Annotated in this window: 99 protein-coding genes and 1 tRNA gene (1 of these 100 cut by a window edge); 54 read left to right on the top strand and 46 right to left on the bottom strand. The window is 59.7% G+C overall.

Annotated elements, in window-relative coordinates:
• On the bottom strand, positions 1 to 1,142 hold the 5' portion of the coding sequence (gene tyrS, locus BLU63_RS13655) for a tyrosine--tRNA ligase (protein WP_010467228.1). 58 nt of this gene lie to the left of the window's left edge; 1,142 of the gene's 1,200 nt are visible here — the first part of the coding sequence; the start codon lies at positions 1,140 to 1,142; its stop codon lies beyond the left edge, outside the window.
• A 212-nt stretch (positions 1,143 to 1,354) separates the two neighbouring features.
• Between tyrS and BLU63_RS13650 the strand changes: the two genes are divergently transcribed.
• Positions 1,355 to 2,776: a peptidoglycan DD-metalloendopeptidase family protein gene (locus BLU63_RS13650; RefSeq protein WP_010467226.1), complete on the top strand. Its 1,422-nt coding sequence runs from the start codon at positions 1,355 to 1,357 to the stop codon at positions 2,774 to 2,776.
• A 3-nt stretch (positions 2,777 to 2,779) separates the two neighbouring features.
• The gene (locus BLU63_RS13645) at positions 2,780 to 3,871 is read left to right on the top strand and encodes an anhydro-N-acetylmuramic acid kinase (protein WP_083375646.1); all 1,092 of its coding nucleotides are present in this window, start codon (positions 2,780 to 2,782) and stop codon (positions 3,869 to 3,871) included.
• A gap of 67 nt (positions 3,872 to 3,938) precedes the next feature.
• Here BLU63_RS13645 and erpA read toward each other — a convergent pair whose 3' ends face one another.
• Both erpA and argC read right to left on the bottom strand, forming a co-directional pair.
• Positions 3,939 to 4,289 carry an iron-sulfur cluster insertion protein ErpA gene (gene erpA / locus BLU63_RS13640; protein WP_007947969.1) on the bottom strand — a complete coding sequence of 117 codons (351 nt, stop codon included), beginning with the start codon at positions 4,287 to 4,289 and terminating at the stop codon, positions 3,939 to 3,941.
• Between the two features lie 168 nt (positions 4,290 to 4,457).
• Positions 4,458 to 5,492: an N-acetyl-gamma-glutamyl-phosphate reductase gene (argC, locus tag BLU63_RS13635; RefSeq protein WP_010467224.1), complete on the bottom strand. Its 1,035-nt coding sequence runs from the start codon at positions 5,490 to 5,492 to the stop codon at positions 4,458 to 4,460.
• 296 nt (positions 5,493 to 5,788) lie between these two features.
• Here argC and hemJ point away from each other — a divergent pair, with 296 nt between their 5' ends.
• The 6 genes from hemJ to coq7 all read left to right on the top strand — a co-directional run bounded on the left by hemJ (position 5,789) and on the right by coq7 (position 10,310).
• The gene (hemJ, locus tag BLU63_RS13630; RefSeq protein ID WP_010467221.1) at positions 5,789 to 6,217 is read left to right on the top strand and encodes a protoporphyrinogen oxidase HemJ; all 429 of its coding nucleotides are present in this window, start codon (positions 5,789 to 5,791) and stop codon (positions 6,215 to 6,217) included.
• 27 nt (positions 6,218 to 6,244) lie between these two features.
• The gene (locus BLU63_RS13625) at positions 6,245 to 7,213 is read left to right on the top strand and encodes an NAD(P)H-dependent flavin oxidoreductase (protein ID WP_010467219.1); all 969 of its coding nucleotides are present in this window, start codon (positions 6,245 to 6,247) and stop codon (positions 7,211 to 7,213) included.
• Between the two features lie 92 nt (positions 7,214 to 7,305).
• Positions 7,306 to 8,250, top strand: a complete 945-nt coding sequence (locus tag BLU63_RS13620; protein ID WP_077747324.1) for a DUF805 domain-containing protein — start codon at positions 7,306 to 7,308, stop codon at positions 8,248 to 8,250.
• A 95-nt stretch (positions 8,251 to 8,345) separates the two neighbouring features.
• Complete coding sequence (locus BLU63_RS13615) at positions 8,346 to 9,134, top strand: SDR family NAD(P)-dependent oxidoreductase (RefSeq protein ID WP_010467216.1); 789 nt, start codon at positions 8,346 to 8,348, stop codon at positions 9,132 to 9,134.
• 81 nt (positions 9,135 to 9,215) lie between these two features.
• Positions 9,216 to 9,554 (top strand): histidine triad nucleotide-binding protein, encoded by a 339-nt coding sequence (locus tag BLU63_RS13610; protein ID WP_010467214.1) that lies wholly within the window; start codon positions 9,216 to 9,218, stop codon positions 9,552 to 9,554.
• A gap of 108 nt (positions 9,555 to 9,662) precedes the next feature.
• On the top strand, positions 9,663 to 10,310 hold the full coding sequence (gene coq7 / locus BLU63_RS13605; protein ID WP_010467212.1) for a 2-polyprenyl-3-methyl-6-methoxy-1,4-benzoquinone monooxygenase: 648 nt from the start codon (positions 9,663 to 9,665) through the stop codon (positions 10,308 to 10,310).
• A 117-nt stretch (positions 10,311 to 10,427) separates the two neighbouring features.
• Here the strand turns inward: coq7 and speD are convergent, their stop codons facing one another.
• Both speD and BLU63_RS13595 read right to left on the bottom strand, forming a co-directional pair.
• Positions 10,428 to 11,222, bottom strand: coding sequence for an adenosylmethionine decarboxylase (gene speD / locus BLU63_RS13600; RefSeq protein ID WP_010467209.1), 795 nt, complete (start codon positions 11,220 to 11,222; stop codon positions 10,428 to 10,430).
• A gap of 239 nt (positions 11,223 to 11,461) precedes the next feature.
• Positions 11,462 to 11,884: an OsmC family protein gene (locus tag BLU63_RS13595; protein ID WP_007941657.1), complete on the bottom strand. Its 423-nt coding sequence runs from the start codon at positions 11,882 to 11,884 to the stop codon at positions 11,462 to 11,464.
• A gap of 234 nt (positions 11,885 to 12,118) precedes the next feature.
• Between BLU63_RS13595 and crp the strand changes: the two genes are divergently transcribed.
• Positions 12,119 to 12,763 (top strand): cAMP-activated global transcriptional regulator CRP, encoded by a 645-nt coding sequence (gene crp, locus BLU63_RS13590; protein WP_008027103.1) that lies wholly within the window; start codon positions 12,119 to 12,121, stop codon positions 12,761 to 12,763.
• Here crp and BLU63_RS13585 read toward each other — a convergent pair.
• From BLU63_RS13585 to BLU63_RS13570, 4 genes are all read right to left on the bottom strand, one after another.
• Positions 12,760 to 13,461, bottom strand: a complete 702-nt coding sequence (locus BLU63_RS13585; RefSeq protein WP_083375645.1) for a lipoate--protein ligase family protein — start codon at positions 13,459 to 13,461, stop codon at positions 12,760 to 12,762. The genes crp and BLU63_RS13585 overlap by 4 nt on opposite strands.
• Positions 13,462 to 13,606: 145 nt before the next feature.
• A complete protein-coding gene (gene trpC / locus BLU63_RS13580) occupies positions 13,607 to 14,443 on the bottom strand; it encodes an indole-3-glycerol phosphate synthase TrpC (RefSeq protein ID WP_010467200.1) in 837 nt (278 codons plus the stop codon).
• On the bottom strand, positions 14,440 to 15,489 hold the full coding sequence (trpD, locus tag BLU63_RS13575; RefSeq protein ID WP_010467198.1) for an anthranilate phosphoribosyltransferase: 1,050 nt from the start codon (positions 15,487 to 15,489) through the stop codon (positions 14,440 to 14,442). Before trpD ends, trpC begins: the two co-directional genes overlap by 4 nt.
• Before the next feature lie 9 nt (positions 15,490 to 15,498).
• The gene (locus BLU63_RS13570; protein ID WP_010467196.1) at positions 15,499 to 16,092 is read right to left on the bottom strand and encodes an aminodeoxychorismate/anthranilate synthase component II; all 594 of its coding nucleotides are present in this window, start codon (positions 16,090 to 16,092) and stop codon (positions 15,499 to 15,501) included.
• Between the two features lie 405 nt (positions 16,093 to 16,497).
• Here BLU63_RS13570 and estP point away from each other — a divergent pair, with 405 nt between their 5' ends.
• Positions 16,498 to 18,408, top strand: coding sequence for an esterase EstP (estP, locus tag BLU63_RS13565; RefSeq protein WP_077747321.1), 1,911 nt, complete (start codon positions 16,498 to 16,500; stop codon positions 18,406 to 18,408).
• A gap of 184 nt (positions 18,409 to 18,592) precedes the next feature.
• On the opposite strand, the gene trpE is transcribed toward estP, so the two are convergent.
• The 10 genes from trpE to BLU63_RS13515 all read right to left on the bottom strand — a co-directional run bounded on the left by trpE (position 18,593) and on the right by BLU63_RS13515 (position 31,196).
• A complete protein-coding gene (trpE, locus tag BLU63_RS13560; protein ID WP_010467190.1) occupies positions 18,593 to 20,074 on the bottom strand; it encodes an anthranilate synthase component I in 1,482 nt (493 codons plus the stop codon).
• Between the two features lie 71 nt (positions 20,075 to 20,145).
• On the bottom strand, positions 20,146 to 20,964 hold the full coding sequence (locus BLU63_RS13555) for a phosphoglycolate phosphatase (protein WP_077747320.1): 819 nt from the start codon (positions 20,962 to 20,964) through the stop codon (positions 20,146 to 20,148).
• Positions 20,961 to 21,635 (bottom strand): ribulose-phosphate 3-epimerase, encoded by a 675-nt coding sequence (rpe, locus tag BLU63_RS13550; protein ID WP_008035979.1) that lies wholly within the window; start codon positions 21,633 to 21,635, stop codon positions 20,961 to 20,963. The genes BLU63_RS13555 and rpe overlap by 4 nt, the downstream gene beginning before the upstream one ends.
• Positions 21,636 to 21,715: 80 nt before the next feature.
• Positions 21,716 to 22,864: an iron-containing alcohol dehydrogenase gene (locus tag BLU63_RS13545; protein ID WP_083375644.1), complete on the bottom strand. Its 1,149-nt coding sequence runs from the start codon at positions 22,862 to 22,864 to the stop codon at positions 21,716 to 21,718.
• A gap of 219 nt (positions 22,865 to 23,083) precedes the next feature.
• Complete coding sequence (locus BLU63_RS13540) at positions 23,084 to 23,908, bottom strand: ABC transporter permease (RefSeq protein ID WP_010467184.1); 825 nt, start codon at positions 23,906 to 23,908, stop codon at positions 23,084 to 23,086.
• 12 nt (positions 23,909 to 23,920) lie between these two features.
• On the bottom strand, positions 23,921 to 25,168 hold the full coding sequence (locus tag BLU63_RS13535; RefSeq protein WP_083375643.1) for an ABC transporter permease: 1,248 nt from the start codon (positions 25,166 to 25,168) through the stop codon (positions 23,921 to 23,923).
• A gap of 281 nt (positions 25,169 to 25,449) precedes the next feature.
• Positions 25,450 to 26,493 carry an ABC transporter substrate-binding protein gene (locus BLU63_RS13530; protein WP_010467181.1) on the bottom strand — a complete coding sequence of 348 codons (1,044 nt, stop codon included), beginning with the start codon at positions 26,491 to 26,493 and terminating at the stop codon, positions 25,450 to 25,452.
• Between the two features lie 48 nt (positions 26,494 to 26,541).
• Entirely contained in the window at positions 26,542 to 27,666 is a 1,125-nt protein-coding gene (locus BLU63_RS13525) for an ABC transporter ATP-binding protein (RefSeq protein WP_010467179.1), read from the bottom strand.
• Between the two features lie 345 nt (positions 27,667 to 28,011).
• A complete protein-coding gene (locus BLU63_RS13520; RefSeq protein WP_154501908.1) occupies positions 28,012 to 28,653 on the bottom strand; it encodes a response regulator in 642 nt (213 codons plus the stop codon).
• A gap of 146 nt (positions 28,654 to 28,799) precedes the next feature.
• Positions 28,800 to 31,196, bottom strand: a complete 2,397-nt coding sequence (locus tag BLU63_RS13515) for a PAS domain-containing sensor histidine kinase (RefSeq protein ID WP_077747318.1) — start codon at positions 31,194 to 31,196, stop codon at positions 28,800 to 28,802.
• Between the two features lie 73 nt (positions 31,197 to 31,269).
• Here BLU63_RS13515 and BLU63_RS13510 point away from each other — a divergent pair, with 73 nt between their 5' ends.
• Positions 31,270 to 32,262: an alpha/beta hydrolase family protein gene (locus BLU63_RS13510; protein WP_010467174.1), complete on the top strand. Its 993-nt coding sequence runs from the start codon at positions 31,270 to 31,272 to the stop codon at positions 32,260 to 32,262.
• A gap of 125 nt (positions 32,263 to 32,387) precedes the next feature.
• Here the strand turns inward: BLU63_RS13510 and BLU63_RS13505 are convergent, their stop codons facing one another.
• Genes BLU63_RS13505 through BLU63_RS13495 form a run of 3 tightly spaced genes read right to left on the bottom strand, consistent with a single transcriptional unit; the run spans position 32,388 to position 34,844 of the window.
• Entirely contained in the window at positions 32,388 to 33,155 is a 768-nt protein-coding gene (locus BLU63_RS13505) for a TerB family tellurite resistance protein (protein ID WP_083375642.1), read from the bottom strand.
• A gap of 1 nt (position 33,156) precedes the next feature.
• A complete protein-coding gene (gene murU, locus BLU63_RS13500; protein ID WP_083375641.1) occupies positions 33,157 to 33,828 on the bottom strand; it encodes an N-acetylmuramate alpha-1-phosphate uridylyltransferase MurU in 672 nt (223 codons plus the stop codon).
• Complete coding sequence (locus BLU63_RS13495; protein ID WP_077747314.1) at positions 33,825 to 34,844, bottom strand: aminoglycoside phosphotransferase family protein; 1,020 nt, start codon at positions 34,842 to 34,844, stop codon at positions 33,825 to 33,827. Before BLU63_RS13495 ends, murU begins: the two co-directional genes overlap by 4 nt.
• A 130-nt stretch (positions 34,845 to 34,974) precedes the next feature.
• On the opposite strand from BLU63_RS13495, the gene BLU63_RS13490 reads away from it, so the two are divergent.
• The 11 genes from BLU63_RS13490 (at position 34,975) to BLU63_RS13440 (ending at position 49,079) form a co-directional block, all read left to right on the top strand.
• Positions 34,975 to 37,773, top strand: a complete 2,799-nt coding sequence (locus tag BLU63_RS13490; RefSeq protein WP_083375640.1) for an LPS-assembly protein LptD — start codon at positions 34,975 to 34,977, stop codon at positions 37,771 to 37,773.
• Positions 37,754 to 39,070, top strand: a complete 1,317-nt coding sequence (surA, locus tag BLU63_RS13485) for a peptidylprolyl isomerase SurA (RefSeq protein ID WP_010467166.1) — start codon at positions 37,754 to 37,756, stop codon at positions 39,068 to 39,070. Before BLU63_RS13490 ends, surA begins: the two co-directional genes overlap by 20 nt.
• Positions 39,067 to 40,056 (top strand): 4-hydroxythreonine-4-phosphate dehydrogenase PdxA, encoded by a 990-nt coding sequence (pdxA, locus tag BLU63_RS13480; RefSeq protein ID WP_083375639.1) that lies wholly within the window; start codon positions 39,067 to 39,069, stop codon positions 40,054 to 40,056. Before surA ends, pdxA begins: the two co-directional genes overlap by 4 nt.
• Positions 40,053 to 40,871, top strand: a complete 819-nt coding sequence (gene rsmA / locus BLU63_RS13475) for a 16S rRNA (adenine(1518)-N(6)/adenine(1519)-N(6))-dimethyltransferase RsmA (RefSeq protein WP_010467164.1) — start codon at positions 40,053 to 40,055, stop codon at positions 40,869 to 40,871. Before pdxA ends, rsmA begins: the two co-directional genes overlap by 4 nt.
• Positions 40,872 to 40,994: 123 nt before the next feature.
• A complete protein-coding gene (gene apaG, locus BLU63_RS13470; protein ID WP_010467163.1) occupies positions 40,995 to 41,375 on the top strand; it encodes a Co2+/Mg2+ efflux protein ApaG in 381 nt (126 codons plus the stop codon).
• Positions 41,375 to 42,259, top strand: a complete 885-nt coding sequence (locus BLU63_RS13465) for a symmetrical bis(5'-nucleosyl)-tetraphosphatase (protein ID WP_077747311.1) — start codon at positions 41,375 to 41,377, stop codon at positions 42,257 to 42,259. The genes apaG and BLU63_RS13465 overlap by 1 nt, the downstream gene beginning before the upstream one ends.
• Positions 42,260 to 42,292: 33 nt before the next feature.
• Positions 42,293 to 42,622: a thiosulfate sulfurtransferase GlpE gene (gene glpE / locus BLU63_RS13460; RefSeq protein ID WP_077747310.1), complete on the top strand. Its 330-nt coding sequence runs from the start codon at positions 42,293 to 42,295 to the stop codon at positions 42,620 to 42,622.
• 296 nt (positions 42,623 to 42,918) lie between these two features.
• Entirely contained in the window at positions 42,919 to 44,841 is a 1,923-nt protein-coding gene (locus BLU63_RS13455; RefSeq protein WP_010467160.1) for a PrkA family serine protein kinase, read from the top strand.
• Between the two features lie 114 nt (positions 44,842 to 44,955).
• The gene (locus tag BLU63_RS13450; RefSeq protein ID WP_010467159.1) at positions 44,956 to 46,227 is read left to right on the top strand and encodes a YeaH/YhbH family protein; all 1,272 of its coding nucleotides are present in this window, start codon (positions 44,956 to 44,958) and stop codon (positions 46,225 to 46,227) included.
• Positions 46,224 to 47,786 (top strand): SpoVR family protein, encoded by a 1,563-nt coding sequence (locus BLU63_RS13445; RefSeq protein WP_077747309.1) that lies wholly within the window; start codon positions 46,224 to 46,226, stop codon positions 47,784 to 47,786. Before BLU63_RS13450 ends, BLU63_RS13445 begins: the two co-directional genes overlap by 4 nt.
• A 63-nt stretch (positions 47,787 to 47,849) precedes the next feature.
• Positions 47,850 to 49,079 carry a multifunctional CCA addition/repair protein gene (locus BLU63_RS13440; RefSeq protein ID WP_083375638.1) on the top strand — a complete coding sequence of 410 codons (1,230 nt, stop codon included), beginning with the start codon at positions 47,850 to 47,852 and terminating at the stop codon, positions 49,077 to 49,079.
• Positions 49,080 to 49,187: 108 nt separating this feature from the next.
• Here the strand turns inward: BLU63_RS13440 and folK are convergent, their stop codons facing one another.
• Both folK and folB read right to left on the bottom strand, forming a co-directional pair.
• Positions 49,188 to 49,706 carry a 2-amino-4-hydroxy-6-hydroxymethyldihydropteridine diphosphokinase gene (gene folK / locus BLU63_RS13435; RefSeq protein WP_083375637.1) on the bottom strand — a complete coding sequence of 173 codons (519 nt, stop codon included), beginning with the start codon at positions 49,704 to 49,706 and terminating at the stop codon, positions 49,188 to 49,190.
• Positions 49,697 to 50,053, bottom strand: a complete 357-nt coding sequence (gene folB / locus BLU63_RS13430) for a dihydroneopterin aldolase (RefSeq protein WP_008051601.1) — start codon at positions 50,051 to 50,053, stop codon at positions 49,697 to 49,699. The genes folK and folB overlap by 10 nt, the downstream gene beginning before the upstream one ends.
• A 74-nt stretch (positions 50,054 to 50,127) precedes the next feature.
• Between folB and plsY the strand changes: the two genes are divergently transcribed.
• Positions 50,128 to 50,697, top strand: coding sequence for a glycerol-3-phosphate 1-O-acyltransferase PlsY (plsY, locus tag BLU63_RS13425; protein WP_077747307.1), 570 nt, complete (start codon positions 50,128 to 50,130; stop codon positions 50,695 to 50,697).
• 23 nt (positions 50,698 to 50,720) lie between these two features.
• Here the strand turns inward: plsY and tsaD are convergent, their stop codons facing one another.
• Positions 50,721 to 51,746 carry a tRNA (adenosine(37)-N6)-threonylcarbamoyltransferase complex transferase subunit TsaD gene (gene tsaD, locus BLU63_RS13420; RefSeq protein WP_010467153.1) on the bottom strand — a complete coding sequence of 342 codons (1,026 nt, stop codon included), beginning with the start codon at positions 51,744 to 51,746 and terminating at the stop codon, positions 50,721 to 50,723.
• A gap of 199 nt (positions 51,747 to 51,945) precedes the next feature.
• Between tsaD and rpsU the strand changes: the two genes are divergently transcribed.
• The 5 genes from rpsU to BLU63_RS13395 all read left to right on the top strand — a co-directional run bounded on the left by rpsU (position 51,946) and on the right by BLU63_RS13395 (position 60,501).
• Complete coding sequence (rpsU, locus tag BLU63_RS13415) at positions 51,946 to 52,161, top strand: 30S ribosomal protein S21 (RefSeq protein ID WP_002551877.1); 216 nt, start codon at positions 51,946 to 51,948, stop codon at positions 52,159 to 52,161.
• A 482-nt stretch (positions 52,162 to 52,643) separates the two neighbouring features.
• Positions 52,644 to 54,623, top strand: a complete 1,980-nt coding sequence (gene dnaG / locus BLU63_RS13410; protein ID WP_010467152.1) for a DNA primase — start codon at positions 52,644 to 52,646, stop codon at positions 54,621 to 54,623.
• Positions 54,624 to 54,690: 67 nt separating this feature from the next.
• Complete coding sequence (gene rpoD / locus BLU63_RS13405; RefSeq protein WP_077747306.1) at positions 54,691 to 56,541, top strand: RNA polymerase sigma factor RpoD; 1,851 nt, start codon at positions 54,691 to 54,693, stop codon at positions 56,539 to 56,541.
• A 121-nt stretch (positions 56,542 to 56,662) separates the two neighbouring features.
• A complete protein-coding gene (locus BLU63_RS13400) occupies positions 56,663 to 60,409 on the top strand; it encodes an EAL domain-containing protein (protein WP_083375636.1) in 3,747 nt (1,248 codons plus the stop codon).
• Positions 60,410 to 60,424: 15 nt separating this feature from the next.
• Positions 60,425 to 60,501: transfer RNA gene (locus tag BLU63_RS13395), tRNA-Ile, on the top strand.
• A 321-nt stretch (positions 60,502 to 60,822) separates the two neighbouring features.
• Here BLU63_RS13395 and BLU63_RS13390 read toward each other — a convergent pair.
• Both BLU63_RS13390 and BLU63_RS13385 read right to left on the bottom strand, forming a co-directional pair.
• On the bottom strand, positions 60,823 to 61,008 hold the full coding sequence (locus BLU63_RS13390) for a hypothetical protein (RefSeq protein ID WP_077747304.1): 186 nt from the start codon (positions 61,006 to 61,008) through the stop codon (positions 60,823 to 60,825).
• A gap of 125 nt (positions 61,009 to 61,133) precedes the next feature.
• The gene (locus BLU63_RS13385) at positions 61,134 to 61,328 is read right to left on the bottom strand and encodes a hypothetical protein (RefSeq protein ID WP_083375635.1); all 195 of its coding nucleotides are present in this window, start codon (positions 61,326 to 61,328) and stop codon (positions 61,134 to 61,136) included.
• A gap of 448 nt (positions 61,329 to 61,776) precedes the next feature.
• On the opposite strand from BLU63_RS13385, the gene BLU63_RS13380 reads away from it, so the two are divergent.
• Positions 61,777 to 62,085, top strand: coding sequence for a DUF3077 domain-containing protein (locus BLU63_RS13380; RefSeq protein WP_010467147.1), 309 nt, complete (start codon positions 61,777 to 61,779; stop codon positions 62,083 to 62,085).
• 79 nt (positions 62,086 to 62,164) lie between these two features.
• Here BLU63_RS13380 and BLU63_RS13375 read toward each other — a convergent pair whose 3' ends face one another.
• Positions 62,165 to 62,842, bottom strand: coding sequence for a peptidase M41 (locus tag BLU63_RS13375; protein ID WP_083375634.1), 678 nt, complete (start codon positions 62,840 to 62,842; stop codon positions 62,165 to 62,167).
• A gap of 156 nt (positions 62,843 to 62,998) precedes the next feature.
• Between BLU63_RS13375 and BLU63_RS13370 the strand changes: the two genes are divergently transcribed.
• From BLU63_RS13370 to BLU63_RS13325, 10 genes are all read left to right on the top strand, one after another.
• The gene (locus BLU63_RS13370; protein ID WP_083375633.1) at positions 62,999 to 63,460 is read left to right on the top strand and encodes an Lrp/AsnC family transcriptional regulator; all 462 of its coding nucleotides are present in this window, start codon (positions 62,999 to 63,001) and stop codon (positions 63,458 to 63,460) included.
• A 205-nt stretch (positions 63,461 to 63,665) separates the two neighbouring features.
• A complete protein-coding gene (locus BLU63_RS13365) occupies positions 63,666 to 65,348 on the top strand; it encodes a flavin monoamine oxidase family protein (protein ID WP_010467144.1) in 1,683 nt (560 codons plus the stop codon).
• A 12-nt stretch (positions 65,349 to 65,360) separates the two neighbouring features.
• Positions 65,361 to 66,155, top strand: a complete 795-nt coding sequence (locus BLU63_RS13360; protein WP_083375632.1) for a carbon-nitrogen hydrolase family protein — start codon at positions 65,361 to 65,363, stop codon at positions 66,153 to 66,155.
• A 48-nt stretch (positions 66,156 to 66,203) separates the two neighbouring features.
• Positions 66,204 to 68,630 carry a pyrroloquinoline quinone biosynthesis protein PqqF gene (gene pqqF / locus BLU63_RS13355; RefSeq protein WP_083375631.1) on the top strand — a complete coding sequence of 809 codons (2,427 nt, stop codon included), beginning with the start codon at positions 66,204 to 66,206 and terminating at the stop codon, positions 68,628 to 68,630.
• 155 nt (positions 68,631 to 68,785) lie between these two features.
• A complete protein-coding gene (gene pqqA, locus BLU63_RS13350; RefSeq protein ID WP_009045898.1) occupies positions 68,786 to 68,860 on the top strand; it encodes a pyrroloquinoline quinone precursor peptide PqqA in 75 nt (24 codons plus the stop codon).
• Positions 68,861 to 68,936: 76 nt separating this feature from the next.
• Positions 68,937 to 69,848 (top strand): pyrroloquinoline quinone biosynthesis protein PqqB, encoded by a 912-nt coding sequence (gene pqqB / locus BLU63_RS13345; protein WP_010467139.1) that lies wholly within the window; start codon positions 68,937 to 68,939, stop codon positions 69,846 to 69,848.
• Positions 69,849 to 69,975: 127 nt separating this feature from the next.
• Positions 69,976 to 70,728, top strand: a complete 753-nt coding sequence (gene pqqC / locus BLU63_RS13340; RefSeq protein ID WP_010467138.1) for a pyrroloquinoline-quinone synthase PqqC — start codon at positions 69,976 to 69,978, stop codon at positions 70,726 to 70,728.
• Positions 70,725 to 71,000: a pyrroloquinoline quinone biosynthesis peptide chaperone PqqD gene (gene pqqD, locus BLU63_RS13335; protein WP_010467137.1), complete on the top strand. Its 276-nt coding sequence runs from the start codon at positions 70,725 to 70,727 to the stop codon at positions 70,998 to 71,000. The genes pqqC and pqqD overlap by 4 nt, the downstream gene beginning before the upstream one ends.
• A 4-nt stretch (positions 71,001 to 71,004) precedes the next feature.
• Positions 71,005 to 72,147 carry a pyrroloquinoline quinone biosynthesis protein PqqE gene (gene pqqE, locus BLU63_RS13330; protein WP_167362294.1) on the top strand — a complete coding sequence of 381 codons (1,143 nt, stop codon included), beginning with the start codon at positions 71,005 to 71,007 and terminating at the stop codon, positions 72,145 to 72,147.
• Positions 72,113 to 73,939 (top strand): S9 family peptidase, encoded by a 1,827-nt coding sequence (locus tag BLU63_RS13325; protein WP_083375630.1) that lies wholly within the window; start codon positions 72,113 to 72,115, stop codon positions 73,937 to 73,939. The genes pqqE and BLU63_RS13325 overlap by 35 nt, the downstream gene beginning before the upstream one ends.
• A gap of 105 nt (positions 73,940 to 74,044) precedes the next feature.
• Here BLU63_RS13325 and BLU63_RS13320 read toward each other — a convergent pair whose 3' ends face one another.
• Both BLU63_RS13320 and BLU63_RS13315 read right to left on the bottom strand, forming a co-directional pair.
• Positions 74,045 to 74,203 carry a YqaE/Pmp3 family membrane protein gene (locus BLU63_RS13320; protein ID WP_007904205.1) on the bottom strand — a complete coding sequence of 53 codons (159 nt, stop codon included), beginning with the start codon at positions 74,201 to 74,203 and terminating at the stop codon, positions 74,045 to 74,047.
• A 205-nt stretch (positions 74,204 to 74,408) separates the two neighbouring features.
• Complete coding sequence (locus BLU63_RS13315; RefSeq protein ID WP_083375629.1) at positions 74,409 to 75,650, bottom strand: aspartate aminotransferase family protein; 1,242 nt, start codon at positions 75,648 to 75,650, stop codon at positions 74,409 to 74,411.
• A 169-nt stretch (positions 75,651 to 75,819) separates the two neighbouring features.
• On the opposite strand from BLU63_RS13315, the gene BLU63_RS13310 reads away from it, so the two are divergent.
• Positions 75,820 to 76,749 (top strand): LysR family transcriptional regulator, encoded by a 930-nt coding sequence (locus BLU63_RS13310; RefSeq protein WP_010467132.1) that lies wholly within the window; start codon positions 75,820 to 75,822, stop codon positions 76,747 to 76,749.
• Between the two features lie 227 nt (positions 76,750 to 76,976).
• Here the strand turns inward: BLU63_RS13310 and BLU63_RS13305 are convergent, their stop codons facing one another.
• The 10 genes from BLU63_RS13305 to bioB all read right to left on the bottom strand — a co-directional run bounded on the left by BLU63_RS13305 (position 76,977) and on the right by bioB (position 89,530).
• Entirely contained in the window at positions 76,977 to 78,755 is a 1,779-nt protein-coding gene (locus BLU63_RS13305) for an acyl-CoA dehydrogenase C-terminal domain-containing protein (RefSeq protein ID WP_083375628.1), read from the bottom strand.
• Between the two features lie 265 nt (positions 78,756 to 79,020).
• On the bottom strand, positions 79,021 to 80,817 hold the full coding sequence (locus tag BLU63_RS13300; protein ID WP_083375627.1) for an acyl-CoA dehydrogenase C-terminal domain-containing protein: 1,797 nt from the start codon (positions 80,815 to 80,817) through the stop codon (positions 79,021 to 79,023).
• 90 nt (positions 80,818 to 80,907) lie between these two features.
• Complete coding sequence (locus tag BLU63_RS13295; protein WP_010467125.1) at positions 80,908 to 82,197, bottom strand: GGDEF domain-containing protein; 1,290 nt, start codon at positions 82,195 to 82,197, stop codon at positions 80,908 to 80,910.
• A 239-nt stretch (positions 82,198 to 82,436) separates the two neighbouring features.
• Entirely contained in the window at positions 82,437 to 84,242 is a 1,806-nt protein-coding gene (locus tag BLU63_RS13290; RefSeq protein ID WP_083375626.1) for a phenylacyl-CoA dehydrogenase, read from the bottom strand.
• Between the two features lie 277 nt (positions 84,243 to 84,519).
• Entirely contained in the window at positions 84,520 to 84,816 is a 297-nt protein-coding gene (locus BLU63_RS13285; RefSeq protein WP_010467121.1) for a hypothetical protein, read from the bottom strand.
• Positions 84,817 to 84,923: 107 nt separating this feature from the next.
• Positions 84,924 to 85,604 (bottom strand): dethiobiotin synthase, encoded by a 681-nt coding sequence (bioD, locus tag BLU63_RS13280; protein WP_010467119.1) that lies wholly within the window; start codon positions 85,602 to 85,604, stop codon positions 84,924 to 84,926.
• A complete protein-coding gene (gene bioC, locus BLU63_RS13275; protein ID WP_083375625.1) occupies positions 85,601 to 86,413 on the bottom strand; it encodes a malonyl-ACP O-methyltransferase BioC in 813 nt (270 codons plus the stop codon). The genes bioD and bioC overlap by 4 nt, the downstream gene beginning before the upstream one ends.
• Entirely contained in the window at positions 86,406 to 87,137 is a 732-nt protein-coding gene (locus BLU63_RS13270) for an alpha/beta fold hydrolase (protein WP_010467117.1), read from the bottom strand. Before BLU63_RS13270 ends, bioC begins: the two co-directional genes overlap by 8 nt.
• The gene (gene bioF / locus BLU63_RS13265; protein ID WP_083375624.1) at positions 87,130 to 88,308 is read right to left on the bottom strand and encodes an 8-amino-7-oxononanoate synthase; all 1,179 of its coding nucleotides are present in this window, start codon (positions 88,306 to 88,308) and stop codon (positions 87,130 to 87,132) included. Before bioF ends, BLU63_RS13270 begins: the two co-directional genes overlap by 8 nt.
• Positions 88,309 to 88,474: 166 nt before the next feature.
• Positions 88,475 to 89,530 (bottom strand): biotin synthase BioB, encoded by a 1,056-nt coding sequence (bioB, locus tag BLU63_RS13260; protein WP_083375623.1) that lies wholly within the window; start codon positions 89,528 to 89,530, stop codon positions 88,475 to 88,477.
• Positions 89,531 to 89,620: 90 nt separating this feature from the next.
• Here bioB and BLU63_RS13255 point away from each other — a divergent pair, with 90 nt between their 5' ends.
• The 5 genes from BLU63_RS13255 to rarD all read left to right on the top strand — a co-directional run bounded on the left by BLU63_RS13255 (position 89,621) and on the right by rarD (position 95,480).
• A complete protein-coding gene (locus BLU63_RS13255) occupies positions 89,621 to 90,361 on the top strand; it encodes a ComF family protein (RefSeq protein WP_083375622.1) in 741 nt (246 codons plus the stop codon).
• A gap of 187 nt (positions 90,362 to 90,548) precedes the next feature.
• Positions 90,549 to 91,313 carry a TOBE domain-containing protein gene (locus BLU63_RS13250; RefSeq protein WP_083375621.1) on the top strand — a complete coding sequence of 255 codons (765 nt, stop codon included), beginning with the start codon at positions 90,549 to 90,551 and terminating at the stop codon, positions 91,311 to 91,313.
• 57 nt (positions 91,314 to 91,370) lie between these two features.
• Complete coding sequence (locus tag BLU63_RS13245; protein ID WP_083375620.1) at positions 91,371 to 93,272, top strand: PhoX family protein; 1,902 nt, start codon at positions 91,371 to 91,373, stop codon at positions 93,270 to 93,272.
• A 182-nt stretch (positions 93,273 to 93,454) separates the two neighbouring features.
• Positions 93,455 to 94,429 carry a serine/threonine protein kinase gene (locus BLU63_RS13240; protein WP_077747291.1) on the top strand — a complete coding sequence of 325 codons (975 nt, stop codon included), beginning with the start codon at positions 93,455 to 93,457 and terminating at the stop codon, positions 94,427 to 94,429.
• 163 nt (positions 94,430 to 94,592) lie between these two features.
• Entirely contained in the window at positions 94,593 to 95,480 is an 888-nt protein-coding gene (gene rarD, locus BLU63_RS13235; protein ID WP_083375619.1) for an EamA family transporter RarD, read from the top strand.
• Positions 95,481 to 95,695: 215 nt separating this feature from the next.
• Here rarD and BLU63_RS13230 read toward each other — a convergent pair whose 3' ends face one another.
• A complete protein-coding gene (locus tag BLU63_RS13230; RefSeq protein ID WP_010467092.1) occupies positions 95,696 to 96,214 on the bottom strand; it encodes a glycine cleavage system protein R in 519 nt (172 codons plus the stop codon).
• 535 nt (positions 96,215 to 96,749) lie between these two features.
• Here BLU63_RS13230 and BLU63_RS13225 point away from each other — a divergent pair.
• On the top strand, positions 96,750 to 98,927 hold the full coding sequence (locus BLU63_RS13225; RefSeq protein ID WP_010467089.1) for a malate synthase G: 2,178 nt from the start codon (positions 96,750 to 96,752) through the stop codon (positions 98,925 to 98,927).
• A gap of 43 nt (positions 98,928 to 98,970) precedes the next feature.
• Here BLU63_RS13225 and BLU63_RS13220 read toward each other — a convergent pair whose 3' ends face one another.
• Positions 98,971 to 99,441 carry a response regulator gene (locus BLU63_RS13220; protein ID WP_010467088.1) on the bottom strand — a complete coding sequence of 157 codons (471 nt, stop codon included), beginning with the start codon at positions 99,439 to 99,441 and terminating at the stop codon, positions 98,971 to 98,973.
• A gap of 252 nt (positions 99,442 to 99,693) precedes the next feature.
• On the opposite strand from BLU63_RS13220, the gene BLU63_RS13215 reads away from it, so the two are divergent.
• The 8 genes from BLU63_RS13215 to BLU63_RS13175 all read left to right on the top strand — a co-directional run bounded on the left by BLU63_RS13215 (position 99,694) and on the right by BLU63_RS13175 (position 108,904).
• Entirely contained in the window at positions 99,694 to 101,634 is a 1,941-nt protein-coding gene (locus tag BLU63_RS13215; RefSeq protein ID WP_042932509.1) for a putative nucleotidyltransferase substrate binding domain-containing protein, read from the top strand.
• Positions 101,631 to 102,338, top strand: coding sequence for a 3'-5' exonuclease (locus tag BLU63_RS13210; RefSeq protein WP_083375618.1), 708 nt, complete (start codon positions 101,631 to 101,633; stop codon positions 102,336 to 102,338). The genes BLU63_RS13215 and BLU63_RS13210 overlap by 4 nt, the downstream gene beginning before the upstream one ends.
• Positions 102,339 to 102,578: 240 nt before the next feature.
• Positions 102,579 to 103,097, top strand: a complete 519-nt coding sequence (locus BLU63_RS13200; protein ID WP_010467082.1) for an RNA polymerase sigma factor — start codon at positions 102,579 to 102,581, stop codon at positions 103,095 to 103,097.
• Entirely contained in the window at positions 103,094 to 104,065 is a 972-nt protein-coding gene (locus tag BLU63_RS13195) for a FecR domain-containing protein (RefSeq protein WP_077747287.1), read from the top strand. Before BLU63_RS13200 ends, BLU63_RS13195 begins: the two co-directional genes overlap by 4 nt.
• A gap of 247 nt (positions 104,066 to 104,312) precedes the next feature.
• Entirely contained in the window at positions 104,313 to 106,739 is a 2,427-nt protein-coding gene (locus BLU63_RS13190; protein ID WP_083375616.1) for a TonB-dependent siderophore receptor, read from the top strand.
• A gap of 71 nt (positions 106,740 to 106,810) precedes the next feature.
• Positions 106,811 to 107,941, top strand: coding sequence for a PepSY-associated TM helix domain-containing protein (locus tag BLU63_RS13185; protein WP_083375615.1), 1,131 nt, complete (start codon positions 106,811 to 106,813; stop codon positions 107,939 to 107,941).
• A complete protein-coding gene (locus BLU63_RS13180) occupies positions 107,938 to 108,117 on the top strand; it encodes a hypothetical protein (RefSeq protein WP_010467072.1) in 180 nt (59 codons plus the stop codon). Before BLU63_RS13185 ends, BLU63_RS13180 begins: the two co-directional genes overlap by 4 nt.
• A gap of 157 nt (positions 108,118 to 108,274) precedes the next feature.
• Entirely contained in the window at positions 108,275 to 108,904 is a 630-nt protein-coding gene (locus BLU63_RS13175) for a glutathione S-transferase (RefSeq protein ID WP_077747449.1), read from the top strand.
• A 210-nt stretch (positions 108,905 to 109,114) separates the two neighbouring features.
• On the opposite strand, the gene creD is transcribed toward BLU63_RS13175, so the two are convergent.
• The 4 genes from creD to rloA2 form a co-directional block, all read right to left on the bottom strand.
• Positions 109,115 to 110,485: a cell envelope integrity protein CreD gene (gene creD, locus BLU63_RS13165; RefSeq protein ID WP_083375613.1), complete on the bottom strand. Its 1,371-nt coding sequence runs from the start codon at positions 110,483 to 110,485 to the stop codon at positions 109,115 to 109,117.
• 177 nt (positions 110,486 to 110,662) lie between these two features.
• Positions 110,663 to 112,081: a two-component system sensor histidine kinase CreC gene (creC, locus tag BLU63_RS13160; RefSeq protein ID WP_083375612.1), complete on the bottom strand. Its 1,419-nt coding sequence runs from the start codon at positions 112,079 to 112,081 to the stop codon at positions 110,663 to 110,665.
• Complete coding sequence (gene creB, locus BLU63_RS13155) at positions 112,081 to 112,761, bottom strand: two-component system response regulator CreB (protein WP_077747281.1); 681 nt, start codon at positions 112,759 to 112,761, stop codon at positions 112,081 to 112,083. The genes creC and creB overlap by 1 nt, the downstream gene beginning before the upstream one ends.
• A gap of 59 nt (positions 112,762 to 112,820) precedes the next feature.
• Positions 112,821 to 113,327 (bottom strand): retropepsin-like aspartic peptidase RloA2, encoded by a 507-nt coding sequence (gene rloA2 / locus BLU63_RS13150; protein WP_010467060.1) that lies wholly within the window; start codon positions 113,325 to 113,327, stop codon positions 112,821 to 112,823.
• Positions 113,328 to 113,650: the final 323 nt, after the last annotated feature.

Raw genomic sequence — 113,650 nt, 5'->3', positions numbered from 1 at the left:
GTCGCGCCCAGCACGTATATAAAGGTGCGATCAACAACCTCTCCATCTATACGCACACCGCCGGAATTCAGCAGATCACGGGCCACCGCCGAGTTCTTCACCAGCCCTGCCTTATTAAGGACAGCAGCAATCGGCATGTCTTCAGTAGCCGTCAGCTCGATCTCCGGCAGATCGTCCGGCAACTCGCCATCCTTCATACGATTGCCCGCTGCACGGTGAGCATTGGCCGCAGCCTCTTCACCATGGAAACGCGCAACGATCTCTTCGGCCAGCTTGATCTTGATGTCACGAGGATTGGCGCCCGCCTCGACATCAGCACGGAATGCGTTGATTTCATCCATGGAGCGGAAGCTGAGCAATTCGAAGTAGCGCCACATCAGCGCATCCGGAATAGAGACCAGCTTGCCATACATGACACCCGGCGCTTCCTGGATACCGACGTAGTTGCCCAAGGACTTGGACATCTTCTTCACACCATCCAGACCTTCGAGCAGCGGCATCGTCAGAATGCATTGAGCCTCCTGACCATAACCGCGCTGCAGTTCACGCCCCATCAGCAGATTGAACTTCTGATCGGTACCGCCCAACTCGACATCCGCGCGCAAAGCGACCGAGTCATACCCTTGAACCAGCGGATAGAGGAACTCGTGAATAGCGATTGGCTGGTTGGTCGTGTAGCGTTTGTCGAAGTCATCGCGCTCAAGCATGCGAGCCACGGTGTACTGCGAAGTCAGACGAATGAAGTCCGCCGGCCCCATCTGGTCCATCCAGGTGGAGTTGAACGCCACCTCGGTTTTGGCCGGATCAAGAATCTTAAAGACTTGAGTCTTGTAGGTCTCGGCATTCTCGAGAACCTGCTCGCGGGTGAGCGGAGGACGCGTTGCGCTCTTGCCGCTCGGATCACCGATCATCCCGGTGAAGTCACCTATAAGGAAGATCACCTGGTGACCCAGTTCCTGGAACTGGCGCAGCTTATTAATAAGCACGGTATGACCCAGGTGCAAATCCGGCGCGGTCGGATCGAAGCCTGCCTTAATACGCAGCGGCTGGCCACGCTTGAGCTTTTCGATCAGCTCGGACTCGACCAACAGTTCTTCCGCACCACGTTTAATCAGCGCTAGCTGCTCTTCAACCGACTTCATAACAGACCCGCAAGGCTCGAATTCAAAGGGGACCAACCATACAAGATCACGCGTCAAATACAAAGTTTGGCCGGCGCAATGACGCCAATCCGCTGGCAGAGTGACCGCGGACTTGCTTCAGAGATGATTTGGTTATATTTTATACAGTTATTTCATCTTCATCATGTCATTCATCTTTTCCAATTCATCTTTTTCAAAGTCAAAAATTACCTATGACCAAAGAATCGTCTAAAGCGCCACCGCTTTACCCGAAGACCCACCTGCTCGCAGCAAGTGGCATCGCCGCTCTTCTGAGCCTGGCGCTTCTGGTATTCCCTTCCAGTGATGTAGAAGCCAAAAAGACGACGCTGAGTCTTGAGCTGGAAAGCCCTGCTGAACAACTGACACAAGATCAAGACGCTGCTGAAGCCGTTCAAGCCACAAATGAACCGGCAGCCTCCCCTTTCGCGCAGATCGAAAACAGCGCTGAAGAGCCACAGGAAACCGCCCAGGCCGAGCCTGTACCTGCCCCGGTCACCGAAGAAAAGAAGACCCCAAACCACAGGGAAGTGATCGTTTCCAAAGGCGACACACTTTCCACGCTGTTTGAGAAAGTAGGCCTCCCCGCCACTTCGGTGCATGAAGTCATGGCCAGTGACAAGCAGGCCAAGCAATTCAGCCAGCTCAAACGCGGCCAGAAACTCGAATTCGAACTGACCCCCGACGGCCAGCTGAGCAACCTGCACAGCAAGCTCAGCGACGTCGAAAGTATTACCCTGACCAAGAATGACAAGGGTTATACGTTCAACCGCATTACCGCCAAGCCAACCGTGCGCTCCGCCTACGTTCATGGCGTGATCAACAGTTCGCTATCGCAGTCTGCCGCGCGTGCCGGGCTGTCCCACAGCCTCACCATGGACATGGCCAGCGTGTTTGGCTATGACGTCGACTTCGCCCAGGATATCCGCCAGGGTGACGAGTTCGATGTGATCTACGAGCAGAAAGTCGTCAACGGCAAGGCTGTCGGCAACGGCCCGATCCTGTCCGCACGCTTCACCAACCGCGGCAAGACCTACACCGCCGTGCGTTACACCAACAAGCAAGGCAACAGCAGCTACTACACCGCCGACGGCAACAGCATGCGCAAGGCGTTTATCCGCACGCCAGTGGACTTCGCCCGCATCAGCTCGAAATTCTCCATGGGTCGCAAACACCCGATCCTGAACAAGATCCGCGCTCACAAAGGTGTCGATTACGCAGCTCCACGCGGCACGCCGATCAAAGCGGCCGGTGACGGCAAAGTGTTGTTGGCCGGTCGCCGTGGCGGTTACGGCAATACCGTGATTATCCAGCACGGCAACACCTACCGTACGCTGTACGGCCATATGCAAGGCTTTGCCAAAGGCATCAAGACTGGCGGCAGCGTCAAGCAAGGCCAGGTAATCGGTTATATCGGCACAACCGGGCTCTCCACCGGCCCACACTTGCACTATGAGTTCCAGGTCAATGGCGTGCACGTCGACCCACTGGGCCAGAAAGTCGCGATGGCCGACCCTATTTCCAAAGGGGAACGCGCACGCTTCCTTTCGCAGAGTCAGCCGCTGATGGCGCGCATGGACCAAGAGAAAGCCACCATGCTGGCTTCGAAGCGCTAAATCATGACGCTCTATATCGGTGTGATGTCCGGAACCAGCCTCGATGGCCTGGACATTGCGTTAATCGAGCTGACCCCGGCGATCAACCTGATCGCCACGCACTACACCCCCATGCCTGACTCCCTGCGCGCCGAGCTGCTTGGCTTGTGCGCCAGCGGCGCGGACGAGATTGCCCGCTCCGCCATCGCCCAGCAGAACTGGGTGAAACTGGCGGCTCAGGGCATTAACACTCTCCTCCGCCAACACAACCTGAAACCCGAAGACATTCGCGCGATTGGCAGCCACGGCCAGACCATTCGCCACGAACCGGCGCGCGGCTTCACGGTACAGATCGGCAACCCGGCCCTGCTGACCGAGTTGACCGGCATCACCGTGGTCAGCGACTTCCGCAGCCGTGATGTGGCCGCTGGCGGGCAAGGCGCGCCTTTGGTGCCGGCCTTTCACGAAGCGTTGTTTGATGAACGTGCCGGCAATCGTGCGGTATTGAATGTCGGCGGATTCAGCAACCTCAGTCTGATCGAGCCCGGCAAACCGGTCGCCGGTTTCGACTGCGGCCCGGGCAACGTCCTGCTGGATGCCTGGATTCATCAGCAACGCGGCGACAATTTTGATCGTGACGGCCAATGGGCTGCCAGTGGCAAGGTTGAACCGGTTCTGCTGAATGAATTGCTGAGTGATCCATTCTTCGTAACCAAAGGCCCGAAAAGCACCGGCCGCGAAGTGTTCAACCTGCCATGGCTGACACAGCATCTCTCGAAGCTCCCGCCCTTCGCCGCGGAAGATGTGCAAGCAACCCTGCTCGAACTGACCGCACTGACCATCGTCGAGTCATTGCAGCACGCCCAATCGGACACGCAGGAACTGCTGGTCTGCGGTGGTGGCGCGCACAACGCCACGCTGATGAGCCGTCTGGCCGCCCTGCTGCCGAACGCGAGAGTCACCAGCACTGCCGCTTACGGTGTGGACCCGGACTGGGTCGAAGCCATGGCCTTCGCTTGGCTGGCTCATTGCTGCCTGGAAGGCATCGCCGCCAACCGCCCGAGCGTCACCGGCGCCCGCGGCCTGCGCGTACTCGGCGCCATCTACCCGGCATAAACGCCGCACAGCAAAACGCCGCAAAGCCCTGAAGCCATGCGGCGCTTGATACTGCGGTGAAGCGCGATCAGATCGAGAACGAAGAGCCGCAACCACACGTGGTGCTCGCGTTCGGATTCTTGATCACAAAACGCGAACCTTCCAGACCTTCCTGATAATCCACCTCGGCACCGGCCAGGTACTGGAAGCTCATCGGGTCTACGACCAGACTCACACCTTCGCGCTCGACAATGGTGTCGTCATCGGCCACTTCTTCATCGAAGGTGAAGCCGTACTGAAAACCTGAACAACCGCCGCCCGTAACGAATACGCGCAGCTTCAAGCGATCATTCCCCTCTTCATCGACCAGGCTCTTCACCTTGTGCGCGGCACCGTGGGTGAATTGCAAAGCGGTGGGGGTGAAGGATTCGACGCTCATGCTGACTATCTCCCGGCGTTACGCCGCCATAATGCGTGATGACGCGCATTATCCGCTTCTCCTAGAAAATCGGTCAACTATTGTTATGGTATAGCAATAAAACCGATTGCCGGTTCGAAATGCAAAAAGGCCCGTCAGACGGGCCTTTTTGCTAAGCGGGATAAAGCCTTACGGCAGCATGCCGGCGTGGGACAGGCCCAGGCGCTCATCCAGCCCGAACAGAATGTTCAGGTTCTGCACCGCTTGACCCGACGCACCCTTGACCAGGTTATCGATTACCGACAGCACCACCACCAGATCGCCGTCCTGCGGACGATGCACGGCGATACGACAAACGTTGGCACCGCGAACACTGCGGGTTTCCGGGTGGCTGCCCGCCGGCATCACGTCGACGAACGGCTCGTTGGCGTAGCGCTTTTCAAACAACGCCTGCAGATCCACCGAGCGATCCACGACGGTCGCATACAGCGTCGAATGAATGCCGCGAATCATTGGTGTCAGGTGCGGAACGAAGGTCAGACCGACGTCCTTGCCCGCTGCACGACGCAGACCCTGGCGGATTTCCGGCAAGTGACGGTGACCTTTGACGGAGTAGGCTTTCATGCTTTCCGACGTCTCGGCATACAGCGAACCGACCGAAGCGCCACGACCGGCACCGCTGACACCGGACTTGCAGTCAGCAATCAAACGCGTGGTATCGGCCAGGCCGGCTTCCAGCAATGGCAGGAAACCCAATTGCGTCGCCGTTGGATAGCAACCCGGCACCGCGATCAGGCGGGCATCCTTGATTTGCTCGCGATTGACTTCCGGCAAACCGTAGACCGCCTCCTCCAGCAACTCCGGTGCGCCGTGAGGCTGGCCGTACCACTTGGCCCACTCGGCAGCGTCTTGCAGACGGAAGTCAGCCGACAGGTCGATGACCTTGGTCCCCGCCGCGAGCAACTCACCGGCCAGTGCATGGGCAACACCATGAGGCGTGGCGAAGAACACCACATCGCAAGCGCCCAGCGTCTTGATGTCCGGAACACTAAAAGCCAGGCCGTCGTAGTGGCCTCGCAGGTTCGGGTACATGTCGGCCACGGCCAGACCGGCCTCGGATCGGGAAGTGATCACAACCACTTCAGCTTGCGGATGCTGTGCCAACAGACGCAGCAGTTCGACACCGGTGTAACCCGTGCCGCCGACGATACCGACCTTGACCATAAACCTGCCCTCAACGAACCCACTGGAAAGCCGTCGATAATAGGGGCCGCGCGGCCCTGCGACAACCGCTTAGGTGACGTGTGGCGGCTCATGTGTCCCTTCTCGGGCATATCGCCCAACTTTTGGCGAGTGGCTTTTGTGGCCAGGCAAGGCCCCGCGACGAGTCATAGCTCGCTATGGCGAGGAGCGGCAACGCCGTCTGGCCGCAAAAGACGCCGTCAAAATTGAACAGTTATGTCCGAGACGGGACACTTTCTCTACTATTCGGGCTACCGTGAACCTGGGAATAACTAAAAATGCTTTATCTATGGCTCAAAGCGCTTCATATCGTCAGCATGGTCTGCTGGTTTGCCGGCCTGTTTTACCTGCCCCGCCTGTTCGTTTATCACGCCCAAAGCGAAGACACCGTCAGCAAGGAACGCTTCAGCCTCATGGAGCGCAAGCTGTACCGCGGCATCATGGGCCCGGCGATGATCGCTACCCTGATATTCGGCATTGCACTGATCTGGCTTAACCCGAGCCTCTTCAGTCAAGGCGCGTGGATTCACGCCAAGCTGACCCTTGTGGTGATCCTGATCGGCTACCACCACATGTGCGGCGCACAGGTGAAACGTTTTGCCCGTGGCGAAAACACCCGCAGCCATGTCTTTTATCGCTGGTTCAATGAAGTGCCGGTTCTGATATTGCTGGCTATCGTAATTCTGGTCGTCGTTCGGCCGTTCTAATAAGCACAACTCACCGGGGTACTTCCAATGTCGCTGCCCGCTTTGCTCGAACAACGCTTGCGCCTGCCGGTAGTGGCAGCGCCGATGTTTCTGATTTCCAATCCGCAATTGGTGCTCGCCTGCTGCCGTAACGGCGTCGTCGGCAGCTTTCCTGCGCTGAACCAGCGCGAGAGCAGCGGCTTCAAGGCCTGGCTGGAAGAGATCGAAGCAGGGTTGGCGACACTGGAGAACCCGGCGCCTTACGCGGTCAACCTGATCGTTCACAACACTAACCCACGGCTGCAAGCTGACCTTGCGATCTGCATCGAGCATAAAGTACCGATCGTGATTACCAGTCTCGGTGCAGTGAAAGAAGTAGTCGATGCCGTTCACAGCTATGGCGGACTGGTGTTCCATGACGTGACGACGCGGCGCCATGCCGAGAAAGCTGCCGAGGCCGGTGTGGACGGCTTGATCGCCGTGGCAGCGGGTGCCGGTGGACACGCTGGAACCTGGAGCCCGTTCTCGCTGATTGCCGAGATTCGCCAGTTTTTCGACAAGACCCTATTGCTGGCAGGCTGCCTTAACCACGGCCACGAGATCCTTGCTGCGCAATTGCTCGGCGCTGATCTGGCCTATTTCGGTACGCGATTTATCGGCACCACCGAAAGTCATGCGCCTGACGCCTACAAAGAGATGCTGCTGACGTCCAGAGCCGCGGACATCGTCCATACGCCGGCAGTGTCAGGCGTACCGGCGAGTTTCATGCGTCAAAGCCTGGAGGCTGCCGGTTTCGACATGGCGGCACTGCAAGGCAAGGGCGAAGTCGACTTCGGCTCCAAACTCAAGCCGATCAGCGATGAAGCCAAAGCCTGGAAAACCGTGTGGTCTGCGGGCCAGGGTGTCGGGGAAATCGATGATTTGCCGAGCGTCGATCAATTGGTCGCTCGACTTGACGCGGAATACCGCAAGGCTCTGGAACTGGCGGCCGAGCTGCCCAAACGCTGGCCACGATGAGATGAAAGTTTGGCCAGCCCGCCCCGGCTGGCCTTACAATCCACGCTTGAAACACACCCTATTACAAATTCTCGCGACAAGGATGCCTCGCAATGAGCGACAACCGTTTCAAGATCGTGTTCGACGGCGCTCTGCTGCCAGGCGTTGACGCCGCCAGCGCCAGAGAGAACCTGGCTAAACTCTACAACAGCCAAGTCGCAGCCGTCGAACGGCTATTCACTGGCAAGACGGTTACGCTCAAGAAAGACCTGTCGCACGCCGACGCGCAAACCTACCTTCAAGCGCTGACGAAAACCGGCATCGATGCTCGCATCGAAAGCGAATCGTCCATTGAGCTGAACCTGGACGAAGCCCACGAACACAGGCCTGTCGCCAGCCAACCGGCATTTGCCGACCCCGCATCCCCTTACGCACCACCCCGAGCCACTGTCGGCGAAAGCCTGCCCGCGTATGCTCCACTCAAGCCATTCAGCGTTGAAGGCCGCATCGGTCGTTTGCGCTATCTCGCCTGGACGATGGTCCTGACGCTGGTCACCCTGGCCGTCGGTTCGGTATTGGCCATTTTCGCCTTCGCCATCATCAGCGCCGATTCGACCGCAGGCCTGATACTCGGTGGCCTGGTTGCGTTCATGCTATTCATTGCCATGGCGGTCGTGAGCATTCAGATCAGTGTCCAGCGCCTGCATGACATCGGCTGGTCCGGCTGGCTCTGGTTGCTGAACCTCGTACCCTTCGTAGGCAGCTTCTTCCCGTTCGTGATCATGATCGCCCCGGGCACCAACATCGCCAATCGCTATGGCGCGCCGCCTCCACCCAACACCACGGCGGTCAAAGTGTTGTCTTCGTTGTGGGTGGTGTTGATCGCCATCGTCTTGGTTGGCGCGCTGGCCGGAGGCCTTACGGCGATCCAGGAAGAGTATGAAACTGCTGCCGAAACCAGCTATGACAGCAGCTCGGTAATCACTGAAGAAGTGGAAGTCGAGCCGGCCGCAGAGGCTGAGCAGGCACCCGATTCTGCAGACGATGAAGCCGAATAAGCCCCGGTCCCTGTAGACTCTGCGAAAGAATGAACAGCGCTCCCCGCCCGTGACACCCGCGTCGCTGGCGCGGAGCTGCTGCGATGGAGAACTGCATGACCCGTTACGCTCTGATCACTGGCGCTTCCAGTGGGATCGGCCTGGCGATGGCCGAAGCGCTGGCCCGCCGAGGCCGCAGCCTGATTCTGGTGGCCCGACAACGTGATCAGCTGGAAAGTATTGCCATTGAACTGACCCAACGCTTTGGCGTGGAAGTGCTGTTCCGCGCCTGTGACCTCGGCGAACCGCTACGGCTGTCCGGGTTCCTGCTGGAACTGGAAGAAGGTGACCGGCAAATCGATTTGCTGGTCAACTGCGCCGGCATCGGCACCTGCGGACCCTTTCTGGCCCAGGACTGGATGACCGAGCAGGACCTGATCGAAGTGAACATCCTGGCCCTCACCCGCTTGTGCCATGCCATCGGGAACAGCATGGCCTTGCAGGGGGGCGGACAAATTCTGAACGTCGCTTCAATGGCGGCATTCCAACCCGGCCCGTGGATGAGCACGTACTACGCCAGCAAAGCCTATGTGCTGCATTTTTCCGAAGGGTTGCGCGTCGAACTGAAGAAATGTGCGGTCAAGGTCTCGGTGCTGTGCCCCGGCCCAACCCGTACCGGGTTCTTCCGTACCGCTCAACTGGACACCGGCAAACTGGCCGACAGCAACATGCTCATGAGTCCCGAAGAGGTTGCGCTGTATACGGTGCGCGCCCTGGAGAAAAATCGAGCGATCATCATTCCCGGTCGAGGCAATCGCTGGCGCGCCCTCCTGCCACGGCTTGGCTCTCGCTGGCTCAATCGGACAATCGCTGGCATGGTCAACAAGGCCTACTGCCCGCGCTGACCCGGCCTCAAGGTAAAAGGCTGGGCTCGGGGATAACCCATGAGTACACTCAAGCCAGCCCAAACAACGGAGAAAACAGCTGTGGATACTCTGTTCACCAAGATCATCAACCGGGAAATCCCGGCGAAGATCATCTACGAGGACGACCAGGTACTGGCCTTCCACGACATCGCCCCACAGGCACCGGTGCATTTTCTGGTCATTCCGAAAAAAGCGGTGCGCACCCTCAACGACCTCACCGAGGAAGACAAGGCTTTGGCCGGACATATTCTGTTCACCGCCCAGCGCCTGGCCCTGGAACTGGGCTGCGAAGAAGGTTTCCGTGTGGTCATGAACTGCAATGAACTGGGCGGGCAGACTGTCTACCACATTCATATGCATGTGCTGGGTCAGCGCCAGATGCACTGGCCGCCGGGCTGATTGCAAAAAGCTTCGAGGGAGTGGCCAGCCACTCCCGTATGACCCAGCGCAAACCTTCCCCGGCCGATTGGGTTAAACTGGCCGCCGAGATTCCTCCCGGAGGTCAGCATGACTACCCAGCGTCACTACTCGCCGATTGACCGTCTTCTGCTGCAAGCCGATGCCGCGATGCGAACGTTGCTGCCTTTCAGTGGCCAGCCATACCGTCCGTCGCCAGCCATCGTGCAGCCGGATGCGCAAATGAGTGACGAAGACACCCGCCACGTTGCTGGCTTGATGCGCATCAACCATACCGGTGAAGTCTGCGCCCAGGCGCTGTATCAGGGTCAGGCCCTGACTGCCAAGCTGCCGCACGTGCGGGCCGCCATGGAACATGCTGCCGAAGAAGAAATCGATCACCTGGTCTGGTGCGAGCAACGCATCCAGCAACTGGGCAGCCACACCAGCATTCTCAACCCGCTGTTCTACGGCATGTCGTTCGGGATTGGCGCAGTGGCCGGATTGATCAGCGACAAGGTCAGCCTGGGTTTTGTCGCCGCCACCGAGCATCAGGTGTGCAAACACTTGAACGAGCACCTCGAGCAATTGCCGGCGGAAGATGAAAAGTCCCGGGCCATTCTCGAGCAAATGCGGATTGATGAAGAACATCATGCCGAGAGTGCGCTGGATGCCGGAGGTTTTCGTTTTCCGGCGCCGGTGAAGTTCGGGATGAGTCTGTTGGCCAAGGTAATGACCAAGAGTACCTACCGGATCTGATCGATACGTTGCCTGACAGGGCCTCTTCGCGAGCAGGCTCGCTCCCACAAGGTTCTGTATTCCAGACATGAAAAAGGCGACTGCCGTGAGGAAGTCGCCTTTTTTGTGCTTGAAATCTTAGTTCGGCATGTTGCGCGCGTAGAAGATTTCCAGCATTTCGTGTTTCACACGGTCAGTCACCTGAGCACGCTGCTCGGAAGACAGGTTGCTGGTGGCATCGCCGAACAGGTAGTTATCCAGTTCGAAGTTCTTCAGCAGCATTTTGGTGTGGAACAGGTTTTCCTGGTACACGTTCACGTCGGTCATCTGGTACGCGCCGCGGGTGTCTTCGGACAGGTAGTTCTGGATCGAGTTGATCTCGTGGTCGATGAAGTGCTTTTTGCCTTCCACGTCACGGGTGAAGCCGCGCACGCGATAATCCACGGTCACGATGTCCGAATCGAACTGGTGAATCAGGAAGTTGAGCGCTTTAAGCGGTGAAATCACGCCACAGGTCGACACGTCAATGTCCACACGGAATGTCGCAATGCCGTCGTCCGGGTGGATTTCCGGGTAGGTGTGCACCGTGATGTGGCTCTTGTCGAGATGGGCCAGGATAATCTCGGGCAACGGGCCCGGCGATTCTTCGATCTGGCTGTCGGTCGGGGTTACCGGCTCTTCAGAGATCAGAATCGTGACGCTGGCGCCCTGGGGTTCATAGTCCTGACTGGCAATGTTCAGGATGTTGGCACCAATGATATCGACAACTTCCGTGAGGATCTGCGTCAGGCGTTTCGCGTTGTACTCTTTATTGATGTACTCGACGTAAGCCTGTTGGTCTTGCGGGGTTTCCGCGTAGCAGATGTCATAGATGTTGAAGCTCAAGGTCTTTGTCAGGTTATTGAACCCGTGGAGCTTGAGTTTGCTTTTCACCGTTAAAAACTCTCTATGTATTGCGGCCCGGGCCGCGTGATCAAGCATGCCCGTCAGATGCGAACAACGCAGCTGCGTAGGACGGTTAACACCTCTTCGCGATGGCGATTTTGGTTGTCTGTTCGGGTTCGCAGCCTGTCGATGACGAGGCCGTTACCCTGAAAAAAGTGGCGCATTATGCAGACGTCAGCTTGGGATCGCCAGAGTCTGCACTGCTTTTATGATAGTTGAATGTCGATTCAACCGAGTTCGATGATTTCGTAGTCGTGGGTAATGGCCACGCCAGCCGCGCCCAGCATGATCGAAGCCGAGCAATACTTCTCCGCCGACAGCTCGATGGCGCGTTTGACCTGGGCTTCTTTCAGCCCCCGGCCCTTGACCACGAAGTGCATGTGGATCTTGGTAAAGACTTTCGGATCCTCGGTCGCACGCTCGGCTTCGAGAAAGGCTTCACAGCTTTCGACGGCCTGACGGGACTTCTTGAGGATGCTGACCACATCGAAATTGCTGCAACCGCCGACACCCAGCAGAAGCATTTCCATCGGCCGGACACCCAGGTTGCGACCACCTGCATCGGGCGGACCGTCCATGACCACGACGTGTCCACTGCCGGATTCACCGAGGAACATGGCTTCGCCAGCCCATTGGATGCGTGCCTTCATCGCCAGACTCCACTGCATAAAAAAGGGTCGCCAGCTTAGCACAGGGCCCCGGACTGACAGTGCCTTGCATTTGTAGGGCATAACCTTCTGAACCGTAGGTAAATTCTCGAATATTGCAGGAAGTGTCTGTTAAGCTGGCGCCAATTCGCTGGCGCATGGCCAGCCTTTGCGCAGCCGTCGTCTGCGACTCATAAAAAAACCAAACACACCGTGAAGTCTTTTCGGGATACAACCATGGTTGCTATTGCCCCAACCCCCAAAATCAAGAACCTCGACAAGCTGTTGATGCATTGCCAGCGCCGTCGTTATGCGGCCAAGAGCAACATCATTTGTGCCGGTGATCGCTCGGAAACGCTGTTCTTCATCATCAAGGGTTCGGTCACGATCCTGATCGAGGATGACGACGGCCGCGAAATGATCATCGCCTACCTGAACTCCGGGGACTTTTTCGGTGAGTTGGGTCTGTTTGAACAAGCTGGGCTTGAGCAGGAACGCAGCGCTTGGGTACGCGCGAAGATCGAGTGTGAAGTCGCGGAAATCAGCTATGCAAAATTCCGCGAGCTGTCCCAGCAAGATCCAGACATTCTTTACGTGCTCAGCGGACAAATCGCACAGCGTCTGCGCAATACCACGCGCAAGGTCGGCGACCTGGCCTTCTTCGACGTAACCGGTCGTGTCGCCCGCTGTCTGCTGGAACTGTGCAAACAGCCGGATGCCATGACCCACCCGGACGGCATGCAGATCAAAGTGACCCGCCAGGAAATCGGCCGGATTGTCGGTTGTTCACGGGAGATGGTCGGTCGCGTGCTCAAGGATCTGGAAGAACGCAACCTGGTGGACGTCAAAGGCAAGACCATGGTGGTCTTTGGTACGCGCTAAGCCTTGAACATGTCTGCCAGCAACTGGCGATAAAGCGCATCAAGCCGCCCGAGCGCATCGGGTGCGGCAAATTTCTCATGCAGGGCAATGTGGCTTTCGACGCGAACCCGCTGCTCCAGGCCGCAGGCTTCATTGAAGCGATTGACTGCGGCGACCATCGACTCGCGTTCGTTATCCAGCAACAACGCACCGTGTACCAACCCGACCGGACGCGTGCCGCCCTTGCTCTGGCGCCAGCGCTGGGCAGTGCCGACCATCTTGCGGCCGTCGAGGTTAACGTTGAAACGGCCATCGCAGAATGCGCCGTCGACTTCGCCCAAGGACGAAACGCCGCCCAGCTCATCCAGTAACTGACAGATCGGGTCGCAGAGTCGGCGGTAAGCGCTTTCGATTCGATTTTGATCGCCTTCGCTACGCGGGGGTGCGTAGACAAGGGCGATATTGATGGTGGAAGCCGATTGCGGCACTGGCTCGCCGCCGGTTTCACGCAACAGCACCGGCCAACCGGCGGCGGCTGAGACTTCGCAGGCCGTTTCGAAGCCGGGTAGACGATTCAGGCGTCGGGGCATGACCAGTGCGCGGTCGCTGGGTTGCCAGAACAGCAGACCAAACTCAACATCACCGGCACAGACAGACGCCAGCAGATCCTGTTCGGCCTGTAAGCCGGCTTCGACAGTCAAAGAGACGATTGAGGTCATAAGGTATTCCGTTGGACATGAAGTCTGTGGTGCTACTTATGCCGCCATCGCGAGCAAGCTCGCCCCCACAAGGAGTTTTCTGACACCGCAGATCCAATGTGGGAGCGAGCTTGCTCGCGATGGGGTCGACTCGGCCTGAGCCTGATCAGTCGAGGGTCGAACCGCTGACCGGACCGCCGCGCTCAGGAAAGAACAGGCGCTGCAGTTCAGTGCCCGGGCTTTCAGCGCGCATGAATGCCTCGCCCACCAGGAACGCGTACACGTCGCTGATTTCCATCAGTTCCACATCGGCCCGGTTGAGAATGCCGCTTTCGGTAATCACCAGGCGATCACGCGGAATACGTGGCAACAGGTCAAGGGTGGTTTCCAGGCTGACGTCAAAGGTGTGCAGGTTGCGGTTGTTCACGCCGACCAGTGGCGTGTCGAGGGTTTTCAAGGCCCGCTCCAGCTCGTTGCCATCATGGACTTCTACCAGCACATCAAGGCCGACGCTTTTGGCCACGGCCGCCAGCTCGGCCATTTTCACGTCGTCCAGTGCGGAGACGATCAACAACACGCAGTCAGCGCCCAAGGCACGGGCTTCGACGATCTGGTACGGGTCGATCATGAAATCCTTGCGGATCACCGGCAGGTTGCACGCTGCCCGCGCCTGCTGCAGATACGCATCGGCACCCTGGAAGTAATCGATATCGGTCAGCACCGACAAGCACGTCGCGCCGCCCTTCTCGTAGCTTTTGGCGATGTCGGCGGGAACGAAGTGCTCGCGGATCACGCCTTTGCTTGGCGACGCTTTCTTGATTTCGGCAATGACGGCCGGTTGTTTCGACTTGGCCTGAGCAATCAATGCCTGGGCAAAACCACGGGGTGCATCGGCCGCCTTGGCCAGACTTTCCAGCTCCGCCAGACTCACACGGGCGCTACGCTCGGCGACTTCCTGGACTTTGCGGGCCAGAATGTTTTCCAGAACCGTCGGTACACTCATCCCTCATTCTCCACTTTGAATACCGCGGTAAATGCACCCAACTCCTCAAGTTTTTCCCGAGCGAGGCCTGTGTGCAGCGCATCGTGCGCCAGGGCAACGCCTTCTTTCAAACTGGTCGCCAGGTCGGCGGCGTAAAGCGCCGCACCGGCATTGAGCACAATCATCTCGGCGGCTTTCTGACCGCTCTCGGTCTTGCGCTTGCCCAAAGCATCGCGAATCAGCTCAAGGGACGCCGCCGGACTTTCCACTGCCAGGCCGTGCAGGCTCTGGCTCTTCATGCCCAAGTCTTCTGGCTCGACCCAATATTCGGTGATCTGGTCATTCTTCAGTTCTGCCACATAGGTTGGCGCCGCCAGGCTGAACTCGTCCAGGCCATCCTTCGAGTGCACCACCAGCACGTGCTTGCTGCCCAGACGTTGCAAGACTTCGGCCAGTGGCCGGCACAACGCCTGACTGAACACACCCACCACCTGATGTTTCACGCCGGCCGGATTCGTAAGCGGGCCGAGCATGTTGAACAAGGTACGCAGGCCGAGATCCTTGCGCGGGCCGGCGGCGTGCTTCATGGCACTGTGATGGGTCTGGGCAAACATGAAACCGATGCCGACGTTATCGATGCAGCGAGCCACCTGCACCGGGGTCAGGTTCAGGTAGATCCCGGCCGCCTCCAGCAGATCGGCGCTGCCGCTTTTGCCCGACACCGCACGGTTACCGTGCTTGGCTACGGTGCAACCGGCTGCAGCGACTACGAAGGAGGAAGCCGTCGAGACGTTGAAAATGTTCGCACCATCACCGCCGGTGCCGACCACATCGACGACGCCGTCGAGGGTCTTGAGTTCGACCTTGTCCGCCAACTCGCGCATGACAGAGACCGCGCCGACGATCTCATCGATGCTTTCGCTCTTCATGCGCATGGCCATCATGAACGCGCCGATCTGCGCATCCGTGCATTGCCCGGTCATGATTTCGCGCATCACATCGCGCATTTCATCGGTGCTGAGGTCGAGCTGATCGACGATACGGCTCAGGGCTGTCTTGATATTCATGAAAAGTCCTTAGCGCGTGCCGCCGGTTTGTTTGAGGAAGTTTGCGAACAGCTCGTGGCCCTGCTCGGTGAGGATAGACTCGGGGTGGAACTGCACACCCTCGATGTTCAATGTCTTGTGGCGCAAGCCCATGATCTCGTCGACCGAGCCGTCTTCGAGCTGGGTCCAGGCGGTCAGCTCCAGGCAATCGGGCAGGGTTTCGCGCTTGACGATCAGCGAGTGATAACGCGTCACCGTCAGCGGATGATTCAGACCTTCGAACACGCCCTTGTCCTCGTGGAATACCGGGCTAGTCTTACCGTGCATGACTTGGCGGGCGCGGACTACATCACCGCCAAAGGCCTGGCCGATGGACTGGTGGCCGAGGCAGACGCCGAGAATCGGCAGCTTGCCGGCGAAATGCTTGATCACGTCGAGCGAGATGCCGGCTTCGGTCGGTGTGCAAGGACCGGGGGACACGACGATGCGCTCAGGGTTGAGGGCTTCTATGTCGGCAATGGTGAGTTCATCGTTGCGCACGACTTTGACCTGGGAGCCGAGCTCACCGAGGTACTGCACAACGTTGTAAGTAAAAGAGTCGTAGTTATCGATCATCAGCAACATGGCGTTTGGAACCTCTTGAATTCACTGACTTTTAATACAGCCTTCGAATGATTACCCGCAGCGTCCTGCGCTTTTTCAGTCGCCGGGTGCGCCAGCAAAGCGGTATGTCATACGGGTGAAGAAGGCAAAGCGGTACAGGTCCGGCGGGGCCGGCAAAAGAATTCAGGCGCGCCAACGCCAGCGGGCGTGTGCCTTGATGACTTGATCCAGAAGTTTGCTGATGATCAACACGGGGAAGGTCTCATTCATACGTCTCGGCACAGTAACTTAGCTGGGCAGAGCGTGCAATATGGCCGTGGCGACTGGCTGCGAAACAATCGAAGGGTTCGCGACCGATGGCAAAAGGCCGGAAGTTTTTGGTACTGTCGTTTCGTTCACTACAACAATAAATAAACGGACTTGCTCATGATCAAACAGACGTTGTTTGTACCGCTCGCAGGATGCTTGCTCGCCGCGGCCTGCGCCCAGGCGATCGCCGCGCCTAACCCTTACTCCAATTTCGTCGTCTTCGGCGACAGTCTCAACGATGCCGGGACCTTTGCCGACACGGGCGGGCCTGCCGGCTCGACCCAGCGCTATACCAACCGCACGGGGCCGGTTTACCTGGATGGCAACGGTGAAGTCCGCTCGCTCAACTCCACGCAGATCCTGGGGGGGAAACTGGGGTTCTCGGCGGATCAGACCGCCTCATCGTCCTCGGCGGTACGTGCCAGCAATGGCCAGCCCGATGGCAACAACTGGGCCGTCGGCGGTTATCGTACCGACCAGATTCTCGACTCGATCACCAGCACCTCCGCCACGGGTGATCGCACCCGGGCAGGTTACCTGCCGTCGAACAATTTCCGCGCCGACCCGAATGCGCTGTATTACATTTCGGGCGGTGGTAATGACTTCCTTCAGGGGCGCGTGACCAGCCTGCCCCAGGCCAGCGCTGCCGCCGATCGTCTGGTCAGCAGCGTGCAAACCCTGCAACAGGCCGGTGCTCGCTACATCATGGTCTGGTTGCTGCCGGACATCGGCTTTACCCCGGCCTTCAACGGCACCCCGTTGCAAGCGTTCACATCCCAGCTCAGTTCTCAGTTCAACACCGAACTGGTGAGCCAGCTGCAAAACGTCAATGCCAACGTCATCCCGCTCAACATTCCGGTGCTGCTCAAAGAGACGTTTTCCAACCCGGCGCAGTTCGGCCTGGCCACCGACCAGAACCTGAGCGCCACCTGTTTCAGCGGTAGCAGCTGTACCGAAAACGCCCGTTACGGCATCAACAGTGCGACGCCGGACCCGACCAAGCTGATCTACAACGACTCGGTGCACCCGACCGAAGCCGGGCAGCGTCTGATTGCCGATTACGCTTACTCGCTGCTGGCCGCGCCGTGGGAAGCCACCCTGTTGCCACAAATGGCCCAGGGTACGCTGCGCTCTCATCAGGATGAGTTGCGCAACCAATGGCTGGCCGATTGGGAAAACTGGCAAGGCGTGGGCCAATGGCGAGCGATTGTCGCCGGCGGCGGCCAGCACCAGGATTTCGACAGCCAGCGCAGTGGTGCCAGTGCTGACGGCAATGGCGCCAACCTCAACATCGGTGGCAGCTACCGGCTGAATGACGCGTGGCGTGTAGGTTTGGCGGCGGGCTTCTACAACCAGAAGCTCGAAGCCGGCGACAACGATTCGGACTACAAGCTCAATACCTACATGGGCACGGCGTTCGCCCAGTACCAGCAGAATCGCTGGTGGGGTGACGCGGCCGTGACGGCCGGGCATCTGGATTACGACAGCCTCAAACGTAAATTCCAGCTGGGGGTCAATGAACGCGGGGAGAAAGGCGATACCGACGGCTATCTGGTGGCTTTCAGCGGTCGCGTGGGGTACGACATCGCGCCGATGGCGAGCAGCCCGTGGCACTTGTCGCCATTCGTGAGCGCTGATTTCGCCAAAGTTGAAGTCGACGGTTACTCGGAGAATGGCGCCGACTCCACTGCGCTGACATTCGACGACCAATCGCGCATTTCCCGGCGTCTCGGCCTTGGCCTCCAGGGTAAGTACCAGATCACCTCACAGACCCAGGTCTTCGGCGAACTGGCTCACGAGCGTGAGTACAACGACGATACCCAGAATGTGACCATGAACCTCAACAGCCTGCCGAACAACCGCTACACCCTGGCCGGCTATACCCCACAGACCAACCTGAACCGCCTGAACCTGGGCGTGAGCCACAACCTCACCAAGGACCTGGCTTTGCGGGCGAGTTATGACATTCGCAAGGATGATGACTTTACCCAGCAAGGCATTAACGTAGGCGTTGCGCTGGACTTCTAAACATCAGGCAAAAAAAACGCGGCGCCCTCACAGACGCCGCGTTTTTTTATGCTGAACACTTATTGTGGCGAGCGATCTTGCTCGCGCTCGGCTGCGAAGCATTCGTCGATTGGGCCTGCTTCGCAGGCCAACGGGAGCAAGCTCCCTCGCCACAAAGGCTCACTCCCACAGATGTTGCGTGAACTCAGGCGTCCGGGGTTTGTTCGGCCAGGGCTACGGCGCGGAACATCGCGCGGCGCTTGTTCAGGGTTTCTTCCCATTCCAGCGCCGGCACCGAATCGGCGACGATGCCGCCGCCGGCCTGCACGTGCAGCTCGCCATCCTTGATCACGGCCGTGCGGATCGCAATGGCGGTGTCCATGTTGCCGTTCCAGGCGAAGTAGCCCACCGCCCCGCCGTAGACGCCACGCTTGACCGGCTCCAGTTCGTCGATGATTTCCATCGCCCGAATCTTCGGCGCGCCCGACAATGTGCCCGCCGGCAGAATCGCCCGCAGCGCGTCCATCGCCGTCAGCCCGGCTTTCAATTGGCCAGTGACGTTGGAGACGATGTGCATCACGTTGGAATAACGCTCGATGACCATCTTCTCGGTGAGCTTCACCGAACCGATTTCCGACACCCGACCGGTGTCGTTACGGCCCAGGTCGATCAGCATCAAGTGCTCAGCGATTTCCTTGTCGTCCGACAACAAGTCCTTTTCCAGCGCCAGATCGGCCTCTTCGTTAGCCCCGCGTGGGCGAGTGCCGGCAATCGGGCGCACGGTGATCAGGTTGTCTTCGACCCGCACCAGCACTTCCGGCGAACTGCCGACGACGTGGAAGTCGCCGAAGTTGAAGAAATACATATAAGGCGTCGGGTTGAAGCAACGCAGCGCCCGGTACAGATCGATCGGCGCAGCCTTGAAGTCGATCGACATGCGCTGGGACGGCACGACCTGCATGCAGTCACCGGCCAGGATGTATTCCTTGATGGTGTCGACGGCTTTTTCGTAATCGTCCTGGGTGAAACTCGAACGGAATACCGGGTCAGCCGACTGTTGCTTGCTGAAATCCAGGCCGCGGCGCGGGGTGATCGGCTGACGGAGTTTTTCCAGCAGCTCTTCCAGTCGCGCCTGGCCTTGCTCGAATGCATCGTCCTGCGACGGATCGGCCAGCACGATGGCGTGCATCTTCCCGGCGAGGTTGTCGAACACCACCACCGCGTCGGAGACCATCAGCAGAATGTCCGGCACGCCCAGCGGATCCGGGTTCGGGCATTTGCCCAGACGTTTCTCCACATAGCGCACGCAGTCGTAACCGAAGTAACCCACCAGACCGCCATTGAAGCGTGGCAGGCCGGGAATGGTTGGCACGTTGTAGCGGGCTTTGAATGCTTCAACGAAGGCCAGCGGATCTTCGGCTTCATGGCTTTCGATCTCGACGCCGTCGTGGGTCACGCTGACGTGATGATCATGAACCCGCAGCACGGTGCGGCACGGCAGGCCAATGATCGAATAACGGCCCCACTTCTCCCCGCCCTGCACCGATTCCAGCAGGTAGGAGTTTGGCTCGTCGGCCAGTTTCAGGTAGATCGACAGCGGCGTGTCGAAGTCGGCCAGGGTTTCGCAGGCCAACGGGATACGGTTATAGCCGGCAGCGGCCAAACGCAGGAATTCTTCGCGGATCATGGGGTAGCCTCGTGGCTTGAGGTGCTAACAGTCAGGTATGCAAACGCGCCGGAAAGCCGGCCAGAATCGAGTCAGGCGCGCCAACGCCAACGGGCCAGGGCCTTGATGACTTTCATCCAGAGTTTGCGAGTGACCACCACGATGGCGTTTCCAGAAGGGGATTGAGCAACGTCGGGCAACGTTATCTCAGCGGCTGGATCCAGGCAACCGGGAATTAGCTTGCGCAGATCGTCGATCACCAGCGCCGGCGACTCTTCCGAAATCGGCCGACCGTGGTTGTAGCCGTAGCTGAGGGCCACGCACTTGACCCCTGCCGCTTTCGCCGCCAGCACATCGCTGCGTGAGTCGCCGACAAACAGCGACTGCGAGGCCGGGATGTTGGCCATTTTCATCACGAAAAACAGCGCGGCCGGGTCAGGTTTCTTCTGCGGCAAGGTGTCGCCGCCGATGATCCATTTGAAGTAACGGCCGATTTTCATCTGATCCAGCAGTGGCGCGACGAAGCGCTCCGGCTTATTGGTGATCAGCGCCATTTCGACACCCTGCTTGTGCAGCCATTTCAGGGTGTCACGCACGCCGGGATAGACCACGGTCAGATCATGGCTCTCGCTGTAAGCCTCCATGAAGATATCCAGCGCGCCCTCGGCTTCGCCATCGTCGACCGCCGAATGGTCGATGCCGCCGGCCAGCGCACGGCGGACCAGCACCGGCGCGCCATTGCCGACCCATTCACGCACCGACTCGATGCCGGCGGGTTGACGCCCCAGTTTGAGCAGCATGTTATCCACGGCCACAGCGAGGTCCGGGACCGAATCGACCAGCGTGCCATCCAGATCGAACATCACCAGCCGTGGCAGACGCCCCGGAAACAGCTGCTCAAAGCCACTCATGGACGAGCCAACGCCAGTTCGGAACGCATCTTTTCAATCACCTCTTGGTAGTTCGGTGCATTGAAGATCGCCGAACCGGCGACGAAGGTGTCCGCGCCAGCCGCAGCGATTTCACGGATGTTGTTCACGTTGACGCCGCCGTCGATTTCCAGGCGGATGTCACGGCCGGAGGCATCGATCAGCGCGCGTGCTTCACGCAGCTTGTCGAGGGTGCCGGGAATGAACTTCTGCCCGCCGAAGCCCGGGTTGACGCTCATCAGCAGAATCATGTCGACCTTGTCCATCACGTACTTGAGTACGTCCAGCGGCGTCGCCGGGTTGAACACCAGGCCGGACTTGCAGCCGCCCTCGCGGATCAGTTGCAGGGAACGGTCGACGTGCTGCGTGGCTTCGGGGTGGAAGGTGATGTAGGTCGCGCCGGCCTCGATGAAGTCACCGACAATGCGGTCCACCGGACTGACCATCAGGTGCGCGTCAATCGGCGCGGTCACCCCGTATTTGCGCAGCGCGGCGCAAACCATCGGGCCGATGGTCAGGTTCGGTACGTAGTGGTTGTCCATGACATCGAAGTGCACGAAGTCGGCGCCGGCGGCCAGGACGTTGTCCACTTCTTCACCCAGGCGGGCGAAGTCGGCGGAGAGAATCGACGGAGCAATGACGAAGGGCTGCATGACGCACCTTTTTTGAGCAGAATCACGATGGCGCGCATTGTATACCTCATGCTTTGATGCGCGCGACGTGGCCGCGATGATCAGTACGCCGCTCGGTAAATCTTCTCGATATCGACGGCGCTCAGTTTGCGTGGATTGTTGCGCATCAGGCGCTCGATCCCCGCCGCTTCCACGGCCATGGCCGGGATCGCATCCTCGGGCACACCGAAACTGCGCAGCCCTGGCGGAATCTCTACCGCCGCGCACAATGCGGCCATTGCCTCCACGGCTTTGTCCGCTGCTTCGTTGGCGCTCAGATGGACAGTCCTCACCCCCATGGCTTCGGCAATATCCTGCATACGCTCGACGCAGGCCATCTTGTTCCACGTCATGACATACGGCAGCAGCAAGGCGTTGCTGACGCCATGAGCAATGTTGAAACGCCCGCCCAGCGGATACGCCAGCGCATGCACCGCACCGACCCCGGCATTACCGAAGGCCATGCCGGCCATCAGGCTGGCGGTGGCCATGTCTTCGCGGGCTTGCAGGTTGGACGGGTTGGCGTAGGCCTTGGGCAGCGCTTTGGCGATCAGCTTGATGGCGCCGATGGCCAGGGCATCGGTGATCGGCGAGGCGTTGACCGACAGGTAGGATTCGATGGCATGCACCAGCGCGTCGACACCGCTGGCGGCGGTGACGCTGCGTGGGCAGGTCAGGGTCATTTGCGGACTGACCAGCGCCACGTCCGGCAATAGATAGTCGCTGACAATGCCCTTCTTCAATTGCGCGACCTTGTCGGAGAGGATCGCCACATTGGTCACCTCCGACCCGGTGCCAGCCGTGGTCGGGATGGCGATCAGCGGCGGGCCTTTGCGCGGCACCTGATCCACACCAAACAGATCCTCCAGCGCACCGTGGTAACCGGCGTAGGCCGCGACGCTTTTGGCGATGTCGATGGCGCTGCCGCCGCCGAGGCCAATCAGACCGTCATGCCCGCCCTCGCGGTAAACCCGCATGCAGTCTTCGACGATGGCGATTTCCGGGTCTGGCAGCACACGGTCGAAAATTTCGTAGGATCGATCGCCCAACTGCGCCAGCGCCAGCTCGACCGTGCCGGACTTGACCAGCGCCGCGTCGGTGACGATCAGCGGGTTGTCGATATCCAGGCGGGTGAGTTCGGCGGCCAACTGCTCGATGGCACCTGCGCCGGTGATCAGTTTGTGAGCAATCTTGAAAGAGGAAAGACTCATCGTGCGCAGCCTCTTATAAATAGGGGAGCTGGGCACAATAGTAGCTGGGGATTGGGGTTTGTCTGCTATTCAGGTTGTGAATGACCCAACATCCCGAAACACCTTGAACTCCTGTGGGAGCGAGCCTGCTGGCGATAGCGGAGTATCAGTCGACATCAAGATTGAATGTCAGTCCGTCATCGCGAGCAGGCTCGCCCCCACAGGGGATGGTGTGTGGGTTTAGACCTGGGCAGTGCGCAGTTTTTCGCTGCGGCCACGCAGCCACTCGAGGGTCAGCAACAGGATCACCGAGAAGGCGATCAGCAGGGTTGCTGCAGCGGCAATCGTCGGGCTGAGGTTTTCGCGGATACCGCTGAACATCTGCCGAGGCAACGTCGCTTGTTCGGGACCGGCGAGGAACAGCGTCACCACCACTTCATCGAACGACGTCGCGAAGGCAAACAGCGCACCCGAGATCACACCCGGCGCAATCAGCGGCAACGTCACCCGGCGGAACGCCGTCAGCGGCGAAGCTCCCAGACTGGCAGCGGCGCGCACCAGGTTATGGTTGAACCCCTGCAAGGTCGCCGAAACAGTAATGATCACAAACGGCACGCCCAGCACCGCGTGCACCACGATCAGCGAGAAGAAGCTGTTGCCCAGGCCCAACGGCGCAAAGAACAGGTAGCTCGCCACACCGATGATCACTACCGGCACCACCATCGGCGAAATCACCAGGGCCATGACCAGCGCCTTGCCCGGGAAATCACCCCGAGTCAGGCCAATCGCCGCCAGCGTTCCGAAGATCATCGCCAGCACCGTCGCCGCCGGAGCGACGATGATGCTGTTCCTCAATGCCCGCATCCATTCCGCCGAGGCGAAGAAGTCCTGATACCAGTGCAGCGAGAAGCCTTGCAGCGGATAGACCAGGAAACTGCCCGAGTTGAACGACAGCGGAATGATCACCAGCACCGGCAGAATCAGGAACAACAGAATCAAGCCGCAGAGAATCCGCAAGCTGTAGAACCACACCCGCTCAATGGGCGACATATAAGGACTCAGCATTTCATTCTCCCCTTAGCTCAGGCGCAGGCGACTGGCGCCCACCAGCCAGCTGTAAATCAGATAAAGCACCACGGTCGCCAACAGCAGCAGCCCACCGAGTGCGGTCGCCATGCCCCAGTTGATGCTGGTGTTGGTGTAGAAGGCGACGAAGTAGCTGACCATCTGATCGTTCGGGCTGCCCAGCAACGCCGGGGTGATGTAGTAGCCGATGGCGAGGATGAACACCAACAGGCAACCGGCGCCGACACCGGCATAGGTCTGCGGGAAGTACACCCGCCAGAAACTGGCGAACGGGTGGCAGCCGAGGGAAATCGCGGCGCGCATGTAGGTCGGCGAAATGCCTTTCATCACGCTGTAGATCGGCAGAATCATGAACGGCAGCAGGATGTGCACCATGGAGATGTAAACGCCTGTGCGGTTGAACACCAACTCCAGGGGTTTATCGATGATGCCCAGCGCCATCAGGCCGCTGTTGATCAAGCCACCCGATTGCAGTAACACGATCCAAGCGGCCACCCGGACCAGGATCGAGGTCCAGAAAGGCAACAACACCAGAATCATCAGCAGATTACTTTGGCGTGACGGCAGGTTCGCCAGCAAGTAAGCCAAGGGATATGCCAGCAACAAGCAGATCACGGTGATGATCAGGCCCATCCAGAACGTGCGGGCGAAGATGTCGAGGTAGATCGCCTGGTCAGGCGTGGCCGGTGCGATTTCGCCGAGGTCGTCGATGCGATGATCGACAGCCGCCAGCAAATAGTACGGTGTGATGTTGCTGGTATTGCGGCGCACCGCTTGCCAATAGGCCGGGTCGCCCCAGCGTTCGTCGAGGCCTTCCAGCGCTTCTTTATAAGAGGCCGGTTCAGAGGCGAACGGCAAGGCGCGGGCGGTTTTGGTCAGCAGGCTGCGGTAGCCGGCCAACTCCATGTTCAAGCGCTTGGACAAGTCGCCCAGGGTCTGATTCTTGCGCGCTTCAGCGAGGTCTTCGCTGGCCGCTTTGTACACCGGCTCGGCGGGCAGGCCGCGGCCGTCCCAACTGGCGATGGCCGCCACAGTGCGCGGCATGCCGCCGACCACTTCTGGGTTACCAACGCTTTTGTAGAGCAGCGCCACGATCGGCACCAGGAACACCAGCAACAGAAACAGCACCAGGGGCGCGATCAAGGCCTGGGCCTTCCAGCGGTTGATCCGCTCGGCGTGCTTGAGCCGCTGCTTCAAGGTGGGGTCAGTGCCCGCGTTCAGGGGAATGGCGGTGGCCATGGCGTACTCCGGAAATCTTTGATCGTTGCAGAGGCAGGCAAGCCTCCTCTGTTCTTGATAACTACATATCACCCCTGTAGGAGCGAGGCTTGCCCGCGAAAACGTCGGCACATTCAACATTAATGCTGACTGACACGCCGCCTTCGCGGGCAAGCCTCGCTCCTACAGGGGACTGATCGTTCCCACGCTCTGCGTCACAGGGACGCGGAGCGTCCCGGGCGGCATTCCCACGCACAGCGTGGGAACGATCATCCGCAGAACCGTCGTCCTGTGTGACTTGCTTATTTGGCAGCCCAGGAATTGAAGCGCTGCTCCAGTTGCTCGCCGTTGTCAGCCCAGAAGCTGACGTCGATCTGCACCTGGTTGGCGATGTTTTCCGGGGTGGTCGGCATGTCTTTCAGGACATCCTTGGCCAACAACGGTACGGCTTGAATGTTGGCCGGGCCGTAAGCGATGTTTTCCGAGTAGGTCTTCTGCTGCTGCGGCGCCACCGAGAACGCGATGAATTTCTTCGCCGCTTCAGCGCGCTTGGCGTCCAGACCTTTCGGGATAGCCCATGCGTCGAAGTCGTAGATACCGCCGTTCCACACGACTTTCAGGTTGCTTTCTTTCTGCACGGCGGCGATCCGGCCGTTGTAGGCCGAGCTCATGACCACGTCACCGGACGCGAGGTATTGCGGCGGTTGTGCGCCGGCTTCCCACCACTGAATGCTTGGCTTGAGCTCATCGAGCTTCTTGAATGCGCGGTCCTGACCGTCTTTGCCAGCCAGCACTTTGTAGACGTCTTTCGGCGCAACGCCGTCGGCCATCAGCGCGAATTCCAGGGTGTACTTGGCGCCTTTACGCAGGCCGCGCTTGCCCGGGAATTTTTTGGTGTCCCAGAAATCCACCCAGCTGGTCGGTGCCGAGGCCAGTTTGTCGGCGTTGTAGGCCAACACGGTCGACCACACGAAGAAACCTACGCCGCAAGGCTGGATCGCGCCCTTGACGTAATCTTCGGATTTGCCGAACAGCGCAGGATCAAGTTGCTCGAACATGTCTTCGTCGCAACCGCGAGACAGTTCTGGCGACTCAACTTCCACCAGGTCCCAGGACACGCTCTTGGTGTCGACCATGGCTTTTACCTTGGCCATCTCACCGTTGTATTCGCCAGCCACGATCTTGCCGTTGCCTGCCGCTTCCCACGGTGCGTAGAAGGCCTTGACCTGCGCCGCCTTGTTCGCCCCGCCAAAGGACACCACGGTCAAATCCGGGCCCGCCGCCATCGCGTGTGCCGCACCGATCATGCCCATGACCAAAGCGGTGAATTTCAGGGATCTCAACATTTATTGTTCTCTCCACGTGCAGGGTTGGTGTTGGTGTAGCCGGGGCGATCAGTTCGCCTCTAGAAGGGGGTCGAGCGCGCGAACGTGTTCGACCTGCCAGCCAAGCGGTACCACGTCGCCGACAGCCAGCGCGGGATCGAGCTCGGCAATCGGTTGTTTCACGAAGAAGTCGGTCTTGCCGCAGACTTCCAGGCGAACCCGGACGTGGTCGCCCAGATAGATGAATTCCGCTACCCGCCCTGAGAAGCGGTTGACGCAGGATTCGCTGGAGCCGTTGAGGCTTACGCGTTCCGGGCGAATCGACAGCGTGACCGGTTCGCCGGTTTTGCCGACGTTGACCGCCAGGGCTTCAACCTTTTCACCGCGGCCGAGCTCGACGATGCAGCGGTCGCCGGTCTGGCTGTGCAAGCGGCCGTTGAGGCGGTTGTTCTCGCCGATGAAATTGGCGACGAAGGTGTTTTTCGGCTCTTCATAGAGGGTGCGCGGCGCGGCGATCTGCTGGATCTCGCCCTGATGGAACACTGCCACGCGGTCGGACATGGTCAGGGCTTCGCCCTGGTCGTGAGTCACGTAGACCACGGTCACGCCGAGGCGCTGGTGCAGGTGTTTGATTTCCATCTGCATGTGTTCACGCAGTTGTTTGTCCAGTGCGCCGAGGGGTTCGTCCATCAGCACCAGTTGCGGTTCGAACACCAATGCGCGGGCCAGGGCCACACGCTGTTGCTGACCGCCGGACAGTTGTGCCGGGTAGCGCTGGGCGAAGGCGTCGAGCTGAACCATGCTCAGCACACGCTTGACCCGGTCACTGACATCGCTCTTGTTCAAGCCGCGCACGGTCAGCGGGAACGCCAGGTTCTCGGCGACGGTCATGTGCGGGAACAACGCGTAGTTCTGGAACACCATGCCGATGTCCCGCTTGTGCGGCGGTACGTTGTTGATGGAGCGTCCGGCCAGCTGGATTTCGCCGGCGGTGGGTGTTTCGAAACCGGCGAGCATCATCAGGCTGGTGGTCTTGCCGGAGCCGGAAGGCCCGAGCAAGGTGAGGAACTCGCCTTTGCGAATCTCCAGGTTGAGGTCTTTGACGATCAGGTTCTCGCCGTCGTAGCTTTTTTGCACTCCACGAAAGCTGACCAGAATGTCACTGGCCCCTGCGTTTGAATCGACCTGGCTCATACCCACACCTTTTTTGTTGATGACTGCTGTGGACTAAGCCTAGTGGACGCTGCCGACCGCGCAAATCGGGGCGCAGGAGAGAATCGCCTCAGCGGGATGGAAGGTTGGGTGTAGGGATTGCCCTACAAGGATGACGCGTTTTGGCAAACGCAGCGGCAAGTGGTCAGCTAAGGGCTGCAAGGACGGGCAAAAGCAGGTTTGCGGTGTGTCGCAAATGGATATGACGACGAGATTCCTGTAGGAGCGAGGCTTGCCCGCGAAGGCGCCCGCGCTGGCGCTGGCGCTGGCGCTGGCGCTAAAAGCTTCGCGGGCAAGCCTCGCTCCTACAGGGGATCGCATTCAGATCTAGAGGAGTTTGTGTTCCATCGCGTACTTCACCAGTTCCGCCAGTGAGGTGATGTTGAGCTTTTGCATCAGCCGCGCCTTATGGGTGCTGATGGTTTTGCTGCTCAGGGCCAGTTGCTGGGCGATATCGTTAACGTTGGCGCCCTGGGCCAGGCGTTCGAACACCGAGAACTCACGCTCCGAGAGCAATGAGTGCAACGGCCGCGAATCGGTCAGGCCGACTTCGAAGACCATGCGGTCCGCCAGGTCCGGGTCAATGTAGCGACCGCCCGCCGCGACCTTGCGGATCGCTGTCAGCAACAGCGCCGGATCGCTGTCCTTGGTCGCATAACCCGCGGCGCCGACCTTTAATGCCCGGGCAGCCATTTGTGCCTCGTCGTGCATCGACAACACCAGGATGGCCGGCGGATTGTTCAACGCACGAATCCTTGGAATCGCTTCCAGGCCATTGACGCCAGGCATGGAGATGTCCAGCAACACCACTTCGCAGGGCACATGCCGCAAGGTTTCGAGCAACTGCTCGCCATTGCTCGCCTCCCCTACCACCAGCAAGTCCTTGGCCAGGCCAATCAACTGCTTGATGCCTTCACGGACGATGGTGTGGTCTTCGGCTACCAGTACACGGATCACAGTCTTCTCCATTCTTTTTATGTAAGAGCCAAGATCATTCTCGGGCAAGCTCGCTCCTAAAGTGGACTGCGGGGTATATCAGCTATCTGCGCACCTGCCCGAATCCCTGTGGGAGCGAGCCTGCTCGCGATGACGAAAGCAAAGTCACCACGAAGACTTCAACCCTCATCCACCGGCACTCGCACACTCAACGTGGTGCCCTCCCCCGGCTCACTCTCCAGCGACAACCGCCCGCCCATGATCAACACCCGCTCACGCATGCCGACCACACCGAAGGACGTTGCCCTGCCCGTGGCGGGGACAAATCCTACGCCATCATCGCTCACCGTCAGACACAACTCGTCACCTTCCAGCGTCAATGTCAGTTCGACAGTATGCGCCTGGGCATGCCGCATGACATTGGTCAGCGCTTCTTGAAGGATTCGGAACAGCCCAATGGCCTTGGCATCACTGAGCACCGGCAGGTTCTCCGGCACCTGCACCAGACATGGAATCTGCGTGCGCGCCTCGAAGCGCCGGGCCTGCCACTCGATCGCCGAGGCGATCCCGGCATCGAGAATCGGTGGTCGCAGCGCGGTCGCCACATCGCGCACCAGTTGGAACAGCTGCGCAATCAGGCGTTTCATGCTGTTCAAGCGCTCGTTCAGACCAGGGTCGAGCTGGGCGTAGGCCAATTCGCACATGGAGGTTTCCAGCTTCAGTACGGTGAGCATCTGACCCAGTTCATCGTGAACTTCCCGGGCGATGCGCGCTTTTTCCTCTTCCCGTACGCTCTCCAGGTGAGCCGACAGCTCACGCAGTTGCTCACGGGAACTGGCCAGTTCCAGCTCGATGCGCTTGCTCTCGCTGATGTCCCAGACAATCCCGTCCCAGACATAGGCGCCATCTTCGAGCCGACGAGTGATGGCCTTGATCTCGGCCCAGCGCTGCTCGCCCGAACGAGTAAGAATCCGCCCCTGCCACGACCAGTCACTGTCGGTGTCCAGCGCATGGTCCTGAGTCTGGTGATAGCTGGCCTTGTCGTCCGGGTGCACCAGGCTGCGCAGGCCTTTGTCACGGTGGGCCAGGGTCGCCGGCGAATAACCCGACAGGCTCTCGCTGCCTTCGCTGATGTAGGCAAAGTCGATCTGCCCTGTCACCGGCGCCCGCTCAAGGCGGAAGACCAATCCCGGAACGTTGGCCGCAATCCCCTGCAACCGCGCTTCGCTTTCCTGCAACGCCGCCAGGGCGCGACGACGTTCGGTGACGTCGTTGAGGTAGACCACCAGGTATTCACCACCACGAAAGCGCATAAAGCTCAACGAAACATCGGTCGGCAGGATGCTGCCATCCGCTCGCACACAGTTGGTTTCGAAACTTTGCGGCCCTTCTTCGCTGGCCCGGGCACGCTTCCACAGGTTCAGCCAGCGGTCCATGTGCAGGCCCGGCTCAAAGTCGATCAGCGGCCGATCCATGATGCCGCCGACCGGATACCCGAGCATGGTTTCGGCCGCGCGGTTGGCGTAGCGCACGTGGCTGTCCCAATTGACCCAGAGGATGCCGACGGTGCTCTGATCGATGGAAAATTGCGTGAGGCGCAACGCCTCTTCGCTGGCCTCGCGCAGGGCGATGTCCGCGCGCGCCTCCAATAGTCGCTGTTCCAGACTGTGTTGTTGGCGGCGCTGCCAGAACACGATGGCCATGCTGCTCAACATCAACACCGCCATCAACAGGCTGAGGTTTTGCCAGAAGCCCGGGGTCTCGGTCAGGCGCGGGTATTTGGGTTGCAGCCATTGGTTGTGCAGTTGCTCCAGGTCCTTGGCCGGGATCGCCCGCAGCGCGCTTTCGACGATGCCCGCCAGTTCCGGTTGGTCCCGCCGCGTGGCTACTCGCAGCAATTGCGGCAAGCCGATGTCACCCACCACGACCAGCCCGGCAAATTCGGGCTCGACGGACAGCCGCCCCAATTGCGCTTCATCGACCACGGCATAACCGGCCTGCTGACTCAGCAACAATTGCAATGCCTGGCGCTCGGTCGGTACGCCTTGCAGGTTCAGGTGGGGATAGTTGCCGCGCAGATAGTCAGCCGTCGCACTGGGCATGCGCACAGCGACGCGGGTTTGGCTGTCGAGTTTTTCCAGCTCCACGGCACCGGTGCTTTTCTGGTCACTGACCACCAGTTGCGGCACCCGCATGTAGGGGTCGGAGAATTGCCAGAACCGCAGGCCGGCGGGGGTTTGGGTCAGCCCGGGAGCGATGTCGATTTCACCCTCGCGCGCGGCGGCTTCCAGTTGCGTAAGGTCGGGGAAATTACGCCAGCTCAGCTCGACCTTGAGCACTTTGGCCAGCCATTTCATCAACTCGACGTTGACCCCCGACAGGCGCTGCAAGCGGCGATCGTATTGCGCGTAAGGCGCCTGCAGCACCAGCCCGACACGCAATTCTCCGTGCGCTGCCAGCCACTGTTGTTGCTGGAGCGACAAGGGCGCGACGTGCGTCGGTGGCGCGGAAGCCGCCCAACTCATCAAGGGAAACCACAAACAGCCGATAACCCACAGGCAGCGAAAACGCATCATCGAAGTCTCACACACTGACAAATACTGACCAACCCATTAGGCTGCCGGAATAACTTCTGGCCTGGAATATCCGATGCCCCCTGTCTACCGCCTGGCATTGCCAGCATTGTGCCTGTCGCTGATCCTGCCTTGCGCCTTTTCCGTCGAGGCCGCCGACCCGGCACCTGCAGCTGCGGAAAAACCCGCAGAAGAAAAACCGGTCGAACGCCAGCCACTGCTTGAGCGTAGTCAGGAAGAAACGACAGCACTTGAGCGAAAAATCCCCGCGCAGGAACAGCAACAGCTGCAAGCCGGCGCCGACACCTTCCTTGCGCTGTGGAAACCGGCCAACACCGCCGAGCCCAAAGGCGCGGTGATTATCATCCCAGGCGCAGGTGAAACCGTTGACTGGCCGCAAGCAATCAGCCCGTTGCGTAACAAATTGCCCGACGCGAAGTGGAGCAGCCTGAGTATCACCTTGCCGGACGTGCAAAGCGACGCCATTGCGCCACGCGTCATGGAAATGCCGCCAACGCTCAAGGCGCCGGAAACCGGCAGCAAGGACTCGACCACGGCCGCTCCCATCGAGCAAGCGGCAGGTGGTGAAGCGGAAGTTGCCGACAAGGCCATCGCCGAAACCACCGAGGAACAGTCAAAGGCCGCCGCCGAACGCATCTTTGCTCGAATTGATGCGGCCATTGCGTATGCCGAACAGCAAAGCGCTCGCAGCATCGTGGTGTTGGGCCATGGCACAGGCGCTTATTGGGCCGCGCGTTATTTGAGCGAGAAGCAGCCGTCGCAAGTGGAAAAATTTGTGATGGTCGCGGCACAGACGCCTGCCGCGGCGAAACCCGAACTGGTCGAACTGACGCCGACACTGAAGCTGCCGACGGCAGATATCTTCTACATGGATAAGCCGCTGGATCGCAACGCAGCACTGGCACGGATGCAGGCCAGCAAGCGCTTGAAGTCTTCAGCGTTCAGCCAGGTGTCGCTCAAGGCGTTGCCCGGTAATGCCAGGGCCGAGCAAGAGCAACTGGTGCGCCGGGTGCGCGGGTGGTTGAATCCGCAGAAGGCGGCGGACTGAAAGACCGCGTCGCCCCCATCGCGAGCAAGCCTAGCTCTTACAGGTTCTGTGTTGTATGACGCGAAACCTGTAGGAGCGAGGCTTGCCCGCGAAGACGGTATCCCTGGCGACACGAATCTTTCCAGCTACCGAAAATCCCGCCGCTCACGAATCAACGTGTAGGCCGAGTGCAGTTCGCGGGTCTTGTCAGTCGCCTCACGCACCTGCAACGCCGTCGCACCGCTGCCGGCAATCTTGTCCGGATGGTGGCGACTGAGCAGGCGTCGATAGGCACGCTTGATCTGCGCCGGCTCGCTGGTCGCCGACACCCCCAACAGCTGCAAGGCATCCTGATAAGTCAGGGTGCTGCTGACCTGCGGGCGCTTGTGCTGATCGTAGTCAGCCGCCAGCGCCAGTACTTGTTGCGGCGTCCAGCCCAGCCACTTGCCCCACAGGGCCAGCAATTCACGTTCATTGTTCCCCGCACGCCCATCGGCCCAAACCATGCGCCAACAGGCGCGCAATACGCCTTCCGCGGCGTGGGGCTGAGCACTCAAGCGCCGCAGATACCCGCGCAACCGGTCACGGCCCGACTTGCCGCGATTGAACGCGGCAATGGCACGACGCTGCGCCGATTCGGTCATTTCCAGCGCACGCATTTCCTGACGAGCCTGCTGGATGTGACCATCCACCACGCGTCCATCGCTCTTGGCCAACCGTCCCAGCAACACGAACAACAGTTCATCGTTGCGCAGCATCGGACGACCGCCGAGCTTTTCACGCAAATGCCCCCAGCTTTGCAGGTGCAAGCGCCGATCCAGCGCCTGTCCCAGCAAAGCACCGAGCATGGCCCCCGGAATGCTGGCTATGGCAAAGCCCGCTCCGGCTCCAATCAGAGTCCCTGGCCACAGCATCTCAGCGTCTCGCTTCTATCAGGGTTTCAACTTCAGCCAGGCGTTCATGCGTGCCGACATCCACCCAGTGTCCGCTCAGGCGTTCGCCGGTAACCTGTCCATCCGCCATCGCTTTGCGCAGCAACGGCGCCAGTTTGAAGGCGCCGGCCGAGCAACCGTCGAACAGTTGCGGATGCAGCACGGCAATACCGCTGTAGGTCAGGGTGTCGGCGTCAGGCTGACCGTCGCGCACTTGCCCGTCGACCAGCGTGAAATCGCCGGTCGGGTGATGGGCCGGATTGTCCGCCAGCACCAGGTGCGCCAACCCGGCGATGGGTTGATGCAGCACGCTGAAGTCGTAGTCAGTCCAGATGTCACCATTGACCACCAGGAATGCTTCATCGCCCAGCAGAGGCAATGCGCGGAAGATACCGCCGCCGGTTTCCAGTGGCTCCCCTTCCGGTGAGTAATGAATACGCAGGCCGTATTGCGAGCCGTCACCCAAGTAGCTTTCGATCTGCTGACCGAGCCAGGCGTGGTTGATCACAATCTCGGTAAACCCGGCGTTTGCCAGGGCTTTCAAGTGGTACTCGATCAGAGGCACGCCGCCAGCACGAACCAGCGGTTTGGGTGTGGTCAGGGTCAGCGGGCGCATGCGCTCGCCTTTGCCGGCCGCCAGAATCATCGCCTTCATGCAGGGGCTCCAGCACGCAGGCTCAGCAGCAACACATCCAGCTCGGCCAGCTCAGGACGGCGGGCGATCACTGCATCTATATAAGCAAAGAAGCGCGGCACATCGGCCAGGTAGCGCGGCTTGCCGTCGCGATGACAGATGCGGGCGAAAATGCCGATCACTTTCAGGTGACGCTGCACGCCCATCAGGTCGCTGGCGCGCAGAAAGTCTTCGAAATCAGGCTGCACGGGAATGCCGAGCGCACCCGCTTGCTGCCAGTAATTTTCCAGCCAGGCGTGCACACGCTCCTCGGGCCAACTGAGGAAAGCGTCCTTGAACAGGCAAGTGACGTCATAGGTCACCGGGCCGTAGACCGCGTCCTGGAAATCCAGCACGCCGGGGTTCGGCTCGCTGAGCATCAGGTTGCGAGGCATATAGTCGCGATGCACCAGCACTTTAGGCTGGGCCAGGGCGCTGTCGATCAGCAGCTCAGTCACGTGCTGCCAGAGCATTTGCTGCGCCGAGTCGAATTCGATGCCCAACTCGCGCTTCACGTACCACTCGGGGAACAGCTCCAGCTCACGACGCAGCAAAGCCACGTCGTAACTCGGCAACGGCGCGACCATCGGCAATTGCTGGAAAGCCAGCAATGCTTGCAGGGCATCCTTGAACAAATCGTCGGCGTTTTCGCTGTCGATCACGTCCAGATAAGTCTTGTTGCCCAGGTCATTGAGCAAAAGAAATCCGCGTTCGAGGTCTTCGGCATAAATTTTCGGCACATTTATTCCGGACTTCGCCAACAAAAAAGCGATATCCACGAAGGGTTTGCAGTTTTCCTGGGGCGGTGGCGCGTCCATCACGACGAAACTTCTGCCTTCGCCTTCCCACCGGAAATAGCGCCGAAAACTCGCGTCACTACTGGCCGCGGTCAATGTGGCCGGGGGTACGACGCCCCAGCCCTGTTCTGCAAAGAGGATAGCCAACTGCTCATCGAGCCAAACTTTCAGGTGTTGCAAACGTACATCTTGGTCAGGCATTGCAAGGGTCTCCGACGGCGCTAGCCGTCAAGCGGGTCATGCTTTATTATCCAGCATCTTTTTCAGACCATCGAGAGGCGTGCGGCCCACACCGCGGGCAGATGGCACGCAGGAAGCCCGGACTAATAAGATGGCATTGAAATCCCCCGCGTTTCGTAAAAAATTTCCGTTGTTGGTTACCGGCAGTCTGCTGGCCCTGCAACCCCTAGCCACTTCTTTCGTGGTCGCCGCGGAACAGTATGACTGCTCAGTCTCTGCTTCGGGTGCCTGGGACTGTGCGCCAAAAGCGCCAGCGGCGGCATTGCCTCCGCGTCCCGTCCATGACGGCAGCGCAGTTTCCGCCACCGGCGAACCTGCGTCCGAAAGTGGCACCAGTGAAGACACTGGCGCCAAGCCTGTGCTGGTTACCGAGTCCAAAGGACGCGGCCTGAAGTCGCGTAGTGCAGACTACAGTCACCTCGACTGGGTTCCGCGCGAGAACCTCACGGCAGCGCAACTGGCCGAGACCGGTCCTTACTGCTCTGGTTCCTATATCGAACCGATTCGTCCTGGCATGAATGACAAGACGGATAAAAGTGACGCTCCAACCTTTATCGGCGCGAAAGCCTCCCGCTATAAGCAGGAAGAGCAAGTCGCGACCCTGGCCGGTGACGTCGTCATGCGCCAGGGCAGCATGCAGGTTGAAGCCGACGAAGCGAATCTTTACCAGGCCGAGAGCCGTGGCGAACTGAGCGGCAACGTGCGCATTCGCGACAACGGCGCACTGATCGTGGGCGACCACGCCGACGTGCAGCTCGATACCGGTGAAGCCAAGGTCGATAACGCCGAATACGTGATGCACAAATCCCGTATCCGCGGTAACGCGCTGTACGCCAAACGTGCCGAAAACGCGATCATCCGCCTCAAGGATGGTACGTACACCACGTGCGAACCGAACAGCAACGCCTGGCAGCTCAAGGGCAACAACATCACCTTGAACCCGGCGACCGGCTTCGGTACCGCGACCAACGTGACACTGCGGGTCAAGGACATTCCTGTCCTGTACACGCCGTACATCTATTTCCCGATCGATGACCGTCGCCAGTCCGGCTTCCTGCCGCCGACTATCGGCACGGGCAGCGATACCGGCTTCATGCTGGTCACACCGTATTACTTCAACCTGGCACCGAACTACGATGCCACGTTGTATCCGCGCTACATGAGCAAGCGCGGCTTGTTGATGGAAGGCGAGTTCCGCTACCTGACCCCGTCCAGCGAAGGTCAGTTCGGTGCTGCGTACCTCAACGACGAAGATACCGATCGCAGCAAGCAGACCGACTACCAGAAAAACCGCTACATGTATAACTGGCAGCACAAGGGTGGTCTGGATTCGCGGGTCCTCACGCAGGTTGATTACACTAAGATCAGCGATCCGTATTACTTTCAAGACTTGCAGACTGATCAGATTGGTATAAAAAGCGCCGATTATGTTAACCAGCAAGGCTCCGTCACTTACCGTGGCGATAGTTACTACGCTCAACTGAATGCACAGGCCTATCAGCTTGCAACGGTGTCGAACATTACACCGTATAACCGCTTGCCACAGATTACGTTTGCGGGCCGGCTACCAACTCAACCGGCCGGCCTGAACTTTGATTACCAGACCGAGCTGGTACGGTTTGATCGCGACTTGAAAAACGGCACTTTCACCGACGAAGACGGGAACGTGACTCCGCGCCTAGACACGAACGTTGTTGGCTTGGCACGCGCTACAGGTGATCGTCTCAACCTTGCGCCAGCCGTCAGTCTGCCTCTGAACTGGACTTACGGCTTCCTGAAGCCGACGCTCAAGTACCAGTACACCCAATACAGCCTGGATCTGGACAACAGGGGCAAAACCTTTGTTTCCAACCAGACCGCAGAACAGGACAGGCTACTCGGAAAGTTTGACAGCAATCAGAACCGTGGCGTGCCGATCGCCAGTGTCGACAGCGGGCTTTACTTCGATCGCAATACGCAATGGTTTGGCAAGAACTACCGTCAGACTCTCGAACCGCGCCTGTTCTATCTGTACGTACCAGAGACCGATCAGGAAGACATTCCGGTATTTGATACCAGCGAATACACCTTCAACTATGCGTCGCTCTTCCGTGATAACCGTTTCTCCGGCTCCGACCGCGTCGGTGACGAGAACAAACTGTCGTTGGGCGTGACCAGCCGCTGGATCGAAGACAACGGCTTCGAACGTCAACGCATCAGTGTCGGCCAGGCCTTGTACTTCAAGGACCGCGAAGTTCAGTTGCCGGGTATCGATGCAAAGACCCGCGACGATGCGCACTCCAACGTGTCGCCTTATGCGCTGGAATACGAATACCGCTGGAACCGCGATTGGCGCACCACGGCCGATTACAACTGGGACCCGGACAGCCGCAGCCCTCGCTCGGGCAGCGCGATGTTCCACTACCAGCCTGAGGACAACCCGAACAAGGTCATCAACGCCGGTTATCGCTATCGCAATGACCAGGTCCGTTACGACCAGAACAGCGGTAAATGGTCGGTGGGCGGTGGTGATTACGGCACCCCAGGCCAACCTGGCTACGTGAAGGACTACTACAAAATCCAACAGCACGACTTCTCGGTGATCTGGCCAATCGTGCCGCAATGGAACGCCATCAGCCGCTGGCAGTATGACTACAACCGCAACCGTACCCTGGAAGCCTTCGGTGGTTTCGAGTACGACAACTGCTGCTGGAAACTGCGCCTGATCAACCGTTACTGGGTTTCCTATGACGAGTTCAGTCAAGATGCCCCGCAAAACGAAAAAGGCGACCACGGCGTCTTCCTACAAATCGTTCTGAAAGGTCTCGGCGGCCTCACCGGCGCCAAAGTAGAGAGCTTCCTCGACAAAGGCATCCAAGGTTATCGTGAACGTGAAGACCAAGCTTTCTGATTGTCTGCGCCCGCTAGTGCTGGGCGCGCTGTTCCTGGGTACTGCGGCGAACGCCGCGGTACAGTCCATCGATAAAGTGGTGGCCATCGTCGACAACGACGTGGTCATGCAAAGCCAACTGGACCAGCGTGTTCACGAAGTTCAGCAAACCATCGCCAAACGCGGTTCTGCGGTTCCGCCGGCCGGCGTGCTGGATCAGCAGGTGCTTGAGCGTCTGATCGTCGAAAACCTGCAATTGCAGATCGGCGAGCGTTCCGGCATCCGCATTACCGATGAAGAACTGAACCAGGCTGTCGGCACCATTGCCCAGCGCAATAACATGTCGATTGATCAGTTCCGTGCTGCCCTGACTCGTGACGGCCTCTCTTATGAGGACGCACGGGACCAGATTCGTCGCGAAATGATCATCAGCCGAGTGCGCCAGCGTCGTGTGGCCGAGCGCATTCAGGTGTCTGAACAGGAAGTGAAGAACTTCCTCGCTTCCGACCTCGGCAAAATGCAGTTGTCCGAAGAGTTCCGTCTGGCCAACATCCTGATTCCTACGCCGGAAAGCGCCAACTCCGATGCAATTCAGAATGCAGCCAAGCAAGCGGACGCGGTTTACCAGCAGCTCAAGCAAGGCGCTGACTTCGGTCAGTTGGCAATCGCCAAATCCGCCAGCGAAACCGCACTGGAAGGCGGCGACATGGGCTGGCGTAAAGCCGCTCAATTGCCACCTCCGTTCGATCGCATGTTGAGCACCATGACCGTTGGCGACATTACCCAGCCAATGCGCACGCCGGGGGGCTTCATCATCCTGAAGATCCTCGACAAGCGTGGCGGTGAGACCCAGACCCGTGACGAAGTGCACGTGCGTCACATCCTGGTCAAACCTAGCCCGATTCGTGACGAAGCAAAAACCAAAGCCCTGGCTGAATCGCTCTATACCCGAATCGAAGCGGGCGAAGATTTCGGCGAACTGGCGAAAAGCTTCTCGGAAGACCCGGGGTCCGCCCTCAACGGTGGCGACCTGAACTGGATCGACCCGAACGCATTGGTGCCCGAGTTCCGCGAAGTGATGGCCAAGACCCCGCAAGGTCAGCTGTCCAAGCCGTTCCAGACTCAATACGGCTGGCACGTTCTGGAAGTCCTTGGCCGCCGCGCCACCGACAGCACGACCCAGGCCCGTGAGCAGCAGGCGATGACCGTACTGCGTAACCGCAAATACGACGAAGAGCTGCAAACCTGGCTGCGTCAGATCCGTGACGAAGCGTATGTAGAGATCAAACTCCCTGGTGCAGACCAGGCAGCGCAGTGAAACCCAAGCGTTTCGCGCTGACACCCGGCGAACCGGCCGGCATAGGTCCTGACCTGTGCCTGCTGCTCGCCTCGCAAGCCCAGCCACATCCCCTGATTGCCATAACCAGCCGCGACCTGCTCCTTGAGCGGGCCGCGCAGCTGGGTGTGGTCGTCGATTTGCTGCCGGTAACACCGGACAGTTGGCCGGATGCCCCGGCACCCGCCAACAGCCTGTATGTCTGGGATACCCCGCTCAATGCACCGGTCATCGCCGGGCAACTGGACAAGGCCAATGCGGCTTTCGTTCTGGAAACCCTGACCCGTGCGGGCCAAGGCTGCCTCGACGGGCATTTCGCCGGAATGATCACTGCCCCCGTGCACAAGGGCGTGATCAATGAATCGGGCATCGCCTTCTCCGGGCACACCGAATTTCTCGCTGACCTGACCCATACCGCACAAGTGGTGATGATGCTTGCCACCCGCGGCTTGCGCGTGGCGCTGGTCACCACTCACCTGCCCCTTCGGGAGATTGCCGATGCAATCACCCCGGAGCGTCTGGAGCGGGTCACACGGATTTTGCACACGGACTTGCAACAAAAGTTCGGCATCGCCCGGCCACGCATCCTGGTCTGCGGGCTAAACCCGCACGCCGGTGAAGGCGGACATCTGGGCCATGAAGAAATCGACATCATCGAACCTACATTAGAGCGTCTGCGCGGCGAGGGCATGGACCTTCGCGGCCCCCTGCCCGCCGACACTCTGTTTACCCCCAAATATCTGGAGCACTGCGACGCGGTGCTGGCGATGTACCACGACCAGGGCCTGCCTGTGCTGAAATACAAAGGCTTCGGCGCGGCAGTCAACGTGACCCTGGGCTTGCCGATCATCCGCACATCGGTCGACCACGGCACTGCCCTGGATCTGGCCGGCAGCGGCAACATCGACACCGGCAGCCTGCAAGTCGCCCTGGAAACCGCCTACCAGATGGCCGAGACCCGTATATGACCGAGCATTACCAACACCGGGCGCGCAAGCGTTTCGGCCAGAACTTCCTGCACGATGCCGGCGTTATCGACCGCATCCTGCGCTCCATCCACGCCAAGCCTGAAGACCGCCTGCTGGAAATCGGCCCGGGCCAGGGTGCGTTGACCCAAGGCCTGCTGGGCAGTGGCGCGCAACTGGACGTGGTGGAACTGGACAAAGACCTGATCCCGATCCTCAATCAGCAGTTCGCCGGAAAGAGCAACTTCAACCTGCATCAGGGCGACGCACTGAAGTTTGACTTCAACAGCCTGAACGCAGCCCCGGGCAGCCTTCGGGTCGTCGGCAACCTGCCATATAACATCTCTACGCCGCTGATTTTTCACTTGCTGCACAACGCCAGCCTGATTCGCGACATGCACTTCATGCTGCAAAAGGAAGTGGTCCAGCGTATGGCGGCGGGCCCTGGTGGCGGTGACTGGGGCCGTCTGTCGATCATGGTTCAGTATCACTGCCGGGTTGAGCATCTGTTCAACGTTGGCCCCGGTGCGTTCAATCCGCCACCGAAAGTCGATTCAGCCATCGTGCGCCTGGTGCCTCACGCGGTGCTGCCGCACCCGGCCAAGGATCACAAGCTGCTGGAGCGTGTTGTGCGCGAAGCCTTCAACCAGCGCCGCAAAACCCTGCGCAATACCCTCAAGCTGCTGCTGAGCAACGACGAAATCACGGCAGCCGGCGTCGACGGCAGCCTTCGTCCAGAGCAGCTCGACCTTGCCGCCTTCGTGCGCCTTGCCGACAAGCTCAGCGAACAAGTCCTGGCTACTCCCGCCGTCGACTGACAGCCGACGAGCGTTATCGGGTAGGACACCAGCGCCCATGTCTGGTTTACTACCCGATACTTGGCCTAGACTGAGCTCCATCAGCTACGCCCCGCGTCCCGCTTCGCTTTTAAGGCCTCTTGCATGTCCGATCCTCGTTATCAGGTCGACGTCAGCGTCGTCACCCGCTATCTGGCAGAACAATCGCAACCCGAGCACAACCGCTTCGCCTTTGCCTACACCATTACCGTGCACAACAATGGCGAGCTACCGGCCAAACTGCTGTCTCGGCACTGGGTCATCACCGATGGCGACGGGCATGTCGAAGAGGTTCGCGGTGCGGGCGTTGTCGGCCAACAACCGTTGATCGAACCAGGCAAGAGCCATACCTACAGCAGCGGCACCGTCATGACCTCCAAGGTCGGTACGATGCAGGGTACTTATGAAATGATCGCCGACGACGGCAAACACTTTGACGCCGTTATCGCGCCATTCCGCCTGGCGGTGCCCGGAGCCCTGCACTGATGGCGACGTATGCCGTCGGAGACCTTCAAGGCTGCCTTGAAGCCCTGCAATGCCTGCTCAAAAAAGTCGCGTTCGACCCGACAAAGGATCGTCTGTGGCTGGTGGGCGATCTGGTCAACCGTGGCCCGCAGTCGCTGGAAACCCTGCGTTTTCTCTACAGCATCCGCGAATCGCTGGTGTGCGTGCTCGGCAACCATGACCTGCACCTGCTGGCCGCCGGTAAGAACATCGAACGCCTGAAGAAAACCGATACCCTACGCGAAATTATCGAAGCCCCCGATTGCGCCGAGCTGCTGGAATGGCTACGCCAGCAAAAACTCATGCATTACGACGAACAACGTAACGTTGCGCTGGTGCATGCCGGTATTCCCCCGCAATGGTCGCTGCGCAAAGCACTGAAGTACGCCGCCGAGGTCGAGACGGCGCTACGCGACGACAATCTGCTGCCGCCCTACCTCGACGGCATGTACGGCAACGATCCGGCGAAATGGGACAGCGACCTCAGAGGCGTCACGCGCCTTCGGGTGATCACCAACTATTTCACCCGCATGCGTTTCTGTACGGCCGAAGGCAAGCTGGACCTCAAGAGCAAGGAAGGCCTGGGCACTGCGCCACCCGGCTACAAACCCTGGTTCCAGCACAAGGAACGCAAGACCAAAGGCGTGAAAATCATTTTCGGGCACTGGGCCGCGCTTGAAGGCCAGTGCAACGAACCGGGCATCTCTGCGCTCGACACGGGTTGCGTCTGGGGCGGTGCCCTGACGATGATGAACGTCGACAGCGGCGAACGCCTGTCCTGCAAATGCGACGAGCATGGCCATGCCGCCGCGCCGCCAGTCGCCCCACGAACTAGCGAACAAACGCCAGCCAGCGCCCAGCGCTAGACTGCGCTTTCAGCCGAGCCACAGGAGCCCGCCATGAGCGAATTCAAACGTATCCCCCCAGAACAGGCACAGGCCCTGCGCGCACAAGGCGCCGTGGTGGTCGATGTCCGTGACCCCGCGACCTATGCCGCCCTGCACATCAGCGGCTCGAAGCATCTGGACAATCATTCCCTGCATGCCTTCATTCAGGCGGCCGATCTGGACGCACCGACCGTGGTGGTCTGCTATCACGGCAATTCCAGCCAGGGCGCCGCCGCATACCTGATCAGCCAGGGCTTTTCCGACGTGTACAGCATGGATGGCGGTTTTGAGCTGTGGCGTACGACTTATCCTGCGGAAACGGCGCAAGGCACTTCCGAATAATTTTTTTGTAACGTGCAAGCCCCGTCCCCTGTGGGCTCGCGCGGTGGCAGACGAACGGTCTGCCACAACTAATTACGTATCTCGCCTTTACCTCCTGAATAAGCAACTATCCTTAAGCGCAGGCCATCCAAAACAGGGGAGAGCCGGTACACCGGCGCGCGGGTCATCGGGAGTAGCTTTCGAGGTCGTCAGCTTCGAAAGAGTTCTGGGGGGTAAACAGCGACTGCATATCCGGTTGCTGCCAGCATCGACTGAATGATCCGGCGTCGGCTCCACGTATCGAGCGAGGTGACGTCATGAGTATCTTTAGCCACTTCCAACAACGCTTCGAGTCCACACGCCAGGAAGAACTCTCGCTGCAAGAGTATCTTGAGCTGTGCAAACAGGACCGCAGCGCCTACGCCTCCGCCGCCGAGCGTCTATTGCTGGCCATCGGAGAACCGGAGCTGCTCGACACCTCGACCAACTCGAGACTGTCGCGAATCTTTTCCAACAAGGTGATCCGCCGCTATCCGGCCTTTGAAGACTTCCACGGGATGGAAGAATGCATAGACCAGATCGTGTCGTATTTCCGCCATGCCGCTCAGGGCCTGGAAGAGAAGAAACAAATCCTCTATCTGCTCGGCCCCGTCGGTGGCGGTAAATCGTCCCTGGCCGAGAAGCTCAAACAACTGATCGAGAAAGTGCCCTTCTACGCCATCAAGGGCTCGCCGGTATTCGAGTCGCCGCTGGGCCTGTTCAACGCCACTGAAGATGGTGCGATCCTCGAAGAAGACTTCGGCATTCCGCGGCGCTACCTCAATACCATCATGTCTCCATGGGCCACCAAGCGCCTGGCCGAATTCGGCGGCGACATCAGCCAGTTCCGCGTGGTGAAACTCTATCCGTCGATCCTCAACCAGATCGCGGTGGCCAAAACCGAACCGGGCGATGAAAACAACCAGGACATCTCGGCGCTGGTGGGCAAGGTCGACATCCGCAAACTGGAGGAATACCCACAGAACGACGCTGATGCCTACAGCTATTCAGGCGCGCTGTGCCGGGCCAACCAGGGCCTGATGGAATTCGTCGAAATGTTCAAGGCGCCAATCAAGGTGCTGCACCCATTGCTGACCGCCACCCAGGAAGGCAACTACAACAGTACCGAAGGCCTCGGGGCGATTCCGTTTACCGGGATCCTGCTGGCTCACTCCAACGAATCGGAATGGCACACCTTCCGCAACAACAAGAACAACGAAGCCTTCATCGACCGGATCTATATCGTCAAAGTGCCGTATTGCCTGCGGGTCAGCGACGAGGTGAAGATCTACGACAAGCTTCTGTTCAACAGCTCTCTGGCCAAGGCCCATTGCGCACCCGACACCCTGAAAATGCTCGCCCAGTTCACCGTGCTCTCACGCCTCAAGGAGCCGGAAAACTCCAACATCTATTCCAAGATGCGTGTGTATGACGGCGAGAACCTCAAAGACACGGATCCGAAAGCCAAGTCGATCCAGGAATACCGCGACAACGCCGGTGTCGACGAAGGCATGAACGGTCTGTCGACCCGGTTTGCGTTCAAGATCCTGTCCAAGGTCTTCAACTTTGATCCGCACGAAATCGCCGCCAACCCGGTGCATTTGCTCTATGTGCTGGAACAACAGATCGAACAGGAACAATTCCAGGCCGAGACCCGTGAACGCTATCTGCGCTTCCTCAAGGAGTACCTGGCACCGCGTTATATCGAATTCATCGGCAAGGAGATCCAGACTGCCTACCTCGAGTCTTACAGCGAGTACGGCCAGAACATCTTCGATCGCTACGTGCTGTACGCAGACTTCTGGATCCAGGACCAGGAATACCGAGATCCGGAAACCGGCGAAATCCTCAACCGCGTCGCGCTGAACGAAGAGCTTGAGAAAATAGAAAAACCGGCCGGCATCAGCAATCCGAAGGATTTCCGCAACGAAATCGTCAACTTCGTCTTGCGCGCCCGGGCCAACAACAATGGCAAGAACCCGACCTGGCTCAGCTACGAAAAACTGCGGGTGGTCATCGAGAAGAAAATGTTCTCCAACACCGAGGACCTCCTGCCTGTCATCAGCTTCAATGCCAAGGCCAGCAAAGAGGACCAGCAGAAGCACAACGACTTCGTCACACGGATGGTCGAGCGGGGCTACACCGACAAACAGGTACGACTGCTGTCCGAGTGGTACCTGCGGGTCCGGAAATCGCAATGACGCAGCGGCAAGCCATAAGCTACAAGCGGCAAGAAAAAGCGCGTAAGCCCTGATATCCGGGCAGCTTCTACTTGCAGCTTGTAGCTCACAACTTGAAGCCGCCCGGAGGGGCCTATGAGCTATGTGATCGACCGACGTCTCAATGGCAAGAACAAGAGCACGGTGAACCGTCAGCGGTTTCTGCGGCGTTATCGTGATCACATCAAAAAGGCCGTCGAAGAGGCGGTCAGTCGGCGTTCCATTACCGATATGGAACACGGCGAACAGATCAGCATCCCCGGCCGCGACATCGACGAGCCGGTGCTTCACCATGGACGTGGTGGCAAGCAGACCGTCGTGCACCCCGGCAACAAGGAATTCACCAGCGGCGAACACATTGCCCGTCCGCCAGGCGGTGGTGGCGGCAGAGGCCCAGGCAAGGCAGGCAACTCGGGCGAAGGGATGGACGAGTTCGTCTTCCAGATCACCCAGGAGGAATTCCTCGAATTCATGTTCGAGGACCTCGAACTGCCGAACCTGGTCAAGCGCAACCTGACCGGCACCGACACCTTCAAGACCGTGCGCGCGGGTATCAGCAACGAAGGTAACCCGTCGCGAATCAACATCATCCGTACCCTGCGCTCGGCCCATGCCCGGCGAATCGCCCTGTCTGGCAGCAGCCGGGCAAAGTTACGGGAAGCCAAAGAAGAACTGCTGCGACTCAAGCGGGATGAACCGGATAACTTCGGCGATATTCAGGAGATCGAAGCAGAAATCGAAAAACTCAGTGCGCGCATCCATCGCGTTCCCTTTCTCGATACCTTCGACCTCAAGTACAACTTGCTCATCAAGCAGCCGAACCCCAGCTCCAAGGCGGTGATGTTCTGCCTGATGGACGTGTCCGGCTCAATGACCCAGGCAACCAAAGACATCGCCAAGCGCTTTTTCATTCTGCTGTACCTGTTTCTCAAGCGTAACTACGACAAGATCGACGTCGTCTTCATCCGCCACCACACCAGCGCCCGCGAAGTGGATGAGGAAGAGTTCTTCTACTCCCGGGAAACCGGCGGCACCATCGTCTCCAGCGCCTTGAAACTGATGCAGGAAATCATGGCCGAGCGTTATCCGAGCAATGAGTGGAACATCTACGCGGCCCAGGCCTCCGACGGTGACAACTGGAACGACGATTCGCCGATCTGCCGCGACATTCTGATCAACCAGATCATGCCGTTCGTGCAGTACTACACTTACGTTGAGATTACCCCGCGCGAACACCAGGCTTTGTGGTTCGAATACGAACGCATCGCTGAAGCCTTCTCTGACACTTTTGCCCAGCAGCAACTGGTCTCGGCCGGGGATATCTACCCGGTCTTCCGTGAACTCTTCCAGCGCAGGTTAGTGACATGACCGCCAAAGAGCAGAAGCGCCAACCCATTTCCACCGGCTCAGAATGGACATTCGAGCTGATCCAGGCCTATGACAAAGAAATCAGTCGCCTGGCGGCTCGTTATGCCCTGGATACGTACCCTAACCAGATCGAAGTGATCACCGCCGAGCAGATGATGGACGCCTACGCCTCCGTCGGCATGCCACTGGGTTATCACCATTGGTCCTATGGCAAACACTTCCTCAGCACCGAGAAGTCTTACAGCCGTGGGCAGATGGGGCTGGCCTACGAGATTGTGATTAATTCAGACCCATGCATCGCCTATCTGATGGAAGAAAACACCATCTGTATGCAGGCCCTGGTGGTCGCTCATGCCTGCTATGGCCACAACAGCTTCTTCAAGGGCAATTACCTGTTCCGCACCTGGACCGACGCCAGCTCGATCATCGATTACCTGGTTTTCGCCAAGCAGTACATCATGCAATGCGAAGAACGCCACGGCATCGATGCAGTGGAGGACCTGCTGGATTCCTGCCATGCGCTGATGAACTACGGGGTCGACCGCTACAAACGCCCATATCCGATTTCGGCTGAAGAAGAGCGCCGCCGGCAGAAGGATCGGGAAGAGCACTTGCAGAAACAGATCAACGATTTGTGGCGGACCATTCCAAAAGGGGCCGACAAGTACAGCGACAAGGACAACGCGCGCTTCCCCGCCGAACCTCAGGAAAACATCCTGTACTTCATCGAAAAACACGCGCCGCTGCTGGAGCCCTGGCAGCGGGAAATCGTGCGCATCGTGCGCAAGATCGCCCAATATTTCTACCCGCAACGCCAGACCCAGGTCATGAACGAAGGCTGGGCCACGTTCTGGCACTACACGCTGATGAACGACCTGTATGACGAAGGCCTCGTTACCGACGGCTTCATGATGGAGTTTCTGACGTCCCACACCAGCGTGGTCTACCAACCCGGCTTCGACAGCCCCTACTACAACGGCATCAACCCCTACACCTTGGGTTTTGCCATGTACCGGGACATCCGCCGCATGTGTGAACACCCTACCGAGGAGGATTACCGCTGGTTCCCTGAGATAGCCGGTACCGACTGGCTGTCGAGCATCAAGTTCGCCATGAGCAGCTTCAAGGACGAAAGCTTCATCCTGCAGTACCTGTCACCGCAGGTGATCCGCGACCTGAAATTGTTCAGCATTCTCGATGACGACCAAAAGGACGACCTGCTGGTCCCGGCCATTCACGATGAAGGTGGCTACCGCACCATTCGCGAAACACTGGCCGCGCAGTACAACCTGGGTAATCGAGAGCCCAATATTCAGATCTACAGCATCGACCGGCGTGGCGACCGCTCCCTGACCTTGCGTCACCAGCAGCACGACCGCAAACCGTTGGGCGAGTCCACCGAGGAAGTGCTCAAGCACCTGCACCGGCTGTGGGGCTTCGACATTCACCTGGAAACGCTGCAAGGCGACCAGGTCATGAAAGTTCACCATGTCCCGCCCAGAAGCGAGCACAGCGAGGGGGATTACGGCCGGCTGGACTTGGCTGTCATTCATCTTTGATCCTGTTTCTGCCTCCGGAAGTTCGACGCAAAGGTTATTCTGTCGAGCTAACGGAGGTTTTTTATGCGGATTTATAAAGTCGGCGGCGCGGTACGCGATCGCCTGCTGGGCGAACCTGTCACCGATATCGACTGGGTCGTGGTCGGTGCCACCACTGAAGAAATGCTCGCCCAGGGTTATCGCCCCGTGGGTGCTGACTTTCCGGTATTTCTTCACCCCAAGAGCGGTGAGGAATACGCCCTCGCCCGTACCGAACGCAAAAGCGGACGTGGTTACGGCGGTTTCACCTTTCATGCCAGCCCCGAAGTCACCCTCGAAGAAGACCTGATCCGTCGCGACCTGACAATCAACGCCATGGCCGAAGATGATCAGCAGAATCTGACCGACCCTTACCACGGCCAGCGCGATCTCGAAGCCCGAGTGCTTCGTCACGTTTCCCCCGCGTTCGCCGAAGATCCGCTCCGTGTCCTGCGCGTTGCCCGCTTCGCAGCCCGATACGCAGGACTGGGTTTCACCGTTGCGCCTGAAACTTTGGAGCTGATGCGCCAACTCAGCGAATCAGGTGAATTGAAGGCGTTGACGGCGGAACGCAGCTGGAAAGAGATTTCCCGTGCACTGATGGAAGATCAGCCACGGGTGTTCATTGAGGTGCTGCGTGAATGTGGCGCGCTCAAAGTGTTAATGCCGGAAGTTGATGCTCTGTTCGGCGTGCCGCAACCGGCAGCCCATCACCCTGAGATCGACACGGGGGTGCACACCCTGAGCGTCCTTGAGCAAGCGGCGCAGCACAAACAGCCGCTGACCGTGCGCTGGGCATGCCTGCTGCATGATCTGGGCAAAGGGCTCACGCCCGTGGAAGAATGGCCACGCCACATTGCCCATGAGCACACGGGCCTGAAGCTGATCAAAGCGGTGAATGAACGATTCAAGGCACCGAAAGATTGTCAGGAATTGGCATTGCTGGTGGGTCAGTACCACACACACGGCCACCGCGCCCTGGAGCTGAAACCCTCTACGTTACTGGACCTGCTGCAGAGTTTTGACGTTTACCGTCGGCCGCAGCGGTTTGAAGAGTTCATTGCGGCGTGCGAGATGGACGCCCGCGGCCGCAAAGGGCTGGAGCAGAGAAGTTACCCACAGGCGGATTATTTACGCGGAGCGGCGACTGCGGCGCGGAACGTGGCGGTACAGCCGTTGCTGGAGAAGGGATTGAAGGGGCCGGAGCTGGGTGAGGCGATCAAGCGTGAGCGACTAAAAGCGCTGAAGGCCTACAAAGAGGCGGCGTCTGCCTGAAAAGCTTCGCGGGCAAGCCTCGCGCCTGCAAGATCCAAGTCGTTTGCGATGGGGCGAACGATGCAAAACTTGCAGGAGCGAGGCTTGCCCGCGAAGGCGTCATCCGCCTCACAACAAACTCGAAGGTGTCAGCTGTTCACCGCGCCACTCAAACGCCACCGGCGCCAACACCTGATCAATCTGCGCCTCACGCCACAACGTCGCAAAGCTTTTGCCTACCCCCGGATGCACTCTGTCCGGCGCAATCAGGGACAACGGCCATAGCACAAAGGCATTTTTCAGAATCTCTGCCCGCGGCAGGATCAATCCATCGAAATTGCCCACCAGATCGCCAAACAGCAGCACGTCGATATCCAGCGGCAAACCCTTGCGGTCGGGCGCATACCGGCCATTGTCCGCCTCGATGAATTTCAATCGACGGTCCAGCTCCATCAGCGGCAAATCGGTGTAAGCCGACACCACAAAATTGAAGAACGGACCGCTCTTGATCCCCACTGGCTGGCTTTCGAACACCGCCGAGCAACGGATATCCACCAGGAAGCCTGCCAGGGCTTCCAGGCCCGCCTGCAAATGGGTTTCGCGCTCGATATTGCTACCGAGCCCGAGATACACCTGAGTCAGCGACATCCGCGCTCGATCTCCACGCCCACACCACCGGTGGCCGCCGGGACGGCGCCAGGCTTGGTCAGTTTGAGGCGCATCCAGGTGATCTTGAATTCGCTCATCAACACTTCAACCAGACGCTCGGCAAAGGTCTCGACCAGTTGGAACTGTGCCTGCTCGGCAAAGGCCTGGATGCGCGACGAAACGCTCGCGTAATCGAGCGCCAGGGTCAGGTCATCGCCTGCCGCTGCCGGGCGATTGTCCCAGGCGAAGCTCAGATCAAGTCGCAGGCACTGTCGGATGCCTCGTTCCCAGTCGTAGGCACCAATCACGGTGTCGACTTCCAGGCCCTCGATAAACACTCTGTCCAAGCACTTTTCTCCGCTGCACGACAAGGGCGCAATGCGCCGTTAGAATCAGGGCGTCCTCGCCCGGAATAGTTAGCATGTTTTGGTTACTGGCGACCCTCGCCTACCTGCTCGGCTCTCTGTCCTTCGCCATTTTGCTCAGCCGCCTGACCGGTAACCCCGATCCGCGAATGAGTGGCTCGGGCAATGCCGGCGCCACCAACATGTTGCGCCTGGCCGGCAAGAAACTCGCCATCCTGACCCTGATCGGCGACCTCTGCAAAGGCCTGTTGCCGGTGTTGATCGCCGGTGTTGCGGGTCTTTCGCTGCAAGAACAGGCCTGGATCGGCGTCTGTGCCGTCATCGGCCACCTGTTCCCGCTGTACTTTCGCTTTCGCGGTGGCAAGGGTGTCGCCACCGCGGCAGGAATGCTCCTGGGCCTGTATCCGCCAGCTGCATTGCTGGCGGTTTGCGCCTGGTTGCTGACGTTCTACCTGACCCGCACCAGCTCCCTCGCCGCATTGATCGCCACGCCGCTGACCCTGCCGCTGCTGGCCTGGCAAGCACCTGCGGCACTGCTACCCATGAGCGCACTCACGGGGCTGATCGTCTGGCGTCATCGCGGCAATCTACGCGACCTGTTTGCCGGGCGCGAACGGCATTTTTAAATACCGGGCGTGAGCCCCGCTCATCACAGCGCCGACAGTTGCTCCATCGGCCAGCGCGCCTGCACGCTGATCGCCAGGCTTTCGTGCTGGCCGGCCTGCAAGCGCTGGCAACCGGCAAACGCAATCATCGCGCCGTTGTCGGTGCAGAACTCCGGACGGGCATAAAACACGTCGCCCTTCATGTCGCCGAGCATCTTTTCCAGGGAGGTGCGCAGCGCCTTGTTGGCGCTGACGCCCCCAGCGATCACCAGACGCTTCATGCCCGCTTGTTTCAGGGCGCGCTTGCACTTGATGGTCAAAGTCTCCACCACGGCCTGCTGGAACGCCAGCGAGATGTCGCAACGGGCTTGCTCGCTGTCGTCCCCGGCGCTGACGCTCTGCTGCCAAGTGTTCAGGGCGAAGGTTTTCAAGCCACTGAAGCTGAACGCCAGGCCCGGGCGGTCGCACATGGGACGCGGAAAAGTGAAACGTCCTGAAACGCCCCGCTCCGCCAGCTTGGCGATTTCCGGACCGCCCGGATAATTAAGGCCCATCATCTTCGCGGTCTTATCGAACGCTTCACCGGCGGCGTCATCGAGGGTCTCGCCCAAGAGCGTGTAGTGACCGATACCGTCGACCTGAACCAGCTGCGTATGACCACCCGACACCAACAAAGCGACGAACGGGAATTGTGGCGGCTGCGGCTCCAGCATCGGCGCCAGCAAGTGACCTTCCATGTGGTGCACACCCAAGGCCGGAATGCCCCAGGCAAAGGCCAGCGCCTGAGCGCAAGAGGCGCCCACCAGCAAGGCACCGACCAGGCCAGGACCCGCGGTATAAGCGATGGCATCGATCTCGGTCGGCACACAGTCAGCTTCGGCCAACACCTGACGAATCAAGGGCAGCATGCGCTTGACGTGGTCGCGCGAGGCCAGCTCCGGCACTACACCGCCATAGGCGCGGTGCAGGTCGATCTGACTGAACAGCGCGTCGGCCAGCAGGCCGCGCTCACTGTCATATAATGCGACACCGGTTTCGTCGCAGGAGGTTTCTAATCCCAGTACTAGCATGGGTTTGCGCCTTGTTTAGGCTGAATTCGAAGGCGCGCATAATAGTCGCCATGGGATGCCCCGACTAGCGGTTTTCGATCAGAGGCTTTGCATTCCGGTCGATGAGGAGTTAACATCCGCAACCCTTAAAAACCGACGTCTTCAAGTGCTCTTTTGCCGCGAGGATGTTGACCCCGGTAATGAATGAAGGTAGCTCTGGATGCCAGCCGTCAAAGTAAAAGAGAACGAACCCTTCGACGTAGCTCTGCGTCGTTTCAAGCGCTCCTGCGAAAAAGCCGGTGTACTGGCTGAAGTTCGTAGCCGCGAATTCTACGAGAAGCCTACTTCTGAGCGTAAGCGCAAAGCAGCAGCCGCTGTTAAGCGTCACGCGAAGAAAGTTCAGCGCGAACAGCGCCGCGCCGTTCGTCTGTACTAATACACAGACGTTCGTAGCAAGCTTCTGCCAAGCCCGGCCCTCAGCCGGGCTAATGGCATTTGCGGAAAACGCTTGATGCTTCACCGTCAAAGCCGCAGACGCGACCGAGACAAACCTGCTTCGCAGCGTCAGACCTGGCTCTTTTGCCAGCGGTGCACGTCTTTTCTGACGAGCCTTCCAAGGCTACTGACGAGCACACCCACTGATTCCTCTTACGACGATCAGCCCAAGGCACCTTCTTGCGTGCCCGCTTATGAGCTATCCGAGGCCCTCGACTGGCCGCAGCGGATTTCAGCGAAATACTTTCATATAGTCGAATACTGATTGGTACTAACGTCAGTGGATTTTCGGCAGATACACTTCCCGACAGCGATTACGCAGACGACACCGGTCGAGCCGCACATTTTGCGCGCCTCAAACAACGACCCGCGTTCGGCCGCTCATCGTTTTGGGTCCATTTCAGCGCAGATGACGAGAACGCCATGGCCGGGCTAATTCCCCAGAGCTTCATTGACGACCTTCTGAACCGCACCGACATCGTCGATGTGGTCAGCTCGCGCCTGCAAATGAAAAAGGCCGGTAAAAACTACACCGCCTGCTGCCCTTTTCATAAAGAAAAAACCCCGTCCTTCAGCGTCAGCCCCGACAAGCAGTTCTATTACTGCTTCGGCTGCGGCGCGGGCGGCAACGCCCTCGGCTTCATGATGGACCACGACAACCTGGATTTCGTCCAGGCTGTCGAAGAACTGGCCAAAGCCGCGGGCATGGAAATCCCCCGCGAAGAAAGCGGTCGGCCGCACAAACCGCGGCAACCGACTGATTCGCCGCTGTACCCGCTGCTGACTGCAGCCGCCGACTTCTACCGGCAAGCCCTGAAAAGCCATCCATCGCGCAAAGCGGCTGTGGATTACTTGAAAGGTCGCGGGCTGACCGGCGAAATCGCCCGGGACTTCGGCCTCGGCTTCGCGCCGCCCGGTTGGGACAATCTGTTCAAGCACTTGAGCAGCGACACCCTGCAACAAAAAGCCATGGTCGACGCCGGCCTGCTGATCGAGAACGCCGAAACCGGCAAACGCTATGACCGCTTTCGCGATCGCGTGATGTTCCCGATCCGCGACAGCCGCGGACGCATCATTGCTTTCGGCGGCAGGGTATTGGGCGACGACAAGCCGAAATACCTGAACTCACCGGAAACCCCCGTATTCCATAAAGGCCAGGAACTCTACGGCCTTTATGAAGCACGCAAGAACAACCGCAACCTCGACGAAATCATCGTCGTCGAAGGCTACATGGACGTCATTGCCCTCGCCCAACAAGGCTTGCGCAATGCCGTCGCGACCCTGGGCACCGCCACCAGCGAAGAACACTTGAAGCGGCTGTTTCGCGTCGTGCCGAACGTGCTTTTTTGCTTCGACGGCGACCAGGCCGGCCGCAACGCTGCGTGGCGCGCACTGGAAGCTGCCCTGCCGTGCCTGCAAGACGGGCGGCGCGCGCGCTTTCTGTTCCTGCCCGAAGGTGAAGACCCCGACACGCTGGTCCGCTCCGAAGGCACTGACGCTTTCCGCGCGCGAATCAACCAGCACGCCCAGCCGTTGGCGGATTATTTCTTTCAGCAACTGACCGAGGAATCGGACCCGCGCTCGCTCGAAGGCAAGGCCCACATGGCCACCCTCGCCGCACCGCTGATCGACAAGGTCCCTGGCGCCAACCTGCGCATCTTGATGCGTCAGCGTCTGACCGAAATTACCGGCCTCAGCGGTGAAGCCGTGAGCCAACTGGTTCAAAGCGCACCTCAAGATGCGCCGCCTGCATACGACCCGGGCGTCGATTACGACGCCATGCCGGATTACAGCGACTACCATCAGCCGCAGGCACAAGAGATGTATGTGCCGCAGCAGGAATGGACGCCGAAGAAACCCGGAGCGGGCGGCAAGAAGTGGGACAAGAAGCCCTGGGACAAAAACGGCAAGCGAGGCGGCGATCGCGATCAACCGAGCGCCCCGCGCACACCGATTGCTGTGGAAGCCCCAACCCTGATCGCACTTCGCACGCTCATTCATCACCCCGATCTGGCTAGCAAGGTCGAAACCGCCAACCACTTCGCCAATGAGAGCAATACCTACGCTCAGTTGCTGGTAGCGCTGATCGAGGCCGTGCAAAAAAATCCTAAGCTAAACTCTATTCAGTTGATGGCCCGCTGGCACGGGACTGAACAGGGGCGTCTGCTCAAGGCTTTGGCGGAAAAGGAATGGCTGATTGACGGCGATAACCTTGAACAACAGTTTTTAGACACCATTACTAGGCTATCGGCAAGTCAACACACGGATAGCCTGGAAGTACTTATCAGGAAAGCAAGGCAGCCAGGATTGACCGCGGAGGAAGCAAATCAGATCGCAAATCAGATGCGCGACCTATTAAAACGCAATATGGCTGTATCAACCCCGACCTCAACTGGCGCGTGAGGTCATAGCTCAGGTATAATCCTCGGCTTGTTTTTTGCCCGCCAAGACCTTCAGTGGATAGGGTGTTATGTCCGGAAAAGCGCAACAGCAGTCTCGTATCAAAGAGTTGATCACACTTGGTCGTGAGCAGGGTTACCTGACTTACGCGGAGGTCAACGACCACCTGCCGGAGGATATTTCAGATCCGGAACAGGTGGAAGACATCATCCGCATGATTAACGACATGGGGATCAACGTATTCGAGGTTGCGCCAGATAAGGATTCCCTTATGCTGGCCGACGCCGATACTGACGAAGCCGCGGCCGAAGAGGCAGCAGCAGCGTTGGCAGCGGTCGAGACCGACATTGGTCGTACCACCGACCCAGTGCGCATGTACATGCGCGAAATGGGTACGGTAGAGCTCCTCACTCGTGAAGGCGAAATCGAAATCGCCAAACGTATTGAAGAGGGTATCCGTGAAGTGATGGGCGCAATCGCGCACTTCCCTGGTACGGTTGACCACATTCTCTCCGAGTACACTCGCGTTACCACCGAAGGTGGCCGCCTATCCGACGTCCTGAGCGGTTATATCGACCCGGACGACGGCATTGCGCCGCCTGCTGCCGAAGTGCCGCCGCCTGTCGATCCGAAAGCCGTTAAAGCGGACGACGATACCGACGACGAAGAAGCTGAAGCCAGCACCGACGACGAAGAAGAAGCCGAAAGCGGTCCGGATCCGGTCATCGCAGCACAGCGTTTTGGCGCTGTCTCCGATCAGATGGAAATCACCCGCAAGGCGCTGAAAAAGCACGGTCGTGGCAACAAGCTGGCAATCGCCGAGCTGGTGCTGCTGGCTGAGTTGTTCATGCCGATCAAACTGGTTCCGAAGCAATTCGAAGGCCTGGTCGAGCGTGTTCGCAGTGCCCTGGATCGTCTGCGTCAGCAAGAGCGCGCGATCATGCAACTTTGCGTTCGTGATGCCCGCATGCCGCGTGCCGACTTCCTGCGCCAGTTCCCGGGCAACGAAGTTGACGAAAGCTGGACCGATGCACTGGCCAAAGGCAAAAGCAAATACGCTGAAGCCATTGGTCGCCTGCAACCGGACATCATTCGTTGCCAGCAAAAGCTGACCGCGCTGCAAACCGAAACCGGTTTGACGATCGCCGAGATCAAGGACATCAACCGTCGCATGTCGATCGGTGAGGCCAAGGCCCGCCGCGCGAAGAAAGAGATGGTTGAAGCGAACTTGCGTCTGGTGATCTCCATCGCCAAGAAGTACACCAACCGTGGCCTGCAATTCCTCGATCTGATCCAGGAAGGCAACATCGGTTTGATGAAAGCGGTAGACAAGTTCGAATACCGCCGCGGCTACAAATTCTCGACTTATGCCACCTGGTGGATCCGTCAGGCGATCACTCGCTCGATCGCCGACCAGGCCCGCACCATCCGTATTCCGGTGCACATGATCGAGACGATCAACAAGCTCAACCGTATTTCCCGGCAGATGTTGCAGGAAATGGGTCGCGAACCGACCCCGGAAGAGCTGGGCGAACGCATGGAAATGCCTGAGGACAAGATCCGCAAGGTATTGAAGATCGCTAAAGAGCCGATCTCCATGGAAACCCCGATCGGTGATGACGAAGACTCCCATCTGGGTGACTTCATCGAAGACTCGACCATGCAGTCGCCAATCGATGTCGCCACTGTTGAGAGCCTTAAAGAAGCGACTCGCGAAGTGCTGTCCGGCCTCACTGCCCGTGAAGCCAAGGTTCTGCGCATGCGCTTCGGTATCGACATGAATACCGACCACACCCTTGAGGAGGTTGGTAAGCAGTTCGACGTGACCCGTGAACGGATTCGTCAGATCGAAGCCAAGGCGCTGCGCAAGCTGCGCCACCCGACGAGAAGCGAGCATTTGCGCTCCTTCCTCGACGAGTGATCACAGAACCCCCGGCCCAGGCCGGGGGTTTTGCTTTCTACAGATAAAATCCCCCGTACCTCCCCCCCGCCGAATTGCCCGTCTACACTCGAAACATTCCCCGAGCCATAACGAGACCGTTATGCCCAGACTGCCGACCGTGCTTTTTTTGCTGTCGCTGATGACCTGGACCGCAACGGCTGGCGCGCTGACTCTGACCGACGAAGAACGTAGCTGGCTGGCGGCTCACCCGGACTTGCGCCTGGGTGTCGACGCGTCCTGGCCGCCGTTCGAATTTCGTGACGACCAGGGCCGCTATCAGGGCCTGGCGGCGGACTACATCAACGTGATCCGTCAACGGCTGGCCGTCAAACTGACGCCCATCGAACCGATCAGCTGGACCGAAGTCCTGCAGCAGGCCAAGCAAGGCAAGCTGGACGTCTTGCCGGGCATCATGTCGACCCCGGAGCGCCAGTCGTACCTGTCATTCACTCGTCCCTACCTGGACTTTCCGATTGTCATCCTCGCCCATGTCGGAGGCCCCCAACCGCGCAAGCTCGAAGAGCTCTACGGGCTGAAGATCGCTGTGGTGGAAAACTATGCGCCCCATGAGCTGTTGCGCACGCACCACCCCGACCTGAATCTGGTGGCGATGCCCAATGTCAGCTCAGCCTTGCAGGCGTTGGCCACCGATGAAGTGGATGCGGTCGTGGGCGATCTCGCCTCCAGCGTCTGGAGCCTGCGTCAGCTCAAGCTCGACGGCCTGTATGTCAGCGGCGAAACGCCCTATCGCTATCAATTGGCGATGGCAGTGCCCCCCGACAACAAGATACTGGTCGGGATTCTGGACAAAGTCCTGGCGGACATGACTTCAAGTGAAATCAGCGCCATTCAGGAACACTGGGTGGGCAATGTACTGGATCACCGAACCTTCTGGTCCGACTTGCTGGTTTACGGCCTGCCCGGATTGCTGTTTCTGATGATCACGCTGGCCGTGGTCATCCGGATTAACCGCCGGTTGAGTTCGGAAATCGCCCGGCGGGTCGACCTCGAACAAGAGCTGCGCAGCAGTGAATACCATTACCGCGGGCTGGTGGAGAGCCTTTCCGCAATTGCCTGGGAAGCACGGATCAGCGATTTCACCTACAGCTACGTGTCTCCGCATGCCGAAGAACTGCTTGGCTATCCCCTGTCCCATTGGCTCATTCCGGGGTTCTGGCGCAACATCATCCACCCTGCGGACCTGACCCGGGCCCAGACATTCTGCGATCACGAAGTGCTGGCCGGGCGCGATCATAGCGTCGATTACCGCGTTATCACCGCCGACGGCCGCTGCCTGTGGGTGCGCGATATCGTCAGTCTTATCGAGCATGGCCATGAGCCGGTTATGCGCGGATTGATGATAGACATCAGCGACGCCAAGCGCACGGAAGAAGCGTTGAGACTCTCCGAGCAAAAATTCGCCTCCGTGTTTCAGCAATGCCCGGACATCCTGGTGATTGCGCGGCTGTCCGACGGCTGCCTGCTCGAAGTCAACAACGCGTTCGAAGAACAAATTGGTCTCAAGGCCGAAGATGTCATTGGCCAGACCGCCACCGACCTCAACATCTGGGGCATCCCCGGCGTCGGGCCGGGCCTGCTGCAGCGCCTGCAAGCCGGCAGCATCCGCAACCTGGAGATGCCTTTTCGACGCAGCAATGGCCAGGTGTTTACCGGTCTGATTTCCGCCGAGCCCTTCGATCTCGATACGACCCCTGCGCTGGTCGTCGTGGTGCGCGATATCAGTCAGCTCAAGGAAACCCAGCAGCAACTGCAAACCTCCGAAGAAAAATTCGCCAAGGCCTTCCACGCCTCACCGGACGGCTTGTTGCTGTCGCGGCAGAGCGACGGGTTGCTAATGGAGGTCAACGAGGGTTTCAGCCGCATCACAGGCTTCAACAGCGCGATGTCCGTGGATCGCTCAGCCCTGGAGCTGGGGATATGGGTCAATCTCAATGAACGCAAACAGATGCTCGACTTGCTGCACCGGGATGGCTTCGTCCGCGACTTCAGTTGCCACATCCGCCGCAGTGACGGGCAGATCCGCCTTTGCGAGGTTTCAAGCCGTCCGCTGCCGATCGGCGACGAAGACTGCATGCTGACCATCGCCCGGGACATCACCGAGCGGCACCTGATGCAGGAGAAACTGCAACAGGCCGCCACAGTGTTCGAGAGCACCGCCGAGGGCGTGTTGATCACCGACACCCAACAGCACATCAGCGCGGTCAACCGAGCGTTCACCGAGATCACCGGTTACAGCGAGAGCGAAGCACTCGGCCACACCCCTCGCTTGCTCGCCTCGGGGCTTCACGACAGCGCGTTCTATGCGGCGATGTGGCATCAGCTGACGGACGAAGGTCACTGGCAAGGCGAGATTTCCAACCGACGCAAGAATGGCGAGCTCTACCCGAGCTGGCTGACCATCAGCGCCGTGCGTAACCGGGAAAAATTCATCACCCACTTCGTGGCGGTGTTCGCGGACATTTCCAGCCTCAAACACGCGCAGGCCAAACTCGACTACCAGGCGCACCACGATCCGCTGACCGGCCTGCCAAACCGTACGCTGTTCGAGAGCCGACTGCTGACCGCACTCAATACCCAACAGGAAAACGGTGGCCAGGGCGCGGTGCTGTTCCTCGACCTGGATCGCTTTAAACACATCAACGACAGCCTTGGCCATCCGGTGGGCGACCTGCTGCTCAAAGGCATTGCCGTGCGCCTCAAAGAGCAGCTGCGCGACATCGATACCGTCGCGCGCCTGGGGGGCGACGAATTCATCATCCTGCTGCCCGGCCTGCAACAATCCAGTGACGCCGACAACATCGCCACCAAGCTGCTCAATTGCTTCGCCGCCCCTTTTCAGGCCGGCGAACACGAGTTTTTCATCAGCGCCAGCATCGGCACCAGCCTGTACCCAAAGGATGGCTGCGATGTCGCCACGCTGGTCAAAAACGCCGATGCGGCGATGTATCGCTCCAAGGCCAAGGGCCGCAACCGGGTGGAAAGCTACACCCGCGACCTCACCGCCCAGGCCAGCGAACGCGTGGCGCTGGAACATGAATTGCGCCGCGCCATCGAGCGCAATGAGCTGTTTCTCTATTACCAACCGAAAATCAGCCTCGCCGACCATCGACTGGTCGGCGCCGAAGCGCTCATCCGCTGGCAACATCCGACCTTCGGCTCGGTGCCGCCGGAACACTTCATTCCCTTGGCGGAAGAAAACGGCATGATCCTGCAAATCGGCGACTGGGTGCTGGAGACAGCCTGCCGACAGATGAACGAGTGGAATCAGGTCTACGAGTGCCTCGGCCCCCTCTCGGTCAATCTCGCAGGTGCTCAATTGCGTCAGCCGAACCTGCTCGGACGGATTGAGCAACTGCTCAAAGACAACGGCCTGGCGCCCGGTTTACTGCAACTGGAAATTACCGAAAACTTCATCATGAGCCAGGCCGAAGAAGCACTGGCAGTGCTACACCAACTCAAACACCTGGGCGTGCAATTGGCCATCGACGACTTCGGGACCGGCTACTCGTCTCTGAGCTACCTCAAGCGCCTGCCACTGGACATCCTCAAGATCGACCAGTCCTTCGTCCGCGGCCTGCCTGACGATCCCCACGATGCAGCCATTGTTCGCGCCATCATCGCCTTGGGCCGCAGCATGCAATTCACCGTCATTGCGGAGGGCGTCGAGACCCTCGCACAGCAACAATTCCTCGCCGAAGAAGGCTGTGAACAGATCCAGGGCTACATCGTCAGCCTGCCGCTTCCCCCCGACGAATTCGCCGCGACGTTTCTTCGTATAGCCGTATCGGATTTTTCGGATAGCACAGCCGAGAAACCATCGCTATAATCCGCGGCCTACTGAGGGCCTATAGCTCAGTTGGTTAGAGCAGAGGACTCATAATCCTTTGGTCCACGGTTCAAATCCGTGTGGGCCCACCAAACAAGAAAGCCGCGCTGATGCGCGGCTTTCTTTTGATTTAACGAATCACGTCAATAGTGCTATCGAAGCGACTGACCGGATGAGATTGAGCGCTTCCCAGCGGCGAAAGCCGTAACTGCGCAACGCGGTTCGCAAGTGGTGTCCGGATCTGCTTTACCAAATCGAAGAAGACGCCTATGGCGTCTTTTTTCGTTTCTGCCCTAGCAATATAGCCCTGCTCATAATCCTTTGGTCCACGATTCCTCCGTGTGGACCCACCAAACACGAAAGCCGCGCAAATGCGCGGCTTTTTTTCTGCGACTAACGTTTGGCCTAAGAGATCAGACCAGCCGAACCACCAAGGCAACAGCAACAATAGTCACGAGCGCCAGCGCGGCACCGAGTCCAAACGGCAGTAGGATTGCTCGGGTCGCGATGGGGGATGGGCTACGCATGTCTTCGGCCAAGGCGGCCACGTCACGGTGTAACTGTTCAATGCTGGCTTGAATCGTAGGAGGTGTGGACATACTGCGTCTTCCTGCAGGGATCACGAGTCACGCCTAATGCGCTAACCCTTGTTAGATAAGGTGGGCTGCCAAGCGGTAAAACTCAAGCACCTCAGATCATTGGTCGCTTCCGTGTGTTAGCGATTTTAAAGCTTGAACCACAATCCGACGGCGGCGACAACGGCGGTCACTAGACCGGCGCCTACTGCGAACGGATACCAAAAAGCCTCCTGCCTAAGCTTGCTTTCTACCGCCATAAACTTGCGGGTTTCAGCAATGAATCTCCGGATTTCGACTTGAAGCTTATCGAGCTCCAGATTTTTGCGGTCATTTTGTAGCATCAGTCATCCTGTCGGGGCTCGGGTCGCGTCCTGTGCGCTGCTCCGCGGCGGGACATGCGTTTTTTCCTGTCTGCCGTCTAGGTTATATTTTGCGCTGACGTGAGGTTATCGGATGACGTCTGCCAAGGTTGTAGGCAAACTCCGAGAATTGCGTAATGGGTGCGTTTGGGCACTTTGCCGCCTTGTTGGCGTTCTCTTCGACGGGATACTCTCCGGACGTCGCTGCAAATGCAGCGATCGGGTGTGGTAACCCGGTGAACCAGCGCAACAGTGCACTCATCACGAAGATAGGCAGTTTTTTATGCCTGTGATCTCGATATGGCAGCTGTGCGTGGGACGCCTTCGGGCGTGCCGGTTTCCTTGGTTCCCGGTTTACCACCCTGCGTACAGCTGCCACCCTTTCGTGTGGTAACGAAAGTGGCAGCTCCTCGAACCTAGGAGTTATATCGTGAATAAAATAAATCCATCCGCAATTTCAGACCTGAAAACCATCGGTTTCACCCCACTCATCTACTGCTCGGATCAGGCGTTGTTCAACGTCCGCGCCGGTGTCCCCATCGTTGATGCATTGTCACAAGCCTCCGATCTGCTGTTCCTCGCAAAATCATTTGCCGAGGACGCTGCCTACGCAAGAGACACTGACCGCCACGCCTGGGCCGCGCACTATCTGACGGCGATGGGTAAGGCGGTGATTGATGATGTGGTGAAGGTGCTAACGCCGAGACCGGCTCGGACCGCGACGGAATCAGAGGAGTAGCGCGCACTATCCCACTGAAAGACGCCCCGATTATTCGGGGCTTCCAGTCGTGACCGAGCGTGCAATGCGCGCCCGGAAGTTACTCCCTGTGCGAATCGGCACCATCGTTGCCAGCCCCAACGCGCAACCCCGGAATCGCCCGCACCAACCCCATCCGCTCAAGCCCCTCCCTCGTCAAAACACCCTCATACGTATCCGCCGACCGCCCCCATTGCTCCACGATACCCATGCCATCTACCAACGCTTCGCCCAACCCAATAATCGTATCGGCCAACTGCTCAACGACTGTTTGAGTCCGTAACCACAGACGATCCGTAATCTCTTTCAGCTCGGCCGTTACGCGTTCAGACGAAGCCGGATCCGTCTCGGGATAGGTGATGTTGCGCAGTAAGTGCCGTAATTCCCTTATTTTTGCGTAGTCCTGTTCTGCCCCAAGTTCTCCCCTCAGGATGGCGGCCGCTTTCGGCTTATCGACGCGTTTGCCGGGCGAACGCTTTGAAGTCAATGACTGCGCCATGGCGCCCGCAAAGAGAACCATCATTCGGGCTTGCAGATGCTCCTTCATTGCCTCAATCGTCGTAATTGAACGCGCCAAGGTAATGGAAGCACCCGCTTGATGCCTCAAGTCCATGGTCACTGTCAGGCTCACATCACCCGTTTCAAACCCCAAGACTCGGGCAACGACGTAGTGACCCATTTCGTGATTGGCAATCTGCACTGCGTGATCCCGGACAGCGGGAGGCATGTTCTTTGTCATTTTGATCACCTCGCATCCCTCGATTTCTCATTCGACTATGACTGACAGCTGGTGTCCATCCTGTCTTCCGCGCGGCGTCTGACGTTCTCTGACATCCGCCGTGCCAGCCGTGCTGTAACATGCCAGCCCACTGATTTGTGTTGCTGGAGACGACCCTTGCCTGACACCCGCCCACCCGTTCTTGACGAAATCGACCGCCAACTGATCTCGGCCTTGCAGATCAACGCCCGTGAAAGCGTGGCCATGCTCGCTCGCCAGTTGGGAATCGCACGGACCACGGTGACTTCTCGTCTGGCACGGCTGGAAAAGGCAAAAGTCATCACCGGTTACGGCGTGCGTTTGGGCCAACGGGTGGTGGACGGTGGATTGCAGGCGTACGTCGGGATCACGGTGCAACCGCGCTCGGGCAAGGAAGTGCTGCGCCGGCTCAGTGCCATGGCCCAGGTGCAGCAGTTGTGTGCGGTGAGTGGCGAGTTTGACTACGTGGCGTGGCTTCGCACGGAATCGCCGGAGCAGCTGGATCAGTTGCTGGATCAGATTGGCAGTGTGGATGGGGTGGAGAAGACGACGACTTCGATCATCTTGAGCAGCAAGATTGATCGGGGGCAGCCGGTTTGATTTGCAGCGTCTTGAGGGCCTCATCGCGAGCAGGCTCGCTTCCACATTGGTCAATGTGTAGTAGTTTGTCGTCATAGTGACTAAAAAATTAGCAGAACGACGACACATTGCGTCTTATTAACGTGTTCTACGCTCTCTAGAATGGCTGCCATCTTTTCCTATACTCAGATGCGCATTTCGCGTCGGGTCGCCAGTAAGGTCAGTCATGAACAAGAACAATCGCCATCCTGCAGACGGTAAAAAACCAGTCACCATTTTCGGCCCGGACTTTCCTTTCGGCTTTGACGACTGGATCGAACACCCGGCCGGCCTGGGCAGCATTCCGGCACACAATCATGGTGCCGAAGTGGCGATTGTTGGCGCAGGTATCGCCGGTCTGGTGGCAGCTTATGAGCTGATGAAACTGGGCCTCAAACCCGTCGTCTACGAAGCTTCGAAAATGGGTGGCCGTCTGCGTTCCCAAGCGTTCAACGGGACCGATGGCATCGTCGCCGAACTGGGCGGCATGCGCTTTCCGGTGTCGTCCACGGCGTTTTACCACTATGTCGACAAGCTCGGTCTCGAGACCAAACCCTTTCCCAATCCGCTGACGCCAGCCTCTGGCAGCACCGTGATCGACCTGGAAGGCAAAACCCATTACGCACAGAAACTGGCAGATCTTCCTGCACTATTCCAGGAAGTGGCTGACGCTTGGGCAGATGCACTGGAGGCTGGCTCGCAGTTCGCCGATATCCAGCAAGCGATCCGCGACCGCGATGTGCCACGCCTCAAAGAGCTGTGGAACACCCTGGTTCCGCTGTGGGATGACCGAACCTTCTACGACTTCGTCGCTACCTCCGAAGCCTTCGCCAAGCTCTCATTCCATCACCGCGAAGTGTTCGGCCAAGTCGGTTTCGGTACCGGCGGCTGGGACTCGGACTTCCCGAACTCGATGCTGGAAATCTTCCGCGTCGTGATGACCAACTGCGACGATCACCAACATCTGGTCGTCGGCGGCGTCGAACAAGTGCCGCAAGGCATCTGGCGTCATGTGCCGGAACGTTGCGTGCACTGGCCCGAAGGCACCAGCCTCAAGTCGCTGCACAGAGGCGCGCCACGCTCCGGGGTTAAAAAAATCGCTCATGCCCCGGACGGCCGTTTTGCGGTCACCGATAACAACGGCGACACCCGCGAATACGCGGCGGTACTGACCACCTGCCAGAGCTGGCTGCTGACCACCCAGATCGAATGCGACGAAACCCTGTTCTCGCAAAAGATGTGGATGGCCCTCGACCGCACCCGCTACATGCAATCGTCGAAAACCTTTGTGATGGTCGACCGGCCATTCTGGAAGGACAAGGATCCGGAAACCGGCCGCGACCTGATGAGCATGACCCTCACCGATCGCCTGACCCGCGGCACCTACCTCTTCGACAACGGCGACGACAAGCCGGGTGTGATTTGCCTGTCGTACTCGTGGATGAGCGACGCACTGAAAATGCTGCCGCACCCGGTGGAAAAACGCGTGAAGCTGGCGTTGGACGCACTGAAAAAGATTTACCCGAAAGTCGACATTGCCGCGCGAATCATCGGCGATCCGATCACCGTGTCATGGGAAGCCGACCCGCACTTCCTCGGCGCTTTCAAAGGCGCCCTGCCCGGCCACTACCGCTACAACCAGCGGATGTATGCGCACTTCATGCAGGACGACATGCCGGCCGAGCAACGCGGGATCTTCATCGCGGGCGACGACGTTTCATGGACGCCGGCGTGGGTGGAAGGCGCGGTGCAGACCTCGCTCAACGCGGTCTGGGGCATCATGAAACACTTCGGCGGTGAAACTCACGCCGAGAACCCGGGTCCAGGTGATGTGTTCAACGAGATCGGTCCGATCGCCCTGCCCGAGTAAAAGGAGTTCCAAATGCGCGTAGCCCTTTACCAATGTCCGCCGCAGCCCCTGGATGTCGCCGGCAATCTGCAACGCCTGCATCAACTGGCGCTGGAGGCCAAGGGCGCTGACTTGCTGGTGCTGCCGGAGATGTTCCTGACCGGCTACAACATCGGCATCGATGCCGTCAGCGTGCTGGCGGAGGTGCACAACGGTGAATCGGCGCAGCAGATCGCGCGCATTGCCAAGACCGCCGGGATTGCCATTTTGTATGGCTATCCCGAGCGCACCGAGGACGGGCAGATCTACAACGCCGTGCAGTTGATCGACGCCAACGGCGAGCGCCTGTGCAACTACCGCAAGACTCACCTGTTCGGCGACCTCGATCACTCGATGTTCAGCGCCGGGCAGGATGATTTTCCCTTGGTGGAACTCAACGGCTGGAAGCTCGGGTTTTTGATCTGCTACGACCTGGAGTTCCCGGAAAACGCCCGACGCCTGGCCTTGGCCGGTGCCGAGTTGATCCTGGTGCCGACGGCGAACATGGTTCCCTTTGACTTCGTTGCCGATGTCACCGTCCGCGCCCGCGCCTTCGAAAACCAGTGTTATGTGGCATATGCCAACTATTGCGGGCAGGAAGGCGAGATCAACTATTGCGGCCAGAGCAGCATCGCTGCACCGGATGGCAGCCGCATCGCCCAGGCGGGCCTGGATGAAGCACTGATTGTCGGTGAGCTGGATCGTCAGTTGATGGTCGAATCCCGTGCCGCCAATCGCTACTTGGTCGATCGCCGTCCTGAGCTTTACGGCGACCTTAACAAGCGCTGATCCATCGTAATCCGCTAGCATTAGCGCTTCTCTGTCCTGGAAGTGCTCATGCCTGCGCTGAATCACCCTCGCCCCCACACTGAAACCCTGGCCAACGGCTTGCGGGTGACGCTGCGTCATGCTCCCGATTTGAAGCGCTGCGCCGCGGCGTTGCGGGTTTTCGCGGGCAGTCATGACGTGCCGCTCGCATGGCCTGGCCTCGCGCACTTTCTTGAGCATTTGTTGTTTCTGGGGACGGAGCTCTTTCCCGCAGGGCAAGGGCTGATGGCCTACGTGCAAGGTCATGGCGGCCAGGTCAACGCACGCACCAGCGAACGCACTACCGACTTCTTTTTCGAACTGCCGCCTCAGGCGTTTAGCGGTGGGCTGGAGCGTCTGTCAGACATGCTCGCTCATCCGCGTATGAATCTGGACGATCAGCGGCGGGAACGGGAAGTGCTGCACGCCGAATTTGTCGCCTGGTCCCGGGATGCCACGGCTCAACAGCAGTTCGCGCTGTTTGACGGGCTGTCGACGGCTCACCCGCTACGGGCGTTTCATGCGGGCAACCGTTACAGCCTGCCGGTGCCGCAGCCGGAGTTTCAGCAAGCGTTGAGGGATTTCTATCAGCGGTTTTATCGGACCGGGCAGATGACGTTGAGCCTGGCCGGACCGCAGAGTCTCGATGAGTTGAGGGCAATGGCTCAGCACTTTGGCGATCTTCTCGCCGTAGGGGAAAAGGTTGCGCAAGAAGCAGCTGCACCGCTTATGGACTCTTCCGACAATAGTTATCAACAGGCTGGCGAACGTCGGCTCGATCTACTGTTCGCGTTCGAAGCGTTGCCTGACTCATCCCGCGAGGCATTAGCGTTCCTGTGCCATTGGCTGAACGCCGCTAAACCTGGCGGTCTGCTGGCTGAATTGCGCGAGCAAGGACTGGCGGACAGCCTGAAAGCCGCGCCGCTGTATCAGTTCGCCGGCCAAGCCTTGCTGCACATTGAATTCACCACAACTGAACCGGGGAACGCGATCCGCGAACGGCTTGTGGATTGGCTGGGCTTTTTTGCCTCTCACCAGAACTGGACCGAGTTGCGCCAAGAGTACGCCGCCCTGCTCGACCGTCAGCAACACGTCAGCGGTGCCCTGCAACTGGCGCGACTGGACAGTGAGCAGCTTGAAGCCGGTTTATCCGAACAAGGCGTCATAGCGCTCAAGGACATCCTGAAAAAAATCGGCGCTGTGGATAACTTCTCCGGCGAATGGCAATTGCCAACGCCAAACCCGTTTTTACGCACAGAAGCACCAGCGACCAATGCCGGATTGATTCGCGGCCAGACCAGCAAACACCGCGGCCTGCGGACGTTTGCCCAGGATCGCTCGCGCAGCCGTCGCGAAAACTCGCCGATGCAGTTCAGTCAGGCGTTGCCGGATAACACGGATGAGGGCGCGATTTATCTGCGCTGGCGACTGCAGGCCAAACCTCATCCCCGTGTTCAATCGAACCTGGAAAATCGCCTGCAACCCTTGCGTGAAGATGCCCGCCAGGCGGGGGTCGACTTTTCCTTCAGTGCATCAGGCAATGAATGGCTGCTGAAGATGACAGGCCTGCAGGAGCCCATGCCGACCGTCCTCGAACATGTGCTGAAAGAGCTGACAAAACCCGATGTCGGTTTCCCACAGGAAGAACCGCCAAGCATGCCGTTGATACCGATCAGACAGCTGCTGAAAATGCTTCCCGAGCATTCACTTGAGCGCACCGCTGAAAGTGATGACGTGCAGCAGCTCTGGGCGAGCGCACGCTGGCAAGGTCTGGCGATGGGCCTGTCGGCGCAGACGCAAGCAGCGATGGGCCTGGCACTTAGCCGCGTGCCCGGTGCTGCGGACGATCAGCCGTCGCCGCCCACCTCGATAAACGCGCTGCATCTGTGGAGCACGCTCGACACCGGTTCCAGCGAACACGCGCTATTGCTGTTTTGCCCGCAGGCCACGCAAGACATCACCGACGAAGCCGCTTGGCGTTTGCTCGCTCACCTGTGCCAGACGCCGTTCTATCAGCGCCTGCGGGTTGAACTGCAATTGGGTTATGCCGTGTTCAGCGGCCTGCGTCAGTTCCATGGGCAGACCGGGCTGCTGTTCGGCGTTCAATCACCGAGCGTTGCCCCTCAGGATCTGCTGGAACACATAGAGCGTTTCTTGAACGAAATGCCCGAACTGATTGAAGGCATCGATGATGCGACCTTCATTGCCCAGCGCCAGGCCTTGGCCGACCAATTCCACGCCACCGCACTGCCCCACGCTCAGGCGGCCGAACTACTCTGGCAGGGCAAACTGGCGGGCCACTCGTCGGATTATCTGGAGCGATTGCCTGAAGCGATCCTGCTGATCGACCGCAACGCATTGAAAGAAGCAGCCCGGCGACTGAATCAGGCCGAAGGTGGCTGGCGCTGTCTGGCCAGCAGCGCTTGCGCGACAGCACCTTGGCAAGCGGCAAAATGATCATTACCGACGCTGCAATTAGCTTTCTCAAAGATTCGCGGCCAATCGCTCTGTAATTTTGAGTAACATAGCCACCTAACTATCTGAACATCTCCGACTGGAGGTGGACTATATGTATAGGTCTCAACTGTCTCATCACCTGAAGGAGCGCTCCCATGTCCTGGTCCAAACCTGCTTACACCGACCTGCGTATCGGCTTTGAAGTCACCATGTACTTCGCAAGCCGCTAAGGTCTGCCGTTGTAATGATGTGCAACGCCTCGGTTTACCGGGGCGTTTTTATTTTCAGCGTTGAAATGGAGCGCCCATGTTTGTCCAGATTCTAGGTTCCGCCGCCGGCGGCGGTTTCCCCCAGTGGAACTGCAACTGCGTGAACTGCGCCGGTTTTCGCAACGGCAGCCTGAACGCCAAGGCGCGTACCCAGTCGTCCATCGCGATTTCCGATGACGGCGTGAACTGGATCCTGTGCAACGCTTCGCCGGACATCCGCGTCCAGCTGCAAGGCTTCACCCCGCTGCAACCGGGCCGCGCCCTGCGCGATACCGGCATCAGCGCAATCATCCTGATGGACAGCCAGATCGATCACACCACCGGTCTGCTCAGCCTGCGCGAAGGTTGCCCGCACCAGGTCTGGTGCACCGACATGGTCCATGAAGACTTGAGCACCGGTTTCCCCCTGTTCACCATGCTCAAGCATTGGAATGGCGGGCTGAACTGGAACCGCATTGAACTCGACCGCAGTTTTACCATCCCGGCCTGCCCAAGCCTGCTCTTCACCCCGCTGCCCCTGCGCAGCGCCGCGCCGCCCTACTCGCCGCACCGCTTTGACCCGCACCCGGGCGACAACATTGGCCTGATCGTCGAAGACCTGAACACCGGCGGCAAACTGTTCTACGCGCCGGGCCTGGGCAAAGTCGATGCGCCGCTGCTGGACATCATGGCCGCCAGCGATTGCCTGCTGGTGGACGGCACGATGTGGGACGACGACGAAATGCAGCGCCGTGGCGTCGGCACGCGCACTGGACGGGAGATGGGCCATCTGGCGCAAAATGGCCCCGGCGGCATGCTCGAAGTGCTGGAACAGTTGCCCAAGCAGCGCAAAGTGCTTATCCACATCAACAACACCAATCCGATTCTCGATGAAGATTCGCCGGAGCGTGCCGAGTTGGCTCGGCGCAAGGTTGAAGTGGCGTATGACGGCATGAGTATTGTGTTGTAGCGGATGGCCTCTTCGCGGGCAAGCCTCGCTCCTGTAGTGATCGCGTGCCCCTGTAGGAGCGAGGCTTGCCCGCGAAGGCGTCGGACCAGACACCAGAGAATCCACCGGTCATACCCGGAGAACCGCAATGACTGACACCCCAATGTCCCCCGCCGAATTCGAAGCAGCCTTGCGCGCCAAGGGCGCCTATTACCACATCTATCACCCGTACCACGTGGCGATGTATGAAGGCCGGGCGACCCGCGAGCAGATCCAGGGTTGGGTCGCCAATCGCTTCTACTATCAGGTGAACATCCCCCTGAAGGACGCTGCGATCCTCGCCAACTGCCCGGATCGCGAGATCCGTCGCGAGTGGATTCAGCGCCTGCTCGACCATGACGGCGCCCCCGGCGAAGACGGCGGCATCGAAGCGTGGCTGCGTCTGGGCCAGGCCGTCGGCCTCGACCCGGATCAGCTGCGCTCGCAGGAACTGGTCTTGCCGGGCGTACGTTTCGCCGTGGACGCCTACGTAAACTTCGCCCGCCGGGCCAGTTGGCAGGAAGCCGCCAGCAGCTCGCTGACCGAGTTGTTCGCGCCGCAGATCCACCAATCGCGCCTCGACAGCTGGCCGCAGCATTACCCGTGGATCGACCCGACGGGCTACGAGTATTTCCGCACCCGTCTCGGCCAGGCGCGCCGTGACGTGGAACACGGTCTGGCGATCACTTTGCAGCACTACACGACGCGTGAAGGCCAAGAGCGCATGCTGCAAATTCTCCAGTTCAAACTGGACATCCTTTGGAGCATGCTCGATGCCATGAGCATGGCCTACGAACTGAACCGCCCGCCGTATCACAGCGTGACCGACCAGCGGGTCTGGCATAAAGGAATCACCCTATGAGTTTCGATCGCAGCAAGACCCCGACGTGGCGTCAGGGCTACCGCTATCAGTACGAACCGGCGCAGAAAGGCCATGTCCTGCTGTACCCGGAAGGCATGATCAAACTCAACGACAGCGCTGCGCTGATTGGCGGTTTGATTGATGGCCAGCGTGACGTAGCGGCGATCATCGCCGAACTGGACGCGAAGTTCCCCGACGTGCCCGAGCTCGCTGAGGACATCGAGCAGTTCATGGAGGTAGCCCGTGCTCAGCACTGGATCGAACTTGCCTGATTCCGTGTCAGGCACGTTACCGCCAAAACCTGAAATCGGCCTGCCGCTGTGGCTGCTGGCCGAGCTGACGTACCGCTGTCCGCTGCAATGTCCATACTGCTCCAACCCGCTGGACTTCGCCGAACAAGGCAAAGAACTGAGCACCGAGCAGTGGATCAAAGTGTTCCGCGAAGCCCGGGAAATGGGTGCCGCACAGCTGGGCTTTTCCGGCGGAGAGCCGCTGGTGCGCCAGGACCTTGCCGAGTTGATCGCCGAGGCGCGCAAGTTGGGTTTCTACACCAACCTCATCACGTCCGGAATTGGCCTCACCGAGCAGAAAATCAGCGACTTCAAGAAAGCCGGCCTTGATCACATCCAGATCAGTTTCCAGGCCAGCGACGAACAAGTGAATAACTTGTTGGCTGGTTCGAAAAAGGCCTTCGCGCAGAAGCTGGAAATGGCTCGTGCGGTGAAAGCCCACGGCTACCCGATGGTGCTGAACTTCGTGACCCATCGGCACAACATCGACAAGATCGACCGGATCATCGAGCTGTGCATCGCCCTTGAAGCGGACTTTGTCGAACTCGCCACCTGCCAGTTTTACGGTTGGGCACAGCTCAATCGGGTCGGCCTGTTGCCGACCAAAGAGCAATTGGTTCGCGCCGAACGCATCACCAACGAATACCGCGCCAAACTGGAAGCCGAAGGGCATCCGTGCAAGCTGATTTTCGTCACGCCGGACTACTACGAAGAACGCCCGAAAGCCTGCATGAACGGCTGGGGCAGCATTTTTCTTACAGTCACGCCGGACGGAACCGCACTGCCGTGTCACGGTGCCCGACAGATGCCGGTGCAATTTCCGAACGTGCGCGATCACAGCATGCAGCACATCTGGTACGACTCGTTCGGCTTCAACCGCTTCCGTGGTTACGACTGGATGCCCGAGCCATGCCGCTCCTGCGACGAGAAAGAAAAAGACTTCGGCGGCTGCCGCTGCCAGGCGTTCATGCTCACGGGTGACGCCAGCAATGCCGACCCGGTGTGCAGCAAGTCGGAGCATCATGGCGTGATTCTCAAGGCCCGCGAAGAAGCCGAACACGCGACCCAGACCATCGAACAACTGGCCTTTCGCAATGAACGAAACTCACGCCTCATCGCTAAAAGCTGAACCCTTCAGCGCTTCCCGGGCCGTCGCAGCCGGTATCGACTTCGCCGAGCTGTTAGTCGGCCAGCATGGCCTGTTCTGGAACGAATACCGTCCCGAAGATGCCGCCTGCAGGATCTGGCATTGGCGCGACGGCCAGGCCCGTTGCCTGACGCCAACGGGTTTCAGCGTGCGCAGTCGGGTGTACGAATATGGCGGTGGCGCGTTTTGTCTGACGGATGACGGGATTGTTTTCGTCAACGAAGCAGACCAGCAACTCTACCGGCAATCGCTGGCGGGCGAGACGCCTGAGGTGCTGACCTCCGGGGAATGCCGTTACGGCGATCTGCAGTTTGCCAACGGACAGGTTTTGGCGGTTGAAGAGAACCGGGATCGGCACCGTCTGGTGGCGATTGATGTGGCTGACGGCCAGCGTCATCTGCTGGCCGAAGGCGCCGATTTCTATGCCGCGCCGACGCTGAGTCCGGACTCGCAACGATTGGCGTGGATTGAATGGAGCCGCCCGGATCAGCCATGGACCGCCACTCGCTTGATGGTTGCCGAGCGCCAGAATGATGGGGGCTTCGCTCAACCGCGTTGTGTGGCGGGCGATGGTGCGCAGGAGTCACTGCAACAACCGCGTTTCGACAGCGACGGCCACCTGTTTTGCCTGACGGATCGCGGCGGCTACTGGCAGCCTTGGGCGGAATCCGCAGACGGCCTGAGCCTGCTGCCGAGTGCCGCCGCTGACCATGGGCCGGCGCCGTGGCAGCTGGGGGGCAGCACCTGGTTGCCGCTGGGCGAAAGCCGCTACTTGGCCAGTTGGACCGAAGGCGGGTTCGGCAAACTGGGAATCTGCGGTGACGCCGCTGAAGATTTCACCGGTGATTACAGCCGTTTTCGTCATCTCGCACTGGATGAGCAATTCATCTATTGCATCGCGGCATCGCCGGTCAGTTCGTCGGCGGTGATCGCAATCGAGCGCGATACCCGCCAGGTCAAAATCCTCGCCGGCGGGATTGCACCGTTGCCCGCCGAGCGCATCAGCGTCCCGCGAACCTTGCGCTACCCGAGCGGTTCGGGCGAGGCCCACGGCTTCTTCTATCCGCCGATGACCGGCGAGGCGAAACCGCCGCTGGTGGTGTTCATCCACGGCGGCCCGACCTCGGCCTGCTACCCGATGCTTGATCCACGCATTCAGTACTGGGCGCAACGCGGCTTCGCCGTGGCCGATCTCAACTACCGCGGCAGCAGTGGCTATGGCCGGGCGTATCGCCAGGCGCTGCATTTGAGTTGGGGTGACGTGGATGTCGAAGATGCCTGCGCGGTGGTCGCTTATCTTGCCGATCGCGGCTTGATCGACGGCGACAAGGCGTTTATTCGCGGCGGCAGTGCTGGCGGTTACACCACGCTGTGTGCGTTGGCCTTTCACAACGTCTTCCGCGCAGGCGCCAGCCTTTACGGTGTCAGCGATCCCGTGGCACTGGGCCGCGCGACCCACAAGTTCGAAGGCGATTATCTGGATTGGCTGATTGGCGATCCGGTTGAGGATGCCGAACGATACGCCGCGCGTACTCCGCTGCTGCATGCGAACAACATCAGTGTTCCGATGATTTTCTTTCAGGGCGAACTGGACGCCGTGGTGGTGCCGCAACAGACCCGCGACATGGTCAAGGCGCTACAAGACAACGGCATTCTGGTTGAAGCGCATTACTATGCGGACGAACGTCATGGCTTTCGCAAGGCGGGGAACCAGGCCCATGCGCTGGAGCAGGAGTGGTTGTTTTATCGGCGGGTGATCGAACTCGCAAGCTGAAACCGCGTCGCGCCCTTCGCGGGCAAGCTTCGCTCCTACAGGTACGGTGTTATCCCGTAGGAGCGAGGCTTGCCCGCGAAAGCGATCTATCTGACGCCGCAGAACTCAGCGCTTGGCGATGATGTACACCGCATGCACGATCCCCGGAATGTAACCGCACAACGTCAGCAAAATATTCAGCCAGAAAGCGCCGGCGAAACCGACTTGCAGAAACACACCCAGTGGTGGCAACAGAATGGCAATGATGATGCGAATGAAATCCATGGGGCAGCTCCTGATGTGAAGTGAACTCGTGTGAGCCCTACTGCTAATCGACACGCGCCGTTCGTCAGGGTTCAGTAGGAACCTGGCGCAATAGCGAAACCTCATGAATCGCAGGCAAAAAAAACGCCCCACGCGAAAGAATCAAACGTGGGGCGATGCGTTATTACCGCGAGACGGTTCTGGAATTCGTGCGGGAAAAGTCTGATCAGACCGCAATCCCCTTGCGGCACTGCAGTTGTGCGGTGCGTACGCGGGAAAAGGCGCGGGACAGGCGCAGGATCATTTCGTCGATGTTGGCATTGCTGACCGTGAGCGCCGGGGTAAAGCGCAGGCAATCGGGTCGTGGGGCGTTGAGCACCAAGCCTTCGGACAACGCGGCTTTGACCACGGCTTCAGCGGAATCGTCGGACAGGGTCAGTCCCCAGAGCAGCCCTTGCCCGCGCAACTCGCCGTGACCATAGCGATAGGACAAACGACTCAAGGCTTCGCGCAGGTGCTGACCGGTTTCAACCACATGATCGAGAAAAGCCTTGTCCTGAATCGTGTTCAACACCGCAAGACCGGCAGCGGTCATCAGCGCATTGCCATGATGAGCGCCCGACAGGTCACCCACCTCGAAACAACAGGCCTTGCCCCGCGCCAACAACGCAGCCAATGGCACACCACCGCCAAGCCCTTCGCCGATGACGACGATATCTGCCCGAACACCGTGGACCTGTTCGGCAAGCAACGTGCCGCAGCGACCGAGGCCGGTGTGCACGTCGTCGAGGATCAACAAAATGCCCAGCTCCCGACACAGGCGTTCGACACCCTTGAGGTAATGCGCGGTGGCCGGAATCACCCCGGCTTCGTTTTGGATCGGTTCGAGCAGGATGGCCACGGTCCGGGCATCGACCGCCGCGTGCATCGCCGCCAGATCATTGAAGGGAACGGGGTGAAAGTCCGACGGTGAAATCGTCCAGGGACTACGGCCATGGCAGCCGTTGCTGGCCACGATGATCCGTGAGGCCCCGCTGCGATGCAGTCGACCCCATTGACGTGCCAGTTGAATCGCGGCCTCACAGGCTTCGGCGCCGCTGTTGAGCAGGTACGCCTGATCACTGCCGGTGCTATTGCAGAGTCGCTCGGCAAGGTTGAGCATGCCGCGGTTATGCAGTGCGAAACCCGGGTTGATCAGCGATTGAGCCTGTTCTGATATCGCATTGACCAGCACCGAAGGGCTGTGGCCCAGGCTGTTGGCGCCGCCACCCTGCGAGAAATCCAGGTAAGCGCGGTCATCGCTGTCCCACAGCCAGGAGCCTTGCCCGCGGACAAAAATCTGCTTCGGCCGCTCGACACTGGGCATCAGGCACTCGCGGGAAAGGTTGTCGCGTCTGGACGATTGGGAAGTGTCTACGACCAAGTCGTCGAGGCTCGGTGGAGTGCGACGCAAGTTGAACAGATTCATCCGCAAAAGCCTCGCTTGAGGTTTTTTGCCTTACCTATGTAAACACCATCAACGTAAACGGTATTCATCGTGCGCTCTGGCCCTGTAAGCCTTGTGAATGCGGTTAGACTAGGCCCAGACAAGGCGTTGAGCCATTTCGATTTCCCAGCATTTTCGATAAGCGCACCTTATGGATTTCAAGCAACTGCGTTATTTCGTCGCGGTCTATGAAGAAGGCCACGTCGGCCGGGCGGCCGAGCGACTGTCAATCTCCCAGCCGGCGCTGTCCCAGCAGATCCGCCAGCTCGAGCAAAACCTCGATGTAAGCCTGTTCGAACGCAGCAGCAAACGCCTGCTACCCACTCTGGCCGCCCATACTTTGTACAACCACGCCCTACCCTTGCTTGATGGCCTGCAACGGGCCCGCGAGGCATTGGGCAACTTCAAGGGTCAGGCGCTGCGCACCTTGGCCATTGGCGTGTTGCAGACGGTTCACACAAGTCTCGTGCCGCAGATGCTCGAACGCGTGCGCAAGGCGCAACCGCATCTGGTGGTGCAGATCTATGAATTGACTGGCCTGGAAATCGAGCGGCGGCTGCTCAATGGTTCCCTCGACATCGGCATCAGCTACCTGCCGCCCCGACAGCCGGGGTTGCACGGCGTCATGCTGTACGAAGATGAACTGACCCTGGTGATCCCGGCGGACCACCCGTTGCGCGAGTTCAAGAAAGTCTCGATGAGTCAGGCCGCCGAGTTGCCCATGCTGTTGCTGGGTGAAGAGTTTCAAGTGCGGCAGATCTGGCAGACACAACTGGCCAATCTGGGACGACGGCCGCAGGTGCAGGCGGAACTGAACAATATGGCGGGGATTCTCGACAGTCTGCCCCACACCCGGCTGGCCACCGTGCTGCCCGGGCGCTCGCAAAAGGCGCTCGGCAACAATGAATTGCTCTGGAAACCGCTGACCGAGCCCCGAGTGCCGCTGAAAGTCGGATTGGTGTGTCGGGATGTGCAGCGGCAACAAGCCTCGCTGGCCCTATTGCGCACGCTGTTGGAAGAAGTGATGAACGGGCCCGACGACCGTTTGAACAGCTCGACTGCGCTCGACGGGCCGCGCTGAATACTTTTCTGCGGGCAAAAGAAAACCCCGCCGAAGCGGGGCTTTGCAGACTGTTTCCCTGACATCCATTTCACTCCGCCGTCCTGGCAGAATCCTACGTGTCCGTGTTGTTGCTTTGCGCTTCCTGCGCGACGTCCATGTGAAGTAGATTAGCTCTGGATCCAATCTTCGCCTATGGGAGAACAGCAGCACGTCATGTAAGAGAATGCTTACATGACGCTATCGGGTCAGAACTGTCCGGCGTCCAGCAGGAACAGCGACTCGCTCCCCGCCTTCACCGACGCACTCAACGAGTGAATACGCGGCAGCAGACGGGCGAAATAGAACCGCGCCGTGCCCAGCTTGCTCGCGTAGAAATCATCCTGCGCTTCTTTGCCGAAGGCCGCCTTGGCCATCAGCGCCCACATGTAGGCGTAAGCCACGTAACCGAAGGTTTGCAGGTACTCGACCGACGCCGCGCCGATTTCGTTCGGGTTGTTTTTCGCCCGGTCCAGCAACCACGAAGTCAGCTCGTCGAGGGTGGTGACGGCTTCGTTCAGCGGCTTGGTGAACTCCGCGAGATCAGCGCTGGCGGTGGCGGTGAAATGACGAATCTCATCCGCGAACAGGTTGTAGAACGCCCCGCCCGTGCCGACGATCTTGCGTCCTACGAGGTCAAGCGCCTGAATGCCGTTGGTGCCTTCGTAGATCTGGGTGATGCGCACGTCGCGAACCAGTTGTTCCTGACCCCACTCACGGATGTAACCGTGGCCGCCAAAAACCTGCTGGCCGTGCACGGTGGTTTCCAGACCGAGGTCGGTCAGGAACGCCTTGGCTACTGGCGTCAGCAGAGCGACCAGATCTTCCGCGCGTTTGCGGACGGTCGCGTCTTCGCTGAACTTGGCCGTGTCCAGTTGCATGGCCACGTAAGTGGAGAACGCACGACCGCCTTCGTTCGAGGCTTTCATGGTCAGCAGCATGCGACGCACGTCCGGATGGACGATGATCGGGTCAGCGACCTTGTCCTTGTTCTGCGCGCCGGTCGGCGAACGGCTTTGCAGACGGTCGCGGGCGTATTCGACGGCGTTCTGGTAGGAGCGCTCGCCGGTGGCCAGGCCCTGGATACCGACGCCCAGACGCTCGTAGTTCATCATGGTGAACATCGCCGCCAAGCCTTTGTTCGGTTCGCCGACCAGGTAACCCACGGCTTCGTCGAAGTTCATCACGCACGTCGCGGAGGCCTGGATGCCCATCTTGTGTTCGATCGAACCGCAGTTCGCCGGGTTACGCGCGCCCAGGCTGCCATCGGCATTGACCATGAACTTCGGTACCAGGAACAGCGAAATGCCTTTCGGCCCCGCCGGGGCGTCCGGCAGTTTGGCCAGCACCAGGTGAATGATGTTCTCGGTCAGGTCGTGCTCGCCGCCAGTGATGAAGATCTTGGTGCCGCTGACCTTGTAGGAACCGTCGGCCTGAGGCTCGGCCTTGGTGCGGATAATCCCCAGGTCTGTACCGGCGTGCGGTTCGGTCAGGCACATGGAACCGGCCCAGACGCCGGCATACATGTTCGGCAGGTACGCAGCTTTCAGTTCTTCACTGGCGTGGGCGTTGATCGACAGGCAGGCACCGGCGGTCAGCATCGGGTACAGACCAAACGACAGGCTGGCGGAGTTGACCATTTCTTCGACTTGCGCCGACACGGCCTTGGGCATGCCCATGCCGCCGTAGGTCGGATCGCCACCGACACCGACCCAGCCGCCTTCAGCGTAAGTCTGATAAGCCTGTGGGAAACCGGCCGGCGTGGTGACGGCACCGTCCGCCCAATGGCAACCTTCTTCGTCAGCTGCACGGCTCAGGGGCGCGATGCTTTTGCTGGTGACCTTGCCGGCTTCTTCGAGAATGGCTTCGACGGTTTCAGCATCAACGGTTTCGGCCAGCGCAGGCAGCTGCGCCCAGAGTTTGGCGACCTCGAAGACTTCATTGAGGACGAAGCGCATATCGCGCAGGGGCGCTTTGTAGTCAGCCATGGCAAACCTCGCAAGATCTAAACAGGTGATTCGTGGGAATGATGTTTTCGTTGGGCTCGAGTGTAACCCAACAACTTTTGCGACACATAGGGTCAGGCCGTGACCGTTTTGTAATTTTTAGTCAGCAGCATTTCAGCTGAGCAGTTCTCGTCTGGCAGAACGCATTCGCGGGCAAGCCTCGCTCCTACAGGTCGGGGTCACGCATATCCCGTGAACGACACTGACCTGTAGGAGCGAGGCTTGCCCGCGAAGCTTTTAACAATCGTCAGAGCGCAAACAACTCCGCCGGCAACTTCATCAAACAATCACTCCCCGCTTCGATAGCCGCCCGATGAGCGGCAGTACGCGGCAGCAAACGCTTGAAGTAGAACTCGTTGGTTGCCAGTTTGCCTCGGCAGTAATCCGCATCACCGCTGCCAGCGTCGAGTTGCGTCTGGGCCACCAGCGCCATGCGCAACCACAGATAGCCGAGGATGATGTAACCGCTGTACATCAAGTAATCCACCGACGCCGCACCGACTTCGTCCGGATTCTTCATTGCGGCCATGCCAACTTTGGCGGTCAACTCGCCCCACTGTTGATTCAGTCCATTGAGTTGCGCCACATAGCTGGCCAGTTGTGGATGCTCGGCATTCGCCGCGCAGAATTTGTGGACGATTTTGGTGAAGCCACGCAGCAATTTACCCTGACTGCCGAGCACTTTGCGCCCGAGTAGATCCAGCGCCTGAATGCCGTTGGTGCCTTCGTAGATCGGCGCGATCCGGCAGTCGCGAACCAACTGTTCCATGCCCCATTCACGGATAAAGCCGTGACCGCCAAACACCTGCATACCGTGGTTGGTGACCTCCAGACCGGTGTCAGTCATGAAGGCTTTGCAGATCGGCGTCAGGAAGGCCAACAGGTCTTCGGCGTCCTGACGCGCCGTTTCATCCGGGCTCAGGTGCGCGACGTCCAGCAGCTGCGCGGTGAAATAGGTCAGCGCGCGGTTGCCTTCGTTGAAGGCTTTCATGGTCAGCAACATCCGGCGCACGTCAGGATGAACGATGATCGGATCGGCGGCTTTGTCCGGTGCTTTCGCGCCAGTCAGCGCGCGCATTTGCAGGCGATCGTTGGCGTACTTGATGGCACCCTGGAAACTCGCCTCACCCAGACACAACCCCTGCATGCCAGTGCCGAGCCGTGCGTGGTTCATCATGGTGAACATGCAGTTCAGGCCCTTGTTCGGCTCGCCGATCAAGAAGCCCTTGGCTTCGTCGAAGTTCAGCACGCAGGTCGCCGAGGCCTTGATGCCCATTTTGTGTTCGATCGAGCCGCAGGAGACGCCGTTGCGCTCGCCGGCTTCACCCTCGGCATCGGGTAGGAATTTGGGAACGATGAACAGGGAAATACCCTTGGTGCCTGCCGGAGCATCCGGCAGTTTCGCCAACACCAGATGAATGATGTTGTCGCTCATGTCGTGTTCGCCGGCCGAGATGAAGATCTTGCTGCCGGAAATCGCGTAGCTGCCGTCGGCTGAAGGCACGGCGCGGGTTTTGATGATGCCCAGGTCAGTGCCGCAATGCGCCTCGGTCAGGCACATGGTGCCGGTCCATTGGCCAGCCGTCAGTTTGCTCAGGTAGGTGTTCTTCTGATCTTCGGTGCCGTGGGCGTGGATGGCCGACATCGCCCCGTGGGTCAGGCCGGGGTACATGCCCCACGAAGTATTGCTGGAGCCGACCATCTCACTGATGACCAGGCCCAGAGAACTTGGCAAACCCTGGCCGCCATACGCCGGATCAGCTGCCAGACCGTGCCAGCCACCTTCCACGTACTGTGCGAAAGCCTGCTTGAAGCCTGTAGGCGTTGTCACCACACCGTTGTCGAAATGGCAGCCTTCTTCGTCACCGCTGCGATTCAACGGTGCGAGAACGTTCTCACAGAATTTCGCGCCTTCTTCGAGGATCGCATTGACCATGTCCGGGCTCGCGTCGGTGGCGCCCAGCCCGGCGTAGGTGGTGTGGAAGTCGAAGACGTGGTCGATCAGAAAGCGCATGTCGCGCAGGGGAGCTTTGTATTCGGGCATGGTCGTTTCTCCGTCAGCAGATCGTTCAAACCTACTGCCGCCCACCCGGCCTCACAATCACAGTCCAGGCGCTGAATGCGCCATCATCACTCAACCCGCAGCGGCGTCCATGCGCACCGCGCCACGGCGAGTCTGACCGAATGCCACCACGCAATTTCGCCCGGCGCCCTTGGCGCTGTAGAGCGCTTCGTCCGCGGACTTGAGTACTTTTTCGGGGGTGCGCTGCTCTTGTCGTTCGGCCACGCCGATGCTGACAGTGACCGACACACTGGTAGCGCCCGAACCTGCACGTTTCTGGCGACCTTGCTGGTCGTCCTGAGGACGGCTGTCCTGATTGCGCAACTGAATGTTGTAGGTGGCGATGGATTCGCGGATGACTTCCAGGTGCGGCATGCACTCTTCGAGGGTCTTGCCCGCGAACACCAGGGCAAATTCCTCACCGCCGTAGCGATATGCCCTACCGCCTCCTCCGATTTTCGACAGCTTACTGGCGACCAGTCTCAAGACCTGATCGCCGACATCGTGACCATGGGTGTCGTTGAATTTCTTGAAGTGATCGACGTCGCTCATGGCCAGCACGTAATTGCGCCCCAGCCGCTGCATCCGCTCGTTCAAGGCGCGACGACCCGGCAGGCCAGTGAGCTCATCGCGGAAGGCCATTTGATAGGCCTCGTGGGCGACCGCGGCGGCAATCATTAGCATCACCTGACTGCACATGATGTTCAGGGTGAACGGCAGGATGAAAGTTTTCGGCAACGCCCAGAACAACCCGACCAACCCCACCAGTTGTGCGGCGTGCAAGGGTCTGGGGTTACGCCAGTATTGCCAGCTCAGCAGCAGGAACGAGGCGATGAACACGGGATAGGACAACTGGATCAAGCTCATCCAGGCGCCATGCAGCGCTGGCCAGCGGATTTCCGACAGCCACATCAACAAGGCCTGGGGATAACTTTGCTCCAGCCCGAGCGCGACACTGCCAACAGCGAGCAATACCGCGAAGCGCGCCACCATGTCCTGAAACAAGTGGGTGCGTTCCTGCCATGCGGCGAACACGCCGAACAACAGCGGCAGCAATAGGCAACACAGGTGGAACACCACTGCTGCATCTTCACGGACCTTGCCGTTGTCGCGGTAATAGTCGGTCTGGGTGTCGAGCAGAAAGTAGGCGATGTACACCGTCACCATCAGAAACAGTTCGCGCTGACGTCGGTAAACCGCGCAATACGCACCACCGAGTAACAGCACCAGGGTCGGCAACACGTTGAACAGCGAAGTGAAAAAGACGTTGAGGTCCTTGATGTAAGCGGCCGCAAGCCCCGCAAGCAAAAGCAGTAACGACGGTAGGAAATGGCTGATACGTACAGCGGAAGAACGCGGCAAGGGTAAAGCTCCGACCGTCATGACAATAGATGGCATTGTGCCCACCTACTGTAACGGCAGAAATGCCGACTTACTGAGTCGATTGTCAGGTTTTTTTAGCGGGTGTTTCAGTGGCCGCAGACCGAATTGGCAGTGACTGGCTCCCATCAAAGATCGCGGGCGAGCTTTTACTTTCACCAAGAACAAAAAAGCCGCTACCCCGGAAGGGATAGCGGCTTTATGAAGAACTGCGTTGAGGCTTAGTAGCCCAGTGCGAAGTCTTCTTCTTTCATGTCCATCAAGTTGTTGGCACCCGACAGCATGGTTGCAACATGAGTGCGGGTACGCGGCAAGATGCGCTGGAAGTAGAAGCGCGCAGTCTGCAGCTTGGCGGTGTAGAACGCCTCTTCGGAAGTGCCGGCAGCCAGTTTCTCGGCAGCCAGACGCGCCATGTCAGCCCAGAAGTAGGCCAGGCAGGCGTAACCGGAGTACATCAGGTAGTCCACCGACGCCGCGCCGACTTCTTCGCGGTCCTTCATGGCCGCCATACCGACCTTCATGGTCAGCTCGCCCCATTCTTTGTTCAGTGCAGCCAATGGCTCGACGAACTCTTTGACCGCTTCGTTGCCTTCGTTGGTCTGGCAGAACTTGTGGACGATCTTGGTGAAGCCTTTGAGGGCTTCGCCTTGAGTCATCAGCACTTTACGACCCAGCAGGTCGAGTGCCTGGATACCGGTGGTGCCTTCGTACAGCATCGAAATGCGGCTGTCGCGAACGTTCTGCTCCATGCCCCACTCGGCGATGAAGCCGTGGCCACCGTAGATTTGCACGCCGTGGTTGGCAGACTCAAAACCGACTTCAGTCATGAAGGCTTTGGCGATTGGCGTCATGAACGCCAGCAGTGCGTCGGCTTTCTTCTTCTCTTCTTCGTCTACGCCGTATTTGACGATGTCGACTTGCTTGGCGGTGAAGTAAACCATCGCGCGGTTGCCTTCGGCGAACGCTTTCATGGTCAACAACATGCGACGTACATCAGGGTGAACGATGATCGGATCAGCGGCTTTTTCCGGCGCTTTCGGGCCAGTCAGCGAGCGCATTTGCAGACGATCGCGAGCGTATTTCAGACCGCCCTGGAAGCCGATCTCGGCGTGGGCCAGGCCTTGCAGCGCAGTGCCCAGACGAGCGGTGTTCATAAAGGTGAACATGCAGTTCAGGCCTTTGTTCGCCGGGCCGATCAGGTAACCGGTGGCTGCGTCGAAGTTCATCACGCAAGTGGCGTTGCCGTGGATACCCATCTTGTGTTCCAGGGAACCACAGGTCACGGCGTTGCGGGCGCCGATCGTACCGTCTGCGTTCGGCATGAACTTCGGCACGATGAACAGCGAAATGCCTTTGGTGCCAGCCGGCGCATCCGGCAGGCGACCCAGCACGATGTGGACGATGTTGTCGGCCATGTCGTGTTCACCGGCCGAGATGAAGATTTTGGTGCCGGAGACTTTGTAGGAACCGTCGGCTTGAGGTTCAGCCTTGGTGCGCAGCATGCCCAGGTCGGTGCCGCAGTGCGGTTCGGTCAGGCACATGGTGCCGGTCCATTCACCGGACACCAGCTTGGTCAGGTAAGCCTCTTGCTGCTCAGGCGTACCGTGCTCGGAAATGGTGTTCATCGCGCCGTGCGACAGGCCTGGGTACATGCCCCACGACCAGTTGGCTTCGCCAACCATTTCGCTGACGGCCAGACCCAGAGACTCCGGCAGGCCCTGGCCGCCGTGTTCTACGTCGTGGGCCAGGCTTGGCCAGCCGCCTTCAACGAATTGCTTGTAGGCTTCTTTGAAGCCAGTCGGGGTTTTAACGCCGGACTCGCTCCAGGTGCAGCCTTCGGTGTCACCCACGCGGTTCAGCGGAGCCAGCACCTGCTCACAAAACTTGGCGCCTTCTTCGAGAATGGCGCTAACCATGTCTGGAGTTGCGTCTGCGCAAGCCGGAAGGCTCTGATAGTGCGCTTCGTAGCCGAGCAGTTCGTCACGAACGAAGCGAATATCACGCAAGGGGGCCTTGTAGTCAGGCATAGCGATAAACCTCTGCTGATGTAACCGGGAATGAACGACCGTGTTGATTTGTTGTGACGGTCAAACAGTTGTTTGAAACATACGTTTACGCCCAAATCTTGTCAAGCGCCGATCTTTTGCCGTTCGTCATCACGCGCACAAATGCCGGGCACGCAGCCGCGCCGCCGCCGTTGACAACGCAACAGGCCATGCAGGAAAGATTAGTTGAGGGAGAAGGACTTACGCACAAAAACGCCGCGAATAGTCGCGGCGTTGGCAGGACGGGTTCAGCGAGGGGTCAAGCGTAGGTATCAATCAACGTTCCAAGCATTTCATCGGACGCCTTGGCGACTTTCACGCCGGCCTCCACCTGAAACTTGCCCTGGGCCATCTCGACCATATTGCTGGCCAGGTCCGATTGCTGGCTGCGGTCAACCGAACGCAGGCGATCTACCTGAACCTCGGAAGACTGGCTCGTCACCGAACGCTCGAGGGTACTGCTGGCAATCTGGCCGGAAGCCTGATCGACACGGTTCTGCCCTGTCTGAATAGTGCTCAGACCGGCATAAAAAGCGGTGTTTCCTGAGATTTCCATGGGAGAACTCGTCCTAAATAGGAACAACAGCGGCCATTGAAACAGACCTGATGGCAAAAGGCCCGACAAAAACACTAATGGCACAGTGCCTTGTCATAGGCAAAATCTCAATCCAGCAGATCCAGTTGCAGGTGTTCCGCCACCGCTTCTGCGGTGACCGATTTGAGTTTTGGCACTCGTCCAAGACAAGGCGCGGGAATGCGCTCGGCGAGGGTCGCGAGGTTTTCTTCCAGGCGCGAGGTCTTCGGATCGATGATATTGGCCACCCACCCCGCCAGCTGCAAACCATCCTGAGCAATCGCCTCGGCGGTCAGCAGTGCATGATTGATGCAACCCAGGCGCACGCCGACCACCAGGATCACCGGCAGGCCCAGCGCCATTGCCAGATCCGACAGATTGTCCTGATCCGCCAACGGCACGCGCCATCCGCCAGCACCTTCGATCAAGGTGAAATCGGCCTGCATGTCGAGAATCGCGAGCATCGGCGTCAACAGTGATTGCACCGTGAGCGCCACGCCCGCCTCCCGCGCGGCCAGGTGCGGAGCAATCGGCGGTTCGAACGCCACCGGGTTGACCTGTGCATAAGTCAGCGGCAACGAGCACTCGGCCAGCAACGCCAGCGCATCGGAATTTCGCAAACCCTTGGGCGTCACATCACAGCCAGAAGCGACCGGCTTGCCCGCCGCCGTGCTCATGCCCGCCGACCGCGCAGCATGCAACAGGCCGGCAGCAATGGTGGTCTTGCCGACATCAGTGTCCGTGCCGGTAATGAAATAAGCAGCGCTCATATGGGTTTCTCCAACACGGCGTAGACCACTTGATAAGTCGCCGGCAATCCTTCGGCCTGACGAAACTGCTCATAAGCCTCGACCAAGCCAAGGATCCGCGCCCGACCGGTCAAACCGCCCGGCCGACCGGGGTTCAAGTTGTGCGCGCCCAACGCCTTGAGTTCATGCGTCAGGCTGCGCACGTCCGGGTAATGCAACACATGAGGACGGGTCTCCAGACTGACAACCCGCAAGCCACTGGTCGCGCACAGCTGTTGATAAATACTGAACTCGCGGAAGCGATTGACGTGCACCATGCCATCCACTTGACGCCAGCTGTCACGCAACTCAAACAGCGTCCCTACACAAAGACTAGCAAACGCGAATACCCCGCCCGGCTTGAGTGCCCGAAACGCCTCACTGAGCACCGATTCGAAATCCGCGCACCACTGCACCGCCAGGCTGGAGAAGATCAGATCACAGGTCGAATCCTGCAACGGCAACCGTTCTGCATCCCCGGCGATGAAATGGGTGGCGCCGCCTAATGGCCGGGCGTGTTTGAGCATGCCCTCGGCGATGTCCATTGCCAGTCCGTTGCCCGAAGAAAAGCGCTCGCCCAATGCCCGGCTGAAATGCCCGGTACCGCAGCCCAGATCCAGCCAGACACCCGGCACAAAATCACCGGGCAAAAGGCTCAACAACTGGCTGCCGACATCGCGCTGCAATTCGGCCACGCTGTCGTAGCTCGACGCCGCGCGGGAGAAGGAGGCCGCCACCTGGCGCTTGTCAGGCAAGCCGCCGGGTAGATTGGGGAAAGATAAATCAGTCATCACCGGACTCGTGCAAAAAGGCCTGGATCGCCCCCGCCACACCGTGGGGGTCTTCCAGTAGAAACGCATGGCTGGCCTGTTCGATCAGGCCGATTTCGACATCCGGCAGCAAGGCCAGCAACTCGCTCGCTGCCTCGGCCGGGACCAGACCGTCGAGGCCGGCGAACAAATGCAGTTGCGGACCACGAAATGCCTGCAAGGCTTGACGGGTATCTAGTTGGGCGAGCACTTCCAGACCGCTCATCAGCACGGCTTCAGAGGTGTGCGGCGCCCCACCGAGCAACAACCGCGACAGCCCGCGAGGATCTTCCGATCCTTGGGCGCAAAGGAGTGAAAAGCGCTTCAACGTCATTCGCGGATCGGCCTTGCAACCGGCGAGAAACGCGTCGAAGGTTTCGCCAGCCATCGCGCTCGGCCATTGCTCATGGGCGACAAAAGAAGGATTGCTCGCCAGGGTCAGCAAGCCACAGCAACGATCACCACGACGCGCCGCCAGCTCAGACGCAAGCATGCCACCGAGGGACCAGCCACCGAGCCAGGTGTCTTGCGGGATCGTCGAATCCAGTTCATCGAGCCACTCTTCAATATCGCTCGATTCCAGTTCCGGCAACGGCTCGATCTCGACCCGCAGATGCTCATCCAGCCCCTGCAAGGCGGCCGCTAAAGGCTCCAGCGGTGAAATTCCGAGGCCCCAGCCGGGCAGCAGAATCAGTCGATCACGCATGGCTTGGCTCCGGTCCCAGTAATTGAAAACAATCGGCCAGTCCATTCAACAATAGCTGCACCTGCGCTTCGCTGTGGGCGGCGGTCAGGGTCACGCGCAGACGGGCGCTGCCGGCGGGCACGGTGGGCGGACGAATCGCCGTGACCATCAGTCCGCGCTCGCGCAGCATCCGCGACAGTCGCATCGCACGTCCGGCATCGCCGATCATGATCGGCTGGATCGGCGTGAAGCTGTCCATCAACTCCAGGCCGATCTGCTCGGCGCCATGGCGGAACTGGCGGATCAGCGTCTTCAGATGCTCGCGTCGCCAATGTTCAGTGCGCAGCAGCTCAAGGCTTTTCAGCGTCGCGCAAGCCAGGGCCGGTGGCTGGCTGGTGGTGTAGATATAGGGGCGGGCAAACTGGATCAGGCTTTCGATCAGTTCTTCGCTGCCGGCCACAAAGGCTCCTGCCGTGCCGAATGCCTTGCCGAGGGTGCCGACCAGCACCGGCACGTCTTCCTGACTCAGGCCGAAATGCTCGACAATCCCGCCGCCGTTGGCGCCCAGCGGGCCGAAGCCATGGGCGTCATCGACCATCAGCCACGCGCCCTTAGCCTTGGCTTCCCGGGCCAACGCCGGCAAGTCGGCAATATCGCCGTCCATGCTGAACACGCCGTCGGTGACCACCAGTGTATTGCCGGTAGCCTTCTCCAGCCGCTTGGCCAGGCTGACCGCGTCGTTGTGCAGATAGCGATTGAAACGCGCGCCGGACAACAAACCGGCATCCAGCAACGAGGCATGATTGAGGCGGTCTTCCAGCACCGTATCACCCTGCCCGATCAACGCGGTGACCGCGCCGAGGTTGGCCATGTAACCGGTGGTGAACAGCAGCGCACGCGGGCGACCGGTCAGGTCGGCCAACGCTTCCTCCAGCTCATGATGCGGCGTGCTGTGGCCAATGACCAAATGCGACGCCCCGCCACCGACACCCCAACGAGCAGCACCGGCGCGCCAGGCTTCGATCACTTGCGGATGATTGGCCAGGCCCAGGTAATCGTTGTTGCAGAACGCCAGCAATGGCTGACCGTCGACCACCACTTCCGGGCCTTGAGGGCTTTCGAGCAGGGGGCGCTGGCGGTAGAGGTTTTCGGCACGACGGGCAGCAAGGCGTGCGGCGAGATCGAAAGACATGCAGGCCTCGTGGATCAGAATTCAGTAGCGATCGCAGTACCTGTGGGAGCGAGCCTGCTCGCGAAAGCTATCGAACAACCAACATTTATGTTGAGTGTGAATGCCTCTTCGCGAGCAGGCTCGCTCCTACAGGGTTTTGCATTCCTTCAGAAGGATCAGTGGAGCGTCAAACAGCCGCGTTATAGAACTGCTCGCTGCTCTTCTGCTCAACCAACGCTTGTTCGATCGCGGCCTGATGCACTTCGTCCGCGTGCTCTTCGCGCGCTTCCGGCAGGATCCCCAGGCGCGAGAACAGTTGCATGTCCTTGTCGGCCTGCGGGTTGGCGGTGGTCAGCAGTTTTTCGCCGTAGAAAATCGAGTTGGCACCGGCGAAGAACGCCAGGGCCTGCATCTGCTCGTTCATCGCTTCGCGGCCAGCGGACAGGCGCACGTGGGATTGCGGCATCAGGATGCGCGCGACGGCGAGCATGCGGATGAAGTCGAACGGGTCGATGTCCTCGGCGTTTTCCAGCGGCGTACCGGCGACTTTCACCAGCATGTTGATTGGCACCGAATCTGGATGCTCGGGCAGGTTGGCCAGCTGGATCAGCAGATTGGCGCGGTCATCGAGGGACTCGCCCATGCCGAGGATGCCGCCGGAGCAGATCTTCATCCCCGATTCACGCACGTAAGCCAGGGTTTGCAGGCGCTCGCTGTAAGTGCGGGTGGTGATGATGCTGCCGTAGAACTCCGGCGAGGTGTCGAGGTTGTGGTTGTAGTAATCAAGGCCGGCGTCGGCCAGCGCAACGGTCTGGTCCTGATCCAGGCGACCCAGGGTCATGCAAGTTTCCAGGCCCATGGCTTTCACGCCTTTGACCATTTCCAGCACGTAAGGCATGTCTTTGGCCGACGGGTGTTTCCACGCCGCGCCCATGCAGAAACGGGTCGAACCGATGGCCTTGGCGCGTGCGGCCTCTTCGAGGACCTTCTGCACTTCCATCAGCTTTTCTTTTTCCAGGCCGGTGTTGTAGTGACCGGACTGCGGACAATATTTGCAATCTTCCGGGCAGGCGCCGGTCTTGATCGACAGCAGGGTGGAAACCTGGACGCGGTTGGCGTCGAAATGCGCGCGGTGCACCGTTTGCGCCTGGAACAACAGGTCGTTGAATGGCTGAACGAAGAGTGCTTTGACTTCGGCCAAAGACCAGTCATGACGCAGGGTGGCAGAGGTGCTGGCGCTCATGGGCGTTTCCTTGTTTATGCTTGGCAAGCGACTGGGGAAGGGAATACCCACAGACGCGACACGGATGTTCGGCATATTTAAGGAAGAGTGATGCGCTGTCAACCACGATACGTTGGACCGGTTTACATCTGGTTAAATAATAACCAACACTGTTTGCTCTGCAGTGAAGCCACCGAGGACGTCAGGCCGATCTGCATGGCCTGTGAAACCGACCTGCCCTGGCTGGGCGATCACTGCCAGACCTGCGCGCTGCCGTTGCCTGCGTCAGGCCTGACGTGTGGCCCATGTTTAAAACTGCCGCCGGCTTTCGAGCGGGTCGCCGCGCCCTGGACGTACAGCTTTCCGGTGGACACGTTGATCACGCGCTTCAAGCACAGCGCCAAGTGGCCGTTTGGCCGCCTGCTCGGCGAACTTCTCGCGCAGTTCCTGCAACATCGCTTCGATGAGGACCTTAATCGGCCCGACGTTCTGGCCCCCGTTCCGCTGGCTGCAAAACGCCTGCGTCAACGGGGTTTCAACCAGGCCGCGATGCTCGCCCACTGGCTCAGTAGTAGCCTCGACATCCCTTGCGATGAACAACTGCTGCTGAGGATTCAGGACACCAGCGCGCAACAGGACCTGAATGCCGACGCTCGCAAAAAGAACCTGCGCAATGCGTTTGCCCTGACGGCCGATGCGCCGGTCAAAGGGCGGCACCTGGCAATTGTGGACGACGTGCTGACCACCGGCGCCACGGCTCAGGCCCTTGCTCGCCTGTTGATGGACGCGGGCGCGGCTCGGGTAGATGTTTATTGCCTGGCCCGCACGCCCAAACCCGGCGACGCAGCCTGACGTAACGCCATGCACAAAACCTGTGGGAGAGAGCCTGCTCGCGATGGCGGTGTATCAGACACATCAATGGTGACTGTGATGGCCTCATCGCGAGCAAGCTCGCTCCCACAAGGACGTGGGCTGACTTGACTCCCAGGCTTCCAGCCGCCAACGTCCTCCCCATCGCCACAGCCCAAAGCGCCTCACCATGTCCTTGCCCACCTTGTTGTCCCAGCACATTGTCCGTCGCCCGCAGCGCATCGCGTTGCTGCAACATATTGCCGAACAGGGCTCGATCACCCGCGCCGCGAAAAGCGCGGGACTGAGTTACAAGGCGGCGTGGGACGCTATCGATGAGCTGAACAACCTAGCGCAAAAACCGCTCGTGGAGCGCAGCGTCGGCGGCAAGGGCGGTGGTGGCGCCAAGCTTTCAAGTGAAGGCCAGCGAGTGCTGCGCCTTTATCAAAAACTGCAAGCCTTGCAGGCCCAGGTGTTGGAAGCCGCCGAAGATGCCAGCGACCTGGACCTGCTCGGTCGGCTGATGCTCAGAACCAGCGCGCGCAATCAATTGCACGGCAAGGTCGTGGCGATCGACAACCAGGGGCACAACGATCGGGTCCGTCTTGAACTGGCCGAAGGCTTGACCCTCGATGCGCAGATCACGCACGACAGCACCCTGCGCCTGGAGCTGGAGACCGGCACCGAAGTCGTGGCCCTGATCAAGGCCGGTTGGCTGGAGTTACTGGGCATCGATCAGCAAGCGACACCGGGTAGCAACTTTCTGAATGGCATCATCGAAGAAATACTCGACGCCCCAGACGGCCCCAGCGAAGTGCGCATCGGCCTGCCCAATGGCCAGACACTCTGCGCGCTGGCCGAGCCGCAGCACCTGAGGAGCCAGGGGCTTGCCACCGACAAACCGGTGCGGGTGCAGTTCGCGCCGTCCAACGTCTTGCTCGGCACACCGCTCTGAAACAAAAGTTTCATCATTGCTCTTTAAGGTGGCTGCAAAACCAGCAGGGAGCCTGATGTGAGCCTATTAGAAGAAAACCAGTCCACCGACCTCGAGAAAATGGTCGGCCTCAGCCGTCGCGGTTTCATCAGCGCCGGCGCCCTCTGCGGTGCGGCCATGTTCCTCGGTGGCAACCTGCTGAGCCGCAGCGTATTGGCCGCGAGTGTCAGCGCAGGCTCCAGCAAATTGTTGGGTTTTGACAGCATCCCCGCCGCCACCAGCGACGCAATCACCCTGCCGCCGGGCTACAAGTCTTCGGTACTGATCAGCTGGGGCCAGCCATTGCAAAAAAACGGTCCGGCATTTGACCCGAGCGGTAACGGCACCGCCGAGCAACAGGAAGTCCAGTTCGGTGACAACAACGACGGCATGAGCCTGTTCGAATTTCCCGGCGAAAAAGACCGGGCGCTGATGGCAATCAACAACGAATACACCAACTATCGCTACCTCTACCCGCACGGCGGCATGCCGCAATCGGCCGAAGAGGTGCGCAAGGCTCTGGCCTGCGAAGGCGTGTCGGTGATCGAAGTGCAACGCAAGAACGGCCAATGGGCGTTCGTCCAGGGCTCGCGCTACAACCGTCGCATTCACGGCAACGCACCGATCAGCCTCAGCGGCCCGGCTGCCGGCCACGCACTGGTGAAAACCAGCGCTGACCCGCAGGGCAAGCACGTCCTCGGCACCTTCCAGAACTGCGCCAACGGCATGACGCCGTGGGGCACATACCTGACCTGCGAAGAGAACTTCACCGATTGCTTCGGCAGCAGCAATGCCGAGCAGAAGTTCGATGCCGCGCAGAAGCGTTATGGCGCAGTGGCGGCCAGCAAAGAGATCAACTGGCATCAACACGATGAGCGGTTCGACCTGGCGAAAAATCCGAACGAGCTCAACCGTCACGGCTGGGTCGTGGAAATCGACCCGTTCGATCCGCAATCGACGCCGGTCAAACGTACTGCGCTGGGCCGCTTCAAACATGAAAACGCTGCGCTGGCTGAAACCCATGACGGTCACGCCGTGGTGTACATGGGCGACGACGAACGCGGCGAGTTCATCTACAAGTTCGTCAGCCGCGACAAAATCAACCACAAGAACCCCAAGGCCAACCACGACCTGCTGGACCACGGCACTTTGTACGTGGCGCGCTTCGATGCGGGCGACAGCAACGCCGATCATCCGAAAGGCCAGGGCGAATGGATCGAACTGACCCACGGTAAAAACGGGATCGACGCCAGCAGCGGTTTTGCCGATCAGGCCGAAGTGCTGATTCACGCGCGCCTCGCGGCCAGCGTGGTGAAGGCCACGCGCATGGACCGTCCGGAATGGATCGTCGTCAGTCCCAAGGATGGCCAGGTCTATTGCACGTTGACCAACAACGCCAAGCGTGGCGAGGACGGCCAACCGGTGGGCGGGCCGAACCCGCGCGAGAAAAACGTCTACGGGCAGATTCTGCGCTGGCGCACTGATCGTGACGATCACGGCTCCAAAAGCTTTGCCTGGGACCTGTTTGTGGTCGCCGGCAACCCGGGCGTCCACGCTGGCACGCCGAAGGGCGGTTCGTCGAACATCACGCCACAGAACATGTTCAACAGCCCGGATGGCCTGGGCTTCGACAAGGCCGGGCGGTTGTGGATTCTCACCGATGGCGATTCGAGTAATGCAGGCGACTTCGCCGGCATGGGCAACAACCAGATGCTGTGTGCCGACCCGGTGACCGGGGAGATTCGTCGGTTCATGGTCGGACCGGTTGGCTGCGAGGTCACGGGGATCAGCTTCTCGCCGGATCAGAAGACGTTGTTTGTCGGGATCCAGCACCCTGGAGAGAACGGGGGCTCGACGTTCCCGGAGCATCTGCCGAATGGCAAGCCGCGGTCTTCGGTGATGGCTATCACGCGTGAAGATGGCGGGATCGTCGGCGCCTGATCGGGCCCCATCGCTAGCAGGCTAGCTCCCACACGGGATCTGCGACACACCGCAAATCCCCTGTGGGAGCTAGCCTGCTAGCGATGGCAACACCACTCATCTCAAGCCTTAACACTAAAGACGCCCCGTCTGCGCTACCATGCTTGGCCGGACGCGGCAGCCTGCTGCGCGCAGGAGTCAGCATGGCCCACCCGTTTGCAACCCTCACCCCAGACCTCGTGCTCGATGCCGTCGAAAGCATCGGCTTTCTCAGCGACGCACGCATCCTGGCGCTCAACAGCTACGAGAACCGCGTCTATCAGGTCGGCATCGAAGACTCCGAGCCGCTGATCGCCAAGTTCTACCGCCCACAACGCTGGACCAACGAAGCGATTCTCGAAGAACACCAGTTCACTTTCGAACTCGCCGAGTGCGACGTGCCGGTAGTGGCGCCGATGATTCACAACGGCGTCAGCCTGCATGAACACGCCGGGTTTCGTTTCACCCTGTTCCCCCGCCGTGGTGGCCGTGCGCCGGAGCCGGGCAATCTTGATCAGCTGTATCGACTGGGTCAGTTGCTCGGCAGGCTGCACGCCGTCGGCGCCACCAAGCCGTTCGAACACCGTGAAGCGCTGGGCGTGAAGAACTTTGGTCACGATTCGCTGACCACCCTGCTCGAAGGCAATTTCGTCCCCAAGAGCCTGCTGCCGGCCTACGAGTCCGTGGCCCGCGACCTGCTCAAGCGCGTGGAGGAGGTCTACAAGGCCACCCCGCACAAGAACATCCGCATGCACGGCGATTGCCACCCCGGCAACATGATGTGCCGCGACGAAATGTTCCACATCGTCGACCTCGACGACTGTCGCATGGGCCCGGCGGTGCAGGACATCTGGATGATGCTGGCGGGGGATCGCCAGGAATGTCTCGTTCAACTGTCGGAACTGATGGACGGCTACAACGAATTCCACGACTTCGACCCACGGGAACTCGCGCTGATCGAACCGCTGCGCGCCTTGCGCCTGATGCACTACAGCGCCTGGCTCGCCCGCCGCTGGGACGACCCGGCGTTCCCGCACAGCTTTCCGTGGTTTGGCAGTGAACGGTATTGGGGTGATCAGGTGTTGGCGTTGCGCGAGCAATTATCTGCTCTCAACGAAGAACCGTTGAAGCTCTTCTGACAACCAGATCCCCAGTAGGAGCGAGGCTTGCCCGCGAAGAACGATAACGCGGTATTTCAGGCAGACCGCGATATCGTTCTTCGCGGGCAAGCCTCGCTCCTACAAAAAATACAACACATCTATACAATCCCCTCTTTGTTAGCTGCCTAAGCAAGGATTCTGCATGCAAGCTGCCAACCCGCGTCGCGGGTACATCCTGGGCCTGAATGCCTACATCATCTGGGGCCTGTTCCCGATCTATTTCAAAGCCATCGCCAGCGTGCCGGCCGTGGAGATCATCATTCACCGTGTGCTGTGGTCGGCGCTGTTCGGCGGCTTGTTGCTGATGGTCTGGAAACACCCGGGATGGTGGCAGGAACTGCGGGATAACCCGAAACGCCTGGCGGTCCTGGCCCTGAGCGGCACGCTGATTGCGGCCAACTGGCTGACCTACGTCTGGTCGGTGAACAACGGGCGCATGCTTGAGGCCAGTCTCGGTTACTACATCAACCCTCTGGTCAACGTGTTGCTGGGGATGCTGATCCTCGGCGAGCGGCTGCGGCGCATGCAGTGGATCGCGGTGGGGCTGGCGGCCATCGGCGTGGCGCAGCAGGTGTGGCAAGTCGGCAGCTTGCCGTGGGTGTCGCTGGTGTTGGCGCTGACGTTCGGCTTCTACGGTTTGATCCGCAAGCAGGCACCAGTCAAGGCGCTGCCCGGCCTGGTGGTGGAAACCTGGATGCTGGTGCCGATTGCCATTGCCTGGCTGCTGTTCAATCAGACGGCCACAAGCGCTCAGCCCGAGTTCTGGACCACATCCGAAGCCTGGTGGCTGGTGGCGGCCGGGCCAGTGACGCTGGTGCCGCTGGTGTGTTTCAACGCCGCCGCACGGCATCTGCCTTACACGACGCTGGGTTTCCTCCAGTACCTGGCGCCGACGCTGGTGCTGTTGCAAGCCGTGCTGTTGTTTGGCGAGCATTTGTCTTCCAGCACGCTGGTCGCGTTTATCTTTATCTGGGCAGGTCTGGCGGTTTACAGCGTCGATGCGGTGATCAGTCTTCGCCGCCGCAGCTGATCAAAAAACACACAAACCTCTGCGAGCCACGTCCTTCGTGGCCTGCAGTGATCCTTCCCAAGGTTATCCACAGCGTGATCCCCGCCGTTTGTGCGCAACTTGTTGAAACTGATGGTTTTTTGATCAGATCTGGAAGAAGCCCGGCCGGCGTGGGCTGGCGGGCTGTCTCTACAGGTTATCCACAGGCAGGTGCACGTTTAACTTGGATAACCCGGTCAGGGTTCACTGCGCAGCACCAATTCCACCATCAGATCGTCGGCCAGGGTTTCCAGGCGCGACTGCAAGACATCCAGCGATAAGGTCAGCGGCACCGCCAGGATCGCTTCGGCGTGAAACAACGGCTCGCTGCTCATCGGTGCCGGACGCACTTCGGTCACCAGACGCTCCAGGCTCACCCCTTGCTCACTCAGCAGGCGAGTGATGTCACGGACAATCCCCGGGCGGTCATTGCCCACCAACTCCATGGCAATCGGTTTCCAGGTGCAGGATTGCTCAATGCCGCTTTCGGCGATCAGCACGCGAATACCGTGGGCGGACAACGCCTTCAGGGCATCGACCAGCTCATCGTAAGCCTCGGCCGGCACGCCCACCCGAAGAATCCCGGCGAACTGCCCGGCCATGCGCGACATGCGGCTCTCCAGCCAGTTGCCGCCATGCTCGGCAATGCATTGGGCAATGCGCTCGACCTGCCCTGGCTTGTCCGGAGCGAAAACAGTGAGTACGAGGTGGTCCATGGCGCAGCCCTCTTTTGTTATAGAAAAAGAAGTATAGGCAAGGGTTGTTACGGCGTTGAATCGGCGAATGCCTTCCCGGGCAAGCCTCGCTCCTAGAAGGAGCCGCCCCCTGCAGGAGCGAGGCTTGCCCGCGAAAGGAGCGCCGCGAAGAACATCGCGAACAATAAATCGTGTACAAGTTTTTATATTTAACTGGAACAATCCAATAGTTTTTTGAGAACATCCCGTGCCCCGACGTGACTGCAATGCGTCATGGGGTCGCAGAACGACGTAATTAGTCTAATTTTCACAAGCGCAATTCATCATGTAGTATGCCGCAGCGCGCACTACATAACGTTGGATCGATGTCTGCCACAGGCACACTCGCAGCCCTGATAGCCCTGTCAGCAAGGCCTCAAAGCCGTTGATCGGTTCCATCCCAGCCGCCCGAAATGGCATGTACTGGTGGAAGGGGTTTGTGGTTTAAATAGCCAGAGGCTTCATTGTTAATTTGAAGAGCTGAAAAGCGAAATAGCTGAGCAGAGTGAGGCAAGCAATGACTGAACACGTTCAAGTCGGTGGCCTGCAGGTCGCCAAAGTCCTGTTCGACTTCGTGAACAACGAAGCCATTCCCGGTACCGGCCTCACCGCCGATAAGTTCTGGGCCGGTGCCGACAAGGTCATCCATGACCTGGCGCCGAAGAACAAAGCCCTACTCGCCAAACGCGATGATTTCCAGGCTCGTATCGATGGCTGGCACCAATCCCGTGCCGGTCAACCACACGACGCTGTGGCCTATAAAGCCTTCTTGCAAGACATCGGTTATCTGCTGCCAGAAGCGGCTGATTTCCAGGCAACGACCCAAAACGTCGATGACGAAATCGCCCGCATGGCCGGTCCACAGCTTGTGGTGCCGGTGATGAATGCCCGTTTCGCGCTCAATGCCTCGAACGCCCGTTGGGGTTCGCTGTATGACGCGCTCTACGGCACCGATGCCATCAGCGAAGCTGACGGCGCGGAGAAAGGCAAAGGCTACAACAAGGTTCGCGGCGACAAGGTCATCGCCTTCGCCCGAGCCTTCCTCGACGAAGCCGCGCCCCTGGCGGCCGGCACTCACGTCGATTCCACCGGCTACAAGATCGTTGACGGCAAACTGGTCGTCGCCCTCAAAGGCGGCAGCAACACCGGCCTGCGCAACGATGCACAGCTGATCGGTTTCCACGGCGATACAGCCGCACCGACTGCAATCCTGCTGAAAAACAACGGCCTGCACTTCGAAATCCAGGTCGATGCCAGCACCCCGGTCGGCCAGACCGACGCTGCCGGTATCAAAGACATCCTGATGGAAGCTGCGCTGACCACCATCATGGACTGCGAAGACTCCGTCGCCGCTGTCGATGCCGATGACAAAGTGGTGATCTACCGCAACTGGCTCGGCCTGATGAAGGGCGACCTGTCGGAAGAAGTCTCCAAAGGCGGTCAGACCTTTACCCGCACCATGAACGCTGATCGCACCTACACCGGTGTCGACGGTAAGGAACTGAGCCTGCACGGTCGTTCGCTGTTGTTCGTGCGCAACGTCGGTCACCTGATGACCATCGACGCGATCCTCGACAAGGACGGCAACGAAGTGCCGGAAGGCATTCTCGACGGCTTGATCACCAGTCTGGCAGCGATCCACAGCCTCAACGGCAACAACTCGCGCAAGAACAGCCGCACCGGTTCGGTCTATATCGTGAAGCCGAAAATGCACGGCCCGGAAGAAGCCGCGTTCACCAACGAGCTGTTCGGTCGCATCGAAGAAGTCCTCGGTCTGCCGCGCAACACGCTGAAAGTCGGGATCATGGACGAGGAGCGCCGCACCACGGTCAACCTCAAGGCCTGCATCAAAGCTGCGAGCGAGCGCGTGGTGTTCATCAACACCGGTTTCCTCGACCGCACGGGCGATGAAATCCACACCTCCATGGAAGCCGGCCCGATGGTGCGCAAGGCGGACATGAAGGCCGAGAAGTGGATCGGCGCCTACGAAAACTGGAACGTCGATATCGGTTTGAGCACCGGCCTGCAAGGTCGCGCCCAGATCGGTAAAGGCATGTGGGCGATGCCCGACCTGATGGCGGCGATGCTCGAACAGAAAATCGCTCACCCGCTGGCCGGCGCCAACACCGCCTGGGTTCCATCGCCGACTGCCGCTGCGTTGCACGCGCTGCATTACCACAAGGTCGACGTGTTCGCCCGTCAGGCCGAACTGGCCAAACGTGCCCGCGCGTCGGTTGACGACATCCTGACCATCCCGCTGGCGGTGAACCCGCAGTGGACTGCGGAACAGATCAAGAACGAACTGGACAACAACGCCCAGGGCATTCTCGGTTACGTGGTGCGCTGGATCGATCAGGGCGTGGGTTGCTCGAAGGTGCCGGACATCAACGACATCGGCCTGATGGAAGACCGTGCGACGCTGCGGATTTCCAGCCAGCACATCGCCAACTGGCTGCGTCATGGCATCGTCACACATGACCAGGTCATGGAAAGCCTCAAGCGCATGGCGCCGGTGGTTGACCGCCAGAACGCCAACGACGCGCTGTATCGTCCGCTGGCACCGAACTTCGACAGCAACATCGCCTTCCAGGCGGCGGTCGAACTGGTGGTTGAAGGCACGAAGCAGCCAAACGGCTACACCGAGCCGGTCCTGCACCGTCGTCGCCGCGAGTTCAAGGCTGCCAATGGCCTGTAACTGAGCACTGGCGCCGGACAAAAAAAAGGCCCTGATCGAAAGATCAGGGCCTTTTTATTTCAGATTCCGGTGCATCCATTCCCAACTCATGCTTGACCAGCGCCAACAGCTTGCCGGTATTGACAGGTTTGAGCAGGAAGTCGACCACGCTCAAGTGCATTGCAGCAATCGCGTCTTGTACATCGGCGTCGCCGGAAACGATGATGATCGGCAAGGCCGCCCTTTCCGACTGGCGAACCTGGCGGATCAGGTCCAGGCCATCGATGTGTCCCATGCGCAGATCGGTAATCACCAGGCCGATCGAGGGTTTCTCGTCCAGCATTTTGAGTGCGGTTTCGCCACTGGCGGCGGTCATGCAACGAATACCGTCCAACGCAAGAATCTCCGACAACAGCTCACGCGCGTCTTTATCGTCGTCAACGATCAGCACCCGCTGCGCCGGTAAATCGGGTTCGAGCATGACGGCACTCAGCGCCTCGCGCTCGGCATCACTCAAAATATCGTGGTCGGACATGGCTTTCTCTACGTTTTCAATTCAATCCCCTAGCACTTTCGTCAGACATCGCTAAGTAGACCTTCAATGTGCACTTCGTCGGAAACTTTTCCTATAGCCAATGTAGGAGGTTTTTCCTGCATTTGCGTCAGACATTTCCTAACTTCCGAAGCCTGCACGCCCCGACCTAGACTTACGTCCAATGGGCACCCTGCATGTACGAGCCGACCATGGGGGTAGTCATCCGACAACAATTCAAAAAAGACTGCGGTAATGGTTATGAGTAGAGAGGACGCCTTTACACAGGCAGGGAAAACCGCGGTGTTGCAGAACATCCAGGGCACTTTGCAATTCCTTCAGCGATTCCCGCCCTTCAATCAAATGGAACACGCGCACCTGGCGTATCTGGTTGAACAATGTCAGCTGCGTTTTTATGCGCCCGGCGAAAGCATCATCAAACCGGCCGACGGGCCGGTTGAGCATTTCTATATCGTCAAACAAGGACGGGTTGTGGGTGAGCGCCCGCATACGGCCAAGGGCGGCACCGAAACCACCTTCGAAATCACCACCGGCGAGTGTTTCCCCCTCGCCGCGCTGCTGGGCGAACGGGCGACCCGCACCGAACACCTGGCGGCCGAAGACACCTTTTGCCTTCAGCTCAACAAGCTGGCGTTCATCAAGTTGTTCGCCCTTTCCACCACGTTTCGCGACTTCGCCCTGCGCGGTGTCAGCAGCCTGCTGGATCAGGTCAATCAGCAAGTCCAGCAAAAAGCCGTGGAAACCCTCGGTACTCAATATTCGCTGAACACGCGACTGGGCGAATTGGCCATGCGCCATCCGGTGACTTGCAGCCCCGCCACGCCATTGCGTGAAGCCGTGACCCTGATGCATGAGCAACAGGTCGGCAGCATCGTGATTGTCGACGAGCGCAAAGCCCCGCTGGGCATTTTTACCCTGCGCGACCTGCGCCATGTGGTGGCCGACGGCACTGACGACTTCAACGAAGCGATCGAACGCCACATGACCCAGGCGCCGTTTTTCCTGTCACCGGACCACAGCGCCTTCGATGCGGCGATCGCCATGACCGAACGGCACATCGCCCACGTCTGCCTGGTGAAGGACCATCGTCTGTGCGGCGTGGTGTCCGAGCGCGACCTGTTTTCCCTGCAACGGGTGGACCTCGTCCATTTGGCGCGGACTATTCGCAGCGCCCAGAAAGTGGAAAACCTGGTGGCGCTGCGCGGCGAGATCGGCCAACTGGTCGAACGCATGCTGGCGCACGGTGCCTCCTCGACCCAGATCACCCACATCATCACCTTGCTCAACGATCACACCGTGTGCCGGGTGATCGAACTGACCCTCGCCGAAAAAGGCGACCCTGGGATTCCATTCAGTTGGCTGTGCTTCGGCAGCGAAGGTCGCCGCGAACAGACGCTGCACACCGATCAGGACAACGGCATTCTGTTCGAAGCCCGGGACGCGGCGCATGCCGCCGAAATTCGCGGCAAATTGCTGCCGATTGCCCAGCAGATCAACCAGAGCCTGGCACTCTGCGGCTTCACGCTGTGCAAGGGCAACATCATGGCCGGCAACCCTGAACTGTGTTTGTCCCGGGCCGAATGGGCGCGGCGTTTTGCGGCGTTTATTCGTGAGGCGACGCCGGAGAACCTGCTGGGTTCGAGCATCTATTTCGACCTGCGAGTGGTCTGGGGCGACGAACAAGGTTGCGAGCAGCTGCGTCGGGGGATTCTCGATCAGGTGAATGACAACCGGTTGTTCCAGCGGATGATGGCCGAGAACGCCTTGCGCAACCGCCCTCCGGTCGGGCGTTTCCGTGAGTTCGTGCTGGCGCGCAAGAATGGCGAGAAAGCCACGCTGGATCTGAAGGTCCAGGGGCTGACGCCTTTCGTCGATGGCGCCCGATTGCTGGCCCTGGCCCATGGCATCGAGTCCAACAATACCTTGGAGCGCTTTCGCGAACTGGTGGCCAAAGAGGTCATCGAACGGCTCGACGGCGCCGCGTATGAAGAGGCCTACCACTTCATCCAGCAAACCCGCATGCAGCAACATCAGCTACAGACTCGGGAGAACTTGCCCTACTCCAACCGGGTCGATCCTGACAGCCTCAATCATCTGGACCGACGGATCCTGCGTGAGTCCCTGCGCCAGGCTCAACGCCTGCAAAGCAGCCTGGCCCTGCGGTATCAGCTATGAGCCTGTTTTCATGGCTGCGTCCGGCAGGCCCAAGCCTGACCGCTGAACTCCAGCAACGTCTGCAACGCTTACCCTCGGCGGCCGATCTGAGCGAATGCAGCCTGCGCGAGCAGCGCTGGGTGGTGCTCGACCTGGAAACCACCGGGCTGAACCTGAACAAGGACCGGGTGTTGTCCATCGGCGCGGTGGTGATCGAAGACGGAGCGATCGATTTCAGCCAGCAGTTCGAACGCACGCTGCAATGCGCCGATATGAAGGTAGGGCCCAGCGTATTGATTCATGGTCTGGGGCCTAGCGCGATTGCCGCTGGCAGCGATCCGGCTCAGGCATTGGTCGAATTTATGGAGTTCGTCAGAGACAGCCCGGTGCTGGCGTTTCATGCGCCGTTCGATCAACACATGCTGGGGCGTTCGCTGAAAGAGCATCTGGGCTACAAATTGCAGAATACGTTTCTGGATGTGGCGGACATCGCACCGTTGCTGTGTCCTCAGGCGCACATTCGCGATGCCGGGCTCGATGACTGGATCGACTGGTTCAAGCTGGAAGTCTTCGAACGCCACAACGCCAGCGCCGATGCGTTGGCCACCGCGGAGCTGGCGTTGATTCTGTTCAGCCGGGCGCGGCAGCAGCAGATTCATAGCCCGTTGAATTTGCAGCAGCGGGTGAGTCAGTGGAAACGCCGGCAGCGGGCGCCGTCCTTCTAAATCTGCGGCGTCGTTCTGACGCCTTCGCGGGCAAGCCTCGCTCCTACAGGTTTTGTGTTGATCTGTGGAACGACGACATCCTGTAGGAGCGAGGCTTGCCCGCGAAGCACGACAACGCGGTCCACCTGAAGACTCCCCATCAAAAACCACCTGACCAGTGGCCAATTGCTTACCTCCCCCGCCTCTGCCACAATCGCGAACAATTCTCGTTAGTTAACACTTCCCAATCGGTGATGCTGCGTGTCGTCAGTCCAAAGCCCCCAAAGTGAGCTCGTTGGTGCGTTGTATCGCGACCATCGCGGGTGGCTATTGGCCTGGCTGCGACGCAATGTGGCCTGCCCGCAACGGGCCGAAGACCTGAGTCAGGACACCTTCATGCGCCTGCTCGGCCGTGATGAGCTGAAGGAGCCTCGTGAACCGCGGGCGTTTCTGGTGGCGATCGCCAAGGGCTTGCTGTTCGATTATTTCCGTCGCGCAGCGCTGGAACAGGCCTACCTCACCGAATTGATGCTGATCCCCGAAGGCGAACAACCGTCGGTGGAAGAACAGCAGCTGATCCTCGAAGACCTGAAAAACATCGACCGCCTGCTTGGCAAGCTTTCCAGCAAGGCCCGGGCGGCGTTTCTCTATAACCGCCTCGACGGCCTCGGCCATGCGCAAATCGCCGAGCGCCTGGGCGTGTCAGTGCCTCGGGTTCGCCAATACCTGGCACAAGGCATTCGTCAGTGCTACATCGCGCTGTACGGTGAGCCGGTATGAGCCCGGCCAGTTCCAAACCGGTATCAGCCCAAGTGCTGGACGCCGCGATTGCCTGGCAATTATCCCTGGATTCCGGCAGCCCGGTGGAGCGCGAAGAGTTCACCAAGTGGCACGCCGCCCACGAGGAGCATGCGCGGGCCTGGCGCCAGCTGGGCATGCTCGACCAGCGTTTCAGCGTCGCCAGCGGCCCGGCGCGCACGGCGTTATTGCAATCGCGCGAAAGCATTCGCCGACGGGTGCGCAAGCTCGGCAGTGGCCTGGCCAGCGTCGTCGCAGTAATCGGCTTGGCGCTGTTCGTCGGTGATCGTCATTTGCCCATCGACTATTGGCTGGCCGACCAGCGCACCGCCACCGGCGAGCAGCGCACCCTGCGCCTGAGCGACGGCACGCTGATCAACCTCAACACCCACAGCGCGGTGGACGTGCGTTTTGACGAGAAGCAGCGGCTGATCATCCTTCAGGAAGGGGAAATTCTCGTCGAAACCGGTCATGGCGACGCTCGACCGTTTATCGTCGAAACCCGTGAAGGCAGCCTGCGCGCGCTGGGTACGCGGTTCCTGGTCAAGCGCGAGGACGACGGCACGCGACTGAGCGTGTTGCAGTCCGCAGTGGCCGCCCATCCGCAGTCGAGCCCTGAAGAGCAGATCCTGTGTGAAGGCCAGCAAGTGCTGATGCGCAGCAATGGCCTGGGCCCAATCGTCGCGCTGAACCTCGGCGCCGATGCCTGGACCCGCGGCATGCTGGTGGTGGACAACACACGACTGGAAGACCTGGTGCACGAACTCGGTCGATATCGACGGGGGCATTTGGGCGTTGCGCCGGAGGTGGCTGACCTGCGGATCACCGGTAGCTTCCCCCTGCACGACACCGACAAGGCGCTAAGCGCGCTGCTGCCGACCTTGCCCGTGCAGATCGAACAGCACACGCCGTGGTGGGTGACGGTGGCGAAGGCCGAAGCCAAGCCCTGAGGGGTGTTGCGTCTAATCGGCCGCCTTCGCGGGCAAGCCTCGCTCCTACAGGATGTCATCGCTCCACAGGTCGACACAAAACCCGTAGGAGCGAGGCTTGCCCGCGAAGAGGCCGTCAACAACAGCACACATCTAGACTCAGCCCCTCACTTACTGAATCGAAATTATTTTCATCCAGCCCTATCACTTTGGGATTCTCATTCGGCACCTAGGCAATTGAGAAATATTTCCATTCAGGAGCCGCTGTATGTCCCGTTCGCTAGACACCTTGTTGCGCCCCAGCTTGCTGGCCATCGCCATTGCCCTTTGCGCCCCGCTGGCCAGCAGTCAGCTGATTGCCGCTGAACAGGCGTCCAGCGTTCGCGCCTACAACCTGCCGGCCGCGCCATTGGCCAGCACGCTGAACCAGATCGCCAGCCAGGCGGGCCTCGCGCTGTCGTTGAACCCTTCGCTGGCCGCGGGCAAGATCTCCGCGCCGGTCAAGGGCCAGTACGACGCCGCCAGCGCCCTGCGTGAAGCCTTGCGCGGCACCGGTCTGCAACTGGAGCAAAGCAGCGCCGGCACCTACAGCCTGGCCGCCATTCCCGAGGGCACGCTGGCCCTGCCGGAAACCGCCGTCATCGGTGTCCAAAACACTGAAAGCGCCTGGGGCCCGGTGGAAGGCTACGTCGCCACGCGCACCGCCGCCGGCAGCAAGACCGACACCGCGCTGGTCGAAGCGCCGCGCTCGATATCGGTCGCCACTCGCCAGCAAATGGAAGATCGCAATGTGCAGAACCTCGATGACGCCGTGCGCTACATGCCCGGCATCGTCGCCAGCAGCTACGGCAGCGACACCCGTGCCGACTGGCTGCGGGTCCGGGGCTTTGAGCCGACCCAGTTCCTCGATGGCCTGCCGCTGCCGAAAGGCACCTACGCCAACCCGAAACAGGAAACCTGGAACCTCGATCGCCTCGCCCTGCTGCGCGGCCCGGCGTCGTCGGTCTACGGCCAGACCCCGCCGGGTGGCTTGCTGGACATGGTCAGCCGCCGTCCAAGCGCTGAAGACAGCCACGAGATCCAGCTGCAATACGGCAGCGACAACCAGCGCCAGATCAACTTCGCCAGCACCGGCAAAATTGATGACGAAGGCCAGTTCCTCTATAGCCTGAGCGGCGTGGTGCGCGACAGCGGCACGCAGATCGACCACGTCGACAACAAGCGCTACAACGTCGCACCGAGCCTGACCTGGAACATCGACGAAGACACCCGCTTCACCCTGCTCACGCAATTCACCCGCGACGATACCGGCATCACCAGCCAGTTCCTGCCGGTGCAGGGCACCAAGATCGACATGCCGTTCGGCAAGGTTTCCCATCATAAGAATCTCGGCGACCCGGACTGGGAATACTACGACCGCACCTACTACGCTCTGGGCTATGCGTTCGAACATCGCTTGAACGACGTCTGGCAGTTCAAGCAGAACCTGCGTTACACCAAATCCGATCTGTCGTTCCAGGGGCTCACTGTCGGCTCGTATCCGTTCACCCAGGTGGATAACGAAGGCAACGTCGGGCGCACCAGCACCATCGTCGATGAAGACATCAGCCAGTTCGCCGTGGATAACAATTTCCAGGCTGACTTCGCCACCGGTGATGTCCGTCACACCCTGCTGCTGGGTCTCGACCACCAGCGCAGCAACACCAACTACACCTCGATTTTCGGCGACGGGCTGACCACCAACGTCAATAACCCGATCTATGGCCAGCCGATCGTTCGTCCGCCGCGTTCCACCGCGTTCTACGACTACAACCAGAAGACCTACCAGACCGGCCTGTACGTGCAGGATCAAATGGCCCTCGACCAATGGCGCCTGACCGTCGGCGGACGTGAGGATTGGGTCCACACCAGCACCGAGTTTTTCAACAAGGGCGATGCCACCAACACCCAGCGTGACAAGAACTTCAGCGGCAACGCGGCAATCAGCTATGTGTTTGATTCGGGCTTCGTGCCGTACTTGTCGTACGCCGAATCCTTCCAGCCCACCACCGGCGCATCAGCCTCCAGCACCGAATCGTTCAAGCCGACCGAAGGCAAGCAGTGGGAATTGGGCATCAAGTACCAGCCACCGGGCAGCAACACCCTGCTCAGCGCAGCGGTGTATGACCTGACCCAGAAAAACGTCTCGGTCACCACCACCGTCGGCGCCACACCGATCACCAGCCAGACTGGCGAAGTGAAGGTCAGGGGCCTGGAGCTGGAAGCGGTGTCCGACGTCACCGAAAACCTGAAAATCATCGCGGCCTACACCTTGGCCAAATCCGAAGTGCAGAAAGGCGACTACAAGGGCAACCGACTGCAACTGATGCCCAACCAACAAGCTTCGCTGTGGGCCGATTACACCTGGCACACCGGCGTGCTGGATGGCTTCGGCATTGGCGCCGGCGCTCGCTACACCGGCAACACCTACGGCGATCAGGGCAACACCTGGCTGGGCAAGGCCGACGCCTACACCGTGTTCGACGCGGCGGTCCATTACGACCTCGGCCGCCTGGACAACAGCCTGAAAGGCGCGTCCCTGGCACTGAACGCCACCAACCTGCTGGACAAGGACTACATCTCCACCTGTGACAGTTTCTACTGCTACTACGGCGACCAGCGCAGTGTCGTCGCCAGTGCAACTTACAAGTGGTAAATGCCTGAGCTGAACGCTCCAAGACCAAGCCGTCCTTCGGGGACGGCTTTGGTATTTCTGAAGGCCATCAAATGAAAAGTAAAACAATTCGCCGCTGGTCGTTCATCCACACCTGGACCAGCCTGATCTGCACCGTGTTCCTGCTGATGCTGGCGCTGACCGGCCTGCCGTTGATCTTCCACCACGAGATCGACCACCTGCTGGGCGATGCCGCCGAGTTGAAGCAAATGCCGGCGGACACCCCGCAGCTGAATTTGCAGCAGTTGGTGCAGGCGGCGGAAAAACATCGCCCCGGCGAAGTCATGCAGTATTTCGGCTTCGACGAAGAAGAGCCCAACGCCGCGATCGCTATCATGGCGGCCACCGCCGGTACCGAGCCCAATTCGTCGCACACCTTCATGCTCGACGCCCGCACCGGCGATGCGCTGGAGATGCCGTCGGCCAACGGCGGTTTCATGATGGTGATGCTGCGCCTGCACGTGGACATGTTCGCCGGTCTACCGGGCAAGTTGTTGCTGGCGTTCATGGGGCTGATGTTTGTCGTGGCCATCATTTCCGGGACGGTGCTGTACCTGCCGTTCATGCGCCGCTTGAAATTCGCCAGCGTGCGCCAGGACAAATCCACTCGCCTGCGCTGGCTCGACCTGCATAACCTGATCGGCGTGGTCACCCTGACCTGGGCACTGGTGGTCGGGGTGACCGGCGTGATCAGTGCCTGCGCCGACCTGCTGATCGCCGCCTGGCGCAACGACGCACTGAGCACGATGATCGCACCCTACCGCGATGCGCCACCGCTGACGCAATTGGCACCCGCGACCCGTTTGCTCGACATCGCCAAGGAAGTCGCCCCGGGCATGCAACCCGATTTCATCGCCTTCCCCGGCACGCGGTTTTCCAGCGAACATCATTACGCCGTGTTCATGAAAGGCAGCACCCACCTGACTTCGCACCTGCTGACCCCGGTGTTGATTGACGCCAGCACCCTGCAAGTCACGGCGGTGGCGGAACGACCGTGGTACATGGACGCCATGGGCATGTCGCAACCCCTGCACTTTGGTGATTACGGTGGCATGCCAATGAAAATCCTCTGGGCGACTCTGGATGGGCTGACCATCGTCGTGCTGGGCAGCGGGGTTTATCTGTGGGTAGTGCGGCGCAAGGCGGCGAAACCTGCGCTCGAGCAAGCGGAGGCTCAAGCATGAGGCCACGACAGTCGAACTTCTGGAAGGTCTTCGCCACGCCCACCGTGATCGCGCTGCTCAGTGCCGCGGGGTTGTTCGCCGCGTTGCTGGGCGACGGCGTGTGGGATGCCTTGAGCTGGCTTGGCCTGGGCGTCCCTGCCGTCCTGGCCCTGCGCGGGCTGCTGCAACGCCGCTGATCCTTGTGGGAGCGAGCCTGCTCGCGATGGCGGCCTGACATTCGACAGGGGTGCTGAATGTAAACGACCTCTTCGCGAGCAGGCTCGCCCCCACGATCTTGAGCAATCTCTTGAACGCGCTATGCTGCCCAGCACTGCCCAACTCCGAGACGCTGCCATGTCCGCCCCCAGCATGACCCTGTTCCACAATTCGTTATCGCCCTTCGTCCGCAAAGTCATGGTGCTGCTGCACGAAACCGGTCAGACCGACCGCGTGGCGTTGCAAGACTGCGTGCTCACACCGGTAAGCCCGGATCAGGCGCTCAACGAAGACAACCCGCTGGGCAAGATCCCGGCCCTGCGCCTGGCCGACGGCAACGTCATCCATGACAGCCGGGTGATCCTCGATTACCTCGATCATCAACACGTCGGCAACCCGCTGATCCCCCGCGACGGTTCGGCCCGCTGGCGCCGTTTGACCCTGGCCTCGCTGGCCGACGGGATCATGGACGCGTCGGTGGTGGTTCGTTATGAAGTGGTCCTGCGCGCCCCCGAAAAACAGTGGGACGAATGGCTCGATGGCCAGCGCGACAAGATTCGTCGCGCGCTGGCGCTGTTGGAGAAGGACGCGATTGCCGAGCTGACCAGCCATTTCGATGTGGCGGCGATCAGCGTGGCGTGTGCGCTGGGTTACCTCGACCTGCGCCATCCGGATCTGCAATGGCGCGAGGCGAATCCCCAGCTGGCGGCCTGGTATTTTGAGGTGAGTCAGCGGCCGTCGATGGTGGCGACGATGCCGAAGGTTTGAATCTTCGCTGACGGTTCGAGCCTCATCGCGAGCAGGCTCGCTCCCACAGTTGATCGGTGGTGTGCACGAACCTTGTGTTCACTGCAGATCCCTTGTGGGACCGAGCCTGCTCACGATGGCACCACACCGGGTCAACAGGAAACAAACCGAATATCTGCTTCGCCAACTCTTCCCCCTCCCGCTGATCCTCGCGCAACCCCAACGACCGGCTCATTCCACTGCCCCGATATCAAACGCCAACGGCTTGGCCGGCTTCTGCCCGATCCCGTACCAATCCAGCTTGCGGGTCAGCACCATGAACACGCCGAGCAAGCCGAACAGCAACAATGAGCCCATCAACAGCGCGTAATCCTCAGCACTCAACAAGCCGTAGAGCAAGCCATACAACGCCGCCAACCCCGCCGAAAAGCTCAAGCCGTGACGCGCGCTTCGCAACACATGGCAGACATAGAACCCGATCAGCAACACGCAGCCGCCGGCCGACAACAGATAAGCCAGGGCAAAACCGATGTGCTCCGACAGCGACAGCAGCAACAGGTAGAAGAATGCCAGCGCAACCCCCACCAATGCGTATTGCACCGGGTGCACCGCCAGGCTTTTCAGCACTTCGAAGAGGAAGAAGCCGGCGAAGGTCAGCACGATGAACAGCAGTGCGTATTTGATCGCCCGATCGCTCTTGAGGTATTGGTCCACCGGATCAATGAAACTCACGCCAAAGCTGCGGCCGCTGTACGCCTCGCACCCACCGCCGGACACACAACTGCTCAGCGCTTCCTGCAGGTTCGTGGAGAAAAACGAGGTCTGCCAGTTGGCGGTAAACCCCTGATCGGTGACTTCACGCTGGGCCGGCAGGTAGTTGCCGATGAAGCTTGGGTGCGGCCAGTTGGCGCTCAGCGACACCTTGCTGGTCTTGCCCACGGGAAGGATCTGCAACTGACCGGTGCCTTGCAGCCGCAGGTCGAAACCGAAGGCCAATTCCGTGGCTTGCCTGGCATCCAGCGCTGGCAATGTCACGTGTACACCTTCGCCTAACCAGCCCACCTGGGTCCCCGGAACAAAGTCCAGCCGCTGGTCATTGAGTTCGAGTTTCAGGGCGTTTTCGATGCCGCGAATGTCGCTGATCCCGACCGCCAGAAACGGTTGGTCGAACTGGTAATCGGCGAAGTCTTCCTTGATGCCCAGTTGCGCCGGGACCGAGAAATGCCCGCTGATGCGGTTGTCGGCGTGGAACAGTCGCGCCTCGTAAATGCCTCGGGAGCGCAGTTCGGTCTGCACCTGGCCATCGAGTTCGAAGCGTTCCGGGAGGAAATACAGACGACCGCGCTCCTCACCGACTTCCTGATAACGCTGGTTGGTTTTCTCGTTGAGTTTCCAGGTGCGCACCACTTTGCGATACGGCACCACCATCAGCGGCCCGTTCAGTTGCTGGCTGTAGCTGGAGCTGCGGGCAATGTCTTCAAGCACACCGTCGCGCAATTGCTGGCGGTCCTGGATGACGCCGTTGATCATCAGCAACGGAATCAGCAATAGCAGAATCAGAAGGGCGATTGCCCCGAGTTTTAGGGTCAGGCTGCGGTTCATGGGACTCTCCCTGTTTGGATGGGGAAAGTCTGGAATCGGTGTGTGGGGGATTTATGAGGGGAATATGGAGATTGTGTGGAGTCTGGGCCGGCCCCATCACGAGCAGGCTCGCTCCCCCAGTTGATCTGCGGTCCCCCAGCAGGAGTGAGCCTGCTCGCGATGGGTCGCAACTCGGTCCTAAGCCAGGTGCAACCTGACTTCAACACCACCCTCGACATTGCCGATGCTCAATGCCCCACCATGCAGCTTCACCACTTCTTCCACAAAGTTAAGCCCCAACCCGGTGCTCTTGCGCCCACTGTCCGGGCGCGGCAGCGAGTAGAAACGCTCGCTCAAACGCGGTAACGCATAGTCGGGAATCGCCTCGGCCTGATTGAACAACCTGAACTCGATCTGCTCGCCGACCCTCTCGGCGCTGAACCGCAGCAGCCCCTGAGGCGGGGTGAAATCCAAAGCATTCTCCAGCAGATTCCCCAGCGCCTGCCGCAACAGAAACGGCTCGCCATGCAGGGTCATATCCGGCGCGATCCTCTGTTCCACGCGCAACTTTTTCCCTTCGATCCGCGCGGCCTGGGCGTTGAGCAACTCATCCACCAAACCCGCCAACGGTACCGCCACCCGCTCTTCCAGCCCTTGACGCTGTTCGACCTGGGCCAGGTTCAGCAACCGCTCAATCAACTGCTGCATCCGCACACTTTCACTGTCGATGTTGCTGACGAAACGCTGCTGCTGAGCCAACGGCATTTCACCTTGCAGCAACTCCGCTGCACCGCGAATCGCCGCCAATGGGCTTTTCAATTCATGGGTCAGGGTGTGCACATAACGCTCGACGTAGGCTTTGCCTTCCAGCTGGGTTCGCATCTGTTCCACCGCCGTCGCCAGTTGCTCCAACTCCCCGCCGCGATAATGCGGCACCTCGACGCGCCGGCCCTCACTCACCGCTTGGGCATAGGCGGTCAACCGCCGCAGCGCCGCGCTCAGCCACCATGACAACAGCGCGCCGAACAGCAGGCCCAGGCCGATCAACCCGGCGCCATAAGCGAGCAATCGACGTTCGGTGCGATCCACGTAAGGCTGCAACGAACTGTTGGGCTTGGCCACGGTGACCACGCCGATGATCTGGCCGTTGTCGCGAATTGGCGCGCCGACGTGCATCACCGAAGAGGTAGCATCGTTCGGATCGCTGCGGGTGGAACGTGCACCGTATTCACCGCGCAACGTCAGGTAGACGTCGTTCCATCGTGAATAGTCCTGCCCCACCGCTGCGCCACTGGAGTCCAGCACCACGAGGCCTTTGGCGTCGGTGACGTAAATCCGGTGGTTGACCTGGTTCTTCGGCAAGCCCCAGATGCTTGCCTTCGGCTGCCGTTCGCCATAGGCCCTGAGCAGCTCGGGCCAGCGGTTCTGGTTGAGGGTGCCGGCCTTGAAATCGTCGCGCAGGATCTCGGCCATCAGGTTGGCGGTGTCGACCAGGGTTTCTTCCGTGGACTGGCGCACCCCTGGGCGGATTTCTTCCATCACGGTGTTGAGCACGAAGTAACCGGTCAGGCCGATAAACAGCACGTAGACCAGGAAAATCCGGATCCCCAACGGCATCAGCTGTGCCCCGGGCTGTAGCTGTAACCGAGGCCGCGATGGGTCTGGATCGGTTCGGCGTCAGCCTTCACCAGACGCAATTTGGCGCGCACGCTTTTGATATGGCTGTCGATGCTGCGCTCGTAACCGGCATCGGCGGCCACGCCCAGCGCATCGAGCAATTGCTCGCGACTGAAGACGCGTTCGGGTTGTTCCAGCAGGCATTGCAGCAGACGGAATTCGTGCCGGGTGAGATTCAATGGTTGATTGCGATAGCTGATCTGCACGCGTTGGCAGTCGACCCGAAACAACGCCGATGAGACTTCGGCCACCGGTCGCGGCGCCATGCGCTTGAGAATCGCCCGGACCCGCGCCGCGACTTCCCGGGGACTGAACGGCTTGACCACGTAGTCGTCGGCGCCGATTTCCAGGCCCACGACGCGGTCGATTTCCGCGTCACGGGCGCTGAGGAAGATTACCGGCACTTCGCTGAAACGCCGCAGTTGCTTGCAGGTCTCAAAGCCGCTGATGTCCGGCAGGCCGATGTCGAGAATGATCAGGTCGGCCGGGGTCTGGCGCTGATGCTCCAGCGCCGCCGCGCCGAGGCTCAACCAGGTCGTGGTGAACCCCTCGCCCTGCAACGCGAATATCAGGGTGTCGGCAATCGCCGCTTCGTCTTCGACAATCAGGATATGAGGCATGGCGTCCGAGCCCGGCAGTTAAGTGGGCGAACGGTGCCCCAAGCCTCTCGTTCCGTCAATCAGCAGTCGGGTTTGTCGGCCGTGAAACGCCGCGCCGGGTTGACCGCCGCACCGAATTCACGCAAGGCCTTGGCACCGATCAACAGCGGATAGTTGAAGCTGCTGCGGTCGGTAAGGTTGACCTCGACGGTGCGCTTGACGTTGCCCAGGCACAGTTCCAGATCGACTACCGGGCGCTTGGTCGGCTCGACGGCTTCCTTGTCATCGTCATCCTCTTCGGAGCGGGTCTTGATCTTGCTGATCCGCGCAACCTTGTGCTCGTAGACCTTGTTGCTCGCGTCTTTGGTGGCGAGGCGGAAACGGACCCACTCGTCGCCGTCGCGGGTGAAGGTTTCGATGTCCTTGGCCGACAGCGAGGCCGTCAGGGCGCCGGTGTCCATTTTGGCCTTGAGGACTTCGCCGCCGATTTCCGGCAGCGCAATGTATTCGTAACGCCCGTACAGCGTCGGCTCGGCGGCCAGGACCGGCAGGGCCACGAGAGAAAGCAGTGCAAGGAGGGATTTCACGTAATGGGCATCCTTTGGGAATGGGGGCGCAGTGGCCAAATTCTAGACCGCAAACAACAAAGATAGTTGGACGGCCACCTAGCTTTGTGGCGAGGGAGCTTGCTCCCGTTGGGCGGCGAAGCCGCCGTAAATCCATTCAACTCGGTGTTCCTGACACGCCGCTTCACATTAGCTTTTGGGGCCGCTTCGCAGCCCGGCGGGAGCAAGCTCCCTCGCCACAGGTGATCTCATCAGGCTGCAAGCATAACGATGTAAAGGTGAAACATTCGTCACCGTCGATTTGGCCTGCGGCCCGAAGCTGAATATCATGACGCGCCCAAACG

Origin of the sequence: Pseudomonas mandelii (genome assembly GCF_900106065.1) — a bacterium.
GTDB lineage: Bacteria > Pseudomonadota > Gammaproteobacteria > Pseudomonadales > Pseudomonadaceae > Aquipseudomonas > Aquipseudomonas mandelii.
This window is presented reverse-complemented; position numbering and strand designations above follow the sequence as displayed.

Bases quoted from the DNA above. Each gene is read 5' to 3' on its own strand.
- BLU63_RS13650 (WP_010467226.1), top strand. From the start codon at position 1,355: ATGACCAAAGAATCGTCTAAAGCGCCACCGCTTTACCCGAAGACCCAC.
- BLU63_RS13645 (WP_083375646.1), top strand. From the start codon at position 2,780: ATGACGCTCTATATCGGTGTGATGTCCGGAACCAGCCTCGATGGCCTG.
- erpA (WP_007947969.1), bottom strand. From the start codon at position 4,289: ATGAGCGTCGAATCCTTCACCCCCACCGCTTTGCAATTCACCCACGGT.
- argC (WP_010467224.1), bottom strand. From the start codon at position 5,492: ATGGTCAAGGTCGGTATCGTCGGCGGCACGGGTTACACCGGTGTCGAA.
- hemJ (WP_010467221.1), top strand. From the start codon at position 5,789: ATGCTTTATCTATGGCTCAAAGCGCTTCATATCGTCAGCATGGTCTGC.
- BLU63_RS13625 (WP_010467219.1), top strand. From the start codon at position 6,245: ATGTCGCTGCCCGCTTTGCTCGAACAACGCTTGCGCCTGCCGGTAGTG.
- BLU63_RS13620 (WP_077747324.1), top strand. From the start codon at position 7,306: ATGAGCGACAACCGTTTCAAGATCGTGTTCGACGGCGCTCTGCTGCCA.
- BLU63_RS13615 (WP_010467216.1), top strand. From the start codon at position 8,346: ATGACCCGTTACGCTCTGATCACTGGCGCTTCCAGTGGGATCGGCCTG.
- coq7 (WP_010467212.1), top strand. From the start codon at position 9,663: ATGACTACCCAGCGTCACTACTCGCCGATTGACCGTCTTCTGCTGCAA.
- BLU63_RS13595 (WP_007941657.1), bottom strand. From the start codon at position 11,884: ATGAAGGCACGCATCCAATGGGCTGGCGAAGCCATGTTCCTCGGTGAA.
- crp (WP_008027103.1), top strand. From the start codon at position 12,119: ATGGTTGCTATTGCCCCAACCCCCAAAATCAAGAACCTCGACAAGCTG.
- BLU63_RS13585 (WP_083375645.1), bottom strand. From the start codon at position 13,461: ATGACCTCAATCGTCTCTTTGACTGTCGAAGCCGGCTTACAGGCCGAA.
- trpC (WP_010467200.1), bottom strand. From the start codon at position 14,443: ATGAGTGTACCGACGGTTCTGGAAAACATTCTGGCCCGCAAAGTCCAG.
- trpD (WP_010467198.1), bottom strand. From the start codon at position 15,489: ATGAATATCAAGACAGCCCTGAGCCGTATCGTCGATCAGCTCGACCTC.
- BLU63_RS13570 (WP_010467196.1), bottom strand. From the start codon at position 16,092: ATGTTGCTGATGATCGATAACTACGACTCTTTTACTTACAACGTTGTG.
- estP (WP_077747321.1), top strand. From the start codon at position 16,498: ATGATCAAACAGACGTTGTTTGTACCGCTCGCAGGATGCTTGCTCGCC.
- trpE (WP_010467190.1), bottom strand. From the start codon at position 20,074: ATGATCCGCGAAGAATTCCTGCGTTTGGCCGCTGCCGGCTATAACCGT.
- BLU63_RS13555 (WP_077747320.1), bottom strand. From the start codon at position 20,964: ATGAGTGGCTTTGAGCAGCTGTTTCCGGGGCGTCTGCCACGGCTGGTG.
- rpe (WP_008035979.1), bottom strand. From the start codon at position 21,635: ATGCAGCCCTTCGTCATTGCTCCGTCGATTCTCTCCGCCGACTTCGCC.
- BLU63_RS13545 (WP_083375644.1), bottom strand. From the start codon at position 22,864: ATGAGTCTTTCCTCTTTCAAGATTGCTCACAAACTGATCACCGGCGCA.
- BLU63_RS13540 (WP_010467184.1), bottom strand. From the start codon at position 23,908: ATGCTGAGTCCTTATATGTCGCCCATTGAGCGGGTGTGGTTCTACAGC.
- BLU63_RS13535 (WP_083375643.1), bottom strand. From the start codon at position 25,168: ATGGCCACCGCCATTCCCCTGAACGCGGGCACTGACCCCACCTTGAAG.
- BLU63_RS13530 (WP_010467181.1), bottom strand. From the start codon at position 26,493: ATGTTGAGATCCCTGAAATTCACCGCTTTGGTCATGGGCATGATCGGT.
- BLU63_RS13525 (WP_010467179.1), bottom strand. From the start codon at position 27,666: ATGAGCCAGGTCGATTCAAACGCAGGGGCCAGTGACATTCTGGTCAGC.
- BLU63_RS13520 (WP_154501908.1), bottom strand. From the start codon at position 28,653: ATGGAGAAGACTGTGATCCGTGTACTGGTAGCCGAAGACCACACCATC.
- BLU63_RS13515 (WP_077747318.1), bottom strand. From the start codon at position 31,196: ATGATGCGTTTTCGCTGCCTGTGGGTTATCGGCTGTTTGTGGTTTCCC.
- BLU63_RS13510 (WP_010467174.1), top strand. From the start codon at position 31,270: ATGCCCCCTGTCTACCGCCTGGCATTGCCAGCATTGTGCCTGTCGCTG.
- BLU63_RS13505 (WP_083375642.1), bottom strand. From the start codon at position 33,155: ATGCTGTGGCCAGGGACTCTGATTGGAGCCGGAGCGGGCTTTGCCATA.
- murU (WP_083375641.1), bottom strand. From the start codon at position 33,828: ATGAAGGCGATGATTCTGGCGGCCGGCAAAGGCGAGCGCATGCGCCCG.
- BLU63_RS13495 (WP_077747314.1), bottom strand. From the start codon at position 34,844: ATGCCTGACCAAGATGTACGTTTGCAACACCTGAAAGTTTGGCTCGAT.
- BLU63_RS13490 (WP_083375640.1), top strand. From the start codon at position 34,975: ATGGCATTGAAATCCCCCGCGTTTCGTAAAAAATTTCCGTTGTTGGTT.
- rsmA (WP_010467164.1), top strand. From the start codon at position 40,053: ATGACCGAGCATTACCAACACCGGGCGCGCAAGCGTTTCGGCCAGAAC.
- apaG (WP_010467163.1), top strand. From the start codon at position 40,995: ATGTCCGATCCTCGTTATCAGGTCGACGTCAGCGTCGTCACCCGCTAT.
- BLU63_RS13465 (WP_077747311.1), top strand. From the start codon at position 41,375: ATGGCGACGTATGCCGTCGGAGACCTTCAAGGCTGCCTTGAAGCCCTG.
- glpE (WP_077747310.1), top strand. From the start codon at position 42,293: ATGAGCGAATTCAAACGTATCCCCCCAGAACAGGCACAGGCCCTGCGC.
- BLU63_RS13455 (WP_010467160.1), top strand. From the start codon at position 42,919: ATGAGTATCTTTAGCCACTTCCAACAACGCTTCGAGTCCACACGCCAG.
- BLU63_RS13450 (WP_010467159.1), top strand. From the start codon at position 44,956: ATGAGCTATGTGATCGACCGACGTCTCAATGGCAAGAACAAGAGCACG.
- BLU63_RS13445 (WP_077747309.1), top strand. From the start codon at position 46,224: ATGACCGCCAAAGAGCAGAAGCGCCAACCCATTTCCACCGGCTCAGAA.
- BLU63_RS13440 (WP_083375638.1), top strand. From the start codon at position 47,850: ATGCGGATTTATAAAGTCGGCGGCGCGGTACGCGATCGCCTGCTGGGC.
- folK (WP_083375637.1), bottom strand. From the start codon at position 49,706: ATGTCGCTGACTCAGGTGTATCTCGGGCTCGGTAGCAATATCGAGCGC.
- plsY (WP_077747307.1), top strand. From the start codon at position 50,128: ATGTTTTGGTTACTGGCGACCCTCGCCTACCTGCTCGGCTCTCTGTCC.
- tsaD (WP_010467153.1), bottom strand. From the start codon at position 51,746: ATGCTAGTACTGGGATTAGAAACCTCCTGCGACGAAACCGGTGTCGCA.
- rpsU (WP_002551877.1), top strand. From the start codon at position 51,946: ATGCCAGCCGTCAAAGTAAAAGAGAACGAACCCTTCGACGTAGCTCTG.
- dnaG (WP_010467152.1), top strand. From the start codon at position 52,644: ATGGCCGGGCTAATTCCCCAGAGCTTCATTGACGACCTTCTGAACCGC.
- rpoD (WP_077747306.1), top strand. From the start codon at position 54,691: ATGTCCGGAAAAGCGCAACAGCAGTCTCGTATCAAAGAGTTGATCACA.
- BLU63_RS13400 (WP_083375636.1), top strand. From the start codon at position 56,663: ATGCCCAGACTGCCGACCGTGCTTTTTTTGCTGTCGCTGATGACCTGG.
- BLU63_RS13390 (WP_077747304.1), bottom strand. From the start codon at position 61,008: ATGTCCACACCTCCTACGATTCAAGCCAGCATTGAACAGTTACACCGT.
- BLU63_RS13385 (WP_083375635.1), bottom strand. From the start codon at position 61,328: ATGCTACAAAATGACCGCAAAAATCTGGAGCTCGATAAGCTTCAAGTC.
- BLU63_RS13375 (WP_083375634.1), bottom strand. From the start codon at position 62,842: ATGACAAAGAACATGCCTCCCGCTGTCCGGGATCACGCAGTGCAGATT.
- BLU63_RS13365 (WP_010467144.1), top strand. From the start codon at position 63,666: ATGAACAAGAACAATCGCCATCCTGCAGACGGTAAAAAACCAGTCACC.
- BLU63_RS13360 (WP_083375632.1), top strand. From the start codon at position 65,361: ATGCGCGTAGCCCTTTACCAATGTCCGCCGCAGCCCCTGGATGTCGCC.
- pqqF (WP_083375631.1), top strand. From the start codon at position 66,204: ATGCCTGCGCTGAATCACCCTCGCCCCCACACTGAAACCCTGGCCAAC.
- pqqB (WP_010467139.1), top strand. From the start codon at position 68,937: ATGTTTGTCCAGATTCTAGGTTCCGCCGCCGGCGGCGGTTTCCCCCAG.
- pqqC (WP_010467138.1), top strand. From the start codon at position 69,976: ATGACTGACACCCCAATGTCCCCCGCCGAATTCGAAGCAGCCTTGCGC.
- pqqD (WP_010467137.1), top strand. From the start codon at position 70,725: ATGAGTTTCGATCGCAGCAAGACCCCGACGTGGCGTCAGGGCTACCGC.
- BLU63_RS13325 (WP_083375630.1), top strand. From the start codon at position 72,113: ATGAACGAAACTCACGCCTCATCGCTAAAAGCTGAACCCTTCAGCGCT.
- BLU63_RS13320 (WP_007904205.1), bottom strand. From the start codon at position 74,203: ATGGATTTCATTCGCATCATCATTGCCATTCTGTTGCCACCACTGGGT.
- BLU63_RS13315 (WP_083375629.1), bottom strand. From the start codon at position 75,650: ATGAATCTGTTCAACTTGCGTCGCACTCCACCGAGCCTCGACGACTTG.
- BLU63_RS13310 (WP_010467132.1), top strand. From the start codon at position 75,820: ATGGATTTCAAGCAACTGCGTTATTTCGTCGCGGTCTATGAAGAAGGC.
- BLU63_RS13305 (WP_083375628.1), bottom strand. From the start codon at position 78,755: ATGGCTGACTACAAAGCGCCCCTGCGCGATATGCGCTTCGTCCTCAAT.
- BLU63_RS13300 (WP_083375627.1), bottom strand. From the start codon at position 80,817: ATGCCCGAATACAAAGCTCCCCTGCGCGACATGCGCTTTCTGATCGAC.
- BLU63_RS13290 (WP_083375626.1), bottom strand. From the start codon at position 84,242: ATGCCTGACTACAAGGCCCCCTTGCGTGATATTCGCTTCGTTCGTGAC.
- BLU63_RS13285 (WP_010467121.1), bottom strand. From the start codon at position 84,816: ATGGAAATCTCAGGAAACACCGCTTTTTATGCCGGTCTGAGCACTATT.
- bioD (WP_010467119.1), bottom strand. From the start codon at position 85,604: ATGAGCGCTGCTTATTTCATTACCGGCACGGACACTGATGTCGGCAAG.
- bioC (WP_083375625.1), bottom strand. From the start codon at position 86,413: ATGACTGATTTATCTTTCCCCAATCTACCCGGCGGCTTGCCTGACAAG.
- BLU63_RS13270 (WP_010467117.1), bottom strand. From the start codon at position 87,137: ATGCGTGATCGACTGATTCTGCTGCCCGGCTGGGGCCTCGGAATTTCA.
- bioF (WP_083375624.1), bottom strand. From the start codon at position 88,308: ATGTCTTTCGATCTCGCCGCACGCCTTGCTGCCCGTCGTGCCGAAAAC.
- bioB (WP_083375623.1), bottom strand. From the start codon at position 89,530: ATGAGCGCCAGCACCTCTGCCACCCTGCGTCATGACTGGTCTTTGGCC.
- BLU63_RS13255 (WP_083375622.1), top strand. From the start codon at position 89,621: ATGCGCTGTCAACCACGATACGTTGGACCGGTTTACATCTGGTTAAAT.
- BLU63_RS13250 (WP_083375621.1), top strand. From the start codon at position 90,549: ATGTCCTTGCCCACCTTGTTGTCCCAGCACATTGTCCGTCGCCCGCAG.
- BLU63_RS13240 (WP_077747291.1), top strand. From the start codon at position 93,455: ATGGCCCACCCGTTTGCAACCCTCACCCCAGACCTCGTGCTCGATGCC.
- rarD (WP_083375619.1), top strand. From the start codon at position 94,593: ATGCAAGCTGCCAACCCGCGTCGCGGGTACATCCTGGGCCTGAATGCC.
- BLU63_RS13230 (WP_010467092.1), bottom strand. From the start codon at position 96,214: ATGGACCACCTCGTACTCACTGTTTTCGCTCCGGACAAGCCAGGGCAG.
- BLU63_RS13225 (WP_010467089.1), top strand. From the start codon at position 96,750: ATGACTGAACACGTTCAAGTCGGTGGCCTGCAGGTCGCCAAAGTCCTG.
- BLU63_RS13220 (WP_010467088.1), bottom strand. From the start codon at position 99,441: ATGTCCGACCACGATATTTTGAGTGATGCCGAGCGCGAGGCGCTGAGT.
- BLU63_RS13215 (WP_042932509.1), top strand. From the start codon at position 99,694: ATGGTTATGAGTAGAGAGGACGCCTTTACACAGGCAGGGAAAACCGCG.
- BLU63_RS13210 (WP_083375618.1), top strand. From the start codon at position 101,631: ATGAGCCTGTTTTCATGGCTGCGTCCGGCAGGCCCAAGCCTGACCGCT.
- BLU63_RS13195 (WP_077747287.1), top strand. From the start codon at position 103,094: ATGAGCCCGGCCAGTTCCAAACCGGTATCAGCCCAAGTGCTGGACGCC.
- BLU63_RS13190 (WP_083375616.1), top strand. From the start codon at position 104,313: ATGTCCCGTTCGCTAGACACCTTGTTGCGCCCCAGCTTGCTGGCCATC.
- BLU63_RS13185 (WP_083375615.1), top strand. From the start codon at position 106,811: ATGAAAAGTAAAACAATTCGCCGCTGGTCGTTCATCCACACCTGGACC.
- BLU63_RS13180 (WP_010467072.1), top strand. From the start codon at position 107,938: ATGAGGCCACGACAGTCGAACTTCTGGAAGGTCTTCGCCACGCCCACC.
- BLU63_RS13175 (WP_077747449.1), top strand. From the start codon at position 108,275: ATGTCCGCCCCCAGCATGACCCTGTTCCACAATTCGTTATCGCCCTTC.
- creD (WP_083375613.1), bottom strand. From the start codon at position 110,485: ATGAACCGCAGCCTGACCCTAAAACTCGGGGCAATCGCCCTTCTGATT.
- creC (WP_083375612.1), bottom strand. From the start codon at position 112,081: ATGCCGTTGGGGATCCGGATTTTCCTGGTCTACGTGCTGTTTATCGGC.
- creB (WP_077747281.1), bottom strand. From the start codon at position 112,761: ATGCCTCATATCCTGATTGTCGAAGACGAAGCGGCGATTGCCGACACC.